This window comes from Novosphingobium aquae, from assembly GCF_037572715.1.
GTDB lineage: Bacteria > Pseudomonadota > Alphaproteobacteria > Sphingomonadales > Sphingomonadaceae > Novosphingobium > Novosphingobium aquae.
The window spans coordinates 115,344-226,333 of sequence record NZ_JBBHJY010000002.1; the positions used below are offsets into that span (position 1 = coordinate 115,344).

At 64.0% G+C, this 110,990-nt stretch carries 116 protein-coding genes and 3 tRNA genes (2 of these 119 cut by a window edge); 59 read left to right on the plus strand and 60 right to left on the minus strand.

The genetic code is table 11. The features are described 5' to 3' along the window. On the plus strand, nt 1–35 hold the final stretch of the coding sequence (locus tag WG900_RS05815) for a hypothetical protein (RefSeq protein WP_339965492.1). The gene continues 772 nt to the left of window position 1, outside the view; 35 of the gene's 807 nt are visible here — the last part of the coding sequence; its start codon lies beyond the left edge, outside the window; it ends in the stop codon at nt 33–35. Between the two features lie 277 nt (nt 36–312). Further along, a complete protein-coding gene (locus WG900_RS05820; RefSeq protein ID WP_339965494.1) occupies nt 313–519 on the plus strand; it encodes a hypothetical protein in 207 nt (68 codons plus the stop codon). Between the two features lie 99 nt (nt 520–618). Here WG900_RS05820 and pnp read toward each other — a convergent pair whose 3' ends face one another. From pnp to WG900_RS05845, 5 genes are all read right to left on the minus strand, one after another. Beyond that, nucleotides 619–2,919, minus strand: a complete 2,301-nt coding sequence (gene pnp / locus WG900_RS05825; protein WP_339965496.1) for a polyribonucleotide nucleotidyltransferase — start codon at nt 2,917–2,919, stop codon at nt 619–621. A 258-nt stretch (nt 2,920–3,177) separates the two neighbouring features. Then, the gene (rpsO, locus tag WG900_RS05830; RefSeq protein WP_339965498.1) at nt 3,178–3,447 is read right to left on the minus strand and encodes a 30S ribosomal protein S15; all 270 of its coding nucleotides are present in this window, start codon (nt 3,445–3,447) and stop codon (nt 3,178–3,180) included. 5 nt (nt 3,448–3,452) lie between these two features. Further along, on the minus strand, nt 3,453–4,352 hold the full coding sequence (gene truB, locus WG900_RS05835) for a tRNA pseudouridine(55) synthase TruB (RefSeq protein ID WP_339965500.1): 900 nt from the start codon (nt 4,350–4,352) through the stop codon (nt 3,453–3,455). Between the two features lies 1 nt (nt 4,353). Then, nucleotides 4,354–5,046, minus strand: coding sequence for a site-2 protease family protein (locus WG900_RS05840; protein WP_339965502.1), 693 nt, complete (start codon nt 5,044–5,046; stop codon nt 4,354–4,356). Continuing rightward, nucleotides 5,043–5,621: a thymidine kinase gene (locus tag WG900_RS05845; protein ID WP_339965504.1), complete on the minus strand. Its 579-nt coding sequence runs from the start codon at nt 5,619–5,621 to the stop codon at nt 5,043–5,045. Before WG900_RS05845 ends, WG900_RS05840 begins: the two co-directional genes overlap by 4 nt. Nucleotides 5,622–5,809: 188 nt before the next feature. On the opposite strand from WG900_RS05845, the gene WG900_RS05850 reads away from it, so the two are divergent. After that, complete coding sequence (locus WG900_RS05850) at nt 5,810–6,370, plus strand: YceI family protein (RefSeq protein ID WP_339965506.1); 561 nt, start codon at nt 5,810–5,812, stop codon at nt 6,368–6,370. On the opposite strand, the gene WG900_RS05855 is transcribed toward WG900_RS05850, so the two are convergent. The 7 genes from WG900_RS05855 to rimP all read right to left on the minus strand — a co-directional run bounded on the left by WG900_RS05855 (nt 6,367) and on the right by rimP (nt 13,612). Next, nucleotides 6,367–7,095, minus strand: coding sequence for an alpha/beta fold hydrolase (locus WG900_RS05855; RefSeq protein ID WP_339965508.1), 729 nt, complete (start codon nt 7,093–7,095; stop codon nt 6,367–6,369). The genes WG900_RS05850 and WG900_RS05855 overlap by 4 nt on opposite strands. Further along, nucleotides 7,088–7,483: a 30S ribosome-binding factor RbfA gene (gene rbfA / locus WG900_RS05860; protein WP_339965509.1), complete on the minus strand. Its 396-nt coding sequence runs from the start codon at nt 7,481–7,483 to the stop codon at nt 7,088–7,090. The genes WG900_RS05855 and rbfA overlap by 8 nt, the downstream gene beginning before the upstream one ends. Further along, on the minus strand, nt 7,483–8,022 hold the full coding sequence (locus WG900_RS05865; RefSeq protein WP_339965510.1) for a DUF1697 domain-containing protein: 540 nt from the start codon (nt 8,020–8,022) through the stop codon (nt 7,483–7,485). Before WG900_RS05865 ends, rbfA begins: the two co-directional genes overlap by 1 nt. A gap of 86 nt (nt 8,023–8,108) precedes the next feature. Then, nucleotides 8,109–10,667 (minus strand): translation initiation factor IF-2, encoded by a 2,559-nt coding sequence (gene infB, locus WG900_RS05870; RefSeq protein ID WP_339965511.1) that lies wholly within the window; start codon nt 10,665–10,667, stop codon nt 8,109–8,111. Nucleotides 10,668–10,689: 22 nt separating this feature from the next. Further along, entirely contained in the window at nt 10,690–11,439 is a 750-nt protein-coding gene (locus WG900_RS05875; protein WP_339965512.1) for a DUF448 domain-containing protein, read from the minus strand. Beyond that, a complete protein-coding gene (gene nusA / locus WG900_RS05880; protein ID WP_339965514.1) occupies nt 11,420–13,048 on the minus strand; it encodes a transcription termination factor NusA in 1,629 nt (542 codons plus the stop codon). Before nusA ends, WG900_RS05875 begins: the two co-directional genes overlap by 20 nt. Before the next feature lie 3 nt (nt 13,049–13,051). Further along, nucleotides 13,052–13,612, minus strand: coding sequence for a ribosome maturation protein RimP (gene rimP / locus WG900_RS05885; protein WP_339965515.1), 561 nt, complete (start codon nt 13,610–13,612; stop codon nt 13,052–13,054). 263 nt (nt 13,613–13,875) lie between these two features. Here rimP and WG900_RS05890 point away from each other — a divergent pair, with 263 nt between their 5' ends. Further along, on the plus strand, nt 13,876–14,982 hold the full coding sequence (locus WG900_RS05890) for a polysaccharide deacetylase family protein (protein ID WP_339965516.1): 1,107 nt from the start codon (nt 13,876–13,878) through the stop codon (nt 14,980–14,982). Between the two features lie 52 nt (nt 14,983–15,034). On the opposite strand, the gene WG900_RS05895 is transcribed toward WG900_RS05890, so the two are convergent. Both WG900_RS05895 and pspF read right to left on the minus strand, forming a co-directional pair. Further along, nucleotides 15,035–15,346: a hypothetical protein gene (locus WG900_RS05895; RefSeq protein ID WP_339965518.1), complete on the minus strand. Its 312-nt coding sequence runs from the start codon at nt 15,344–15,346 to the stop codon at nt 15,035–15,037. Nucleotides 15,347–15,439: 93 nt separating this feature from the next. After that, the gene (gene pspF, locus WG900_RS05900; protein WP_339965519.1) at nt 15,440–16,486 is read right to left on the minus strand and encodes a phage shock protein operon transcriptional activator; all 1,047 of its coding nucleotides are present in this window, start codon (nt 16,484–16,486) and stop codon (nt 15,440–15,442) included. Nucleotides 16,487–16,650: 164 nt separating this feature from the next. On the opposite strand from pspF, the gene WG900_RS05905 reads away from it, so the two are divergent. The 23 genes from WG900_RS05905 (at nt 16,651) to WG900_RS06015 (ending at nt 31,272) form a co-directional block, all read left to right on the plus strand. Further along, a complete protein-coding gene (locus WG900_RS05905; protein ID WP_339965520.1) occupies nt 16,651–16,821 on the plus strand; it encodes a hypothetical protein in 171 nt (56 codons plus the stop codon). A 95-nt stretch (nt 16,822–16,916) separates the two neighbouring features. Beyond that, on the plus strand, nt 16,917–17,720 hold the full coding sequence (gene pspA, locus WG900_RS05910) for a phage shock protein PspA (RefSeq protein WP_339965982.1): 804 nt from the start codon (nt 16,917–16,919) through the stop codon (nt 17,718–17,720). Nucleotides 17,721–17,724: 4 nt separating this feature from the next. Beyond that, nucleotides 17,725–18,033 (plus strand): envelope stress response membrane protein PspB, encoded by a 309-nt coding sequence (pspB, locus tag WG900_RS05915; protein ID WP_339965521.1) that lies wholly within the window; start codon nt 17,725–17,727, stop codon nt 18,031–18,033. Then, nucleotides 18,030–18,407: an envelope stress response membrane protein PspC gene (pspC, locus tag WG900_RS05920; RefSeq protein ID WP_339965522.1), complete on the plus strand. Its 378-nt coding sequence runs from the start codon at nt 18,030–18,032 to the stop codon at nt 18,405–18,407. Before pspB ends, pspC begins: the two co-directional genes overlap by 4 nt. 24 nt (nt 18,408–18,431) lie before the next feature. Next, entirely contained in the window at nt 18,432–18,713 is a 282-nt protein-coding gene (locus WG900_RS05925) for a hypothetical protein (protein WP_339965524.1), read from the plus strand. Further along, the gene (locus WG900_RS05930; RefSeq protein ID WP_339965526.1) at nt 18,710–19,033 is read left to right on the plus strand and encodes a hypothetical protein; all 324 of its coding nucleotides are present in this window, start codon (nt 18,710–18,712) and stop codon (nt 19,031–19,033) included. The genes WG900_RS05925 and WG900_RS05930 overlap by 4 nt, the downstream gene beginning before the upstream one ends. After that, nucleotides 19,033–19,365 (plus strand): hypothetical protein, encoded by a 333-nt coding sequence (locus WG900_RS05935; protein WP_339965528.1) that lies wholly within the window; start codon nt 19,033–19,035, stop codon nt 19,363–19,365. Before WG900_RS05930 ends, WG900_RS05935 begins: the two co-directional genes overlap by 1 nt. A 30-nt stretch (nt 19,366–19,395) precedes the next feature. Continuing rightward, entirely contained in the window at nt 19,396–19,671 is a 276-nt protein-coding gene (locus tag WG900_RS05940) for a hypothetical protein (RefSeq protein WP_339965530.1), read from the plus strand. Between the two features lie 57 nt (nt 19,672–19,728). Further along, nucleotides 19,729–19,962: a hypothetical protein gene (locus WG900_RS05945; RefSeq protein WP_339965532.1), complete on the plus strand. Its 234-nt coding sequence runs from the start codon at nt 19,729–19,731 to the stop codon at nt 19,960–19,962. Then, nucleotides 19,959–20,135, plus strand: a complete 177-nt coding sequence (locus WG900_RS05950; RefSeq protein ID WP_339965533.1) for a hypothetical protein — start codon at nt 19,959–19,961, stop codon at nt 20,133–20,135. The genes WG900_RS05945 and WG900_RS05950 overlap by 4 nt, the downstream gene beginning before the upstream one ends. A 150-nt stretch (nt 20,136–20,285) precedes the next feature. Further along, the gene (locus WG900_RS05955) at nt 20,286–20,696 is read left to right on the plus strand and encodes a SufE family protein (RefSeq protein WP_339965534.1); all 411 of its coding nucleotides are present in this window, start codon (nt 20,286–20,288) and stop codon (nt 20,694–20,696) included. 13 nt (nt 20,697–20,709) lie between these two features. Then, nucleotides 20,710–21,066 (plus strand): YbaN family protein, encoded by a 357-nt coding sequence (locus WG900_RS05960; protein WP_339965535.1) that lies wholly within the window; start codon nt 20,710–20,712, stop codon nt 21,064–21,066. A gap of 153 nt (nt 21,067–21,219) precedes the next feature. Next, complete coding sequence (locus WG900_RS05965; RefSeq protein ID WP_339965536.1) at nt 21,220–21,603, plus strand: hypothetical protein; 384 nt, start codon at nt 21,220–21,222, stop codon at nt 21,601–21,603. A gap of 84 nt (nt 21,604–21,687) precedes the next feature. Further along, nucleotides 21,688–23,118, plus strand: coding sequence for a 3-isopropylmalate dehydratase large subunit (leuC, locus tag WG900_RS05970; RefSeq protein ID WP_339965537.1), 1,431 nt, complete (start codon nt 21,688–21,690; stop codon nt 23,116–23,118). Nucleotides 23,119–23,141: 23 nt separating this feature from the next. Then, nucleotides 23,142–23,639, plus strand: a complete 498-nt coding sequence (locus tag WG900_RS05975) for a DNA-deoxyinosine glycosylase (RefSeq protein WP_339965538.1) — start codon at nt 23,142–23,144, stop codon at nt 23,637–23,639. A gap of 9 nt (nt 23,640–23,648) precedes the next feature. Next, on the plus strand, nt 23,649–23,810 hold the full coding sequence (locus WG900_RS05980) for a hypothetical protein (RefSeq protein WP_310533502.1): 162 nt from the start codon (nt 23,649–23,651) through the stop codon (nt 23,808–23,810). Further along, the gene (leuD, locus tag WG900_RS05985) at nt 23,810–24,412 is read left to right on the plus strand and encodes a 3-isopropylmalate dehydratase small subunit (RefSeq protein WP_339965539.1); all 603 of its coding nucleotides are present in this window, start codon (nt 23,810–23,812) and stop codon (nt 24,410–24,412) included. Before WG900_RS05980 ends, leuD begins: the two co-directional genes overlap by 1 nt. Before the next feature lie 88 nt (nt 24,413–24,500). Further along, a complete protein-coding gene (locus WG900_RS05990) occupies nt 24,501–24,824 on the plus strand; it encodes a DUF1476 domain-containing protein (RefSeq protein WP_310533499.1) in 324 nt (107 codons plus the stop codon). Between the two features lie 3 nt (nt 24,825–24,827). Continuing rightward, nucleotides 24,828–25,061 (plus strand): BolA family transcriptional regulator, encoded by a 234-nt coding sequence (locus WG900_RS05995; protein ID WP_339965540.1) that lies wholly within the window; start codon nt 24,828–24,830, stop codon nt 25,059–25,061. Between the two features lie 33 nt (nt 25,062–25,094). Beyond that, the gene (gene grxD / locus WG900_RS06000; protein ID WP_339965541.1) at nt 25,095–25,415 is read left to right on the plus strand and encodes a Grx4 family monothiol glutaredoxin; all 321 of its coding nucleotides are present in this window, start codon (nt 25,095–25,097) and stop codon (nt 25,413–25,415) included. A gap of 385 nt (nt 25,416–25,800) precedes the next feature. Next, nucleotides 25,801–26,571 carry an NUDIX hydrolase gene (locus tag WG900_RS06005; protein ID WP_339965542.1) on the plus strand — a complete coding sequence of 257 codons (771 nt, stop codon included), beginning with the start codon at nt 25,801–25,803 and terminating at the stop codon, nt 26,569–26,571. 35 nt (nt 26,572–26,606) lie between these two features. Beyond that, nucleotides 26,607–28,058: a D-alanyl-D-alanine carboxypeptidase/D-alanyl-D-alanine endopeptidase gene (gene dacB, locus WG900_RS06010; protein ID WP_339965543.1), complete on the plus strand. Its 1,452-nt coding sequence runs from the start codon at nt 26,607–26,609 to the stop codon at nt 28,056–28,058. A 175-nt stretch (nt 28,059–28,233) separates the two neighbouring features. Further along, complete coding sequence (locus WG900_RS06015; RefSeq protein WP_339965544.1) at nt 28,234–31,272, plus strand: TonB-dependent receptor domain-containing protein; 3,039 nt, start codon at nt 28,234–28,236, stop codon at nt 31,270–31,272. A 63-nt stretch (nt 31,273–31,335) separates the two neighbouring features. Here the strand turns inward: WG900_RS06015 and WG900_RS06020 are convergent, their stop codons facing one another. After that, nucleotides 31,336–31,758: a hypothetical protein gene (locus WG900_RS06020; RefSeq protein WP_339965545.1), complete on the minus strand. Its 423-nt coding sequence runs from the start codon at nt 31,756–31,758 to the stop codon at nt 31,336–31,338. 87 nt (nt 31,759–31,845) lie between these two features. Beyond that, nucleotides 31,846–31,922 (minus strand) — tRNA-Arg (locus tag WG900_RS06025). 57 nt (nt 31,923–31,979) lie between these two features. Between WG900_RS06025 and WG900_RS06030 the strand changes: the two genes are divergently transcribed. Continuing rightward, nucleotides 31,980–32,702 carry a queuosine precursor transporter gene (locus WG900_RS06030; RefSeq protein ID WP_339965547.1) on the plus strand — a complete coding sequence of 241 codons (723 nt, stop codon included), beginning with the start codon at nt 31,980–31,982 and terminating at the stop codon, nt 32,700–32,702. 45 nt (nt 32,703–32,747) lie between these two features. Here WG900_RS06030 and WG900_RS06035 read toward each other — a convergent pair whose 3' ends face one another. Both WG900_RS06035 and WG900_RS06040 read right to left on the minus strand, forming a co-directional pair. Then, nucleotides 32,748–32,957 (minus strand): PspC domain-containing protein, encoded by a 210-nt coding sequence (locus WG900_RS06035; protein ID WP_339965549.1) that lies wholly within the window; start codon nt 32,955–32,957, stop codon nt 32,748–32,750. Further along, entirely contained in the window at nt 32,954–33,103 is a 150-nt protein-coding gene (locus tag WG900_RS06040) for a hypothetical protein (RefSeq protein WP_339965551.1), read from the minus strand. Before WG900_RS06040 ends, WG900_RS06035 begins: the two co-directional genes overlap by 4 nt. A gap of 223 nt (nt 33,104–33,326) precedes the next feature. On the opposite strand from WG900_RS06040, the gene recF reads away from it, so the two are divergent. Beyond that, nucleotides 33,327–34,409 (plus strand): DNA replication/repair protein RecF, encoded by a 1,083-nt coding sequence (gene recF, locus WG900_RS06045; RefSeq protein ID WP_339965553.1) that lies wholly within the window; start codon nt 33,327–33,329, stop codon nt 34,407–34,409. Between the two features lie 71 nt (nt 34,410–34,480). On the opposite strand, the gene WG900_RS06050 is transcribed toward recF, so the two are convergent. Beyond that, nucleotides 34,481–35,176, minus strand: coding sequence for an arylesterase (locus WG900_RS06050; protein WP_339965555.1), 696 nt, complete (start codon nt 35,174–35,176; stop codon nt 34,481–34,483). A 45-nt stretch (nt 35,177–35,221) separates the two neighbouring features. Here WG900_RS06050 and WG900_RS06055 point away from each other — a divergent pair, with 45 nt between their 5' ends. Both WG900_RS06055 and WG900_RS06060 read left to right on the plus strand, forming a co-directional pair. After that, entirely contained in the window at nt 35,222–35,929 is a 708-nt protein-coding gene (locus tag WG900_RS06055; RefSeq protein WP_339965557.1) for an ABC transporter ATP-binding protein, read from the plus strand. Further along, the gene (locus tag WG900_RS06060) at nt 35,926–38,460 is read left to right on the plus strand and encodes an ABC transporter permease (protein WP_339965559.1); all 2,535 of its coding nucleotides are present in this window, start codon (nt 35,926–35,928) and stop codon (nt 38,458–38,460) included. Before WG900_RS06055 ends, WG900_RS06060 begins: the two co-directional genes overlap by 4 nt. A 63-nt stretch (nt 38,461–38,523) precedes the next feature. Here the strand turns inward: WG900_RS06060 and WG900_RS06065 are convergent, their stop codons facing one another. Together WG900_RS06065 and WG900_RS06070 are read right to left on the minus strand one after the other, a co-directional pair. Beyond that, entirely contained in the window at nt 38,524–39,399 is an 876-nt protein-coding gene (locus WG900_RS06065) for a hypothetical protein (protein WP_339965561.1), read from the minus strand. 138 nt (nt 39,400–39,537) lie between these two features. Continuing rightward, the gene (locus WG900_RS06070; protein ID WP_339965563.1) at nt 39,538–42,162 is read right to left on the minus strand and encodes a TonB-dependent receptor; all 2,625 of its coding nucleotides are present in this window, start codon (nt 42,160–42,162) and stop codon (nt 39,538–39,540) included. Between the two features lie 266 nt (nt 42,163–42,428). Between WG900_RS06070 and typA the strand changes: the two genes are divergently transcribed. Beyond that, nucleotides 42,429–44,255 (plus strand): translational GTPase TypA, encoded by a 1,827-nt coding sequence (typA, locus tag WG900_RS06075; protein ID WP_339965565.1) that lies wholly within the window; start codon nt 42,429–42,431, stop codon nt 44,253–44,255. Nucleotides 44,256–44,347: 92 nt separating this feature from the next. Here typA and WG900_RS06080 read toward each other — a convergent pair whose 3' ends face one another. Continuing rightward, complete coding sequence (locus tag WG900_RS06080) at nt 44,348–45,184, minus strand: outer membrane protein (protein ID WP_339965567.1); 837 nt, start codon at nt 45,182–45,184, stop codon at nt 44,348–44,350. A 145-nt stretch (nt 45,185–45,329) separates the two neighbouring features. Further along, the gene (locus WG900_RS06085; protein ID WP_339965569.1) at nt 45,330–47,279 is read right to left on the minus strand and encodes a hypothetical protein; all 1,950 of its coding nucleotides are present in this window, start codon (nt 47,277–47,279) and stop codon (nt 45,330–45,332) included. A gap of 136 nt (nt 47,280–47,415) precedes the next feature. On the opposite strand from WG900_RS06085, the gene WG900_RS06090 reads away from it, so the two are divergent. Further along, a complete protein-coding gene (locus WG900_RS06090) occupies nt 47,416–47,700 on the plus strand; it encodes an antibiotic biosynthesis monooxygenase family protein (RefSeq protein WP_339965571.1) in 285 nt (94 codons plus the stop codon). A 69-nt stretch (nt 47,701–47,769) separates the two neighbouring features. Beyond that, nucleotides 47,770–48,954, plus strand: coding sequence for a glycosyltransferase family 4 protein (locus WG900_RS06095; RefSeq protein WP_339965573.1), 1,185 nt, complete (start codon nt 47,770–47,772; stop codon nt 48,952–48,954). 1 nt (nt 48,955) lies between these two features. Here WG900_RS06095 and WG900_RS06100 read toward each other — a convergent pair whose 3' ends face one another. Beyond that, entirely contained in the window at nt 48,956–49,366 is a 411-nt protein-coding gene (locus WG900_RS06100) for a hypothetical protein (RefSeq protein ID WP_339965575.1), read from the minus strand. An 88-nt stretch (nt 49,367–49,454) separates the two neighbouring features. Here WG900_RS06100 and WG900_RS06105 point away from each other — a divergent pair, with 88 nt between their 5' ends. From WG900_RS06105 to WG900_RS06120, 4 genes are all read left to right on the plus strand, one after another. Beyond that, on the plus strand, nt 49,455–50,777 hold the full coding sequence (locus WG900_RS06105; protein WP_339965576.1) for a replication-associated recombination protein A: 1,323 nt from the start codon (nt 49,455–49,457) through the stop codon (nt 50,775–50,777). Further along, nucleotides 50,774–52,297: a M28 family peptidase gene (locus tag WG900_RS06110; RefSeq protein WP_339965578.1), complete on the plus strand. Its 1,524-nt coding sequence runs from the start codon at nt 50,774–50,776 to the stop codon at nt 52,295–52,297. Before WG900_RS06105 ends, WG900_RS06110 begins: the two co-directional genes overlap by 4 nt. A 7-nt stretch (nt 52,298–52,304) precedes the next feature. Further along, entirely contained in the window at nt 52,305–53,174 is an 870-nt protein-coding gene (locus WG900_RS06115) for a hypothetical protein (RefSeq protein WP_339965580.1), read from the plus strand. A 24-nt stretch (nt 53,175–53,198) separates the two neighbouring features. Next, a tRNA-Thr gene (locus WG900_RS06120) sits at nt 53,199–53,274 on the plus strand. Between the two features lie 272 nt (nt 53,275–53,546). On the opposite strand, the gene WG900_RS06125 is transcribed toward WG900_RS06120, so the two are convergent. Next, nucleotides 53,547–53,786 carry an SDR family NAD(P)-dependent oxidoreductase gene (locus WG900_RS06125; RefSeq protein WP_339965983.1) on the minus strand — a complete coding sequence of 80 codons (240 nt, stop codon included), beginning with the start codon at nt 53,784–53,786 and terminating at the stop codon, nt 53,547–53,549. Between the two features lie 686 nt (nt 53,787–54,472). Between WG900_RS06125 and WG900_RS06130 the strand changes: the two genes are divergently transcribed. Beyond that, nucleotides 54,473–55,402, plus strand: coding sequence for a nucleotidyltransferase (locus tag WG900_RS06130; protein ID WP_339965582.1), 930 nt, complete (start codon nt 54,473–54,475; stop codon nt 55,400–55,402). 933 nt (nt 55,403–56,335) lie between these two features. Here WG900_RS06130 and WG900_RS06135 read toward each other — a convergent pair. After that, nucleotides 56,336–57,205, minus strand: a complete 870-nt coding sequence (locus tag WG900_RS06135; RefSeq protein ID WP_339965584.1) for a fumarylacetoacetate hydrolase family protein — start codon at nt 57,203–57,205, stop codon at nt 56,336–56,338. A gap of 212 nt (nt 57,206–57,417) precedes the next feature. On the opposite strand from WG900_RS06135, the gene WG900_RS06140 reads away from it, so the two are divergent. From WG900_RS06140 to WG900_RS06150, 3 genes are all read left to right on the plus strand, one after another. Continuing rightward, nucleotides 57,418–59,085: a DUF885 domain-containing protein gene (locus WG900_RS06140; RefSeq protein WP_417597162.1), complete on the plus strand. Its 1,668-nt coding sequence runs from the start codon at nt 57,418–57,420 to the stop codon at nt 59,083–59,085. 95 nt (nt 59,086–59,180) lie between these two features. Continuing rightward, nucleotides 59,181–59,960: a tryptophan 2,3-dioxygenase gene (locus WG900_RS06145; RefSeq protein WP_339965586.1), complete on the plus strand. Its 780-nt coding sequence runs from the start codon at nt 59,181–59,183 to the stop codon at nt 59,958–59,960. A gap of 10 nt (nt 59,961–59,970) precedes the next feature. Continuing rightward, nucleotides 59,971–61,068, plus strand: coding sequence for an aminotransferase class V-fold PLP-dependent enzyme (locus tag WG900_RS06150; RefSeq protein WP_339965588.1), 1,098 nt, complete (start codon nt 59,971–59,973; stop codon nt 61,066–61,068). Here WG900_RS06150 and queF read toward each other — a convergent pair whose 3' ends face one another. Beyond that, the gene (gene queF, locus WG900_RS06155; protein ID WP_339965589.1) at nt 61,069–61,527 is read right to left on the minus strand and encodes a preQ(1) synthase; all 459 of its coding nucleotides are present in this window, start codon (nt 61,525–61,527) and stop codon (nt 61,069–61,071) included. 112 nt (nt 61,528–61,639) lie between these two features. Between queF and WG900_RS06160 the strand changes: the two genes are divergently transcribed. From WG900_RS06160 to WG900_RS06200, 9 genes are all read left to right on the plus strand, one after another. Next, the gene (locus WG900_RS06160) at nt 61,640–62,851 is read left to right on the plus strand and encodes a hypothetical protein (RefSeq protein WP_339965591.1); all 1,212 of its coding nucleotides are present in this window, start codon (nt 61,640–61,642) and stop codon (nt 62,849–62,851) included. Between the two features lie 131 nt (nt 62,852–62,982). After that, complete coding sequence (gene sseA, locus WG900_RS06165; RefSeq protein ID WP_339965593.1) at nt 62,983–63,834, plus strand: 3-mercaptopyruvate sulfurtransferase; 852 nt, start codon at nt 62,983–62,985, stop codon at nt 63,832–63,834. A gap of 1 nt (nt 63,835) precedes the next feature. Then, the gene (metC, locus tag WG900_RS06170) at nt 63,836–65,077 is read left to right on the plus strand and encodes a cystathionine beta-lyase (RefSeq protein ID WP_339965595.1); all 1,242 of its coding nucleotides are present in this window, start codon (nt 63,836–63,838) and stop codon (nt 65,075–65,077) included. A gap of 3 nt (nt 65,078–65,080) precedes the next feature. After that, complete coding sequence (locus WG900_RS06175; RefSeq protein WP_339965596.1) at nt 65,081–66,076, plus strand: mechanosensitive ion channel family protein; 996 nt, start codon at nt 65,081–65,083, stop codon at nt 66,074–66,076. A gap of 58 nt (nt 66,077–66,134) precedes the next feature. Then, nucleotides 66,135–66,905, plus strand: a complete 771-nt coding sequence (cobA, locus tag WG900_RS06180; protein ID WP_339965598.1) for a uroporphyrinogen-III C-methyltransferase — start codon at nt 66,135–66,137, stop codon at nt 66,903–66,905. Continuing rightward, nucleotides 66,902–67,198 (plus strand): DUF2849 domain-containing protein, encoded by a 297-nt coding sequence (locus tag WG900_RS06185; RefSeq protein WP_339965600.1) that lies wholly within the window; start codon nt 66,902–66,904, stop codon nt 67,196–67,198. The genes cobA and WG900_RS06185 overlap by 4 nt, the downstream gene beginning before the upstream one ends. Next, complete coding sequence (locus WG900_RS06190; protein ID WP_339965602.1) at nt 67,198–68,844, plus strand: nitrite/sulfite reductase; 1,647 nt, start codon at nt 67,198–67,200, stop codon at nt 68,842–68,844. Before WG900_RS06185 ends, WG900_RS06190 begins: the two co-directional genes overlap by 1 nt. Beyond that, on the plus strand, nt 68,837–69,265 hold the full coding sequence (locus tag WG900_RS06195) for a DUF934 domain-containing protein (RefSeq protein ID WP_339965604.1): 429 nt from the start codon (nt 68,837–68,839) through the stop codon (nt 69,263–69,265). The genes WG900_RS06190 and WG900_RS06195 overlap by 8 nt, the downstream gene beginning before the upstream one ends. Then, nucleotides 69,258–70,067, plus strand: a complete 810-nt coding sequence (locus WG900_RS06200; protein WP_339965605.1) for a phosphoadenylyl-sulfate reductase — start codon at nt 69,258–69,260, stop codon at nt 70,065–70,067. The genes WG900_RS06195 and WG900_RS06200 overlap by 8 nt, the downstream gene beginning before the upstream one ends. A 49-nt stretch (nt 70,068–70,116) precedes the next feature. Here WG900_RS06200 and WG900_RS06205 read toward each other — a convergent pair whose 3' ends face one another. The 4 genes from WG900_RS06205 to proB all read right to left on the minus strand — a co-directional run bounded on the left by WG900_RS06205 (nt 70,117) and on the right by proB (nt 74,046). Continuing rightward, on the minus strand, nt 70,117–70,515 hold the full coding sequence (locus tag WG900_RS06205; protein ID WP_339965607.1) for a hypothetical protein: 399 nt from the start codon (nt 70,513–70,515) through the stop codon (nt 70,117–70,119). Between the two features lie 95 nt (nt 70,516–70,610). Then, nucleotides 70,611–71,891 carry an amidohydrolase family protein gene (locus WG900_RS06210; RefSeq protein WP_339965609.1) on the minus strand — a complete coding sequence of 427 codons (1,281 nt, stop codon included), beginning with the start codon at nt 71,889–71,891 and terminating at the stop codon, nt 70,611–70,613. A gap of 116 nt (nt 71,892–72,007) precedes the next feature. Then, entirely contained in the window at nt 72,008–72,919 is a 912-nt protein-coding gene (locus tag WG900_RS06215; RefSeq protein ID WP_339965611.1) for an NAD-dependent epimerase/dehydratase family protein, read from the minus strand. After that, on the minus strand, nt 72,916–74,046 hold the full coding sequence (gene proB, locus WG900_RS06220; RefSeq protein ID WP_339965612.1) for a glutamate 5-kinase: 1,131 nt from the start codon (nt 74,044–74,046) through the stop codon (nt 72,916–72,918). Before proB ends, WG900_RS06215 begins: the two co-directional genes overlap by 4 nt. 135 nt (nt 74,047–74,181) lie before the next feature. On the opposite strand from proB, the gene WG900_RS06225 reads away from it, so the two are divergent. After that, a complete protein-coding gene (locus WG900_RS06225; protein ID WP_339965614.1) occupies nt 74,182–75,096 on the plus strand; it encodes an alpha/beta fold hydrolase in 915 nt (304 codons plus the stop codon). A 3-nt stretch (nt 75,097–75,099) separates the two neighbouring features. On the opposite strand, the gene obgE is transcribed toward WG900_RS06225, so the two are convergent. The 27 genes from obgE to WG900_RS06360 all read right to left on the minus strand — a co-directional run bounded on the left by obgE (nt 75,100) and on the right by WG900_RS06360 (nt 103,129). Continuing rightward, nucleotides 75,100–76,155, minus strand: a complete 1,056-nt coding sequence (gene obgE / locus WG900_RS06230) for a GTPase ObgE (protein WP_339965615.1) — start codon at nt 76,153–76,155, stop codon at nt 75,100–75,102. A 229-nt stretch (nt 76,156–76,384) separates the two neighbouring features. Continuing rightward, nucleotides 76,385–76,460: transfer RNA gene (locus tag WG900_RS06235), tRNA-Ala, on the minus strand. A 110-nt stretch (nt 76,461–76,570) separates the two neighbouring features. After that, the gene (locus WG900_RS06240) at nt 76,571–77,287 is read right to left on the minus strand and encodes a hypothetical protein (RefSeq protein WP_339965617.1); all 717 of its coding nucleotides are present in this window, start codon (nt 77,285–77,287) and stop codon (nt 76,571–76,573) included. A gap of 167 nt (nt 77,288–77,454) precedes the next feature. Then, on the minus strand, nt 77,455–78,201 hold the full coding sequence (locus tag WG900_RS06245; RefSeq protein ID WP_339965619.1) for a Bax inhibitor-1/YccA family protein: 747 nt from the start codon (nt 78,199–78,201) through the stop codon (nt 77,455–77,457). 114 nt (nt 78,202–78,315) lie between these two features. Beyond that, entirely contained in the window at nt 78,316–79,113 is a 798-nt protein-coding gene (proC, locus tag WG900_RS06250; protein WP_339965621.1) for a pyrroline-5-carboxylate reductase, read from the minus strand. 64 nt (nt 79,114–79,177) lie between these two features. Further along, nucleotides 79,178–79,663 (minus strand): type III secretion system chaperone family protein, encoded by a 486-nt coding sequence (locus WG900_RS06255; protein WP_339965985.1) that lies wholly within the window; start codon nt 79,661–79,663, stop codon nt 79,178–79,180. A 156-nt stretch (nt 79,664–79,819) separates the two neighbouring features. Continuing rightward, on the minus strand, nt 79,820–81,490 hold the full coding sequence (locus WG900_RS06260) for a tetratricopeptide repeat protein (protein ID WP_339965623.1): 1,671 nt from the start codon (nt 81,488–81,490) through the stop codon (nt 79,820–79,822). A 132-nt stretch (nt 81,491–81,622) separates the two neighbouring features. Beyond that, a complete protein-coding gene (gene ftsZ / locus WG900_RS06265) occupies nt 81,623–83,161 on the minus strand; it encodes a cell division protein FtsZ (protein ID WP_339965624.1) in 1,539 nt (512 codons plus the stop codon). A gap of 123 nt (nt 83,162–83,284) precedes the next feature. Continuing rightward, a complete protein-coding gene (ftsA, locus tag WG900_RS06270) occupies nt 83,285–84,565 on the minus strand; it encodes a cell division protein FtsA (protein ID WP_339965625.1) in 1,281 nt (426 codons plus the stop codon). After that, nucleotides 84,565–85,602, minus strand: coding sequence for a cell division protein FtsQ/DivIB (locus WG900_RS06275; protein WP_339965626.1), 1,038 nt, complete (start codon nt 85,600–85,602; stop codon nt 84,565–84,567). Before WG900_RS06275 ends, ftsA begins: the two co-directional genes overlap by 1 nt. Then, nucleotides 85,599–86,561, minus strand: a complete 963-nt coding sequence (locus WG900_RS06280) for a D-alanine--D-alanine ligase (RefSeq protein WP_339965627.1) — start codon at nt 86,559–86,561, stop codon at nt 85,599–85,601. Before WG900_RS06280 ends, WG900_RS06275 begins: the two co-directional genes overlap by 4 nt. Then, nucleotides 86,558–87,463, minus strand: a complete 906-nt coding sequence (murB, locus tag WG900_RS06285; protein ID WP_339965628.1) for a UDP-N-acetylmuramate dehydrogenase — start codon at nt 87,461–87,463, stop codon at nt 86,558–86,560. The genes WG900_RS06280 and murB overlap by 4 nt, the downstream gene beginning before the upstream one ends. Further along, a complete protein-coding gene (murC, locus tag WG900_RS06290; protein ID WP_339965629.1) occupies nt 87,463–88,875 on the minus strand; it encodes a UDP-N-acetylmuramate--L-alanine ligase in 1,413 nt (470 codons plus the stop codon). Before murC ends, murB begins: the two co-directional genes overlap by 1 nt. Beyond that, nucleotides 88,872–90,056, minus strand: a complete 1,185-nt coding sequence (gene murG / locus WG900_RS06295; protein ID WP_339965630.1) for an undecaprenyldiphospho-muramoylpentapeptide beta-N-acetylglucosaminyltransferase — start codon at nt 90,054–90,056, stop codon at nt 88,872–88,874. The genes murC and murG overlap by 4 nt, the downstream gene beginning before the upstream one ends. Then, entirely contained in the window at nt 90,053–91,273 is a 1,221-nt protein-coding gene (locus tag WG900_RS06300) for a peptidoglycan glycosyltransferase FtsW (RefSeq protein ID WP_339965631.1), read from the minus strand. Before WG900_RS06300 ends, murG begins: the two co-directional genes overlap by 4 nt. Next, nucleotides 91,273–92,610, minus strand: a complete 1,338-nt coding sequence (gene murD / locus WG900_RS06305; protein ID WP_339965633.1) for a UDP-N-acetylmuramoyl-L-alanine--D-glutamate ligase — start codon at nt 92,608–92,610, stop codon at nt 91,273–91,275. Before murD ends, WG900_RS06300 begins: the two co-directional genes overlap by 1 nt. Nucleotides 92,611–92,620: 10 nt before the next feature. Then, nucleotides 92,621–93,691 carry a phospho-N-acetylmuramoyl-pentapeptide-transferase gene (gene mraY, locus WG900_RS06310; protein WP_339965635.1) on the minus strand — a complete coding sequence of 357 codons (1,071 nt, stop codon included), beginning with the start codon at nt 93,689–93,691 and terminating at the stop codon, nt 92,621–92,623. Between the two features lie 12 nt (nt 93,692–93,703). Then, nucleotides 93,704–95,158 carry a UDP-N-acetylmuramoyl-tripeptide--D-alanyl-D-alanine ligase gene (locus WG900_RS06315; protein ID WP_339965637.1) on the minus strand — a complete coding sequence of 485 codons (1,455 nt, stop codon included), beginning with the start codon at nt 95,156–95,158 and terminating at the stop codon, nt 93,704–93,706. Continuing rightward, on the minus strand, nt 95,155–96,609 hold the full coding sequence (locus tag WG900_RS06320) for a UDP-N-acetylmuramoyl-L-alanyl-D-glutamate--2,6-diaminopimelate ligase (protein ID WP_339965639.1): 1,455 nt from the start codon (nt 96,607–96,609) through the stop codon (nt 95,155–95,157). The genes WG900_RS06315 and WG900_RS06320 overlap by 4 nt, the downstream gene beginning before the upstream one ends. Beyond that, nucleotides 96,606–98,336, minus strand: a complete 1,731-nt coding sequence (locus WG900_RS06325; RefSeq protein ID WP_339965641.1) for a peptidoglycan D,D-transpeptidase FtsI family protein — start codon at nt 98,334–98,336, stop codon at nt 96,606–96,608. Before WG900_RS06325 ends, WG900_RS06320 begins: the two co-directional genes overlap by 4 nt. Then, nucleotides 98,333–98,842, minus strand: coding sequence for a hypothetical protein (locus tag WG900_RS06330; RefSeq protein ID WP_339965643.1), 510 nt, complete (start codon nt 98,840–98,842; stop codon nt 98,333–98,335). The genes WG900_RS06325 and WG900_RS06330 overlap by 4 nt, the downstream gene beginning before the upstream one ends. Then, the gene (rsmH, locus tag WG900_RS06335) at nt 98,839–99,846 is read right to left on the minus strand and encodes a 16S rRNA (cytosine(1402)-N(4))-methyltransferase RsmH (RefSeq protein ID WP_339965645.1); all 1,008 of its coding nucleotides are present in this window, start codon (nt 99,844–99,846) and stop codon (nt 98,839–98,841) included. The genes WG900_RS06330 and rsmH overlap by 4 nt, the downstream gene beginning before the upstream one ends. Continuing rightward, nucleotides 99,843–100,343 (minus strand): division/cell wall cluster transcriptional repressor MraZ, encoded by a 501-nt coding sequence (locus WG900_RS06340; RefSeq protein WP_339965646.1) that lies wholly within the window; start codon nt 100,341–100,343, stop codon nt 99,843–99,845. Before WG900_RS06340 ends, rsmH begins: the two co-directional genes overlap by 4 nt. Before the next feature lie 205 nt (nt 100,344–100,548). Then, on the minus strand, nt 100,549–101,382 hold the full coding sequence (locus WG900_RS06345; RefSeq protein ID WP_339965648.1) for a DUF4350 domain-containing protein: 834 nt from the start codon (nt 101,380–101,382) through the stop codon (nt 100,549–100,551). Nucleotides 101,383–101,399: 17 nt separating this feature from the next. After that, nucleotides 101,400–101,717, minus strand: a complete 318-nt coding sequence (locus tag WG900_RS06350; protein ID WP_339965650.1) for a hypothetical protein — start codon at nt 101,715–101,717, stop codon at nt 101,400–101,402. A 19-nt stretch (nt 101,718–101,736) separates the two neighbouring features. Further along, nucleotides 101,737–102,750, minus strand: a complete 1,014-nt coding sequence (locus WG900_RS06355; protein WP_339965652.1) for a cysteine synthase A — start codon at nt 102,748–102,750, stop codon at nt 101,737–101,739. A 61-nt stretch (nt 102,751–102,811) separates the two neighbouring features. Then, nucleotides 102,812–103,129: a 2Fe-2S iron-sulfur cluster-binding protein gene (locus WG900_RS06360; RefSeq protein ID WP_310534607.1), complete on the minus strand. Its 318-nt coding sequence runs from the start codon at nt 103,127–103,129 to the stop codon at nt 102,812–102,814. Nucleotides 103,130–103,243: 114 nt separating this feature from the next. Here WG900_RS06360 and WG900_RS06365 point away from each other — a divergent pair, with 114 nt between their 5' ends. The 4 genes from WG900_RS06365 to WG900_RS06380 all read left to right on the plus strand — a co-directional run bounded on the left by WG900_RS06365 (nt 103,244) and on the right by WG900_RS06380 (nt 107,208). Further along, on the plus strand, nt 103,244–103,861 hold the full coding sequence (locus tag WG900_RS06365; protein ID WP_339965654.1) for a DNA-3-methyladenine glycosylase family protein: 618 nt from the start codon (nt 103,244–103,246) through the stop codon (nt 103,859–103,861). Between the two features lie 143 nt (nt 103,862–104,004). Beyond that, nucleotides 104,005–104,817: an SDR family oxidoreductase gene (locus tag WG900_RS06370; protein ID WP_339965655.1), complete on the plus strand. Its 813-nt coding sequence runs from the start codon at nt 104,005–104,007 to the stop codon at nt 104,815–104,817. A 167-nt stretch (nt 104,818–104,984) separates the two neighbouring features. Then, nucleotides 104,985–105,839: a hypothetical protein gene (locus WG900_RS06375; RefSeq protein ID WP_339965656.1), complete on the plus strand. Its 855-nt coding sequence runs from the start codon at nt 104,985–104,987 to the stop codon at nt 105,837–105,839. A 97-nt stretch (nt 105,840–105,936) separates the two neighbouring features. Then, a complete protein-coding gene (locus WG900_RS06380) occupies nt 105,937–107,208 on the plus strand; it encodes a DUF1214 domain-containing protein (RefSeq protein WP_339965658.1) in 1,272 nt (423 codons plus the stop codon). Between the two features lie 3 nt (nt 107,209–107,211). Here WG900_RS06380 and WG900_RS06385 read toward each other — a convergent pair whose 3' ends face one another. Next, on the minus strand, nt 107,212–107,502 hold the full coding sequence (locus WG900_RS06385; RefSeq protein ID WP_339965659.1) for a 4a-hydroxytetrahydrobiopterin dehydratase: 291 nt from the start codon (nt 107,500–107,502) through the stop codon (nt 107,212–107,214). A 47-nt stretch (nt 107,503–107,549) separates the two neighbouring features. Here WG900_RS06385 and ccmA point away from each other — a divergent pair, with 47 nt between their 5' ends. Together ccmA and WG900_RS06395 are read left to right on the plus strand one after the other, a co-directional pair. After that, complete coding sequence (gene ccmA / locus WG900_RS06390; protein ID WP_339965660.1) at nt 107,550–108,128, plus strand: heme ABC exporter ATP-binding protein CcmA; 579 nt, start codon at nt 107,550–107,552, stop codon at nt 108,126–108,128. After that, nucleotides 108,125–108,784 carry a heme exporter protein CcmB gene (locus WG900_RS06395; RefSeq protein WP_339965661.1) on the plus strand — a complete coding sequence of 220 codons (660 nt, stop codon included), beginning with the start codon at nt 108,125–108,127 and terminating at the stop codon, nt 108,782–108,784. The genes ccmA and WG900_RS06395 overlap by 4 nt, the downstream gene beginning before the upstream one ends. Here WG900_RS06395 and map read toward each other — a convergent pair. Next, nucleotides 108,781–109,605: a type I methionyl aminopeptidase gene (gene map / locus WG900_RS06400; protein WP_339965663.1), complete on the minus strand. Its 825-nt coding sequence runs from the start codon at nt 109,603–109,605 to the stop codon at nt 108,781–108,783. The two genes, WG900_RS06395 and map, sit on opposite strands and share 4 nt — an antisense overlap. Nucleotides 109,606–109,857: 252 nt before the next feature. Here map and WG900_RS06405 point away from each other — a divergent pair, with 252 nt between their 5' ends. Further along, nucleotides 109,858–110,990, plus strand: partial view of a leucyl aminopeptidase family protein gene (locus WG900_RS06405; protein WP_339965665.1) — the 5' portion only. The gene runs 250 nt beyond the window's last position; the window shows 1,133 of its 1,383 coding nt (coding positions 1–1,133); the start codon lies at nt 109,858–109,860; the stop codon falls past the right edge of the window.

Sequence of the window (110,990 nt, forward strand, 5' to 3'; positions counted from 1 at the left end):
CATGCTTGCCGCAATGGCTGGCACTTCGGGGCTGACCCGCTCGTCCGACACGTGGGACGGCTGTCTGGAAGAGCGCGAAACGGTCAACGATGCCACGATGGACCCGGTGCCAGCCGGCGCGACCGACCTTGACATTACCAGTGCGCCATCGTCCGACGCAACGCGCTGGAAGCCTTCTTGGGGGGCGATGGAGTTCTATCGCAACAATTTCTACACCTCGGTCAATTCGACGACCAACCTCAGCAAAACGACCGAATACTGCCCCTCGTCAATGGCGAAGTCATCATCGAACTCGCCAACGTGGCCAAGGCCATGCTTGACCGCACCCGCGACATCGAAGACCGAATGGCGCGATCCGAGCGCGAAACCCGCCAGCTGCAACGCCGGCTCGAGGAGGCCCGCCGCTCGGCCGAAGTCGCCCTGTTCCGCGCCAAGCGCGCTGGCAAGAACCGGGTGGAGCAGGCTGGCAGCCGCTCAGCCAGCGATGCGAAGCCGGTACGGATCGCGAGCACTGCCTGAGGCCTGACTGCCTCGAGGGCACAAAAGAAAAGGGGCCGCCGCAGCAGCCCCTTCCCTTTTATCGTTTGGTCGTCCCGGCTTTCGCCGGGACTACGCCGATCAGTCGTCGTTCTTGAGGAACGCCGGCATGTGATCGGGGTTGCCGCCTTCTTCGCGGCGCGGACCACGATCGCCACCTTCACGGCGGGGACCACGATCACCACCACCTTCACGGCGGGGGCCACGACCACGATCGCCACCGGGGCGACGGTCGCCACCGCGATCACCGCGCGGTTCGCGCGGTTCGCGGGGCGGACGGGTGTCTTCCAGCTCAGCGCCTGTTTCCTGATCAACGACGCGCATCGACAGGCGAACCTTGCCGCGCGGATCGATTTCGAGGACCTTGACCTTCACGGCCTGACCTTCCGAAACGACATCGGTCGGCTTCTCAACGCGCTCGTTTCGCATTTCCGAAACGTGGACGAGGCCGTCCTTGCCACCCATGAAGTTCACGAAGGCGCCGAAATCGACAATGTTGACGACCTTGCCGTCGTAGACCTTGCCCACTTCTGCTTCCTCAACGATGCCGAGGATCCAGTTCTTGGCAGCTTCGATCTGGCTGAGGTCGGACGAGCTGATCTTGATCAGGCCTTCATCGTCAATGTCCACCTTCGCGCCGGTTTCGGCGACGATTTCGCGGATGACCTTGCCGCCTGTGCCGATGACTTCACGGATCTTCGACTTGTCGATCTGCAGGGTCTCGATACGCGGAGCGTGAGCCGACAGTTCGGTGCGAGCTGAACCCAGAGCCTTCTGCATTTCACCCAGGATGTGAGCGCGGCCGCCCTTGGCCTGGTTCAGTGCCGCTTCGAAGATCTCGCGGGTGATGCCGGCGACCTTGATGTCCATCTGCATCGTGGTGATGCCTTCGGACGTGCCGGCCACCTTGAAGTCCATGTCGCCAAGGTGATCTTCATCACCCAGAATGTCGGACAGCACGGTGAAGTCATCGCCTTCGAGGATCAGGCCCATCGCGATACCGGAAACCGGACGCTTGATCGGCACGCCGGCGTCCATCATCGAAAGTGCGCCGCCGCAAACGGTGGCCATCGACGAGGAACCGTTCGACTCGGTAATGTCCGAGACGACGCGGATCGTGTAGGGGAACTCTTCCTTGCTGGGCAGAACAGCCTGCAGCGCGCGCCATGCGAGCTTGCCGTGGCCAGTGTCACGACGCGAAGGAGCACCAAAACGACCAACTTCGCCAACCGAATAGGGCGGGAAGTTATAGTGCAACATGAAGTTCGAATAGGAGAGACCCTCCAGCCCGTCGATCATCTGCTCGCTGTCCTTGGTGCCCAGCGTGGTCGTGCAGATCGCCTGCGTTTCACCGCGGGTGAACAGCGCCGAACCGTGGGTGCGCGGCAGGAAGCCGACCATGGCTTCGATCGGGCGAACCTGATCGACCTTGCGGCCATCGATGCGGGTGCCGTCCTTGAGGATGGCGCCGCGAACGATGTCGGCTTCGACCTTCTTGACCGACTTCATGGCGACCATCTGGGTCTGACCGTCTTCGCCGGCGAAGGCTTCCTTGGCCTTGGCACGGGCAAGGTTGAGGGCGTTCGAACGCTCGGACTTGTCGGTCAGCTTGTAAGCTGCCGCGATGTCCTTGCCGATCAGGTCCTTGAGCTTGGCCTTGATCGCGGTGTTGTCGCTGACAGCGACGTCCCACGGGTCCTTGGCAGCCTTTTCAGCCAGATCGATGATCAGGTCGCAGACCTTCTTGCACTCGTCATGAGCGAAGAGGACGGCGCCGAGCATGACCTGCTCGTCAAGTTCGCGCGCCTGCGATTCGACCATCATCACGGCATTGCCGGTAGCGGCAACGACGAGGTCGAGATCGCCGGCAGCGGCAACGTCCTGGCGCGGGTTGAGGGTGTATTCACCGTCGACATAGCCAACACGGGCAGCACCGATCGGACCCATGAAGGGCAGACCCGAAATGGTCAGCGCAGCCGAAGCAGCAATCATTGCAAGCACGTCGGGCTCGACTTCGCCATCATAGCTCAGAACGTGGCAGATGACGTTGATTTCGTTGTAGAAACCTTCGGGGAACAGCGGGCGGACCGGACGGTCGATCAGGCGGGAAACCAGCGTTTCCTTTTCCGTCGCGCCGCGTTCACGCTTGAAGAAGCCGCCCGGGATACGCCCGGCGGCGAAGAACTTTTCCTGGTAGTGGACGGTCAGGGGGAAGAAATCCTGGCCTTCCTTGACGCTCTTGGCGGCCGTTACGGCGCAGAGCACGACAGTTTCGCCATAAGTGGCGAGGACCGCGCCGTCAGCCTGACGGGCAATGCGGCCGGTTTCCAGGGTGAGGGTCTTTCCGCCCCACTCCATCGATACGGTTTTGACGTCGAACATTTTATTTCCTTCAGCCCACAGGCCCTATTGCTCTGCGGGTTTTTGCTGCCGGGGGTTCCGTCCCGGTCCGGTGCGGGGCCTTTTGCGCCCCTGGGTGGCCGGCTTCACCGAATTGCGAAGCCTGGCTTTTTTTCGTCGTCCCGGACTTGATCCGGGACCGGTGGTGGCTGCCTCCGTAGCTGGAGGCCAGCGATCCCGGGCCTAGCCCGGGATGTCGCAAAACGTAAACGGCCCGCCGAAGCGGGCCGAACGGTTGCCTTACTTACGAAGACCGAGCTTCGCGATAAGGGCGTTGTAACGATCAACGTCCGTCTTCTTGAGGTAGGCCAGCAGCGTGCGGCGCTTGTTGACCATGGTCAGCAGGCCCCGGCGCGAGTGGTTGTCCTTGTGGTGGTCCTTGAAGTGACCTTGCAGCGTGTTGATGCGGCTGGTCAGGATCGCGACCTGAACTTCGGGCGAGCCGGTATCGTTGGCTGCGCGCGCGTTGTCCTTGATGATTTCCTGCTTCTTTTCGGCAGATACCGACATAGTACTTACTCCGCGACATCGGAAAGATTGAAACCCCGGGTAACGCGGGCGTCACCGCCCGACAGCTCCACCAGTGCGACGGGAACAGTCCCGCATCGCGCCCAGTATAGCCCGTCATCGTGGGGCAGTCCGGTTAGAACCCGGCCCTGTCGGACCATGCTTGCCTGTTCCGGACTGAGGTTGAGAGCCGGGATGTCGACCAGCCCTGCCTCCAGCGGCAAGAGTACGTTCTCAAGTGGCGCGCCCTTACCCACTTCGTTCAATTTGTCCAGCGAAATCGCCTGATTTTCGGCGAACGGCCCTGCACGCAAGCGGCGCAGCATGGTGACGTGGCCGGCGGCGCCGAGAGCACGGGCAATGTCGCGGGCGAGGCTACGAATGTACGTTCCCTTGGAGACGTGGGCAACCAGCGTGGCCGCATCATCGGCAAAGGTTTCCAGCCGCAGAGAATAGACCGTCACAGCGCGGCTTTTGAGCGCGACCTCCTCCCCTGCCCGCGCCCGGTCATAGGCACGCTGGCCATCGACCATCAGCGCCGAATAGGCGGGCGGCACCTGCTCGATCGGCCCGGTAAAGCGCGGCAGCACTGCCTCGATCTCAGCCAGCGACGGACGCACCGGGCTCTCCGCAATGACCTTGCCTTCAAGATCGAGCGTATCAGTCTCGCTGCCGAACTGGACGGTGAAGGCATATTCCTTGCTGGCATCGAGCATCCGGCCGCACAGCTTGGTAGCCTCGCCCAGCGCGATGGGCAACACGCCCGTTGCCAACGGATCGAGCGTACCGCCGTGGCCCACCTTGACCTTGCGATAGCCCGCCTCGCGCAGGTTGCGCTTGACCGCGCCGACCGCCTGGGTCGAACCAAGCTCCAACGGCTTGTCGAGGATGATCCAGCCGTTCGTCACGTCATTCGCCGGCTATGGCTTTCACCACCCAGCCATAGCCCTCCATCATCGCGCCATAGGGCTTGTCTACAATCGCGCCGACCGGATCGAAGCTTGGAAAGATGTAGGGCAGCACGACGATCACGATCAGCACCAGCGCGAAGCCGAAGTTGCGCAGGCGGGCATATTGCGCCGCTAGCCCGCGCGGCAGCAGGCCTTCGACGATGTGCGAACCGTCGAACGGCGGCACCGGGATTAGGTTGAACAGGCCGACGAACACATTGATCATCAGCACGTAGCTGAGCATCATGACGAAGAACTTCACCACCCCGCCCGGCTCTTCAACCGAGCCATAAGCGGCCACCAGCAGACCCAGGAGCACCGCGCCGACCAGCGCCTGCAGGAAGTTCGACGCCGGTCCCGCCGCCGCTGAGAGCATCATGCCGAGCCGCGGGTTGCGCATCCTCTCGGGAACAACCGGTACCGGCTTGGCCCAACCGAACACCGGCAGCCCCATCAGCGCCAGTGCGCCGGGCAGCACGATGGTGCCGACCGGATCGACATGGCGGATAGGGTTGAGGCTCAGCCGTCCGCGCTCCTGCGCCGTGGGATCGCCCAGCCACTTGGCGGCAAGGCCGTGCGCGACTTCGTGGAAGACGATGGCGAAGATCATCGGCACAATCAGCGCCGCCATCCGCAGGACTGTCTCGCTCATCGACCCAGTGCCTCGCTAAAGTGCTTGCGGCACAAGGCCACGTAACGGTCATTCCCGCCGATTTCGTTCTGCGCGCCGGCCTTCACCGCCGCGCCGCTTTCATCAACGCGCAGGTTCATGGTCGACTTACGGCCACAATGGCACACCGCTTTGAGCTCAATCAGGGCATCAGCAAGTCCAAGCAGCGCGCCGGATCCGGGGAACAACTCGCCCTGAAAATCGGTGCGCAAGCCATAGCAGAGAACGGGAATGCCGCCCTCGTCCGCAATCCGCGCCAGTTGCCAGACCTGCCCGACGGAAAGGAACTGCGCCTCATCCACCAGCACACAGGCCAGCGGCTCCACCCGGTGCGCGGCCATGACGCGGTCCCACAGGTCGGTATCGGGCCTGAAACGGTGCGCGTCGGCATTCAGGCCGATGCGGCTTTCGATGGCTTTGTCCCCGCCCCGGTCATCCAGCGCGGCGGTCCACAGCATCGTCTGCATGCCCCGCTCGTTATAATTGAAGTTCGCCTGCAGCAGGTTGGTCGATTTGCCGGCGTTCATGCTGGCATAATAGAAATAGAGCTTGGCCATGGTCCCTCACAGATAGGTACTGACGCGGCAAAGGCGAGTCCGTTTGCGCCCGCATCTGTGGATGCGCGCATGGTGTAATGGTTACCGTGCCCTAAGGTGCCCCCCTTAACCGAATCGTAAGGATGTTTGGCGACCTTGCGGTAATGACTCGAGCCGTCCCTCTGCGGGCGCATGACGGGACCGTAACAATGCGAATTCTCCTTGCCGCCATACCCCTGCTCTCGATTGCCGCGTCAACGCCAGCCTATCGCTACCAGATCGACAGCCGCACCAGCCAGATCGACGCCAAGGTCACGATCCTAGGCTTTGCCAAGAAATCAGCGCAGTTCCCCAAGATGACCGGCGGCATCGTGCTGTCCCCCAGCCAGCTTGGCAGCCTGCGGCTTGAAGTCGCGGTCGATGCGCGGGCACTGGCAACGCGCGACCCCAAGGTGGGCACCCAGCTTAGAGGGCCTGACTTTCTTGATGTGGCGCGCCATCCGATGGTCAGCTTTACAGGCCAGCATATGACCATGACCGGGCCGAACACGGCGCAGATTTCCGGCCAGCTCACCGCGCGCGGCACCACGCGGCCAACGGTGATGAATGTGACGTTCGCCGTGCCCCCGTCGCAGGCCACAGGCCGCGATCCGGTGCAGATCACTGCGCAGACGACGATTGATCGCCGTCAGTTTGGCATGAACAGCTATGGCGGCGTGGTGGGCAAGGACGTGACGATCACGATCAAGGCCCGGATGCTGCCGAACTAAACGCCCGACACTTCCGACAGCAGGATTTCCGCCAGTGCGTGGGGCCGGGTATTCATCGCCTGATGCCCGGCATCGATGCGCGGGGTAGAGCGGGCACGAAAGCGCTCGGCAAAGCGCTCTTGCCATTCCAGCGGCAGGATCGCGTCCTGCAGGCACAGTACATAGCTTGCCGGCAGGTCCGCGAGGTGATCGTAGGGCCAGTCAGCGTGGCTATAGCAGCAGGCCGGCCACTGGTCGGGGCCCAGCTTGTCGAGGAAAGCTTCCTGCTGCGCTGGAGCCATATCGTTGCAGAACATCGCCCGGTAACGATCGCGCACCGAAAGTGCGGCGTCGTTGAACGGATGGCTGCCGCCGTGGATCTTCGTGCCGGTCATCTCGATCGTCGTCAGCCCCGGATCGGGCGCGACACAGGAGACGAACACCGCGCGCGAGAACAGGTCAGGCCGAGCGAGGATCATCGCAGGCATGTGCGTTCCCGCCTGCGAGTGGCCGACAAGGACGACATCGGCAAAGCCGGCGGCTTCGATGTCTCCGGTCAGTTCCGCCGTGATGGCATCGAAAGCATAGGATGCGCGGTCAGCATCGCGCTTGGCACCGCAGCCGGGGCCATCGAGAGCGAGGGTGCGGTGAGCGCCCTCGCCCGCTTGTGCTGCCAAGGCGGCTATCGTTTCGTCCCAGATCCAGCCGCCCTGCCCGCCGCCGTGGAGAAAAACGAAATCACTCATCGCCAAGGTCGCGCAGCACCTTCGGATCGTTCAGAAGCGCTTCGATGCGGCTGGCCTCGTCAAAAGTCTCGTCGGCCATGAACTTGATCTTCGCGGCATATTTCAGCTTGAGCTTACCCGCGACAACCTTCTGAAAAAACGCCGTGTTGGTCCGCAGCGCCTTGAGCACAATGTCTTCGTCTGAACCAAGCAACGGCTTAACATAGACGTGCGCATGGCGCAGGTCGGGCGACATGCGCACTTCTGTGACCGAGATCGTGTGCGCCGACAGCACTTCATCGTGGACCTCCTGCCGCATCAGCAGCTCGGAAATCACGTGGCGCACCTGTTCACCCACCTTGAGCAGGCGGACCGAGCGGTTTTCGGGAGAGGCTTTCGCGGCGGCCATTATGCGTCCATTTTCTCGAGAATGCGGCGCAGCGAGCGGATATTGCGCGCGGTGCCGGGGCATCCCAGGCGTCGTTCGAGGAAGGGGCCGGTCAGTTTGCTGTTACCCGCCCCGTCAACAAAATCGATATAAAGCGCGCGGTCGCCCAAGGCGAGCCTTTCCGGCCCGCGCCCGGCATAGGCGGCCAGCATGTCGGCGAATTGCGCCTCGCTCGGCTGTTGGCCGAGGAACTGGGTGTGGACCATGTTCTCCGCGCCATCGGCGGCAAAAGGATTGCCGGTGATCGCCGCCTCCAGCTCGTCCCGGCTGCGCACCGCGACGAAGCTTTTGATGTCGAAGCGTTCGGCCATCATGTAGGAAAACAGGTCTTCAAGGCCATCGGTCGGTCGCTCGTCGTAATCGAACAGCACGTTGCCGCTGGCGACGACGGTTTCGATATTCTCGAAGTCCTCACGTTCCAGCGCATAGCGCAGGTCCGCCATTTTCAGGCGGTTGCCTCCGACATTGATCGAACCGAACAGGGCGCAGTAACGGGGCATCAGGCAGTCTCGATCCTTGGCAGAAACGACAAGCCCGGAAACGCCGCTAGGGCGCATCCGGGCCAGTTGTCAGTCAGTCGAACCAATTAGCCGACCGTCCGTTCGCGTTCCTCGACCTCGAAGGTTTCGAGGATATCGCCTGCCTTGATGTCGTTGGTATCCTGCAGCACCACGCCGCATTCCAGACCGGCGCGGACTTCGGCCACGTCGTCCTTGAAGCGCCGCAGCGAGGCCACCGTCGTCTTGGTGATGATGACGTCGTCGCGGGTGATGCGGGCGAAGATACCCTTCTTGATGTAACCGTCGGTGACGAGCAGGCCAGCGGCCTTGTCCTTCTTGCCGGCGGGGAAGATCTCCTTGATCTCGGCGCGGCCGACCACGGTTTCGATCCGCTCCGGACCCCATATGCCGGCCATTTCCTTGGCGACGTCCTCGGTCAGGTGATAGATCACATCGAAGTACTTCATCCGCGTCTTGTTGCGCGCAATCATCTCGCGCGCCTTGGCGTTCGGACGGACGTTGAAGCCGATGATCGGCGCGTTGGCGGCCGAAGCCAGCGTCACGTCGCTTTCGGTAATCGCGCCGACGCCGGAGCTCAGCACCTTCACCTTGATCTCTTCGTTCGACAGGCGGTTGAGCGCCTGCACGATCGCCTCGGTCGAACCCTGAACGTCGCTCTTCACCACGACCGGATAGTCGATGACATTGGCCTTGGCGGCGAGCGCCGAGAACATGTTTTCGAGGTTCGTCGGAGCAGAGGTAGTGCGCTTTGCCGTTGCCTGTTCGGCGCGGAAAGCGGCGACTTCGCGAGCACGGGCCTCATTGTCCACCACGGTGAGCGTATCGCCTGCCATCGGCACGCCGCTAAGGCCAAGCACCTCGACCGGAAGCGCCGGCGGTGCCGACTTGATCTGGCGGCCCTTGTCATCATGCAGCGCGCGGACGCGGCCCGAATGGACACCGACGACGAAGATGTCGCCAACCTTGAGCGTGCCGCGCGTGATGAGGACGGTGGCCAGCGGCCCCTTGCCCTTGTCGAGTTTGGCTTCGACCACGGTCGCTTCGGCGGCGCGGTCCGGATTGGCGCGCAGTTCGAGCAGTTCGGCCTGAAGCAGGATCTTCTCGATCAGCTCATCCAGCCCGGCGCCGGTCTTGGCCGAAACTTCCACGTCCTGCACGTCACCCGACATCGCCTCGACGACAATTTCATGCTCGAGCAGGCGTTCGCGGATCTTCTGCGGCTTGTATTCGGGCTTGTCGCTCTTGGTGATCGCCACGATCATCGGCACGCCGGCCGCCTTGGTGTGGTTGATCGCCTCGATCGTCTGCGGCATCAGCCCGTCATCGCCCGCGACCACCAGGATCACGATATCGGTAACGTTGGCACCGCGCATACGCATTTCGGTGAAGGCCTCGTGGCCCGGCGTATCAAGGAAGGTGACGAGATCGCCGCCCTTGGCCCTGATCTGATAAGCGCCGATGTGCTGCGTGATGCCGCCAGCTTCACCCTTGACCACGTCGGTGCCGCGCAGTGCATCAAGCAGCGAGGTCTTGCCATGATCGACGTGGCCCATGATCGTGACGACCGGCGGGCGCACCTTCAGCGTGGCTTCGTCATCGACGTCGACGGTGTGGTCGATATCGACGTCGCTTTCAGAGACGCGGGTGATGTTGTGGCCGAATTCCTCGACCAACAGTTCGGCAGTGTCCTGGTCGATCGTCTGGTTGACGGTGACCATCACGCCCATCTTGAACAGTGACTTGACCAGATCCGCGCCCTTTTCGGCCATGCGGTTGGCGAGTTCCTGGACGGTGATCGCTTCCGGCACGACGACATCGCGGACCTGCTTTTCGCGGTGCTGCGACTGGCCGGCGAAGTGGGCGCGCTTTTCCTTTTCACGCGCACGCTTGAGCGCGGCAAGGCTGCGTGCGCGGGCGCCTTCGTCCTCGTTCAGCGCGCGGCTGACAGTGAGCTTGCCGGACTGGCGGCGAATGTCGGCACCGCTCTTGTCGCGCGGATGGGCAATCTTCTTGGCCGGTTCGGGGCGCTTGGGCGGCGAGGCGACGGGCGTGAAACGGCGCGGCGCAGGTGCGGCAGCAGCGGTAGCAGCAGCGGCGGGCGCCGGCTCTTCACTGGCGGCAGCGGGCTCGGCAGCAGCAACCGGAGCAGCGGGCGCCGCTTCGGGATCAGGCGCGGCAACGGGCGCAGGCGCTTCAGGGGCGGCGGTTTCCACCTTGGTCTTGTCCTCGGCGCGGCGGCGTTCTTCTTCCTGCGCGCGCAGGCGGTCTTCGGCTTCGCGCTTGGTCTGCGCTTCGAGCACGTTCATGCGCGCTTCTTCGGCCTCGCGCTGCATGCGGGCGACGCGCTCCTGCGGCGTCTCGTTCGAGACGGGCGGGCGCGGTGCCGGCTTGGGCGCGGGGGCCTGCTGAACGGGCGCGGGTACGGCGACGGGCTCAGGCGCGGCGACGGGAGCCGGCGCAGCCACTTCACCCGGCTTGCCAAGCACCTTGCGGCGCTTCACCTCGACCACGACCTTGTTGGTGCGGCCGTGACTGAAGGTCTGCTTGACCTCGCCAGCCTGCACCGCGGTCTTCAGACCCAGCGGCTTGCGGCCCAGCGTCGGTTTGTTATCGCTATCGCTCATCGGTCAAAACTATCCTTCAAAATCAATCAGTCGTCACGGCGGACGAAGCATTCGCCCCCGCGCTCAATTCGTCTGCCGCAGGATCGCTGCGGCCAAGAAAACGGAGCAGGCGCTCAAGCAGGGCGGTCAATCGCTGTGCCGCGGCTGCGTCGTCGAGCGCCAGGTGGACGACATTGTCGCGGCCCAATGCCACAGACAGAGCCGTCCGGTCCAGTGGCAAGCGCGTTCCCGCCATGCCCGAACCCTCGGTTTCCATACCCACGCGCCACGCCTGGTCCAGCTTGCGCGAGCCATCTTCGCTGGCATCGGCTGCATGGCCAATGAAGGCGATGCGGCCGGCGCGGGCCTTTTCGGCGATCCGGTCCGAGCCGAGCAAGAGCTTGCCGGCGCGCAGCTCGAGGCCCAGACGGTCAGTAAAGGCGCGGAAAAGCGCCGCTTCGATCCGTTCGGGCAAGTCTTCCGGAATGGTCAGCGCAGCGCCCTTGAACGCGCGCGCCAATGCACCTTTCATCTGGCCCTTGGCGATCGCCTTTTCAAGCTCGGTGCGGGACACACCGAGCCACGCGCCGCGGCCGGGCGCCTTGGCGTGGACATCGGGAAGGACAAGGCCATCGGGCGATATGGCGAGACGCAGCAGGCCATCTCGCGAACCATGGTCCCCGGAAAGGATACACTTCCTCTCCGGATCAACCGAAGCTGATCCGCGAGTCCCGGGCCGCGCAGGCCTGTCAGAGGTGTCGGAACTTAGCGGTTCATTGTGAGGAATCCGCATCGGCGGCCTCCTCTGTGGCTGGCTCATCTTCGAACCAGTGCGCGCGCGCAGCCATGATGATTTCGTTGCCCTGCTCTTCGCTCAGGCCATATTCGCCAAGGACGCCGCCCTTGTCTTCCTCACGCTGCGGACGGCGCTGCGGCGGACCTGCATCGGCATTGCGGCGGCGCTGCTCGGTGCGCTTCTTGGAAATAAGCTCGTCAGTGGCAAGATCGGCCAGATCGTCGAGCGTCTTGATGCCGGCCTTGCCGAGCACGACAAGCATCGCTTCGGTGAGGTGCGGGATTTCGGCCAGCGCATCTTCGACACCAAGGGCGCGGCGCTTTTCGCGGTTCGCTTCCTCGCGTCGGTCGAGCGCTTCCTGGGCGCGACTCTGCAGTTCTTCGCCGAGTTCTTCGTCGAAGCCTTCGATCGTCGCCAGTTCGGCAAGATCGATATAGGCGACTTCTTCCAGCTCGCTGAAGCCTTCCGCGACCAGCAGCTGCGACAGGGTTTCATCGACGTCGAGTTCCTCCTCGAACATCTTCGAACGTTCGGCAAATTCCTTCTGGCGCTTCTCGCTCGATTCCGCCTCGGTCATGATGTCGATCTGGCTGCCGGTGAGCTGGCTGGCGAGACGCACGTTCTGGCCGCGGCGACCGATGGCGAGCGACAGCTGGTCATCGGGAACGACGACTTCGATGCGGCTTTCTTCCTCGTCGATGACGACGCGGCTGACGGTGGCCGGCTGGAGCGCGTTGACGACGAAAGTCGCGGTGTCTTCGCTCCAGGGGATGATGTCGATCTTTTCGCCCTGCAGTTCCTGCACGACGGCCTGAACGCGGCTGCCCTTCATGCCGACGCAGGCGCCGACCGGGTCGATCGAGCTGTCGCGGCTGATCACACCGATCTTGGCGCGGCTGCCGGGATCGCGGGCAGCGGCCATGATGGTGATCACGCCGTCGTAGATTTCGGGCACTTCCTGCGCGAACAGCTTCTTCATGAATTCTGGGTGCGCGCGGCTGAGGAAGATCTGCGGGCCGCGGTTGTTGCGTTCCACCTTCGAGATGTAGGCGCGGACGCGTTCGCCGGTGCGGGCGACTTCGCGGGGAATCTGCTGATCGCGGCGGATCACACCCTCGGCGCGGCCGAGGTTGACGATGACGTGGCCGAATTCGACCGACTTGACGGTGCCGACGACGATTTCCCCGGCGCGGTCCTTGAATTCTTCATACTGGCGCTCACGCTCGGCATCGCGGACCTTCTGGAAGATCACCTGCTTGGCGGACTGCGCGTCGATGCGGCCGAGATCAACCGGCGGCAGCGGATCAACGATGAAGTCACCCAGCTTCGCATTCGCGTCGAGCTTCTGTGCGGCCTTCAGGTCGACCTGCTTGAAATAGTCTTCGACTTCCTCGACCACTTCGACGACGCGCCACAGGCGCAGGTCGCCGGTGCGCGGATCGAGCTTGGCGCGAATGTCATTCTCGGCACCATAGCGGTTTCGCGCGGACTTCTGGATCGCTTCTTCCATCGCCTCTATGACGATCGACTTGTCGATCATCTTTTCGGTCGCAACGGAATTCGCAATTGCGATCAGTTCGGCGCGGTTCGCGGAAATCGCACTCATGGCTCAGTCTTCCTGTTCTTCGAGAATCTCGTCGGCGCCCGATGTGTCGATCGGGCGCGTGGCGGCAATCAGCCGGTCGGTCAAGACCAGCTTCGCGGAATGAACGTCGGAATACGGGAAGGAGACTTCCCCCGACTTGCGATCGTTGAGAACAACAGTTTCGCCGTCGAAGCTCGTGATATCGCCCTGAACCGTCTTGCGATTGGTATCGACCGGATTGAGCAGCGTTACCCGCGCTTCATGACCGGTCCAGGCGGTGAAATCCTTCACGCGGGTGAGCGGACGGTCGATCCCCGGCGAGCTGACTTCAAGGCGATAGGCATCCGTCAGCAGCACGTCACCGGCTTCTTCCAGATCGTCGATCTTGTCGGAAATGCGGTGCGACAGCGCGGCGCACTGTTCAATCACCAGCTGCCCGGTCGCCGGATCTTCGGCCATGACCTGCAGGGTAAAGTCCTCGTCGCCGATCTCGCCGCCCTTGAAATACTTCACGCGCACGAGATCGAGCCCCAGGGCTGCAACCTCAGGCTCGATAAGTTCAACAAGGCGCGCGATATCCGCCATCAGGTACTCCATTGGGCCAAACAGTCATGCCCGGGCCCGGCGTGCAAAGCGTTTCGTGCCGGCCCCATTCGGCGCCAGCCCCTTCGTTGCTTCACAATGTCGGGATGGCGGCCGATTACGCGCCTTGCCGGCAAAATGCAATTGGAAAAGATTGCGCTGTCCGGAATGGCGCTGAAAGCGGGGCCACAGCGTTAACCAATGGCTCGCGTCTTGGCGCTATAGTGCGCAAAGTCCGCCCCCTGCGGCGACGAATACGGATGACCATGCGCCGATCGATTATCAGGACCGGGCTTTGGGCCTGCCGGCTGGGCGGGCTTTTCGCCGTGGCGCGGCGGGTGACCCGCCGGCGTCTGCGCGTGCTGTGTTATCATGGCTTTGCGCTGAACGACGAGGCGGCATTCCGCCCTTCGCTGTTCATCTCGGCTGACACTTTCGCCCGGCGGATGCGCTACATCGCACGCAAGGGCTTCCCTGTCGTTTCCCTGGATCACGCCACCAGCCTGCTGGAGCAGGACGCCGTCGATCATGCGCCGGTGGTCATCACCATCGACGACGGGTTCCATTCCACCCACGCCATCGCCGGGCCGGAACTGAAAACGCACGGCTTTCCCTCCACCCTTTACCTGACCAGCTATTACTTCGAAAAAGGCGGGCCGATCCTTCAGATTGCCCTTGCCTATATCTGCTGGAAAAGCCCCTTGGCCGAAGTGAACCTCGAGGGCCTGGGACTGGACGCAGCCGGCGACTGGGGATCACTAACACTCGACGGCGAAACGCGCGGCGAACTGGCCAACCGCCTGTTCGTAGCGGCCTGCGCCGCCTTTGACAGCGATGGCCGGACGGCCTTTGCCCGCCGTCTCGCGGCAAAGATGGAAGTCGATTACGATGCCATCGTGAGCAGCCGCAAGCTGAGCCTGCTGTCACGCGACGAACTGCGCGACCTGGCGGCATCGGGCATGGCCATCGAACTCCACACGCACCGCCATGTGCTGCCCGAAGACATGAATGCGGCGCTCAGCGAAATCGCTGACAACCGCGCGGTGATCGAAAAGGTGACAGGCCGCCCGGCGCGGCACTTCTGCTATCCCAGCGGCGTGTGGTCAGCCTCGCGCTTTCCCGCCTTGCGGATGTCAGGCGTGACGACGGCAACGACTTGCGAGGCAGGTCTGGCCCGGCACGGCGCGAATCTGCTGGCCCTGCCCCGCGTGCTTGACGATTCGCGGGTCAGCCAGATCGAATTCGAAGCCGAGTTGTCGGGAATTTCCGACCTCTACCGCGATCTCGTCGGTGCCGGAAAGCGCAAGGCCGCCGCGCTCAGCGCCTATGGCAACTGGGTGGCGGAAACGGCGCTTCCCGTGTTGGCGGCCTGACGGCTGCCGTCTTACGGGGCGCGGCCAAAGCCGCGCTCCCCGCGCGGCCAGGTTATTCCGAAGCCTTTTTCGTCGCGTCAGTAACCGAAGCCCAGTTCTGGTCGTTGGTTTCCTTGACCTCGCCCAGATCGATCCCGGCATATTCCTTGGCAGCGCCCGAAACGGCACCGATGGCCTTGTCGGTCAGCGATTTCTTCGCGCCTGACGAAGACGATCCCGAAACGGCAACTTCCGACGTCCCAGCTGACCATGGATTGGCCGGCTTGGCGTCTTCCTTGTTGCCACCGAAGAAAATGAACCCGGCAGCGCCGACGGCTACTACCAGAACCTTGTGACGAACTACCCACTGCGCAACGCGATACATGCCCAAGTCTCCCCCTGCAGGAAGACCCCCGTCTTCCGTCTGCGGAGCGAACTAAGTACAAACACGAGGTTACAAGGTTGTTAACTCGAAACCTTATCCAGCCGGCTTATCCATCAGGCCGTGCTTTTTCATGCAGTGTCGCAGCTGGTCATAAGTCAGACCAAGCGCTTTGGCCGTCTGCCGCTGGTTATAGCGATTCTTGCCAAGATGATGTTCGATAATCGCGCGTTCGTGGGCGTCGACGGCAGTGCGCAGGTCCGAAACGTGGTCATGTGTGGTCTGCATCGGCAATGGAGTTGCGGCAGGACGCGACGCGGTGCCTGATTCGCCGCCCTTTGCAACGCGGTGCGGTGCAGCCTCTGGCTTCCACGGGCTGTCGAACGGATCGTAAACCACGTGCGCCACGGGCCGGGTCCAGTCATCCCAGCGATAGACCGCGCGTTCGACCACGTTGCGCAGTTCGCGTACGTTGCCCGGCCAGGAATATTCGTTGAGCCCCTGCCAGGCGCGCTCGTCGAATCCCGGCCATGCCTCCCAGCCAAGCTCGGTCGCCATGCGCCGGCCAAAGTATTCGGTGAGCACCGGCACGTCGCCTTCGCGGGCACGCAACGGCGGCAAGGTGATGACCTCAAAGCTAAGGCGGTCGAGAAGGTCGGCGCGGAACAGGCCCTCGTCGGCGAGGCGCGGCAAGTCCTCGTTGGTCGCAGCAACAATACGCACGTCGACCTGAATCGAACGAGAGGAGCCAATGCGCGTCACCTCGCCATATTCGATCGCGCGCAGCAGGCGTTCCTGCGCGCCCATGGACAGCGTGGCGAGTTCATCGAGGAACAGCGTGCCCTTGTCTGCTTCCTCAAACCGGCCGGCGCGGGCGCGGGTGGCGCCAGTGAAGGCGCCCTGTTCGTGGCCGAACAGTTCGGCCTCGATCAGCGTTTCGGGCAGGGCGGCGCAGTTGAGCGTGACCATCGGTTCGGCCCAGCGGCGCGACAGCTGGTGAAGGCGGTCGGCGATCAGTTCCTTGCCCGTCCCCCGCTCCCCGATAACCAGAACCGGACGGCTGAGCGCAGCGGCGCGGCTGGCGCGTTCGACCGCGTCAAGAAAGGCCCCGGACTGGCCGACGAACTGCACCCCGCGCTCCATGCCCAATTGTTAGCAGAATTTCCCAAGTAGCTGCAACAGTTACGACATGCTGTTCGTCGATTTGCGCGAAAATTGGCGGATTTCCGGGCGCGATGCAATTTGGCACGCACCTTGCCAATAGGTGAACAAGCCCAATCGAGGGCATCGTTCGAAAGGTTCAGACAATGTTCCAGCGTCAGCCAGAGCCCGGCCAGAAAAGCCCCTCCAGCCTCGACCGCGCCGTCGTCTATTCGATCGCCGCCATGGTGGCGATGAACGTGATCGTGTTCGCCCAGCAGCTTGAAACAGTCCCCCAGCTTGCCGCGAGCACTTTTGCCGGACTGGGTCTCGCATGACCGAGTTCGACCCCCTCGGGCCGGAATCCCCGGTGCCCCCCGCTGACGGCAAGCAGTCCCGCCGTCACGCCGGGTTTCCGGCCCACTCTTCCGAAATGCGTTCGCGCGGTTCCGAAGGGCGTTCCACCCGCTTTGACGCAGAGGTAGAACGCCTGCGCACTTCGCCAACCCCGACTCAGTCCTCACCCCAATCCTTCGCCATCGGAGCTTCCTTCATGGGCATTTTCAGCCGCACCCGCGACATCATCGCCGCCAACTTTTCCGACCTGCTCGACAAGGCGGACGATCCGGAAAAGATGATCCGTATGATCATCTTCGAGATGGAGGAAACGCTCGTCGAAGTTCGCGCTTCTGCCGCGCGCACCATTGCCGACCAGAAGGAAATGCACCGCCACACCGTCAAGTTGGACAAGCTCCAGGCTGACTGGGGCGAGAAGGCCCAGCTGGCCCTGAGCAAGGACCGCGAAGATCTCGCCCGCGCTGCCCTCGTCGAAAAGAAGAAGGCCGGCGACATGGCCGAGCAGCTCAAGGAAGAGATCAAGGTCCTCGACGACGCCCTGCGCGCCTACGAGGCCGATATCGACAAGCTGCAGACCCGCCTGCGCGAAGCCCGCAGCAAGCAGGGCGCCATCGTCGCCCGCCTCGAAAGCGCCGAGAACCGCGTCAAGCTGCGCACACTGCTCGCCAGCGAGCGCGTAGACGAGGCGATGGCCCGCTTTGACCAGCTCGAGCGCCGGGTCGACTATGCCGAGGGCCGCGCCGATGCGCTCAGCCTCGCCGATGGTCGCGGCAAGCCGACCCTGGCCGATGAAATCAATGCCCTCGCCGGGCAGGACAAGGTCGACGAAGAGCTGGAGGCCATGAAGGCCGCGCTCGACGCCGCCAAGAAGGAGGGTTGATCACATGGAAGAGGTTTTCCTGCCCCTTATCATCTGCGGTATGCTGTTCGTCGCTTTGCCGTGGATCATCTTTCACTACATCACCAAGTGGAAGACCGCCGCCACCCTAACGACCGGTGACGAAGCCCTGCTTGAAGAGCTTTATCAGGTCGCCAAGCGGCTCGACTCCCGGATGGACACGGTTGAACGCCTGGTCGCTTCCGACAACCCCGATTTCCGGCCGGCGCGCCTGATGCACGACCGCGAAACCGATAACCAGCAACTGCGCGAGCTTGAAGGACTGCTCGGCAAGAACGAAAGGATGTCCAAGTGAACAGCCCGCGCACCCGCTTTTATCGCGACAAGATCAACGGCAAGATCTTCGGCGTCTGCTCCGGCATCGCCGACTACACCGGGGTTGATGTTCTCTGGGTCCGCATCGGCATGGTGCTGTTCACCCTGGCAACCGGCTTCGGCATCCCGCTCTACATCGTGCTGGCCCTGATCGCCGACAAAAAGCCCGGCTATCTCTATGCCGAGGACAAGAGCGAACAGAAGTTCTGGCAGGGCGTCCGCCAGTCGCCCGGCCGCACGGCCCGCGAAGTGCGCGCCCAGTTCCGCGACATCGACCGCCGCCTGGCCGACATCGAGACCTATTACGTATCGTCGAACCCGCGCCTTTCGGCCGAGATCGAACGCCTCCGCTAACCCGCTTGCAACAGGGGAAATCTCATGGGTGAACTTGCCCTCCTCATTCCGCTCGCTCCCTTCATTCTCGGCGGCTTCGTCATCTGGACGCGCCACCAGACGAAGATGGCCGAGGCCCAGGCCGCAATGCCGCAGGTCGACGAACGGCAGGCCCTCTACACCCGCGAACTGGAAGACCGCATCCGCGTTCTGGAACGCATCGTCACAGACAAGGGCTACGATGTCGCAAGCCAGATCGAAGCGCTGCGTGATGCCCGTGCAATCGAGGCCCGCCTTGATGCCCGTGAAAAGGACCTCCAGCCATGAACTGGGGCAGCCCCGAATTCGTCATCCTCATCGTCGCGATCTCGACCGGCGGCTGGGTGATCAACAACTGGATCCGTGCCCGCCACGGCTACCCGCTCGAAGACGAATGGGGCGGCAAGACGGCCCTTGGTGACGACAAGGCCAGCAAGGCCCTGATCGCCGAGAACGTCGAACTGCGCAGCCAACTGGCCGAGGTGGGCGAACGGCTGCAGGTGCTGGAACGCATCGCGACCGACAGCAGCGTCGGCGTCGCCGCCCAGATCGAAGCCCTGCGCGATGAACCGCGCATCACGGCAAAGCTTGAAAGGGAAGTCCGCTGATGGACCCGCAGGAACTGATCCCTTACCTCGGCTGGCTGATCGGCGGCGGGCTCATCCTCGGCATCGGCGGCATCCTTGCCTCGATGCACAACACCCGGCTCAAGATTAAGCACGGCTATCCGCTGACCGGCGGTTGGGGCCAGGCCATCCACCCGAAGTCGACGACCGAGGATGGCGAGCGGATCAAGCTGCTGACTCAGGAAAATGCCACGCTGCGCGCCGAACTCGGCTCGGTGAAGGACCGCCTCGCCACGATCGAACGAATCGTCACTGACGGCGGCTACAGCCTGACTCACCAGATCGAGGCGCTGCGCGATCAGCCGAAGAACTGAACTAAACTTACGGGATAGGGAAGAAACGAAATGAGCGGCAGCCAGATCATGGTGGTGATGATTGTCCTGATCGTCAGCGTCGCCGGCCTTCTGAAGGCGCGTTTCAACGCGCGGCACGGGATTTTCGAGAGCCGTCACGGCCGCCAGCAGTTCATCGCGCCGGAGCAGGACGATGGCACAAAAGCCGAACTGATCAAGGAACTCGAAACTCTGCGCGAACGCGTGAAGGTGCTCGAACGCATTGCCACCGATGAACGCCAGAGCCGCTCCATCGCCGCCGAAATCGAAGCCCTGCGAGACAAGTAGGCGCGGGCGCAAACGCAACATGGGAACTGCAACTCCGGGGGACCAGGGAGAAGCATGATGATTGATAGCAACCTGATTTCCGCCGCCATTCTGCTGGTCGGACTGGGCATCGTCTCCGCCGCCGCCTTGCGCGGGTGGAACGGCTGGCTCCAGCTCAAGACCCGCGAGTTGGAGCACCGCCGATCCGATCTGGAAGGCGGCGCCCCATCGGGAATGGCCCGCATCGAAGTGGCCGACCTCAAGGAGCGCATTCGCAAGCTTGAGGCGATAGCAGCAGGAGTTGATCTGTGAAGGAAAAAGCAACAGGCGCCGCGCGCGCCGGCATCGGACTCGGCTCGGCCATCGCGGTCGCCGTGTCATGGAGCCTGCACAAATCGATCCTGTGGGCCGTGATCCACGGGGTGCTGGGGTGGTTCTACGTGATCTATTACATGCTCACCAGGCCCGGCGGCTTTTTCGGCTAGGCTCAGTTGTGACAACATCCTTCGACAAGCTCAGGATGAGCGGAGGTTGTGTTGAACCTGTTCCCAATCCCGCTCAGCCTGAGCCTGTCGAAGGCCGCATGTGCAACGCCTGCCCATTGCGCTGGGACTTTCGGTCGCTAAATGAACCCCATGCGCAGCCTTGATGACATCCGCGAGGAATTCGAATTCCTCGACAGCGACGAACGCTACCGCCTGCTGATCGAGCTGGGGCGCGAGCTTGATCCCATGCCCGATGCGCTGAAAACCGATGCCACACTGGTGCGCGGCTGCTCGGCCAGCGTCTGGGTCTATCCCACCGAAGGCGCGGAAAGCCGGCTGCATTTCCTGGCTGACAGCAACGCGGCCATCACCAAGGGCATCATCGCGCTGGTCCTCTCATCCGTGCAGGACAAGCCCGCCGAAGAGGTCGCGGCGATGGACATTGCCGAAGCGCTCGAGCCTTTCGACCTGAAAAACCAGCTCTCGTCCAACCGCACGCAGGGCCTGCCCAACATGATCGCGCTGATTCGCGAGACTGCCGCGCGGCTGGCCACAGCTTGAACCGCAACCCGTCATGAAACTGGCCCGGCCATTCTGGCTGACTGCCGGCATTTCCGCCTTCGCGATGGGGACTGTGGGCATCCTGCTGCCCCTGCTGCCGACCGTGCCGTTTTATCTGCTCGCCGCCTTTTGCTTCGCCCGGTCGAACCAGAAGTGGGAGCAATGGCTGCTCGACCACAACGTCTGGGGCCCGCCGATCCGCCGCTGGCGCGAACGCGGCGCGATTACGCGCAAGGCCAAGATCTCATCCGTCACTGCCATGTCTATCGGCGCCGGGGTCACCTGGTTTACGCTCGGTTGGCCTTGGGTGGGGATTTCGCTGCTGGTTCTGGTCATCGCCGGTAGCTGGATCTGGTCGCGCCCGGATTGAAGTTACCCACACTGAGTTTACAACGCGACAGACTGCGACATTTTAGCGCTGAAATGAGACATTCCGTAGCGCGCCGTTCATATTCAAAGGCCTAAACCTGAACTCGCCGGTTCGAATTCCCCCACCGGCACAATGAAATCAGGAGTACCGGCCATGACCAAGTTCACCAAGATCGCAGCCCCTGCGCTGATCGCCGCGATGGCCTTCGGCGTTGCTGTTCCCGCCCAGGCCCAGCACAACCAGGGCCGCGACTATGGCTACAACCACAACAACAACGGCTATAACAATGGCCGGGGCATCGAGCGCGAAATCACGCAGCTTGAACGCCAGGTTAGCCGTAACGACAACCGCGACCGCATCTCCGAGCGCGAAGCCGCCGGCCTGCGCCGCGACGTTGCCCAGCTCCGCTGGACATATCGCAGCTATGCCCGTGACGGCCTGAGCTCGCGTGAAGTCCGCACCCTGCAGGACCGGATCCAGCGCATCCGCCACAAGCTGCAGAACGAGCGTCACGACCGCGATGGTCGCCGCTACTAAGCAATGATGGGAAAGGGCAGCTTTCAACCTTGCTGCCCTTTCCTGCTTGTCAGACGGCCTGCGGCTTTCTAGTCGCAGGCCGTCATGACAGCCAAGCCACGCACACTTTACGAGAAGATCTGGGACGCCCACGTCGTCGAACGCCAGGAAGACGGCACCTGCCTGATCTATATCGACCGCCACCTCGTGCATGAGGTTACCAGTCCGCAGGCCTTTGAGGCCTTGCGCGTTTCGGGCCGCAAGGTGCGCCGCCCGGACCTGACGCTGGCGGTCCCCGACCACAACTTGCCAACCACGGCGCGCAAGGATGCTTCGGGCAACCGCCTGCCCATCGCTGACGCCGAAAGCGCGCAGCAGCTCGCCGCGCTGGAACGCAATGCCCCCGACTTCGGCATCCGCTATATCGGCGCGACCGATCTTGAGCAGGGCATCGTCCACGTCGTCGGCCCCGAACAGGGCTTTTCGCTCCCCGGCGCTACCATCGTTTGCGGCGACAGCCATACCGCCTGCCACGGCGGACTTGGTGCTCTGGCATTCGGCATCGGCACCAGCGAGGTTGAGCATGTGCTCGCCACGCAGACGCTGCTGCTCAAGCAGGCGAAGACCATGGAAGTGCGCGTCGAAGGCCATCTGGCCCCCGGCGTCACCCCCAAAGACCTCGTCATGCACATCATCGGCGTGATTGGCACTGCTGGCGGAACCGGCCATGTCATCGAATTCCGCGGACCGGTGTTCGAACAGATGTCCATCGAGGGCCGCCTGACCGTGTGCAACATGGCGATCGAAGGCGGCGCCCGCTCCGGCCTTGTCGCGCCCGATGAAACGACATTCAGCTATCTCAAGGGCCGCCCCCTCGCCCCGACCGGCAACGATTGGGACAAGGCCGTTGCCTGGTGGAAAAGCCTTGCCACCGATCCAGGCGCCTCGTTCGACAAGTCGGTGACGATCAGCGCTGCAGAAATTGAGCCGACGGTCACCTGGGGCACCAGCCCGGAAGATACCGTCGCCATCGGCGGCGTGGTTCCGGCTCCCGAAAGCTTCGCCGATCCGTCCAAGCAGGACGCCGCGCGCAAGAGCCTTGATTACATGGGTCTGCAGCCTGGCCAGCGTATGGACGAGGTCGAGGTGCAGAACGTGTTCATCGGTTCGTGCACCAACAGCCGCATCGAAGACCTGCGCGCCGCTGCCGCCGTAATCAAGGGCCGCAAGAAGGCCGCGAATGTGCGCTGGGCCGTGGTCGTGCCCGGCTCGGGTCTGGTCAAGCAGCAGGCCGAGGCCGAAGGACTGGACGTGATCTTTACCGAAGCGGGCCTTGAGTGGCGCGAGCCAGGATGTTCGGCCTGCCTCGCCATGAACCCGGACAAGGTTCCTGCGGGCGAGCGCTGCGCCTCGACCAGCAACCGCAACTTCGTCGGCCGACAGGGCCCCGGCGCGCGCACGCACCTCGTCTCTCCGGCGATGGCTGCGGCAGCGGCGGTTACCGGCAAGCTCACCGACGTGCGCGACCTCGTCTGACGCGGGAAAATGCCTTCGCGCCATTGGCCGATGCCGGCACCCGCGTGCTGGTGCTGGGCAGTCTGCCGGGGGCGCAATCGCTCGCCCGGCAGCAGTATTACGGCAATCCCCGCAATGGTTTCTGGTACCTGATCGGTGAAGTGATCGATCGGCCGAACTTGCCCGCCCTGCCCTATGCCGAGCGCCTTCAGGTGCTGACCTCCGCCGGAATCGGCCTGTGGGACACCATCGCCTCCGCACACCGCAAGGGTAGCCTAGACACGGCGATCCATGATGCCGAACCTGCGGCGCTTTGCGAACTCGCGCAAGGCCTGCCCCGCCTGCGCGCGATTGCCTTCAACGGCGCCAAGTCGGCAACAATTGGGAGGAAGGCGCTCGGCTTGTGTCAATGGCGCCTGATCGACTTGCCCTCGTCCAGCCCGGCCCATGCTGCCATGCCGCTTGCAGAAAAGCGCGAACACTGGCTCGCCTTGCGAGAATTCCTTGCCGCGCCCCTTGAAACCCCGGCCCGGCAACCATAGGGAAATGTCATGACCGATCCTGAAGACAAGAACTGGAAGAACAAGGCCGCCGTCGCCGGCGCTGCCATTGGTTCCGCCGCGCTCGCCGCTGCCGTGCTCTACATGACGCGCAAGAAGCCGGCGAAGGCCGAGCCTGCCCCGATCACCAAAGACGTGCCGGAAACCGACTGATGGACGCTGTCTCCCACGTTGAGGGCAAGGCCTATCCGTTCGGGCGCAAGAACGTCGATACCGACGTCATCATCCCGGCGCAGTGGCTCAAGACCATCACGCGCGAAGGGCTGGGTCAGGGCTGCTTCGAAAGCGTCAAGCAGGAACCGGGCAACGTGTTCGAAGACGAGGCCTACAAGGGCGCGCCGATCGTCATCGCCGGGGACAATTTCGGTTGCGGTTCCAGTCGGGAACACGCAGCGTGGGCGCTGCTCGACATGGGCATCAAGGCGGTGATCGCGCCGAGTTATTCGGACATCTTTTCGGGCAATGCCTTCAAGAACGGTATCCTTGCCGTGGCCCTGCCGCAGGAACAGGTCGACCGTCTGCTCGAGGTGGCCAAGACCGATCCGATCACGATCGACCTTGAAAGCCAGACCGTCACCACCCCGTTCCAGGATCGCTTTACCTTCGAGATCGACCCGTTCCGCAAGCACTGCCTGCTCAACGGCCTCGACGAGGTGGGCCTGACCCTGACCCGCGACAGCGCGATTGCCGCCCATGAAGCCAAGGCGCGCGAAAGCCTCCCGTTCCTTGCCAAGGGAATCGCTGCAGCGGCATGATGCCCACGCGCTGCATCGGGGATTGAACGGAACGCCCGCGCGGCCTATCGCAAATGCCAAGTCGTCACACCTAAGGACCCAGCCTGACATGACCGATTTCAATGACCGCGAACGCGCCGAGGAAGCCCACTTCGCTCATGACGAGGAAATGAACTTCCGCGTCCACGCCCGCCGCAACAAGCTGCTGGGCCACTGGGCTGCCGAACGCATGGGGCTTTCTGCCGCCGAAACCGAAAGCTACGCCCGCGCCGTAGTTCAGGCCGATTTCGAGGAAGCCGGCGATGAAGACGTCGTGCGCAAGCTGCTTGGCGACATGACCGCTGCCGGTGTTGAAGTGACCGAGGCCGAAGTCCGCGCCGCGCTCAGTGCCAAGCTGATCGACGCCCGCCGTGCGCTTATGGGCGAGTCCTGAGCCATGGGGATGCCCGCTGCCGAGATCGAAGCCATGATCAAGGCGGCCCTGCCCGATGCGGAAGTTGCGATCACCGATCTGGCCGGTGACAACGATCACTTCGCCGCGCGCGTGACCAGCGCCGCCTTCGCCGGCAAGACCCGCGTGGCGCAGCACAAGATGGTCTATGATGCGCTAGGCGGCCGGATGGGCGGCGTGCTCCACGCCTTGCAACTGACCACTGTCGTTCCCAGCTAAGCTGCGATCCCATTCCCACGAAGGCCGTCCCCCATGTCTGATACCAACTCCCGCATCGCCGAGATCGTCAATTCCAACGACGTCGTCCTGTTCATGAAGGGCACGCCGCTGTTCCCGCAGTGCGGCTTTTCCAGCCGCGCGATTGCCATCCTCGAGCACCTTGGCGTGAAGTACGAGAGCGTCGACGTGCTGCAGGACATGGAAATTCGGCAGGGCATCAAGGAATATTCCGAATGGCCGACCATTCCGCAGCTCTACCTCAAGGGTGAGTTCCTGGGCGGCAGCGACATCATGATGGAAATGTACGAAGCCGGCGAACTGCAGCAGGCCATGGCTGACGCCGGGCTCGTTTGATCTAGAATTTTTCTGCCTCACGGCGGTACGGAAAGCCAGCCCGCTTTCCCTGCGGAGACTCTGCCGCAAGCTTTTGGCGGACGCCAAAAGCGCTCCTGACAAAAAGAGAAGCCCGCAGGGTGGGACCTGCGGGCTATCTTTTTTGGGACGGTGTCTTGGGGAGACTGAGGGCCGCGGAGACCGGGTGCGGCCCCCGTCTCATTCGAGACTGCTTTGGGGGTGCCAGATACAATGCAGGCACCGTGCCAGTTTCCCGAAAACCCCGGAAATCTCGCAATTAAATGCATGAGCGCCACCCTACAGCATTGGCATATGTAAACTTTCCCGACAATCTTATGACAATTCGGCCCTTGCTTTGCCGCATTGACCCGGCAAGGGCTGGGACATGACCTTTGGCCCCGCCTTTCCCGGTGCAGTTCCTGCTGCGACCATCGTCGTCTTCCGCAAATCAGCGACGGGCGGCCCCGCGCAACTGCTGATGCTCGAACGGGCGGGTTCTATGCGTTTTGCCGGCGGCGCCGCAGTGTTCCCGGGCGGGCGCGTCGATCAGGCAGACCATGCCCTTGCCGCCAGCCTCGACCACGGGCTCGACCCGCATGACGCCGCCTCGCGCATCGCCGGCATCCGCGAAACGCTGGAAGAGGCGGGCCTCGCTGTCGCGCTTAAAGGGGCGATAGACGCCGAGAGCGCCGCGCGTGGGCGCGAAATGCTGCTCGCGGGCGGCGAACTGGCCCCGGTTCTCGATGCCTTCGGATGGTCGCCGGACCTCGATGCCTTGGAGCCTTGGGCGCGCTGGTGTCCCGAATGGAAAGGCGCGTTCGACACCCGGTTCTACCTCGCCGATCTCGGCACCGGCGCGGTCGACGTAGCGGTGGACGACACCGAACACACCCACCTGTTCTGGACCAGTGCGGCCGAGGCGCTGGCCATGGCGGATCGCGGCGAGATCAGCGTGATCTTCCCCACCCAGCGAAACCTTGAGCGGCTGGCTCTGTTCGGCGAATTTGCCGGCGCGCGCGATTACGCCAGGCAGTTCCCCGTCCGCACCATCTCGCCTTTGCGGGTGGAGATTGACGGCACCACGTACCTGACGATCCCCGAAGACCTCGGCTATCCCGTGACCAGCGAAGCCCTGTCGACCGTCAAGCGCGGCTGATCGACAAATTGCACAAGGCCGCTAGTCTCCCGCTCATGCGCACTTTCGTCCTGATCGCCGCTGGCACCGCCCTGCTCTGCCCGCAACTTGCCGCCGCCCAAAAGGAAGAAGGGCAGCAAAGCGCGCAGCAAATCGCCCAGAAAGTCCTTGCCACCAGCGGCCCCGGCACGCGCTGGGGCATGGTGGTGGTTGATGATGAGGGGCGCGAAGTGGTCAGCATCGACCCCGAGGGGCGCTACATCCCCGCCTCGAACACCAAGCTGTTCACTACTGCCGCAGCCTTCTGGAAACTGGGCGCGCTGGACCAGCCCGACCAGCTTGGCGGGGCGAGCGTCTGGCTGCTCCTCGGCAAGGGCAGGGTCCCCTCGGTCGAGCTCGTCGGCCGGGGCGATGCACGGCTGTCCTCTGCGCCGGATTGCAAGGTCGTCTGCCTGGCCCAACTGGCCGACGCTATCGCCGCCAGGACCCGCAAGGTCCACGACATCACCGGCGACGACACCCGCTTCATCGACCAGCGCTGGAGTCTGGGGATGAGCTGGAACAACATCCCAACGCGTTCAGGCACGGGGATTTCCGCGCTCACGCTGGATGACAACGAAGTGAAGGTCGTTGTAACTCCGGGAACGGCCGGCAAGCCGCCTATCGTCTCGCTCCCGGCCTATTTCAGCGTGGAAAACACCGCGCAGACCGTCGCTGCCGAACCTGCGGCGCTGAGCGTGGACCGGCTTCCGGGCAGCAAGGTCGTTCAGGTCAGCGGCTCCTTGCCGGTTACCGCACCGAAGATCGTGACGCTCGGCATCGATGATCCGGCGGACTATGCCGCGTGGAAGCTGGCGGAAATGCTCAAGGCGCGCGGGGTGAAGGTTTCTGGCAAGGTCGCCGCCCGTCACCGGATCGATCCGCAGGCCGGAGCCATGGAGGCCCGCCCTCCACCGCTGGACACCGTGTTGCCGCCGCCGCTTACCGAAGACCTGACGCGGATCAACAAGGAGAGCCAGAACCTCCACGCTGAACTGGTTCTGCGCCGGGTCGGCATGATGGCGGGCGGCAACATGCGCGCCGATGCCTCGGTCGAAGGCGGCCAGAAAGTGGTAAGCGCCATGCTCACGGAAGCCGGCCTCAAACCGCACCATTTCGCGTTCTCGGATGGCTCGGGCATGTCGACCTATAACCGCATCGCGCCGCGCGGTGCGGTGACGTTCCTTCGTTGGGTGAAGACCCAGCCTTGGGGGACAAAGTTCCGCGAAACGCTGCCCATCGGCGGGGTCGATGGGACGCTGGCCGGCCGGTTCCGGGGCACTTCGCTCGAAGGCCGGTTGCAGGCGAAAACCGGCACTCTCAACGCGACCAACGCGCTCGCCGGCTGGTTCACGGCCAAGAGCGGACGGACATTCACCTTTGCGGCCTATGCCAACGATGTTCCCGACGGCGTTATCGCCACCCGGATCATGGATGCAGCGCTGGTGAAAATCGCGGAATCGCAATAGGTTCTTGCGAGCGGCTCGCATCAACAAGCAAGACATGTTGCAGTTTGGTCACGCTTGCCAATTCAATGACATAATTCGCTGAATCTCGCGGCAAAACCCTAGCCTAGGTGCGCGTTCAGGTATCTATTGCGCGCTTGCCCAAGGGGTTTGGGCCTGATTCCTATCAGGGGGACATATGCGCAATACTTCGCTCGCGGTGGCACTCGCCACTGGCACCGCCTTCCTTGCTCTCATCGCGATGCCAAGCGCCGCCATGGCGCAAAGCGCTTCGGATGGCGACAGCGCCGAAAGCGATGGCAAGGCCATTGTCGTCACCGGTTCGCGCATCAAGCAGGACCCGTCGAAGAGCGCGCTGCCGCTGGAAATCGTCACGCCCGACGATCTCAGCCGCGAAAGCATCAGCAGCCCCGAGCAGTTTATTTCCTACCTCGCCGCGAACGGCAACGGCGCGGATAACCTCGCTTCGAACTCCGACGTGGTGACCGGCGCGGCGCGCGGCACCAACGGTCTGTCGGCCGCCAACCTGCGCGGTCAGGGCGCATCATCCACGCTGGTCCTGCTCAATGGCCGCCGCGTTGCCGCACACGGCCTTTCGGGCTCGGCGGTTGACGTCAACCAGATCCCGTTCTCGGCGATCGAGCGCATCGAAGTGCTGAAGGACGGCGCTTCGGCCATCTACGGCACCGATGCCATCGGCGGCGTGATTAACTATATTACCAAGAAGAACTTCACCGGCATCACCGCCTCGGGCTTCGTCGACATTACCGAAGCCGGCGACGCGCCGATCTATCGCCTGTCCGGCACGGCTGGGTTTGGCAAGCTGGACGAGCAGGGCTTCAACATCATGGGCGCCGTCAGCAAGAGCTGGAACGGCATTCTGTTCGGCAAGGACCGCGATTTTGTCAACGGGAACCAGCCCAACCGCGGCCTGTCGATCGACACGCGCGGCACGCCGATTGCCACCGTGTTCCCGATCAACCCGACCGCGAGCGGCATCGGCATCTCGCAGGGCGGCACCCTGTTTGGCGGCACCACCGTCGGTTCGCTGGCAACCAACCCGGGCTTCTTCATCCCCGGCACAACGACTGCGGCCAATGGCGGCGTCAATCCGCTTGATCTGCCCGGCGGCGCCGGCTGCAGCACGATGGACGGCGGCATGCCGTATGATCAGGTGCTGTGGAACACGCCGGGTGCCGCGCTCGCCTGCGCCTGGGACACGGGCCGCGCGGCTACGCTGCAGCAGCCGCTTGAAACGCTGACGTGGTATGGCCGCGCCACCGCGAAGCTCGGCGAGCATGAAATTTTCGCCGAAGTCACCGGATCGAAGGCCCATTCGAGCAAGATCTTCTCGAACAACCAGTACACCGCGAACAACACTTCGCTGCCGATCGCCTATCCGCTCAATTCGCTGACGGCATCGACCTACAACACGGTTTACGATCAACTCGCCGCTGTCCTCCCCGCCATCGGCGCTGTGGGTGATCGCACGGTCGATTCGGTCGGACGTTACGGCCTGCCGATCGCCTTCCGCTGGCGCTGCGAGGCTTGCGGCCCGCGCCAGTATGAAACCGATACCAAGACCTTCCGCGCCGCCATGGGCGCCGAAGGGCCGATTGGCGGATCGTGGGAATACCGCGTCGGTGGTTCCTATGCGGAAAGCCAGGCCACTTCGGTTCTCGGCTCCGGCTATCACTTCCGCGGCGTCTTCGCGAGCAACGCCAGCGCCCTCGCCTCAGGTACCGGCGCAACGCTTGCTGGTCAGGCGGATACGCGCGCACCGACGGCTCCGGGCGCCAGCGCACCCGGCATTGTCGGCCTGTTCAACAGCGGCATCATCAACCCGTTCTCGCTGGTCCAGACCCCGCAGGCGCTTGCCGCGCTTGATGCCGTTTCCGCCAAGGGAACGCGGCTTTATGGCGGCAAGTACACCGTCTGGCAGGCCGATGCCTCGATCTCGGGCGACCTGTTCGAACTGCCTGGCGGCACGGTAAAGTTTGCGGCCGGCGTCGACTATCGCCGCGAAGGTTACAGCTTTGATGGATCAACTGCCGGTGCGACCACCTCGCCCGACATTTTCAACGTCGCCTTCGACAACGTGAACCAGCTGTCCAAGAAGACCCGCGACGTGAAGGCAGCCTATGCCGAAGTTCTGGTTCCGGTGTTCGATATGCTCGAACTGACCGGCGCGGTCCGCGTTGACGATTACACCGGCTTCGGCAGCACGGTGAACCCCAAGTTCACTGCCAAGTTCCAGCCGGTCGACTGGCTCATGGCCCGCGCGTCCTATGGCACCGGCTTCCGCGTTCCTTCGTTCAACCAGATCTTCAATGGCGTCACCCAGTCGCCCAACCCGGGCAGCTCGCTGACCGATCCGACCACCTGCCCCACCGGTGGCACGGTCAACGTCACCCCGGGCTGCACGGCGATCACGCCGGATTCGCTGAGCGGCGGCAACCTCAACCTCGGGCCGGAAACGTCCGAACAGTACAGCGCCGGCCTCGTCCTGCGGCCCACGTCGCGGATCACGCTTTCGGCCGATTACTGGAACATCGCCGTGGACAACGTGATCGGTTCGATCACGATCTCGCAGCTGTTCGCCAACATCGCGGCGTTCCCCGAGCGTATCCAGCGCACAAACGGCATCATCACGCTGCTTGACCTGCGCACCGGCAACTTCGGTTCGCGGCGGACCAGCGGCATTGACTTCATGGCGCGCGGCAACTTCGATGCGCTTCAGGGCACGATCTCGGCTGGCTTCGATGCCACGCTGCTGCTCACCAAGAAGGAAAAGCTGCTTCCCAACCTGGCTTACACCAACCTGCGGGGCGTGTTCTCGCTGTCTGGCGATCTGGGCCTGAAGTGGAAGCACAACGCCTTCATCAGCTATGCGAAGGATGGCTTCACCATGACCTTCTCGCAGATCTATCGCGGCGGCTATCAGAACGCCGGTCTGCCAAGCCTGACCACCAACAACAGCGCCTCGCGACCTGACTACAACGCCCGCGTGAAGCCCTATCACATCTACAACATGTCGATCTCGCAGCTGGTCGCCGAACGCTTCAAGATCACCTTGGGCGTGAAGAACATCTTCAACACCGACCCGCCGTTCGCCATCACCTATGACAGCAACACCGGCTCGGGCAGCTCGTGGGAACCGCGCGTCGCCGATCCGCGCGGCCGCAGCTTCACGGTGTCAGCCGAAGTGAAATTCTAAGCGTTTAGAACAGCGTGAAAAGACTGAGCCGCCGGGGGAAACCTCGGCGGCTTTTTCTATGCCCTAGCCTGCGACGAGTTCCAGAAAACGCCCCGAAACCCAGCCACTGGCGCAAGGGCCGGCATAGGCGCGGCGTTTGGCAATCGGGGTACCAACGCCGCATTCCTGACCGGGAACGCGCTCATAGACCACGCCGATCCATTCGCCTTCCTCGGTCGAGTCGCAGGACCAGACCCTGCGGCCCATCTTCAGCCGATCGCGTTCCCTACCCCTGACGCTGGGCGCGACGCGGACCGAGAGGAAATTGTCGCCCTTTGCCTTGAGACCGACCACCTTGTGCACCCCGCCGCAGGCATCGAACTCTGCCTCTCCGCCCACCATCACAGGCCGAGCAGCAGGAAGAGCGGCAGGCTTGGCAAAGCCGGGCACCGACAGGATCGGTGCGGAGAGGAGGGCAAAAAGGGCAATCGACCGGACTGGACGCATCGGGTGAACTCCATTGGAAAGCCCGCAGCCTAACGCCACAGCGTCCTCAGGCAAATTGCCTGATCGGCAAGGCTCGGGATGGAAGTTTGGCGCGCCCGGCAGGACTCGAACCTGCTGCCTCAAGATTAGAAGTCTCGCGCTCTATCCAGATGAGCTACGGGCGCGCGCCTGCTTCCCATAGTCAGGGTTTGACGGCGGCGCAAACCGGGTTAGGCTTCAATATGGACAAAGCCCTTTCGCGCATTGACGGAAACGCCGGCGCCCGCCGTCATTTCCGCTATTTCGACTACGTGATGGCGGCCTTTGTCGCGATCCTGCTGCTGTCGAACCTGATCGGCGCGAGCAAGTTGGCGACGATCCAAGGCTACACTTTCGGCGCGGGCATCCTGTTCTTCCCGCTGTCTTACGTGATCGGCGACGTGCTGACCGAGGTCTACGGCTATGCCAATGCCCGCCGCTGCGTGTGGATGGGCTTTTCCGCGCTGGTATTCATGGCCTTCATGAGCTTCGTCGTCGTCGCAATGCCGCCGGCTGAGGACTGGGGCGGTCAGGCCGCTTACGAGAGCGTGTTCGGCAGCACCTGGCGCATCGTCCTCGCCTCTGTGCTCGCCTTCTGGGCTGGCGAGTTCGTGAACAGCTTCGTGCTCGCGCGGATGAAGGTGTGGACCGCAGGCAAGCATTTGTGGAGCCGGACGATCGGTTCGACCTTCTTCGGGCAGGCCGTCGACAGCGCGATATTCTACCCGGTCGCCTTTCTTGGCGTCTGGTCGAACACGCAAGTCGTCACCGTGATGGTGACCAACTGGCTGCTGAAAGTGCTGTGGGAGGCCGTGCTGACCCCGGTGACCTATGCGGTCGTTGCCTGGTTCAAGGCGCGCGAGGGCGTCGACGTGTTCGACGAGGGCATCGATTTCTCGCCCTTCGCCAAGGCAGATGCGGTTTAGGCCCCGCGCTCTCTAGGAGCGGCGGGGCCTCACCGCGATGGCTCATCAATCTGCGATGAGGCCAATTGCGAGGTAGATCAGGATCAGCGATCCGAAGCCGAGCAGGGTGCCGACGACCCAGCCAACGCGGACCAGCGTTACGTCGATCCCGAAGTAGTCGGCCATGCCGGCCGAGACGCCCATGACCTTGCCGCGGGCCTTGTTCAGACGGAAGCCTGCCGACTTGCCGCTGGAGTTGTGTTCGACCTGGTTCATGCGACTGCTCCGACATAAGCGCTGGCGAGGTTCACGTTGGAAACTTCAGCGGGAGTGGATACGGTGTTGGTGAACAGCACCAGCGAAAGCATCAGGGCGCTGGCGGCGGCTGCGAGGCGGCTGCTGAATGAGTTGGCTTCGGTCATTTTTCGGTTCCTTCTTGAATGGTTGGGCGGGTGTTCCGCCGATGCAAGGTACTTTGCAGGAGCCGTGCCAAATTGGAAAAACCGCGCAAATCCGTCATTTTGACTTCGCGGCACACTTTGCAACATAGATGAATTCCTGATGAATGGCATTTTTTCCCAATTTTCAGGATCGGCGTTTTTCGTGGCGGTCCTGCCGCCCCGTAGCTAGGGCTGACAAGCCGCCATGACCCTTGACCGCCTTTCCCTGACCACGTTCCGCAACCACGGCGAAACCCGCATTGACGGAGCGCGGCATTTCAACCTGCTGGTGGGGGATAACGGCGCCGGCAAGACCAACGTGCTGGAGGCAATCTCGCTCCTCGCCCCGGGCCGCGGCCTGCGCCGGGCGGCACTGCCCGACATGGCCGGCAAGGCCGGTGACGGCGGCTTCTCGATCAGCGCCGATCTCGCTGCCAGCGCCGGGCCGGTGCGTCTCGGAACCGGCACTCAGCTTGACCGCCCGACCCGCCGCATCGTGCAGGTGGAAGGGACTGACGTTGCCGCCAATTCGCTGTCGGAATGGCTGTCGATCGGCTGGCTGACCCCGGCGATGGACCGCCTGTTTGCCGAAGGCCCCTCCGCCCGCCGACGTTTCCTTGACCGGCTGGTGCTGGCGCTGGAACCCGGCCACGCGCGCAATTCCGCGCGGCTCGACAATGCCCTGCGCGAACGCAACCGCTTGCTTGGTGCCGAGCACGAGCCTGACGCTTCCTGGCTGGCCGCGCTGGAAACCCAGATCGCCGAGAGTGGCGCGCTCGTCGCCCAGTCCCGCGCACGGCTGGTCGAGCGGCTATCCAGCGCGCTGACGACCCTGCCCGATGCGCCGTTTGCCCGCCCAGCACTGTCTTACCTAGCTGGCGGGCCGCTCGAAGTGGGCGCTCTGGCCTCCGCTCTAGCCGAGGGCCGCCGCCGTGATCGCGCCGCGCAGCGCACGCTGATCGGACCGCACCGCGACGAACTGGTCGTGACCATGGCCGGCAAGGACCAGCCCGCCGCGGAATGCTCGACCGGCGAGCAGAAGGCCATGCTCATCGCCATCACCCTCGCCCATGCCGGACTGCTGGACGCGGACCGGCCGGGGGTACTCCTGCTCGATGAAGTCGCCGCGCACCTCGATCCGGTTCGGCGCGAGGCGCTGTTCGAGCGGCTGCGCGCCGGCCAGGCGCAAGTCTGGCTGACCGGCACCGAACTCGCCCCGTTTGAGGCTATCACGCGGGAAGCCGCCGTCTGGCGCGTGTCCGGTGGCGCGGTCGAGCGGCTGGGCTGACGGTTACTTGCCCGTGACGGTTACTTGCCCGTGACGGTTACTTGCCCGTGACGGTTACTTGCCCGTGATGCTTATTTGATGGCCGAGGCGACGGTTCCTGCCGTCCGCTTGACCACTTCTTCCACGCCTTTCGCATTGGGGTGGACGTGATCGTCCTGGATCAGTTCGGGCTTTCCGACCAGGCCATTGAGGAAGAACGGCACCAGCGTCGCGCCATACTTTTTCGCCAGTTCAGGATAGATCGCCTCAAACTGCGCGCGGAATTCCGTGCCGAGGTTGGGCGGGGTGAGCATTCCCATCAGCACGACGTTCAGCTCGCGCCTCTTCGCTTCGGCCAGCATTGCCTCGATATTCTTGCGGGTTTCAGCGGGCGGCAGAGCGCGGAGCAGGTCATTGCCGCCGAATTCGATGATCACGAGATCGGGCTTAACCTTCTGCGAATCCAGCACGAAGCCAAATCGCTGCGCGCCAGCCGCGGAAGTATCGCCTGACACGCCGGCATTGGTCACCCGCGCGTTCACGCCCTGCGCCCGTAGTGCGGCTTCGAGCCGCGAGGGATAGGATTCCCCCGGATTCAGGCCATATCCGGCAAACAGGCTGTCCCCCACGGCAAGGATGCGCTTCTCCGGCCCAATGATCGGCGGTAGGTCCGACGGCGCATCGGTGCTCACAGCGAACGGCGCTGCGCTCGCTTCAGGCGCGGGTGCATCGCCCTTGCAACCGGCCAGCAAGGCAAGTGCGACAATTCCTGAGACAAACCTGTACATTTTCACTCCTTGCGAGACAGGCCATAGCTATGCCATCGCGGCGCGGTGACAAGTCCCCCCCAGATTTCGCCCGCCCCCATTCCGCCTGCAGCTGTCGAAGCCCGCGGCCTCATCCTCACGCTCGGCACCGTGCAGATCCTCAAGGGGATCGACTTGACGGTAGCGCAAGGTGAAACGCTGGCGCTGCTCGGCCCGTCGGGATCGGGCAAGAGCTCGCTCATGGCCGTGCTGACTGGGCTGGAACGCGCCGAGGGCGGTTCGCTGATCGTCGCCGGGCAGGATTTCACCACGCTTGACGAGGATGGACTGGCACTCGCCCGGCGCGGACGGATTGGCGTAGTCCTGCAGGCCTTCCACCTGCTGCCGACGATGACCGCGCTGGAGAATGTGGCGACGCCGCTCGAACTGATGGGCGCGAAGGACGCCTGGGCCCGTGCCGCGCAGGAACTGGAGGCAGTCGGCCTTGGTCACCGGCTCGATCATTACCCGGCGCAGCTTTCCGGCGGCGAGCAGCAGCGCGTGGCTATAGCCCGCGCGCTGGCCCCGCGCCCGGCGCTGGTCTTCGCTGACGAACCCACCGGCAACCTCGATGCGACGACTGGCGCAGGGATCGTTGACCTGCTGTTCGCCCGCCGCGCCGAGGCCGGGGCAACGCTGATCATCATCACCCATGACGAGCATCTCGCGACCCGCTGCGAACGCGTGGTGACCCTAGGCGACGGACGCATCGTCAGCGACACCGCCGCCAAGTGAGCGCCGCCCACCCCCTTCGCCTGCCCCTGGCGACCGCATGGCGCATCGCCCGGCGTGATCTGTCCGCCCGCTTCAAGGGGCTGCGCCTGTTGCTGGTCTGCCTGTTCCTTGGCGTTGGCGCGCTGGCCGCGATCGGCACCCTCACCCGCGCGATCGAGCGCGAACTGGAAACGCGCGGACAGGCGATCCTGGGCGGCGACGTGCAGGTCTCGGTCTGGCAGCGGTCGCTCAGCGATGCCGAGCTGGCCGCGCTGGGACGCCTCGGCACGGTCTCCACCGGCACCCGCACGCAGGCGATGGTCAGCAACGGCGACGCGGTTGCGCCGGTCGAACTGAAGGCCATCGACGCCAGTTGGCCGCTCTACGGCCGCCTCACGCTCAAGGACGGGCGCGCGGTAGGCCAGCCACCTGAAGGCGCCGCATGGATCGGCGAAGGCGTCGCCGCGCGGCTTGGCGTGGACAAGGGCGGCACGATCGCGCTTGGCGCGCTGCGGCTAAAGGTGGCAGGCGTGATCGCCGACGAACCCGACCGTCTGGGCGAAGGCATGGGTTTTGCGCCGCCAGTCATCGTACGTGAGCGCGTGCCGTTTGACGCTGGCCTGATCCAGCCCGGCGCGATGTACCGCAGCAAGGTGCGCGTCGCGTTTGCCGATCAGCGCGAAGCCGCACCGGTGGTTGACGACCTGCGCCGCCAGTTCCCCACTGCCGGATTCGAATTGCGCACCCGCGACCGCGCCTCGCCCGGCACCGAACGTTTCATCGACCGTCTGGGTGAATTCCTGACTCTGGTCGGACTCGCCGCACTGACCATCGCCGGCATTGGCATCGGCGGCGGGGTTTCCTCATGGCTCGACAGCAAGCGCGGCTCCATCGCTGCGCTCAAGGTGCTTGGCGCGACCAGCGGCGACATTGCGCGCATCACACTGTTGCAGGTCGCTTCCGTTGCGTTGGTAGGAACCGCTGCCGGACTGGTCGCCGGCGTGCTGGTGACCCCGCTGCTGACCAATGCGCTGAGTGGCTTGCTGCCCGTACCGAAGGGCTTCCCCGTTGAGCCCTTAGCATTGCTGCGGGCGGCGCTCTACGGCCTGCTGGTCGCCTTCGTCTTCACCGCCGTGCCGCTAGCCCGCGCCCGCGCCTTTCCCGCGATGGCGCTGCTGCGCGCGCGGGTTTCACCGCTGGGGAGTGAATGGAAGCGAGCGGCGTGGCCGGTGGTAATTGGCCTCACGCTGATTGGCGCGACGGCCATGATCAGCGCCGCGCAGCCGATGGTGACGGCAACCTTCCTTGGCGGATCGGCGGCGCTGTTGTTGCTGCTCGGCCTGCTCGGCTGGGGCATCCGGGGCACTGTCGCGCGCCTGCCCCGCCCCGCCAATCCCTTGCTGCGCACGGCCATGGCCAACCTGCACCGCCCGGGAGCGCAGACCGGCGCGCTGGTGACGGCGCTGGGCTTCGGCCTGTCCGCCTTCGTTTTGCTCGCCGCAATTTCTAGCAGTCTTGACGCGAACATCTCGGCGCGAGTGCCGCAGAAAGCGCCGGATTACTTCGTGCTCGATGTGCCGAAGGACCGCATTACCCAGTTTGGCGAAACGGTGCAGCAATTCGCCCCCGGCGCTGAAGTGCGCACGGTGCCGGCCCTCCGCGGTGCCGTCCTAGCTTATGGCACACCCGGCAGGATGACCCGTCTGGCCGACCTCAAGCAATTGCCCGAAGGTCTGGGTCCGCTGCGCGGCGAGCGCGGCCTGACCTATGCCGACGAGGTTCCCGAGGGCAACACGCTGGTCGAGGGCAAGTGGTGGCCCAAGAACTATGCCGGCCCGCCGCTTGTTTCGATCGACGCGGACATTGCCACCGCCGCCGGCTTGAAGGTGGGCGATACGTTGGCCGTGAGCGTGCTGGGCGTTGAGCGCGACGTGACCATTTCCAGCCTGCGCCGGATCGACTGGGCAACCATGGGCTTCAACTATTTCCTCGTGTTCTCACCCAATGCCCTGCGCGAAGCCCCGCACAACTTCGCCGCGACCGTCGACGTCAAGAACGGCGCTCCCCCCCCGACCCTGCTGCGCCAGCTCGCCAAGGCTTTTCCTTCCAGTTCGGTGATCGAGACCGGCCCGATGCTGCGGCAGGCGCGCGACCTGCTCTCGCAGATGAGCCTGGCCATCCTTGCTGCCGCATCGGTGGCGGTGCTGGCGGGCATTGCCGTGCTGCTTGGCGCGATTGCCGCAGCGCGCGCGGCGCGGACCTATGACAGTGTAATCTTGCGCGTGCTGGGCGCGAGCCGGCGGCAATTGCTGCTGGTCCAGCTTGGCGAATATGCCTTGCTGGCGCTGGTCCTCGCGCTTGTTTCGCTGGCGCTTGGCACCGGAGTGGCGTGGCTGGTCATCGTCCAGATGTTCGAATTCGACTGGCTGCCCGACTGGATCGAAGTTTTTGCCGTGCTGGGCGCGGGCCTGACGCTGGTGCTGGGCTTTGCCATGGCGGCATCGCTGCCGGTCTTGCGGACCCGGCCGTCGCAGGCGCTGCGCGAGCTTTGAGGGCAAAGGAAAGGCCCCTCCGCCGCGTGGCGAAGGGGCCTGGTATTCCGTTCCGACAATCAATCAGGCGAAGACATCTTCCGCCGCCCTTGGGCTGGCGTCCGAAAGTTCGGCGTGGATCGTCGACATCAGCGCCGATCCGGAGATCGAGAGGACGATGCCAACCACCAGCGCGCCGATACCGAGAAACAGCAGACTGCCAATCCCCGGCATTTCGGGCGGAGCGGCTGACGGGTCAACCGACATGGCGCTCGCCGCGGTAAAGACCGAAAAGAACGGAGCCACCAACAGCAGGAGGAGGACCACGGCGATCACGCCAAAGCTAAGCAGTGAAAGGAAGATCGTCAGCACATTGCCGCGGGTCATGTTCCAGCCGCGCGACAGGGCGGTCAGCGGATTGCCCACGCCTTCCACCGCGATCACCGCATTCACGGTCGACAAGCGGCATACAAGGTAAACTGCGCCGATGGAGACCGCCAACATGGCAATGAAGACGACAACGCTGCCCGCCATCGACAGGATGCCGACCACAAGGCCGACGACCAGCGCCACGACCAGATAAGCGATCATCAGGATAACGATCAGGCCCAGCATCGGCAAGGCACTGCGCATACCGGCGCTAAGCGCTTCACTGAATGTCAGCCGCTGCAATGGCGAGGCCATGGCCGTCATCGATGCTGACTGGGCGCAATAGACAAGGATATAGAGGATGTAGAACAAGATGACGCCCAGAATTGCCCCGGCGCCGATGGTCTCAGGACTGGCCTGCATTCCGGCACCCATTCCGGCAAATGCCGAAACGCCAATGACCATCGCGAAAACGATTATCAGAGCTATGTTAATGGCAAAGAATGTGGCCAGCAGACCCAGCAGCGGGCCAAAACGGCCCTTCACGATTTCGAGCGTTTGCCCGTAGATCTGACCTACGCTTGTAGTCATTTCGCAGTCCCCCATCTGCCGGACAGCCGCGTGCAGTCCGGTCCCGAAGGGGAAGGCATCACAATTCTTGGCGCTTGGCAAACAAAAAGGGGGCCCGCAAAGGCCCCCTTCCCGTTTTGTAACAGATGCTTCGTGCGATCAGAACTTGAAGCGCACCGAACCGCCGAAGGTGCGCGGTTCGCTGACATAGCCCGAGATCGAGCCCGACTGCGCCGGCGAATCGAAGATCTGCAGGATCGAACGATTGTCGGTCAGGTTGCGGCCCCAGATGCTCAGTTCGATGCCGTTCTGCATGGCATAGGTGAGCGAGGCGTTGACCTGGTTGACGTCCTGCTTGAAATCGCGGCCGGCTGCGAGCGCCGGTCCGGTGTCGATGATGGCACCGGCCGAATTCTTCACGACCAGGCCGGGCAGACCTTCGACCAGTTTGAACAGCGCTTCATAGTGGTAGTCACCGCGCAGGATCACGCGGTCGCCGTTGCCCAGTTCCTTGTTCCATTCCGCACCGATGGTCATCGACAGCGGGGAAACGCCGCCCGGACGCGTGCCCGACAGGTCACCGAAGGCCGACAGCGCGAAGCTGTCATACTTGGCGTCGAGGTAGGTCATCGCCAGGTTAAGCGTCAGTTCCGAAGTCGGCTTGACCATGCCTTCGAATTCAAGACCAAAGACCGATTGCTTACCCGCATTGGCAAGGAAGAAGCCGGTGCCGGTGAAGATGTTCGACTGGAAACCTTCGATCGACTGCTTGAAAATCGCGAAGTTCGCCGAGGCAACGCCCCAGCTGCCCTTCAGGCCGAATTCGTAGACGGTCGATTCTTCTGGACCGGCAAAGCGGCTGCCGGACGACAGGTTGGCCAAACGCAGCGCCGAATAGGTTGAGTTCGAATTGATCGTTGCAAGATCCGCCGGCGTGGGACGGCTGTCACGCGACAGGTTGATCGACGCCGCCTTGTATCCGGTGGCGTAGCTCACATAGGCGTTCAGGTTATCATTGAACTCATAGGCAAGACGCGCGGTCCAGTTCCAGTGGCCATCGCTCAGCTTGCCCGATTCCAGAGCGTTGGGAACGTTGAGGAACGGCGGCAGGAACTGCAGCGGCTTCAGGCCATTGAGCGGGTTGAAGGACGGTACGTTCTGCAGTGCAGCGGCTTGGGCCTGAGCTGTGGCGAGCGGAACGCCCTGGCCGAGCAGACCGCCCAGCAGCAGCTGGTAGCGGAACGGCGCATAGGCAGCCGCGTTGAAATCGACGCCCGAGAAGGCATCGTTCGACACGGTGTTGGTGCTGAAGACCTTGCTGTCATGCGTGTAGTTCGCGCCGCCGGTCAGCGTCAGGCCGTCGGTGATCTCGAAATCGACCTGGCCGAAGATCGAGTATGCCTCGTCCTTGAGCTTGTAGGCTTCGTTGAGGCCGGTGCCTGCAGCGAAGAAGCGGTTCGTGTACTTGGTCGGCTGGCCTTCAAGCGCGCCGAATGTGCCTTCCAGCAGCGCCACGTTGAGCGCATTGCCGGTGGCGCCGCGGATCAGCTGGTCAGCATAGGGACGTGCCTGCGTGCCCCAGAAGATCTCGTTCGCCTGGTCCACCTTCTCGTTAAAGTAGAACCCGCCGAGCATCACGTTGACCGGGCCGTCCCAATCGGTGTTGAGGCGCAGTTCCTGCGTGAAGGTATCGACCTTCAGATCCTGGAAGTTGCGGCCAAGCAGATCGGCGCTGGAAAAATCCGAATCCTGATTGGTGATCGCGCCGGTGCGGCGGAACGCGGTGATCGAGGTGAGCTTGAGGAAGCCCATCGAATAGTCGATCTGGCCTGAAAGCCCCCAGTTCTCGATCTTGTTGGTCGAATCGACGTTGTTGTACGTGATGTCGGCAAAGGGCTTCGCCGGATCGCTCAGCTTGCCGCCCAGCGCGAGGATCACCGAAGAGGCTGCCGAACGGCGCAGGTTCATGACCGAGCAGCACACTTCGTCGATCTTGCCGTAATCGCCGATGATGCGGACCGACAGGTCGTTCGACGGTTCGAACAGCAGCTGCCCGCGAACGAACCAGCGGTTGCGCTCGTTGATGTCGCTGCCAGTGGCACCGTCCTTCACATAACCGTCACGGCGGTTGTAACCGCCGGCAATCGAGGCGGCGATCGTGTCGCTGATCGGACCGGTGACCACGCCCTTGAGGATGAAGGCGTTGAAATTGCCGTAAGTTGCTTCGACATTGCCGCCGAATTCAAAACGCGGCTTGCGGGTGGTCATCGAAATGACGCCGGCCGAAGCGTTCTTGCCGAACAGGGTGGACTGCGGACCGCGCAGCACTTCGACACGCTGCACGTCAGGCAGATCGCCGATCATCGAGGCCGAACGCGAGCGATAGACGCCATCGACGAACAGGCCGACCGATGGTTCGATACCGGCGTTGTTGGCGCCATTGCCGAAGCCGCGGATGTAGAAGTTGGTGTTGGCCGAGCTCTGCAACTGGTTGACGCGGAGCGAGGGGACCACGCTCGACAGGTCGCGGATGTCGCGGATCTGCGCGCGTTCGATGGTCTCGCCCGTGGTTACCGAAACGGCGACCGGAACGTCCTGCAGGGTCTGTTCGCGCTTGGTCGCGGTAACGACGATCTCGTTGCCGGTACCGACGCTTTCCTCAGCCGGAGGAGCGGCCTGCGCCTCTTCATCGGCGGGGGCCGATTGGGCGAAAGCGACAGAGGGCATCGCCATCAGGGCGACGCTTGCGGTGCCGAGGAGCACGATGCGAGTCGTGATTTTCATGTAAGTCTCATCCTCTCGTAAGGGGTTTGACGCTACGGCAATGCTGCCGGGACGCCCCTTCCCCTGCTTGTTCTGCCGAAACCTTAGTTTTTCAAGGGCTCCGGCGCAATCGCGCGCAGCATTGGTCACAAACGCAACTTGTCCCTGTTGCATGAAGGACACAGGCGTCTTTCCTTGCCCTTGAGGCTCTGTTGGTTTAGGGGCGCGCCCATGTTGCGGCGCAGCACGCGCCCTGCCTCCTGTCCAAAGCTCCCGGAAAGTTCGTAATGTCCGCCAATCAGCGCAATATCGCCATTATCGCCCACGTCGACCACGGCAAGACCACGCTTGTCGACCAGCTCTTCCGCCAGTCCGGCACCTTCCGCGACAATCAGCGGATCGAAGAGCGCGCGATGGATTCCAACGACCTCGAAAAAGAGCGCGGGATCACCATTCTCGCAAAGTGCACGTCGGTCGAGTGGAACGGCACCCACATCAACATCGTCGACACGCCCGGCCACGCCGACTTCGGCGGCGAGGTTGAGCGCATCCTGTCGATGGTCGACGGCGTGATCCTGCTGGTCGACAGCTCGGAAGGCGCCATGCCGCAGACCAAGTTCGTTACCGGCAAGGCGCTGGCGCTGGGCCTGCGCCCGATCGTAGTGGTCAACAAGGTCGACCGTCCGGATGAACGCATCCAGGAAGTGCTCGACGAAGTGTTCGACCTGTTCGTGAGCCTCGACGCCACTGACGAGCAGTGCGATTTCCCCGTACTCTACGCCTCGGGCCGCAACGGCTACGCCAACGAAGACCCCAACCTGCGTGAAGGCACACTGACGCCGATGTTTGAAACCATCGTCCGTCACGTCCCCGCGCCTGAGGCCGATTTCGACGGCCCGTTCAAGTTCCTCGTCACCCTGCTCGATCGTGACAACTTCCTCGGCCGCGTCCTGACCGGCAAGGTTCAGTCGGGCACGGTCAAGGTCAACCAGCCGATCCACGCGCTCGACGGTGACGGCAAGATCATCGAAACCGGCCGCGCCTCCAAGCTGCTCGCCTTCCGCGGGCTTGAGCGTGTTCCGGTGGAAGAAGCCCGGGCGGGTGACATCATCTCGATCGCCGGCCTGACCGAAGCGACCGTTTCGAACACCATCTGCGACCCTTCGGTCACCGAGCCGCTGCACGCCCAGCCGATCGATCCGCCGACGCTGTCGATGCGTTTCGCGGTAAACGATTCACCTATGGCCGGCCGCGAAGGCACCAAGGTGACCAGCCGCATGATCCGCGACCGCCTTGAGCGCGAAGCGGAATCGAACGTCGCGATCAAGGTCACCGAATCTGCCGACAAGGACAGCTTCGAAGTTGCCGGTCGCGGCGAATTGCAGCTTGGCGTGCTGATCGAAACGATGCGCCGCGAAGGCTTCGAGCTCGGCATCAGCCGTCCGCGCGTGCTTTACGGCGAAGACGAAAACGGCAAGCAGACGGAGCCGTACGAAACCGTCGTGATCGACGTTGACGACGAACACGCCGGCACCGTTGTCGAAAAGATGGCGACCCGCAAGGGCGAGATGACCGACATGCGCCCCTCGGGCGGCGGCAAGACCCGCATCACCTTCTCGGCCCCGTCACGCGGCCTGATCGGCTACCACGGCGAGTTCCTGTCGGACACGCGCGGCACCGGCATCATGAACCGCCTGTTCGAGAAGTATGGTCCCTACAAGGGCCGGATCGATGGCCGCAAGAATGGCGTGCTGATCTCCAACGGCGCGGGCGAGGCAAACGCCTATGCGCTCGGCCCATTGGAAGAGCGCGGCATCCTGTTCGTCGGCGTCGGCACCCCGCTCTATGAAGGCATGATCATCGGCGAAAACGCCAAGCCGGATGACCTTGAGGTCAACCCTATGAAGTCGAAGCAGCTGACCAACTTCCGCGTCTCGGGCAAGGATGACGCCATCCGCCTGACCCCGCCCAAGATCATGACGCTGGAACAGGCGATTGCCTATATCGACGAAGACGAAATGGTCGAAGTGACGCCCAAGTCGATCCGTCTGCGGAAAGCCCTGCTCGACCCGAACGAGCGCAAGAAGGCTGGCCGCAAGAAGCAGGCGGCCTGACTTTCAGCGCCGGCTTTTTCAGCCTGACATAAAAAAGGGCGGCTCCTTCGGGAAGCCGCCCTTTTTCTTTGACCTGACGGCGTGCCGTCAGATCAGAACCTGAAGCTCATCGTTGCGCGCAGGCTGTGGTAGTCATAGCGCGTTTCGGACGGGCGCATGTTCACACCGCCGGCGAGGACGAACGGGTTGGTCGCACCTGCCGTACCGTTACCAACGGCAACGAAGTATTCGTCGTCATTGTAGCGGTTGTAGAGGTATTCGAGGCCGAGCGAGAGGTTGCGGGAAAGCAGCACTTCCGCGCCGCCGCCGGCCTGCCAGCCCCAGACCATCTTGCCATCGTTGAACGGGGTGAACGAGTTCGCCGTGTTCGTGGTCGAGAAGGTGTGGTCGATCTTGGCGTAGGAACCGCCACCGGTCACATACATCAGGCCGCCACCGCCGGGGGTGAAGCCAAGACGCGCACGGGCAGAAACGGCGTAATCCAGCTCGCGGTCAAAGCTGTAGCCAGCCGGAGTGGTGCTGAAGGCCGAGCTGCCGTCACGTGCCGAAGACTTGGCGCCTTCGATCAGTACGCCAGCAACCAAGTTGTTGCCGAGGCGGGCATCGTAACCCATGCGTACCGAGTACTCGAGGCCGTTTTCATCCTTGCGGCAGCCGCCCGGCGCATTGGCCGTGCTGAAGCCATTGCAGAAGCCCGGCGAAAACGCGTTGCCGCCGCTCGAGGTCAGCACGTTCTGGTCAAAGGTGCCATCGCGGTTGGTATCGAAGACAACGGTGCTCCCGCCGTCGTTGTTCTGGGCAGTCGTACCGATAGTTCCACCAATGTAAAATCCGTTATAATCGGTCGAAGAGTCGGTGTCCTGAGCGGAGGCAGCCGTGGCCAGGCCGAGGGCCGCGGTGGCGGCCAACAGCGTCGAAATCATCCTCATTTTACAGTTCCTTGTGAATCTTCACATCAGCGACAATGTGCGGTCACAAGACGTTTGATCGCGCGGATGGTTCCGGCGATGCGCGAATTTGCGGCAGATTGAGTTGGAAACTGCGTTGGCCTGACGCGGCCCCGGCAAGACCAGATCAGAAATCAGCGGCGATCGAAAAGGTGAACCGACGGTGTTCCTCCGGTTGCAAGGTGTTGCTGGTGATCACCTTCCAGCCGGTGCGATTGAACACGTTCTGCAACTGCATCCGCGCGCTGGCCGGCATGGTGCCCAGCTTGAAGCGGTGGCGCAGGCCGATATCGATCGCGGCGTGCGTGTCCAGCATGGCTTGCCGTCCGCCCAGCGCCGCCACCGGCGCTGAACCCATCGCGCGCGGCCCTGTGGCGAGCAGCGTGACAGTGGGGGTCAGGCCGCCAAGGATGTCGGTGCGGTATTGCAGGTCGATGCGGGTATAGAAGTCGGGTATACCAGCGGGTCTTGCGCCAACCAAGCCGCTCGTCCGCCCCGGGCCGGTGACTTCGGGCTTCATCAGCACGGCTCCGGCGAGCACGGTCAGCCGGTCGAAGTGACCGGCGAACGACAGTTCCGCCCCGCGATAACGCGCTTTGCCCAGTTCGGCAAAGCGGCCACTGGTATCGAAGGTGAAATAGGGCCGGCGGATCTGGAAGGCCGACAGCACCAATTGGTTGCCCTTGCCAAGCCCGATCCGCACCCCGCCTTCGTACTGGGTGGACTGCGTGGTGGGGAGCTGCTCGCTGCGGTTTACCGCATTCTCGGGCGCAGCGCCGCTGTCTTCCAGCCCCTTCTGTGTGCCGGCGAACAGTTCGACGTGGGCTGCAAGGTTGACGACGGCAGTCGCATTGTACAGCCAGGCATCGCTCGCGCTGGCGGTGACGCTGCCGGTGCGGGCATCGCGGAAGGTGGCGCGATAACGGGCGCGCTGCAGCCCGAGGTTGACGCTGCCCACACCAGCAAGCTTCGCCTGATAGCCCAGCAGAACCGCCCGCTGGCTGACGCGCCCCACGTTGACCGGGCCGTACGCGAATGTCGGCTCGGCCTCCTGATCGTCGCCGTAAAGGTCCATCAGGCCGAAATCGCGCAGGTCTGATCCGCCCGATTCCGTATACCGCTTTCGCGCCCGAAATCCCGCGATCAAGCGGTGCTGCAAGGCCTTTGGCCCGCCCAGCTTCCACGCCAGCTGCGCTTCACCGCTCCACGAATGGACGTCCTGTTCGGGGTCGGAAACCAGCCGGTGGCGCACGGTCGAACCGGGGCCGCTAAAGCTGAAGAACTCGGAATAATTGTGCTCGCGCGACAGGGCCGAGCGGAAGATCCCGCCGCGCAGGGCAAGCCGGCTGGTGATCGGCGCGCGGACTGTGACGCCGGCGTTGCTCTGGTAGATGCGCCCGCGCGCCCAATCCTGCCCGAGGTAGTGGCCCAGCTGCGGCTGGGGCGGCACGATATCGCCCTGCGTGAGGAAGAAGGGCCGCGACCGGATATTGTAAAGCAGGGTGCCAGCGTAGAACGGGCTGATCTCGAAACCATTGCTCACGCGCAACACAGGCCGGATTGCGACAGCCACGCTGGGCAACACGGCGCCGTCGCCGGTTACCGTGCGGGCGTAACCCAGCCCGATGCTCGAACTGAGCGCACCCGGCACGATCGGCAATTGCACGTCAAGTTCGGCAAGAGCGCCTGTGTACTGCAGCCGCGTGAACGACAAGCTTCCCGCAAGTTCATCGCCTGAGACGCGCAGTCGGTTGTCAACGATCCCGGTTGGCGCGGCGAAGGGGTAGTCGATCCCGGCGATGCCGACGCGGATGCCATAGGACGCGCGCGTCCGGCCCGAGAGGCTGGCGACCGGATCGAAATAGACCCCGTCAATCCGCGCATTGCCGGCCTTCAGCGGACTGAGCCCGCGCGTATCATTCTCGTTGTAGATGCCCGTTGCCTCGGTCCCGACCTGCGTGCCGAAGGCGTCGTCGCTGCTCGCCGCGGCATTCTCTGCCGAACGCTGGGCAAGCGCCGGGGTCGCGGCAAGGCAGATCGTGGCACCAAAGGCGAAGGCGGCAGTCAGGCGGGGCATCGTTTCTCCTGCCAATTATCCTAAGCGTGCTTAGCGTTGCGGCGCAATCGCTGGCTTAGCGCCCGAGCGATGGTCGGCCCCTTGCCACTGGAACGTGCCGCGCCGATGATCGTTTGATACTTGTCAGGAGCCCGCTATGATCACCGAAATCGCCACCATTTCCGTCGCCCCCGGACAGGAAGAGGCCTTTGAAGCAGCCATGCGGCACGGCGGAATCGAGCACCTTTCGGGCTGCCCGGGGGTGCGTAAAGTGTCGTTCGGCCAAGGCGTGGAAGACCCGGGCAAGTTCGCATTTGTGGTCGAATGGGATTCGCTTGAAGCCCACCACGCGGCCCGCAATACCGATGCCTTCGCCGCATTTCGTGCGAGTATGGGCGCGATGACGATTGGTGGCGCGATGGAGCACTTTGCCCTCTCGTGACGGCGCCCTGACGGCGCCCGGATCGCGCCCCCTCGCCATTCTGTGCTCAAGCCGCTAAAGGCGCTGCCCATGGCAGAGCCTCTTCAAGCTGACCCCAAGGCACCGCTAGCTGACCTGCGCATTGCGTTGTTCAGCGGCAATTACAACTATGTGCGCGATGGTGCGAACCAGGCGCTAAACCGGCTGGTCGGCTACCTGCTGCGGCAGGGCGCGCAAGTACGGGTCTATTCGCCAACCGTTCCGGAGCCGGCCTTTCCGGCTACCGGCGATCTGGTTTCGGTACCGTCGATCGCCTTTCCGGGACGGGGCGAATACCGTTTTCCGCTCGCGCTCAGCCCGCGCCTGCGCTCCGATCTCGCGGCCTTCGCACCCAACATCGTCCACATCTCCTCGCCCGATATCGTCGCGCACCGCGCGGTGACTTGGGCGCGGCATCGCAAGCTGCCGGTGCTGGCATCGGTCCACACCCGCTTCGAAACCTATTTCCGGTATTACAACATGGCCTGGTTCGAACCGGCAGTCGAAGCGATGCTGCGCCGACTCTACCGCCGCTGCGACGCGCTGGTCGCGCCTTCGGAATCGATGGCCCAAGTGCTGCGCGACCAGCGGATGAATTACGATATCGACATCTGGTCTCGAGGGGTGGACCGCGATCTGTTCAATCCCGGCCTGCGCTCGCTCGAATGGCGGCGCAACCTGGGCATCGGCGATGAAGAGATCGTTGTCGGCTTCCACAGCCGTCTGGTGATGGAAAAAGGGCTCGACGTGTTCTCCGACACGATCGACGAACTGCGCCGGCGCGGCGTGGTCCACCGCACACTGATCGTCGGGGATGGCCCGGCGCGCGAATGGCTGGAAGACCGGCTGCCGGACGCCATTTTTGCTGGCTTCATGGGCGGTCAGGACCTGGGCAAGGCGGTCGCATCAATGGACGTGCTGTTCTTCCCTTCGACCACAGAGACATTCGGCAATGTCACGCTGGAGGCGATGGCTTGCAACCTGCCAGTCGTCGCGGCGGCGGCAACGGGCAGCGAAAGTCTTGTCGCGGACAACAAGTCTGGCCGCTTGATCCCGCCCGGCGCGATCACCCAGTTCGCCGATGCCATTGTCACCTATCTGGACGATGCGGACCTGCGCGCCAAGCACGGCGCGGCCGGCGAACGGCGCGCCCGCGACTTTTCATGGGACCGGATCAATCAGGCCGTGGCGGATACCTATCTGCGGCTGATCCGCCAGCGCGCGAAGAAGCGCTGACCTACTTGAGGATGCCCTGCGCAGCGGCGCGGCGGCTGTACCACCACAGCAGCAAGATGCCGGCGAGGATCATCGCGGGTTCCGCTGGTCCGAGCACGCCTGCGAGAAACTGGCCGAGGTAACTCACCAGTGCCCCAACGAGCGACACTAGAAACGCGTTGGGCGCATGGCGCGAACGCAGAAGCATCAGCACCGAGCCGGCGAGCGAACCCCACACACCAAGGCCATAACCAATGTTCGCCCACAGCGGCATGTTCGTCACGTAGTCGCGAATTTCCTGCGGCGCACTTGCCAGCATCACATCCGGATTGAGCCGCGTCTGAATATACAGGTACGCACCGATGCAGTTCCACAGAAGTCCGAGTACGGCCACCACCCAGTAAATGGTCGGTGCCTTGGTGCCATTTGTCATGCCCCATCTCCCCTGTTCTTGATGGCGCGATGGTATGCCTGAACGAGGGGCGATGCAATCCGCCGTCGAACCGGCTAGGACGAGGCCGATGGCTGACCTTTTCGCAGACGAATCCCCGCAGCAAAACCGCGACGAACCGCGCGAGGACGCGCCGCTCGCTGACAAGCTGCGCCCGCGCGCACTGGACGAGGTGATCGGGCAGGAACACCTGACCGGACCGGAAGGCGCGATAGGGCGCATGGTCGCCGCCGGCCGCCTGTCGAGCATGATCCTGTGGGGTCCGCCCGGCACCGGGAAGACCAGCATCGCCCGCCTGCTCGCCGATGCGGTGGGCATGCGCTTCATTTCGGTGAGCGCGGTGTTTTCAGGGGTTGGGGATCTCAAGAAGGCCTTTGCCGAGGCGGAAACTGCGGCAAAAATGGGCCAGCGAACCCTGCTGTTCGTGGACGAGATCCACCGCTTCAACCGCGCCCAGCAGGATGGCTTCCTGCCCTTTGTCGAGCGCGGCACGGTCACCCTGGTCGGCGCGACGACGGAGAACCCGAGCTTCGCGCTCAACGCCGCGCTGCTCTCCCGCGCGCAGGTCCTGATCCTCCACCGGCTCGATGCCCGCGCGCTCGATACCCTGCTGGCGCGCGGCGAGGACCTTGGAGGCCCGCTGCCCCTCACCGCCGAGGCACGCGATGCGCTGGTGGCGAGCGCCGACGGCGACGGGCGCTTTCTGCTCAATCAGGCGGAAACCCTCTACAACGCGAAGATACCGGAACCGCTCGATCCCGCTGCACTTGGCAAGTTCCTCCAGCGCCGGGTCGCGGTCTATGACAAAGACCGCGACGGTCATTACAACCTGATTTCCGCCCTGCACAAATCCTTGCGCGGATCAGACCCGCAGGCTGCGCTCTATTACATGGCGCGGATGCTGACGGCGGGAGAGGAGCCGCTTTACGTCCTGCGCCGGCTGGTGCGCTTCGCCAGCGAGGATATCGGCCTCGCCGATCCGCAGGCGCTGGTCCAGTGCCTCGCCGCGAAGGACGCCTACGAATTTCTCGGCAGCCCCGAAGGCGAGCTGGCGATCGTGCAAGCCTGCCTCTACCTCGCCACCGCGCCCAAATCGAACGCTGCCTATGCCGCCCAGAAGGCCGTATGGAAAAGCGCACGCGAAACGGGATCGCTGAGCCCGCCGGCCAATATCCTCAACGCCCCGACCAAGCTGATGAAGGACATCGGTTACGGCGCGGGCTATGTCTATGACCACGAGGCTGATGACGGCTTTTCCGGCGCCGACTACTGGCCAGAGGGCATGGAGCCGCAGGAATACTATCGCCCGGTCGAACGCGGTTTCGAACGCGAAGTCGCCAAGCGGATGGAATGGTGGGACAAGAAGCGCCGCGAGCGCCGGGGGGACGAATGAACAGGTCGCTATCAGCAACAGCAGTACTGGCCGCTTCGCTCCTCACCGCAACCTGCGGACTGGCGCTTGCGCAAGGCAAGGGTCCCGCTGGCCCCCAGGACGCCGATACGAGCGCCTGGTGGGCGTTCACCGGTGAACTTTCCGGCGATGCCATGCAGGGCCGCGACACCGGAAGCGCAGCCTATGAACGATCGGCAGCGCTCGTTGCCAATCGCCTGAAAGCGGCGGGCCTGAAGGCGCTTGGCACGGACGGATGGCTTCAGCCGGTCGCGATTGATGAACTGGCGGTCACCAAGGCCAGCGCCCGGATGGGCCGCACCAGCCTGCGCTTCCTCGCCGATTTCACCGTCTCCCCGCGCCGGGGAATGCCCGCACGGATCGCGGCCCCCCTCGCCTATCGCGGTTATTGCGGCGCGGAGGAACTTGGCGACGTGGCAGGCCGGCTGGTGATCTGCCACGGCACCCGCAAGAGCGGCCCGACCTCCGCAGTGGCCCGCGAGGCCGCCGTTCGCAAGGCGGGCGCGGCCGGCATGTTCGAAATCGCCGATCCGGGCTTCACCATCGAGCCGCCACGCTGGCCCTTCGCCTATGCGCGCAGCTTTGCGCTCGCCGGCCAACTTCCCGCGGCAGACAGCTTCGTCAAATTGACCCTGCGCGCCGAAATGCTGGGTTCGCTGATACCGGGCGGCGCAAAGTTGGTTGCAGCGGGAGCGGCCGGCCAGCCGCTGCCGTCACGCGATGCGAAACTGCCGCTCGAACTGACCTTCGCCACGGCCGAGCGGCGCGTCACCTCGTCCAATGTCGTCGGCGTGCTGCCGGGCACCGATCCCGCGCTTGCCGACCAAGCCATCGTGCTAACCGCGCACCTTGACGGCTATGGGCACGGCTACCCGGTCAAGGGCGACGACCTTTACAACGGCACGCTCGACGATGCCGCCTATGTCGCGCTGATCGTCCGCCTGATGGAACGGCAAAAGGGCAAGGGCTTTGCCCGCCCGGTGATCGCGCTGCTGGTGACGGCTGAGGAAAAGGGCCTGCTCGGATCCAAATACTGGGTCGCCAATCCGACATGGCCGTTGCCGCGCATTGCCGCTAACATCAATCTCGATCAGCTCCGCCCGATCTTCCCGCTGCGCCGCCTGACGGTCCATGCCCGCACCGATTCGACGCTGGGCGACGATGTCGAGGCCGTTGCCCGTTCGATGGGCATCGTCACGCAGGATGACCCTGAACCCGAACGCAACCTCCTGCGCCGCACCGATCACTGGAACTTCATCCTGGCGGGCATACCGGCGACAAATTTCGTCTTCGGCTTTGAAGCGGGGAGCCCGAGCGAGGCCGTCTACCGGCAATGGTACCGCACCGGCTATCACCGCCCGCAGGACGACATGAAACAAGCGATCGACTGGCAAGCGGCGGCAGATTTCAACCGGTTCTTCTATACGCTGGTCGAACGGGTGGCGAACCAGCCGCAGGCCCCTGCGTGGAAGCCGGGTTCGTCGCTGAGGCCCAAGCCATAGTCTCTGCGTGACACCGCCCCGCTTCCAACACTTCGCCGCTATCGACTGGTCAGGCGCGGCGGGTGAACGGCACAAGGGCATCGCGCTCGCCCTGTGCAGCGAAGGCAATGCCGCCCCTCAGATCGTGCGGCCCGGGCATCGCTGGTCACGGACCGAAGTGGCCGACTGGCTGGCCCAGGAAATGCCGCAAGGCACGCTGGCCGGACTGGACCTCGGCATGTCGCTGCCGCACGCTGACCGAGGCGCGTACTTCCCCGCATGGAACGAAAGCCCCGCCGATGCGCGCGACCTGTGGGCGGCGGTCGAGCGGATTTGCGCTGATGACCCGCACTTGTCCGTCTCCAGTTTTGTCGACCATGCCGAGGCCAGCCGCCACTTCCGCCGCCACGGCGGGCGCGAGGGAGACCGGTTTGGAGGAGGCCGAGGGCGGTTCCGCAAGTCCGAACTGGCGCAGGAGCGCATGGGCTGCCGGCCGTATTCGAACTTCAACCTCATCGGCGCGGCGCAGGTGGGAAAGTCCAGCCTGTCAGGCATGCGGATGCTCCACCGGCTCTCCCCACGCCTGCCGGTCTGGCCGGTCGATCCGCTGCCCGGCGAGGGCTCGGTCGTGGTGGAAATCTACACAACGATAGCCGCGATGCACGCGGGCCGGCCGCCGGGCCGCTCGAAGATGCGCAGTTATGAGGAGCTGAACTCCGCGCTCATTTCGCTCGGCAGCCGGCCGGTAGAGGCCAGCGGTGCGGTGGACGACCACACCAGCGATGCGATTCTCACCTCGGCCTGGCTGCGCAAGGTCGCCCATCAGCCCGAACTGTGGAACCCGCCTGGCCTCAGCGAAGTCGCGCAAACCGAGGGCTGGACGTTTGGCGCGGTCTGAGGCTATGGGCGTGGGCATTGGCGGGCCGGCTTAGCTCAGTTGGTAGAGCACCTGATTTGTAATCAGGGGGCCAGGGGTTCGAATCCTCTAGCCGGCACCATATTTTTCAAGAACTTAGTAGCGATCACAGCCCTTTCTGGGGCACCTGTCGAGCGCCACGCAATCGCCACGAAACCAAGAGGATTCGCAGAGGGGGTTAGTGTGGCGTGATCTTTTGGGAAAAAAGTCACCTCTCAGGCCGGAGCCAGATCAGATTGAATGCTCCGCACCGATCTTCATTGGGCGCTGCAGGCCCTGTAAAGGCTGATATGCTTTGCTTGTGATGGCACCATTTTCAACGATAGTGCTGGACGCACGAAGGCCCTTAAGCATCTAATGCTGCTGACGAACAAGCGAAGCGCAGTATATTGCTGATCCCGCTTCACTCGGCACGCCCGCATTGTTTACGAGTATGTCGATTCGGCCACGGTCGCTGATGATCTGACCGACCATTGCCTCCACATCTTCGCGACTGCTGACATCGCAAGACAGGGCAAGGCCGCGCCCGCCCGCCGCAACGATTTCATCAACCACGGACTGAGCCCCGCCGGTGCTTTTAGACCTGGTCTGCAGAGCGGGGAGTGCATGTGACCATCAATCCGCTAAGCACCATGGCTGCCCACACCCGTTGAATTTGCGGCGCGCAATTGGAGCGCACAAGAAATGCGGGGGAGGCGATAGCGTGTCGAGCAACACCGTTAGGCCATCGTATGAGCGATGAGAATTCAGTCATCGAAGGAATAAAGGACCTTGAACCTTCAGAGCCCCTCGTCCTCTTTGAGGCAAGAATGGCGTAACGTCATGGCCAGGCCATTTCATATTAACTCGGAATTGCGCAATTCGAGCGCGACCAAATCCTACCGGCGCGGGACTGTCATTAATCTAAGAACCATTGTCCCGATCTCCGGAAGGGTTGCATTTCTCCGCGAGGATCACCGACAAGTCCGCGACCGTGATGGTTGACTTCCGGGCAACGGGCAGTTCTTCGATCTCGTGACGGATCCGGGCAAGCATGTCGCGATGTCCATCCGCTCTTCGGACTGCACCGGTGCGACAACCCGACCGACCAGTACTACCGTCCGGTCGCGGCTAGTCTTAGGCCAAGGTGGGAACGGGCAGATGGGGCCGCCACGGTCTTGTCCCGGACCCGCATATTTCGAATTTCCGCCGGCAATGGAATGTCCATTCCCGAGGCAATTGCACCATTATGTCTTTAAGAGGACTGGGCAGGGAAAGCCTTTGCCTGCTAGGTTTGCGCCATGCGTACCGATCTCGAACACCTGCCGGCCAACAAGCAGCGCGAGCTCGAACGTGTTGTGCAAATCCTGTTTGAGGAATTCGGCGACTCCTTCGCGCTGGCGAAACACGAATGGAAGAAAGCGGGGCGGATCCTCAAGGTAATCCTCTACGGCTCTTACGCGCGGGGCGGCTGGATCGATGAGCCGCACACTGCCAAGGGCTACAAGTCCGACTTCGACCTGCTGATCATCGTCAACGACAAGCGGCTGACCGACCGGGTCAAGTACTGGGCCAAGCTCGATGACCGGCTGATGCGCGAGTACGGCATCACCGGCACGCTCAGCACACCGGTCAACTTCATCGTCCACACCTTGCAGGAAGTGAACGACGGCCTCGCCCATGGCCGCTACTTCTTCATGGACGTCGCCAAGGAAGGCGTGGCGCTCTACCAGAGCGACGACATCGAACTGCACACACCCAAGCCCAAGACGCCGAAACAGGCGCTTGCGATGGCTCAGGAGTATTTCGACGAGTGGTTTCCTGCCTCGATGCGGAAGTTTGAGTTTGTACGCTTTGGTATCGAGAAAGGGCATCTCAAGGAAACGGCATTCGAATTGCATCAGACCGCCGAGAGCCTCTACCATTGCGTACTTCTGGTTTGCAGTTTTTACACGCCACATGTGCACAACCTTGGCTTTCTGCGCACCCAGGCAGAGCGACTCAATCGCCGCCTAACTTTTGTCTGGCCTGTCGATAGCCGCAAGCACCGCGCGATGTTCGAAAAGCTCAAAGAGGCCTACGTAAAGGCTCGTTATTCAAAGCACTACCGGATCAGCGCAGAAGAACTGACGTGGCTCGGTGAACGGGTTGAGGAACTCGGCCGCGTGGTTCACGAGGTCTGCAGCGAACGCCTTGCCGAGCTTGAGGCTGAGATCCAGAAACGAAGCTGATCGGTTCGCCGCGGCGACTGCTGGTCGAAAGCGCCTGGACCTATTGCCGGCCGCCCCGGGTCTACGGTCACTTGCTCCGCCGACAGGAAAACCTGGCTCAGCCCATCCGAACAATGGCTGGAAAGCGCAACAACGGCTCCATGAGCGCTAACGGCGGCTTGCCGCGACAGGCAGGGCGAAGACCATAGTGATCACCGCGATTGCGCGCGAAATGGTGGGGTTTATCTGGGCGATCTCGCGCGAGGTGGAACCCCGATTGCAAGGGGTTTGAACCGGCAACCCCGAAGCGCACGAAAGGAGGCAGCAACCAAAAACCATTAATCGGTGCCCAGTGTCGGGGGCGGAGTCGGTAAGGAGAATCCTCGGCCCCTTCGTGTGGCAGCTCGCAAGACCCACGCCGGCCGCTGACAGAGGCAGCTCCAAGACAAATCCCGAGGTCTTGCGGTAACCAACCCGCGCATGAGTGAATGATCGACCGTCGTCTTGAACCCCGTCCCCTACACTGCGCATCGTGATGAAACACCGTACCGGCGCACAGCCGCAGGCCAGTCGCGCCCAGAGACTTGAATTCGGACATGAGTAAAGGGGTAGCCTAAGGCAGCGTAGCGGCCATAGGCCCAGGGGAAGGCATTCCCCTCTGAATGATCTGGTTGGCGCTCTCTTTGACTTGCGAAAATACGATGCCCGTTCGCATTTGGTGCATGCTGGAAGGGTCGGCCCAGGGTAAAGTGATGAATTGCAAGAGTTACCCTGCAAAGGACAGAATTCCGCTATTTGCAGGGTAAACGCTCCTGATGCCCGTGTCGTTGTGACATTGCCTTGAGCGTAGACTGATCGGTTTCCGGTTCGACCAGCACCACAGCAGGAATCCAGCGAACCCCTGAGTTTTTTGTGCGCTTTGCCGCAAGCGGCTACGCTTGGGGTTCGAATCCTCTAGCCGGCACCAGCATCCCAAGGCGCAGATCGGGCCTCCGCAGACAGCGACACCTTAGTCACCAACGTCTCGATCCCCGGTATCTCCAGCCGCATGACATCGCCAGCCACAACCGGCGCAACATCCGCCGCGCCAGACAACAACAAGTCCCCCGGATAGAGCGTCATCGCGCTGGATGCGAAAGCGATCATCTGCGCTGGGCTGCCGGTCAGGTCACCGAAAGACCGCTCGCCGCGCAGTTCGTCGTTGACCCAGAATTTGTAGCCCAGCGCGGAGGGATCGGCGATTTCGTCCGCCGTCACCAAGCATGGGCCAAGCACGCCATAGGTGTCGAAGCTCTTGCAGAAGGCCCAATCCTCGCGCTCGGGCTTGAGCGTCATGTCGAGCGCGCAGGCATAGCCGGCGACGTAATCGAGCGCCTCTTCGACCGAAACATTGCTGCATTCGCGCCCGATAATGATCGCGAGTTCGGGTTCGTGCACCGTTACCCGGTCGGGCCAGCGCAGTTCGACGCCCTCGCCCTCGCCCGCGAGCGACGTCACCGCCTTGCCCATGAAACCCATCATGCCCAACGGCGAGACGTGGTGCTTCCAGTTGCCGGCGCCGCAGACGAATTTCGATGGATTCGCCACTGGCGAGAGCAGACGCACGTTTTCGCGCGCGAGAATCGACGCATTTCCGGCGATCTGGGCGATCCGTTCGCACACTTGCGGCAGGTTCGCGATTAACTGGTCGCCCGGTGCCAGCGGCCAGCGGAGCGGCGGCAGCACGTCTGTCGCCTCGGTCACATCGCGCACGGCGTCGCTTTCGAGCAGGCCGAGGCGCGGGTTTTCCGGGCTTTCCGGCAAGACAAAACGACACAGGCGCATCAGACTCTCCCTTTGCCGCCATGATGGGGCCTGCAACGATCCGCGCAAGGGCCGCCGGGCTTGCGGCCATGCCGGGCGGCGCGGCGGGCAGGAAAAGGCGTTCGTCGAGACTCCCCTTGCGTCCACCGATGCTTCGCTCCAGTTTCAGGCGCAACCAATTGCTCCCCGGGAGAATCGCCGTGCGCCTCTATCGCCCCCTCGCCGTCCTGCTGATGAGCACCGCGCTCGCCGCCTGCATGGGCACTGCACCGCCCACGGAACCGTGGAGCAACTATACCCAGAAAACGATCGACGGCTGGCTGGCGATCGATCCGTCCTTCGCCGTCTATCAAGGCGCGCATCAGTTCGATGGCAAGCTGCCCGACTGGAGCGCCGAGGGCCTCAAAAAGCGCGGCGATTTCCTGCGCGGGGTGATCGACGGGGCCAAGGCTTACAGCACGCTTGAAGGCAAGGAGAAGTTCGAGCGCGACTACATGATCAAGGTTGCCGAAGGGCAGCTGTTCATGTTGGAGGAAGCTGACCAGCCGCACCGCAACCCGGCGTTCTATGTTGGCGGCGGGCTTGATCCCAATGTCTACATCGCCCGCGAATATGCCGACAAGCCGACCCGGATGAAGGCCATGATAGCCTTTTTTGATGGCGTCCCCGATGCCGCCGCGAATATCCGCGCCAATCTCAAAGGCCCGCTGCCCGCCACCTACATCAAGTACGGCGTCGCCGGCTTTGGCGGCTTTGCCGATGCCTATGTCAGCGATGCCCGCGCAGCCTTTGCCGATGTGAAGGACCCGGCGCTCCAGCAGCAGCTCATCGCTAGTTCGGACAAGGCGTCAAAGGCGATGGCCGACCTGCGCGACTGGCTGAAAGGGCAGGAAGCCACGGCCACGCAGGACTTTGCTCTGGGGCCGGACAAGTTCGCCAAGATGGTCCTCGCCAACGAAGGCGTAGACATCCCGCTCGACCAGTTGGAGGCTATCGGGCGCGCCGACCTCAAGCGCAATCAGGACGCGCTGAAGGCCGAATGCGCCAAGTTCGCGCCCGGTGGCACCGTGCCGGAATGCATGACCAAGATGAATGCCAACAAGGGCGCTGGCGGTCCCGTCGCCACCGCAACGCGGCAGATCCCGACACTGACGGCCTTCGTCAAGGAGAAGGACCTCGTCTCGATCCCCGGCACCGAACAGGCGCTGGTGCGCGAAAGCCCGCCCTATAACCGGCAGAACAGCGCCTATATCGATCCGCCGGGGCCGTTCGAGAAGGGCATCCCCTCGGTCTATTACATCTCCCCGCCAGACCCGACGTGGTCGCCGGAAAAGCAGGCCGCCTATATCCCCGGTGAGCGCGACCTGCTGTTCACTTCGATCCATGAAGTGATGCCCGGCCACTTCCTCAACTTCCTCCACGCCAACCGCAGCCCGTCAATGTTCGGGCGGTTGTTCGTCGGCTACGCCTTTGCTGAAGGCTGGGCGCACTATACCGAGGAAATGATGTGGGAAGCGGGGCTCGGCAACGGCGATCCCGAAACGCACATCGGCCAGCTGTCAAACGCCCTGCTTCGCGACTGCCGCTTCATCTCCGCCATCGGGCTCCATGCACGCGGAATGAGCGTGGCCGATTCCAAGAAGCTGTTCATGGAAGAATGCTTTCAGGACGAAGGCACCGCCGACCAGCAGGCAGCGCGCGGAACTTACGATCCCGCCTACCTCAACTACACGATGGGCAAGCTGATGATTCGCAAGCTGCGCGATGACTGGTCCGCCACCCGCGGCGGGCGCGCGGCATGGAAGGCGTTCCACGACGAGTTCCTGTCCTATGGCGGCCCACCGGTCCCGCTGGTGCGGCAGGCGATGATGAAGGAGGAGACGGCGAAGGCCGTGTTCTGATGGCAAACTGCTTGCATTTGTAACCAGTTAATCGGATGGTCCGGGACATGACGACAGACGGACCATCCGATTCAAAACCCCCTGCTTCTCAACCAATGACCTACGCGCGCTATCTCGCGCTCGACAAGCTGCTCGGCAGCCAGCATCCGCAGTCCGACCTTGATGACGAAATGCTGTTCATCATCATCCACCAGACCAAGGAACTTTGGCTCAAGCAGATGATCCGCGAACTGCGGCTGGCGATGGATCAGGTCGCCGCCGATGCGTTGATCCCAGCCTACAAGGCGCTGGCCCGCGTCAGCCGCATCCAGGCGGTGATGACGCTGAGCTGGGACGTGCTGGCGACCATGACGCCAAGCGATTACACCCGCTTCCGCCATGTGCTCGGCCCCAGTTCGGGCTTCCAGTCGGACCAGTTTCGCACGGTCGAATACTTGCTTGGGCTGAAAGACGGGAAGTTTCTGCGGTTTCAGGACGACCGTCCCGAAGCGCAGGCCGCGATGGAACGCGCACTCGCCGCGCCCGGCCTGTGGGACCTCGCCATAGCCGCCGCTGCCCGCGCGGGCCTTGCTATTCCGGACCACGTTCTGGCGCGCGATTTCTCGCAGGCTTACGAGGCCGACCCGGCAGTCGAGGCCGCCTTCCTGGAGGTTTACCGCGATACGCAGCGCTACTGGGACCTCTACCAACTCGCTGAGAAACTGGTAGATCTCGACGATGCCATGGCGACATGGCGGCACAAGCATGTCCTCACCGTCGAACGCGTCATCGGCGGCAAGCCGGGAACCGGCGGCACGGCGGGGGCCAGCTACCTGCATTCGACGCTGGGCAAACGCGCCTTTCCCGAACTCTGGTCATTGAGGACCAGCCTGTGAGACTTGGCCTGTGAGCTACCAGTACCTCTTCGCCCGCGCGCTCGCCGCCAACCGACAGCGGCTGCACTTTGCCGCGCACAGCCATCACTTGTGGCCCGATGCCAGCTATGACGGCCACATGGAAGCATGGGACGATGCCGCGCGGATGGCCGACCGCAAGTGGGACCGGATCTTCGGCGAGGTCCTGCCCGAGGCGCAGCGCCACGTGGCGAGCGAGCTATCCCTGCCCGATCCGGCCACCATCGCCTTTGCGCCCAACACACACGACCTGCTGGTGCGGATCGTCTCGGCCCTGCCGATGGCGAAGCCGCACATTCTGGCGAGCGACGGCGAGTTTCATTCGTTCCGCCGCCAAGCCATGCGCTGGGCCGAGGCAGGGCGAATCACACTGGAAACCGTGCCGCTCGCAGAGCTTGCCGAGCGGGCAGCACGCGGCGGGTTCGACCTGCTGTTCGCCAGCCAGATCCAGTTCAACACCGGCGCACGACTGGGCGACATTGACCAGTTCGCCGCCCTCGCCGGGCCCCATGGCCCATGGGTGGTGATCGATGGCTATCACGGGTTCATGGCCCAGCCGACCGATCTTTCCGGAGTGGCAGACCGCCTGTTCTACCTGTCTGGCGGCTACAAATACGCGATGGCCGGCGAAGGCGTGTGTTTCCTTCACGCCCCGCCGGGATATGCCCTACGCCCCGAAATCACCGGCTGGTTCGCGGATTTTGACAGCCTTGAAGCGCAGCTGGGCGGTGTCGGCTATGCCCCCGATGGCCTGCGGTTTCTGGGCAGCACCTTCGATCCCGCAGGGCTTTACCGGTTCAATGGCGTGCGCCGGATGCTGGCCGCTGAATCGCTCGATACCCCGGTCATTTCCAGATATTGCGACGGGCTGATGGACGCCTTCGCCGCGGCGCGCCCGCTTCCTGGCATGGAAGCTCTGCCCCGCGCCCCGCGCTTCATCGCCTTTCGCGGGCCGGACGCGCAAAAATGGCAGGAACGGCTATCCGCCAAGGGCATTGTCATCGACCGGCGCGCCGACGTCCTGCGGATCGGCTTCGGGCTCTATCAGGATTTCGAGGATGTGCAGCGGCTGGTCAAAGCCTGCCGTTAATTACCCCCGCCCGCGATAGCCGGCCACGCCCTGATCGGGCACCCACAGGCCGGCCGGCGGCGCATCGCTTTGCCAGAATACGTCGATCGGAATGCCGCCGCGCGGATACCAGTAACCACCGATGCGCAGCCACCTGGGCTTCATTTCATCGAACAGGCGCTGCCCGATGCCCACGGTCACATCTTCATGAAAGCCCGCATGGTTGCGGAACGATCCGAGGAACAGCTTGAGGCTCTTCGATTCGACGATCGTATCACCCGGCGCATAGTCGATCACGAGGTGCGCGAAATCTGGCTGGCCGGTCACCGGGCACAGCGAGGTAAACTCCGGCGCGGCAAAGCGCACGAGGAAAAGGCTGCCAGCACGCGGGTTGGGCACGTAATCCAGCACGGCGGCCTCAGGGGATGCCGGCAGCGCGCTGTTCTGGCCGAGGTGGAGCGGAGAGAGTGTGTCGTTCATGCCGCTCGCATGCCGTCATCTGTGCGATTGCACAAGTCAGCGGTTTGCCTTGCCCAATTCACCCGCTATTCAGCGCCCCCCGGCAGAAGCGGGGACACAGGCGAAAGACGGCATGAATCGGGGTTTCAAGACGATGGCAGGGATCAGGCGCGCAGGTCTTGCATGCGTACTGGCACTGCTGTGCACGACGCTGGCGCCAGTCATGGCGCAATCGGTTGGCGATTTCCGTCTGCAGCCCAAGGAAACGCCGACCACGCAGGCGCAAGGCCCGGTTGACCGCGATGCACCGGTCGTCCGCCCTGCTACGCCAACGCCCAGCCCGACTCCGACGCAGCCGGTTGCCACACCCAGCCCCGCCGCGACCGCCACCTCTGCCCCCGCCGCCTCCACGCCTTCGTCAGCGCCCTCCGCGCGGCCGAGCACTGCTGCCCAGCCGCGCAGCAATGCGTCAGCGACATCGGCCACCCGATCGCCATCCACGCCTTCCGTCAATGCGCCTGACGCCGAAGCGCCGCTTGTCGGTTCCTCAACCGAAGCGCAGGCGCCCGTCGTTGTCGAAACGTCCGAGCCTTCGCCGAACGCGGGCAAGGCGCTGCCGTTCGACCTGTGGTGGCTAGCTATTCCGGCGGTCCTGATCGTCCTCGCCGGCCTGTGGTTCATGCTGCGCGGCAAGCGCGGCGAGGCTGCCGAATACGAGGATTATGCCGAGGCTCCAGCCGAAGCGCCGCCCGTCCTTGCGGAAACACCGCCAATTGCCAAGCGCGCACCGGCTCCCAAACCGGCCGCTCCGGCTCCGGCCACGGCTCCTATCCCCGACCCTGCCCAGTGGAGCGGCGACACCTTGGCCATTTCGCTCGATGTCGGGCGGATGAGCGCCACGCTGGTCAATGCTTCGCTGTCATGGCGGCTGATCGTCGAGAACCGGGGCGACACGCCGCTTGGCCCGGTGATGGTGGCAGGCGACATGATCGCCGCGCACGGCTCGCTGCCGGTCGAACAGCAGCTTGCCACCGATGGCCAGCCGCTCGAACTGATCGACGATATTGGCGTGATCGCGCCGGGTGAACAGGCCGAACTGCGCGGAGAATTCCGTGTGCCGCTGTCCTCGATAAAGCCGATTCAGGCCGGATCGGCGCTGCTCTACATCCCGCTCGCGCGCTTTCGTGTTGAGGCGGACGAGGTCACGACGCTCGCCACCTTTGCCATTGGAGAAACGCCGCCGGTTGCTAAGGCGGCGCTGCTGCCGTTCAGGCTCGATCTGGGGCCGCGCGTCTGGGCGAAGATCAGCCAGCGGCAGGTCGATCGCCAGCCGATCGCCGCCTGACCGCCAGCCGCGATAGTTGCCGCAGTGCAACAAAGTTCCCGGATGGTTCACTAAGCCACTTTCTCCCCCTCGACGGCTCGCAACTGCGAGGCTAACCCTGAACTGACGCAACGCGGAGGAGGCGTGCGCCGATGGACAGTCTTGTGACGACCGAGTGGCTCGCGGCCGAAATGGGGGCGAGCGATCTCAGGATCGTCGATGCCAGTAAGCACTTGCCGGAAACCGGGCGCGATGCGCAGGCCGAATACCTCGCCGCGCACATTCCCGGCGCGGTATTCATGGACCTCAGCGATCTGGTAGACAGCGACGCGCCGATCGAAAACACGCTGCCCAGCGCCGCCAAGTTCGCCAGCCGAATGCAGGCGCTCGGCCTTGGCGATGGCAGCCGCATCGTGATCTATGATGATAGCGCGGTGAAAAGCTCTGCCCGCGCGTGGTTCATGCTGCGCCTGTTCGGCGCGCAGAACGTTGCGCTGCTCGATGGCGGGATCGCCAAGTGGAAGGCCGAAGGCCGCCCGCTCGCTTCCGGCCAGGAAAAGCAGCGCCGCCGCCACTATACGACCTGGAGCGACGAAGGGCAGCTGCGCAGCAAGGCGCAGGTGCTAGCCAATATCGCCAGCAAGGCCGAACAATTGGTCGACGCGCGCGGCAAGCCCCGCTTCACCGGCGCCGATCCCGAAGTGCGCCCCGGACTTGCCAGCGGACACATTCCCTGCTCGCTCAACGTCCCCTTCGCCACTTTGTTCAATGAAGATGGCACATGGAAGGACGCGGCTGCGCTGACCGAGGCGTTCACTGCGGCGGGCGTTGACCTGTCGCGCCCGGTCGTCACGTCATGCGGCAGCGGCGTCACGGCCTGCTGCCTTGCCTTTGGCCTGCACCTGATCGGCAAGGAGGACGTTGCACTATACGATGGATCGTGGACCGAGTGGGGCGCCGATCCCGACACCCCCAAGGAAACCGGAGAGGCCAAAAGCGCCTGATATGAACGACGACAAGACAGGCAAGACCAAGCTCGGCCCGCAAACCCGGGTCACCCATGCCGGCCGCCGGGGCGAATGGACCGGCGTTGAAGGCCACCCCTCGGCCGTGGTCAACCCGCCGATCTGGCGCGCCTCGACTCACCTTTACCCCAACACCAAGGCGCTGAAGGAAGGGCCGAAGAACAATTGCGACGGGCGCTTTTTCTATGGCCGTCGCGGTTCGCCGACCCAATGGGCGCTATGCGATGCGCTGACCGGGCTGGAGCCGGGGGCGGCTGGCACCATGCTGTACCCCTCAGGTGTGGCTGCGCTGACCGGCGCGTTTCTGACCGTATTGCGCCCCGGCGACGTCCTGCTGATGAGCGACCACGCCTATGAGCCGACCCGCGCGCTTGGCCAGACCTTGCTCAAGGATTTCGGCGTCGAAACCCGCTTCTTCGATCCGCTTGAAACCAGCGCGCTCGACGAGGCGTTCTGCGAGCGCACCCGCGCCGTCCTGCTCGAATCTCCGGGCAGCCTGACGATGGAAATGCAGGATATTCCGGCCGCCTGCCGGCTGGCCAAGGCGCGCGGCGTGGTGACGATCATGGACAATACCTGGGCCGGGCCGCTCGGCTTCACCGCGCACGAACATGGCATCGACATTTCGGTGATGAGCCTGACCAAGCACGTCGGCGGACATTCGGACCTGATGATGGGCAGCGTCAGCGCGACAGAGGAATGGTACGCCCCGCTGCGCCGGATGGCACAGCTGACCGGGCAGGTCGTCTCGCCTGATGATGCCAGCCTCGCCTTGCGCGGGCTACGGACCATGGCGATGCGGCTCGAACGCTCGGCCGCTACGGCGCTTGCCATTGCCGAGTGGCTTGAAGAGCGGCCTGAAGTCACTCGTGTGTTCTGCCCGATGCTGCCCGACAGTCCGGGGCACCACATCTGGAAGCGTGATTTCACCGGCGCCTGCGGCCTGATGGGCTTCGCCTTCCGCGGCGGCACGGCGGAAGCCCGCAATGCCTTCATCGATGCGCTGACCCTGTTCGGCATCGGCTATTCGTGGGGCGGATTCGAAAGCCTCGTCACCCCCGCCGATCCCGGTTCTATCCGCACGGTCACCCTGTGGCCGCCGATGGATATGGCGCACACTGACCAGTTTGCCGTGCGCTTGGCGGTCGGGCTTGAGGACGCGGCGGACCTGATCGCCGACCTTGATCAGGCCATGGCCGCCTGGCGCGCCGCTTCGGAGTAATTGATGAACATCCGCGCAGACCTGAACGAGATCGCCCGGCAGCTTGACCTGATCGGCTTCGACGTCGGCGATTACCGCGTCTCGGTCTATCGCGCGCTGATCATGCTGGCGGTCGGCATTGCCGTGGTTATCGCCGGACGGGTCATGACGGCGCTGGTCCGGCGTTCGTTCCGCCGAATTTCCCGGCTCGATGCAACGCAGCAGTTGCTCGGCGAAAAGCTGGTGAGCATCGCGGTCTGGGTCGGACTGGTCCTGGCCGGCGTGGATTTCCTGGGCATCAGCCTGACCGCGCTGACCGTGTTTTCCGGCGCCTTCGGCCTTGCCGTCGGCTTCGGCCTGCAGAAAACCTTCGGTAACCTGATCTCGGGCATCATTCTGCTGATGGACCGCTCGATCAAGCCGGGCGACGTTATCGCGGTCGGCACCGGGTCGGACAAGACGGTCGGCCAGGTCAACAAGATCGGCATCCGCGCCGTGTCCGTGACCACGCGCGACAGGATCGAATTCCTGATTCCGAACGAATTGCTGATGACCAACCAGGTCGAAAACTGGTCCTTCTCCTCGCGCGACGTGCGGGTGAAGGTGCCGGTCGGCGTCGCCTATGGCAGCGATATCGAGAAGGTGGAGAAGGTCCTGCTGGGGGCGGCGCTTTCGCTGAAACGCGTGCTCAACCGCAATCCCCCGCAGGTCTGGCTGCATGGCTTCGGATCGAACGCGATCGAGTTCGAAGTGCAGATGTGGATCGACGACCCCGAAGAGGGGCTGGGCAACCTGCGCTCTGACCTGCTGAAAGCCGTGTGGAAGGCCTTCGTCGCCAATGGCATCGAGGTGCCTTACGCCCAGCACGACGTCCACATCCGCGAATGGCCCAAGGAACTGGCCGAAATCGCGCGCATTGCCGAGAGTCAGGCTCCCGAGGCAATCGAGAAGTCCGGCGCCAACGATCTCGGGACCAAACCCAAGCCCAAAGCCAAAACGCCAAAGAGAAAGTTGAACTAAGCCGTTTCAAAGGCTTTCTCGCTGGCAATGCGCGTCGGCGCGGACCATCTGGTCCAGCATGAGCGAAAGTATCCCTTCCACCGGCACGGTTCACCTCGTCGGCGCCGGCCCCGGCGATCCTGACCTGCTGACCCTGCGCGCTGCGCGGTTGGTTATGCAGGCGGGCCTGATCGTCCATGATGGACTGGTCGATCCGGCAATCCTCGCCCTCGCCCGCCCTGCCGCGCGGCTGGTGTCGGTCGCCAAAAGCCGCTCGCGCCACACCATGGCGCAGGATGCGATCAATGCCCTGCTGGTGCGCGAAGCCCTCGCCGGCAACGATGTCGTCCGGCTCAAGGGCGGCGATCCCTTCGTTTTCGGCCGCGGCGGTGAAGAGGCAGAGGCCTGCCGCGCTGCCGGCGTTGCAGTTCAGGTCGTCCCCGGCATCAGCGCCGCAATGGGCGCGGCAGCCGCAGCCCAAATCCCGCTCACTCACCGCGACAGCGCCTCGATCGTCAGCTTCGTCGCCGGCCAGTGCAAGGGCCTGACCGAGCAGGACTGGTCCGGCCTTGCCGGCAAGGGCCGTACACTGGTCATCTACATGGGCGTCGCCACAAGCGAGGCGATTTCCGAAAAGCTGATGGCCGATGGCCTCGCCCCCGAAACCCCGCTCGCGGTGATCGAGAACGCCAGCCGCCCGAACATGCGCGTGCTGCGCGGGCCTGTTGCCGGCCTCGCGGACCTCGTCGCGCGCGAAAAGATCAAGAGCCCGGCGCTGATCGTGATCGGCCATGTCACGGCTCAGCCGGAAAACGAATTGCGCACCTTTGCGCTGGAGATTGCCCAATGAAGATCCTGACCGGCAATGACCTGAATAGCGGTGCCGTCACCTGGTGGGACGGCAGCGGCTGGTCGCTGCACGTTGCCGATGCCGCCGATGTCGGCGAGCACGGCGAAGAAATTGCCGCGCGTGAAAATGCCGCCCGCCGCGTTGTCGCTCCCTATGTGATCGATGGCGAACAAGGGCCTGACGGCATTCGCCCCGGTCATATCAAGGATCGCATTCGCGCGCTCGGCCCGACCGTCCGCCTCGACCTTTCCCTCAAGCCTGCCGACCCTGCTGCCGGCAACTGGGTGATCTGATGTACCAGTATGACAAATACGACCAGGCTCTGGTCGATGCCCGCGTCGCCGATTTCCGCGACCAGGTCCGCCGCCGCCTTGATGGCTCGATGAGCGAGGAACAGTTCCGCCCGCTCCGCCTGATGAACGGGCTGTACCTCCAGCTGCACGCCTACATGCTGCGCGTCGCCGTGCCCTATGGCACGCTGAGTAGCGCGCAGATGCGGATGCTGGGTGACATCGCCGACAAATACGATCGCGGCTATGGTCACTTCACCACGCGCCAGAACATCCAGTACAACTGGATCAAGCTGGACGACGCGCCCGACATTCTGGCCGATCTCGCCAAGGTTGAGATGCACGCCATCCAGACCAGCGGCAACTGCATCCGCAACACCACGTCCGACCAGTACGCCGGGGCCGCCGCCGACGAAGTGGTCGATCCGCGTCCCTATGCCGAACTGATCCGTCAGTGGTCCACCTTCCACCCGGAATTCAGCTACCTGCCGCGTAAGTTCAAGATGGCGGTGATCGCCAGCAACACCGACCGTGCGGCGATGCGGCTGCATGACATCGGCATCCAGATTGTCCGCAATGACGCGGGTGAACTGGGCTGCGCATTTTACGTTGGCGGCGGCATGGGCCGCACGCCGATGATCGCGCCGCTGATCCGCGACTTCGTATCGCTCGACCAGATGATCACCTATTCCGAGGCCTGCCTGCGCGTCTACAACCGCCACGGCCGCCGCGACAACAAGTACAAAGCGCGTATCAAGATCCTCGTCCATGAGCTTGGAAAGGATGAATATACTCGCCAGGTCGAAGAAGAGTTCGCCCACCTGCTCACCCAGAATATCGAGCCGCCGCTGGCCGAACTGGAACGTATCAAGGCGCAGTTCACTGATCCGGCCTATGACCTGTCGGCGAGCGATGATCTTGACCGCAGTGACCCCGATTTCGCGCTGTGGGTGGACAACAACTGTCTTGCCCACAAGCAGCCCGGCTACCTTTCGGCGACGATCAGCCTGAAGCCGGTCGGTGGCATTCCGGGCGATGCGACGAGCGACCAGATCCGCCTGATGGCTGACCTGGCGAAGGAATATTCGTTCGACGAACTGCGCGTCACTCACGCCCAGAACATCGTCCTGCCGCATGTCCGCAAGGCCGATCTCTCCACGCTCTGGCAAAAGCTCGACGCGGCTGGCCTCGGCACGGCGAACCTCGACCTGGTGGGTGACATCATCGCCTGCCCGGGGCTCGACTATTGCAGCCTCGCCAATGCCCGCTCGATCCCGGTGGCGCAGAAGATTTCGGAGCGTTTCGCTGGCAAGCAGCAGGAAATCGGTGAGCTGAAGCTCAAGATTTCGGGCTGCATCAACGCCTGCGGCCATCACCACGCCGGCCACATCGGCATCCTCGGCGTCGACCGCAAGGGCGTGGAGAACTACCAGCTCCTGCTCGGCGGCTGCGAAGGCGCGGACACCTCGCTCGGCCAGATCACCGGCCCCGGCTTTGACGAAGACGGCATTGTCGATGCCGTTGAAAAGGCGACCAATCTCTACCTCGCCAACAAGCAGGGCGACGAACGCTTCCTCGATACGTACCGCCGCCTCGGCATGGCGCCGTTCAAGGAAGCGATCTATGCAAAGGAATCGGTCAATGGTTGAAACCCAGTTCCGCTACCGCGCTGACGAACCCGCCGGCGATCCGGCCGTGACCGTCGATTCGTTCGGTGACCAGACCAACGCCGCCGCAGTCCGCATCGAACCGGGTGACGATGCGCGCGTCCTGCTGCCCTATCTCGACCGGCTGAAGCTCGTAGAGGTCAATTTCCCCGCCTATACCGACGGGCGCGGCTATTCGGCGGCACGCATCCTGCGCGAGGCTGGCTATGCTGGCGAACTGCGCGCCGTGGGCGACGTACTGGTCGACCAGCTCGCCTATATGCGCCGCTGCGGGTTTGACAGCTTCGCGCCCGAACATCCGCTCAACACGGCCGACGCCGAAGCCGCCATGGCGCGCTATGCCGACGTCTATCAGCCAACGGTCGACGGCCGCGCGCCCGTCTGGGCCAAGAGGCATGGCTGACGCCGTGACCGTGCCGAAGCGCCTCGTTGACCGGATCGACACCGGCCCTCGGTTCACCGAATCCGAAGCGGTGCAGCTCAACCGGCTGTTTCGCGGCTCGGACACCGCCGAAATGCTCGGCACGGTGCTGCGCGAACGCATGGCCGGCGATATTGCCGTGGTTTCGAGCTTTGGCGCGGAAAGTGCTGTTCTGCTTCATCTTGTTGCGAGCATCGATCCTGCCACTCCGGTGCTGTTCCTCGACACGGGCAAGCACTTTCCCGAAACGCTGGCCTACCGCGATACACTGGTGGCGCAGCTTGGCCTGACCGGGCTTGAAGTCCTCACCCCCGATGCGGACAAGTTGAAGGCGCGGGACGAAAGCGGGCTGCGCTGGTCCTATGACCCCGATGGCTGCTGCGAAATCCGCAAGGTTGAACCGCTGGCCCGCGCGATCGAGCGTTTCGATGCCTCGATCACCGGGCGCAAGGGCTTCCAGTCCGCCACCCGCGCCGGGCTGCCCCGCTTCGAGATCGACACGTCCGACGCGCATGGCCGACTGAAAATCAACCCGCTGGCCGACTGGTCGTCCGACGATCTTGCCGCCTATTTCGTGCGCCACGACCTGCCGGCGCACCCGCTGGTGGCTGAGGGTTACCCTTCGATCGGCTGCTCGCCCTGCACGCACAAGGTCGCAGCCGGCGAGGACCCGCGCTCGGGCCGCTGGAAGGGCTGGGACAAGACCGAATGCGGCATCCACGTACCGGGCGCATTCAGCGACGACGAGCGCGATCTGCCCCCGGGTTACGATCCGGTCTTCTAGTCAGGTGAGCGAGTGCCGGTGATCGCCGGCACTCGCCCTGCCAGAGGCATCAGCCCTCTACGCGTTCGACTTTCGAGGTTTCCCCCTTGGGATTCGTGCTGGTCCAGACGCCGTTCTCGACCTTTTCAGCGTTGCACTCCTCGACCGCTTCGGGCTTGTCCTTGGTGTAGCAGTACTGGCTGGGTGACTTCTGCACCCACTTGCCGGTCTCGATCACCTTGCCATCGACCATGTCGGCATAGGTTCCGTCGGCCTTGACCTCTTCCATGACGACGTCGCCATTGGCCAGCGTGATCTTGTATTTCCCGACCGAGCTCTTGCCATCGGCCGCGATGTTGGCCTCGGCGCTGGCAACCGCAACAGGCGTTGCTTCAGCTTCGGCAGCGGGTTCAGGTTTGGAGCAGGCAGAAACGGCCGCAATTGCGACCAGCAGCATGATCTTCTTCATGGCATCATCCCTCCAGAGTCGACAGCCGCGTGTGTTCACGACTCGTCACTCCGGAGGAGAGGTTACATCCCGCGTTACAAACCGCCTAATCCGGCTCAGATCGGCAGGTTGTAGAGCGCTTTCGCATTGTCCTGCAGGATCAGCTTGCGCGTTTCGTAAGGCTGGTGGCCCAGCACCGAAACCAGCTTGTCCTGCACGCCGGGATAAAGCGAGGTCGGGTGCGGGTAATCGGTTTCGAACAGAATGCGATCGGCGCCGATGTCGTCGAGCAGCTTGGTGGGCGCGATGGTTTCAAACCAGAAGCTGACCCAGAAATTGCGCCGGAAATACTCGGTTGGCGACAATTGCAGCCCGCGGTTGATCGTCGTGCGGAACTCGCTGAGCTGGTGCTCCATGCCTTCCAGCCAGAACGGCACCCAGCCCGCGCCGCTTTCGATCAGGCCGATCTTGAGGTTGGGATACTTGTCGAGCAGGCCTGAGACCATGAAGTTCGACATCGTCGCCGCGCAGCCGATGTGGTGGATCAGCGCGGAAATCGGCAGGCGCTGGTCAAAGCCGAGGTTGTTCCACATCGCGCTTTCGGCATCGAGCGAGGAGTTGAGGTGATAATTGATCGGGATGCTCTGCGAATGGCAGATCTCGAACACTTCCTCCCAGAACGGCGAAATTCCGCCACCTTCGGCGAGATAGCCTTCGGACAAGCGCTCAGGCCGGTCGGGCAGGACCACGCCCTTGATGCCGAGGTCCGCGACGCGGCGCATCTCGGCGTTCATCAGCGTCTTGTCCCAATAGGGCAGCGTCGCCATGCAGTTCACGCGGCCGCCGGATGCGTCCATGCGGTCCTTGCAGGCATCGTTGTAGATCTCGATGATCGCCATCGCTAACGCATCGTCTTCCAGAGCGACGAGCGATCCGGCCTGGGTCACCCCGCCGTTCTGGAAGCAGATGTGCCCCCAGATGCCCATGTCGTCCATGTCCTTGAGGCGTTCCTTGAGGTCATAGGAACCCGGGGCGATCTGCTCGTAGCGCTGGAAGGCCAGCTTGCCGAGCAGCTTGTTCTTGTCTTTGGCGATGACATTGCCGCCCAGGCTGCCAAAATCGCGGCCATTACAAACCCACTTGTCCGCCTCGCCGATGCGCTCGACATGAGGCATCTTAGCCTTCATGCCGGCGGGCGCATTATCGACCCACAAGTCCGCTGGTTCCGTGAAATGCGTGTCGCAATCGACAATCTTGATGCCTTCAAACAGCGGATCGAGCCCACGTGCATTGGCGGCATAGTCGACCTCGCGGATGAAACCACCCTTGTCGCCGCGGCCCTCGTCGAGCCAGTATCGCTTGGCGTCGTCGGCGCCGGCCTTGATTAAAGTGGACATCGTTCGGACTCCTCAACCCAATTGTTGAAGCCCTTGTGCGCCTTCGGTTGCGCTGCCGCCACGGCGAAACGGACCGGTTGGACGACGGGCAAGCCTATCGGCCTATCGGCAAACGATCACAGCCAGCTTTGGTCGCGGTACCACTTGGCCGTAGCCTTCAGCCCCTCGCGCGTCGGAACAATCGGTTTCCATAGTGATTCTGGTACTTTGGCTCTCGAACTTGCCACCCAATCGGGGTGCGCCATATAGCAGGCGCGGTCAGGCGTCAGCTTGAAACGCCCGCGCGTGAGCTTGCCGCCCCAGCGTGCCGCGCGATGCAACCATGCGGACGAGAGGTGCACAATCACAGGGCGCTTGCCCATGGCCCAACCAATTGCGCGGGCAATCTCGCGGTGGCTCCAGCCCTGCTCGCGGCCGTCATCGGGTTCGAAAGTCTTGCCGGTCACTGCCTCGCCGCCGGGGATGAGCTTCATTAGCAGCCGGACGAGGTCCTCGACGTGGATGTAGCTTGCCCGGCCCTCGCGGCCCGGCATGGGCATCACGCCCCACTTCGCCGCCTTGAACAGGTCGAGCATTTCCTTGTCGCGGAAGCCGTAGATCGCCGGCGGGCGAACGATCGTCCAATCGAGCCCGCTGGCCATGACCAGCTTTTCCGCGCGGGCCTTCGACGCGCCATAGAGCGACAGGTGCGCCTCGCGCGCCGACAGCGAGGAGACGAAGATCAGGCGCTGCACACCGGCGCGCTTAGCCGCCTCGATCACGTTCAGCGTGCCGCCCACATTGGCCGCGTCGAACCCGGCAGCATCGGGGGCGCTGACCAGTCCGGCGATATGGAGAACGGCCTCTGCCCCCTGCATCAGGCGGTCGAGCGCGGCTGTGTCATCAAGATCGCCCGCGATCCACTCCACCCCTTGCCGGGCTGCTTGGCTGCGGCGGGCGAGCGCGCGGACCGGCTGCTGCACCAGCTCCGCGCGGTCAAGCAGCGCCTGACCGACAAAGCCGGTGGCGCCGGTAACCGCCAGGGTCACAGCAGGACCATCTGGTCGCGGTGGACAATAGCCGAGCGCGGCGCGTAACCGAGCAGCGCCTCATGCGCGCGGCTGTGATGGCCGACCAGTTTGGCGCATTCATCGGCATCGTATTCGGCGAGGCCATGCGCCAGCGCAGTGCCTTCGCCATCGCGGATCGCCACGGCATCGCCGCGCTGGAACGTACCTTCGACGGCAGTGATTCCGGCAGCCAGAAGGCTCGATCCCTTGGCCAGCGCCTTTGCCGCGCCGGCATCGACCACCAGCGTGCCCTTCAGCCGCAACCGTCCGCCCAGCCACGCCTTGCGCGCGCCGGCTTTGGCTTTCGGCAGGAACAACGTGCCGATGCCCTGTTCGATCACGCGCGCAATCGGCGCGTCGTGCGTGCCGTTGCCGATGACCAGCGCGATGCCGGCACGTTCGGCGATTTCGGCGGCCTGCAGCTTCGATGTCATGCCGCCCGATCCCATGCCCGAGGCAGAGCCGCCATCGGCCATCGCGCGGATCGCCGGGGTGACGCCGCGCACTTCCGGGAGCAGTTTGGCCGCCGGGTCCTTGGGGTTACGGTCATAGAGGCCGTCAACGTCGGACAGAAGCAGCACGGCGCTGGCCCGCGCGGCCTGCGCCACGCGCGCGGCGAGCCGGTCGTTGTCACCAAAGCGGATTTCCTGGGTGGCGACCGAATCATTCTCGTTCACCACCGGCACCGCGCCGGCATCAAGCAGACGGGTCAGCGTGGCTGTCGCGTTGAGATAGCGCCGGCGATCCTCAAGATCTTCAAGCGTCAGCAGCAATTGTGCCGCCGTCAGCCCATGTTTGCGCAGCAGTTCCGCCCAGAGCCCCGACAGCGCGATCTGCCCTACGGCAGCGGCGGCCTGCGCATCGGCCAGGCTGCCGCGCCCGCCCTTCTCCAGCCCGAGCGTGCGCGCGCCCAACGCGATCGAGCCGGATGAAACGACGATAACTTCCTGTCCGCGCGCCCGCGCGCCAGCAATTTCGCCGACCAGTCCCTCGATCCATGCCGAGCGCGGACCTTCGGCATCCACCAGCAAGGCTGAGCCGACCTTGATGACGATCCGGGGGCACTTCGCCTTGTCGGCAAGATCGGAGAGGCGCGCAATCTTCATGGCCAGCCGCTTAGGCGAAATCCGGCGATGCGAAAAGGGCCGCTGTCCGAGTGGCGGTGAGGTGGAGTCGGAGCTGTCGCTACAATGCAGGCAGGCCGCATCCTGCCGCGATACAAACCCTAAGGATGACGCGCGATGAACTTGCCCGAACTTGGCCGCCGCGCCTTCCTTGGCGCAGTAACCGCTACAACCGCCGCCGGCGCGCTGGCTGTATCATCCGCCAGCGCCGCGACAGGCGCGTGCGGGGCAAGTTCCGGCCATGACATGGTGCAGGGACGCTTTGGCGCGATCCATTATCGCTACGCCAGGCCAGCCCGCGCCAGCGGCAAGACAGTACTGCTCTGCCTCCATGCTTCACCGGGATCCGGGATCGGCTACACCAATTTCCTCGCCGAGATGGGCAAGGACCGCTTGACCATCGCCCCCGACAACCCCGGCTTTGGTCTTTCCGACCGGCCGCGGGACCGTTCGACGATCGAAGGCTTTGCCGGGGCCATGAGCGACCTTCTGCGCGCTCTTGGGATCGACAAGGTTGACGTGGTCGGCAGCCATACCGGCTCGGCGACGGCGGTAGAACTCGCCCGGCAGCGCCCCGATGCGGTGGGGCGCATCGTGCTGCATTCGGCGCTGATGTTTACCCCGCAGGAAATCGCCGACTATAAGAAGCGGCTCGAGCGGTCCGTCCCCGAAACGCTTGATGCTGCGGCCGATCGCATGCCAGAACTATGGCGCAGGTTCGCCCGTTTCCGCAGCGAGCTGGGCGATACTGCGGCGTGGCAGCTATTCTGGGAAATGAACCGCGATGCGCTCCATTCGGGCTGGGGCCACGATGCGGCCTTCGCCTATGACTTCGCCGCGAACATTCGCAAGCTCAGGCAGCCGATCCTCGTGCTCAACCCCAAGGAAGGGCTGTCGCCAATTACGGCGCGAGCGCGCGGGCTGATGCCGAACATGGTCGTCACTGACCTGCCGTGGAGCGAGGGCCTGTTCAGCGGCCATGCCGCCGAAATCTCGCCGCTGATCCGCGATCACCTTGACCGCAAAACCTAGACCTCAGATCGGTGACCAGGGCGTGTCGTCGCTCTCTTCACGCTCACCAGCAGGGCGTTCGGTCACGGTTGCGGAGGGGAGATAGCTGATGACGCCATCAAGAAGTGCATCGATCCCGGCACCCGTCGCGCCCGAAATCGGGAAGACTTCGGCAGCACCAGCGGCGATCAGTTCCTTGCTGAACGCCTCGACCAGTTCCTTGTCGATCAGGTCGATCTTGTTCAGAGCGATCAGGCGCGGCTTCTCGTCGAGACCCTCGCCATAAGCGGCCAACTCTTCCTCGACGACTTCCATCGCTTCGACCGGATCGACGCCATTGGCATCGATCAGGTGGATCAGCACACGGCAGCGTTCGATATGGCCCAGGAAGCGATCGCCCACCCCTGCCCCCTCGGCGGCGCCGGCGATCAGGCCGGGAATATCAGCCAGGACGAATTCACGGTCACGGTGGCTCACCACGCCCAGCTGCGGACGCAGCGTGGTGAAGGCATAGGCGCCGACCTTGGCCTTGGTATTGGTGATCTTGTTAATGAAGGTCGACTTGCCGGCATTGGGCAGACCGACAAGGCCGGTGTCGGCCAGCAGCTTCAGCCGCAGCCAGACCCACATTTCCTCGGCTGGCAACCCCGGCTGGTGCTGGCGCGGCGCACGGTTGGTGCTGGTCTTGTAGCTGGCGTTGCCGCGCCCGCCCATGCCGCCTTCGAGCAGTACGACGCGCTGTCCGGCCTCGGTCAGGTCGGCCAGCACCGTCTCGCGGTCTTCGTCCGAAATGACCTGAGTGCCGACTGGGACCCTGATGACGAGGTCCGGCCCCTGAGCGCCGGTGCGGTCCTTGCCCGAACCACCGGTGCCGCGCGGCGCCTTGAAATGCTGAGTGTAACGAAAGTCGATCAGGGTATTGAGCCCGGCGATGGCTTCGAAAATGATGTCGCCGCCCTTGCCTCCGTTACCGCCGTCAGGGCCGCCGTACTCAACGTACTTTTCGCGGCGGAAAGACACGGCTCCTGGGCCACCAGCACCGGCGCGGATAAAGATCTTGGCTTGGTCTAGAAAATGCATGGTATGCCGTTAGCCGATCATGAAGCGTTTGTCGCGCCCGGGCTGAAACGGACCCGGTCAGGACGAAAAGCAGGAAGTCTGAGCTTGGGGTGCAGGAATTGGCTCAGGGCGAGCCGAAAATGGTGGATTTCGAGAACCGGAGCGCAGCGACCGACTGGTCGCGAGCACCGGAAGCGCAGAAATTCGCCGTTTGCAGGCCGTCCTGGGGCAATTCATGCACCCCGAGCACTGGTGGAGCCGAGGGGGATCGAACCCCTGACCTCGTCATTGCGAACGACGCGCTCTCCCATCTGAGCTACGGCCCCGTTCCAGTGCGAGTGCGGACAGGAAGACTGGTCCCTGCCCACGCGAGCGGCTGCTTTAGCGAAAGCAAACCGCCCGTGAAAGCCAATTTTTGCGCCCGAGCAGCGCAGGATTACATCGTCGAGTTGGTCGATGTCGCCAGCACCGTTGATCCCGGAACCGCGTCCTTGCCCCAGCGCGTTTCCCATGCCGCCATGTCCAAACGGTACTGGTCAAAGCGCTTGAAGAAATCATCGAAGACGATCTCAAGGCTAGGCAGGCTGCGCGCCGCAAAGTTTTGCAAGTCCGCCGATTTCACCAGCTTGCCTTCGCGGCTCATTGCCAGCGCCGCGTCGCAGAAGGCGGGCAGCGTCGGCGGGATGGCGAAGTGGTTGTACACCTCGGTCATGTACTTTTCGCGCGGCTTGATGAAGCCGGCGCCGTATCGGGCACGCCATTCGGCATCGACCTTGTTGTTCACCGCCTTGAGCGTCTTGGCGTGGGCCTTGAGGAAGGCGCGATAATTGATCAGGATTTCGGCGTGCTTGGGCTGGGTGCAGTTTAGCGCCGCAACGTTGTAGCCCGAACGCAGGTTCCAGGTCGTCTGGGCCGGTGTGATCTGGCGATTGACGCTCTGACGCAAGCCATCGGGGAGCAGCGGCGGCACCTGGGTGTTCGGCGCGGCCCATTCGGGCGGCACCGGCTTCCATGCGACAAAGACCATCTTGGGCGCGGGCGGTGGCGGGGGAACCGGCAGCGGCTTTTTCTTCTTCGCCTCAGCACAGCCGGAAATCGCCAGACTGGCCACTGCCGCCAACTGGACGCAGGACTTCATGGAAAACTTGATCATTTCAGCAAACCCTCAACCCAGCAGCAACGCACGGCGATACGCTTTTGATCCTAGCGCCCGTCATCGCCAAAGAAAATGCCCGGTGCGACAATAAGCGCACCGGGCACGATCAAATCATTGTTATCCTGAACGGAAGCTTATCCGCTCCCGGTTCAGACTAGCCCTGCTTATTCGCGGTTGCCCAGGATGCTGAGCAGGAACTGGAACATGTTGATAAAGTCGAGGTAGAGGCTGAGCGCCCCCATGATCACGACCTTGCCCATCATTTCGGTTCCGGCGACGTGCGCATAGGCTTCCTTCAGGCGCTGGGTGTCATAGGCGGTAAGGCCGGCAAAGATCAGCACGCCGAGGATCGAGATGGCAAGGCCAAGGCCCGGCATCGGGAAGAACGCGTTGATCAGCATCGCGATAATCAGACCGAACACGCCCATGGTCAGGAACGAGCCCATGCCCGACAGGTTCTTCTTGGTGGTGTAACCCACCAGGCTGAGACCTGCGAAAGCACCCGCCGTGGCGAAGAACGTCGCCGCGATCGAGGGGCCGGTGTAGACCAGGAAGATCGACGAAAGCGACAGGCCCATGGTTACGGCGAAAGCCCAGAACAGCATCTGCAGCGTGGATGTCTGCATGCGGTTGAGGCCGAAGCTCATGGCCATGACGAAACCGAGCGGGGCCAGTACGAGGACCCAGCGCAGCGGCGTTGCGAACACGGCTTCAGCCATGCCCGATGATGCGAACACCAAGGCGACGATGCCCGAGAGCAGCACGCCCGATGCCATGTAATTGTAGATCGACAGCATGTAGCGGCGCAAGCCCATGTCATACGACGCGGTCTGACCCAGGCTCTTGCCGTCAATGCTCGGAGACGTACCGAAGCCCGTCCGAGTGGGCTGGGGATCGTTCCAGTTAGCCATTGTTCTCTCCTTCCGGCGCCGAGCGACGACAAGCCGGTCCCGGCAATATCGGTGTTATCGTCCGGGGTTTCAAGCGAAACCGGACAAGCGGAGCTGTCTTAATTTGTAGCAGCCTCAACTGGCGCTGCGCGCAGCCTCGGCCAGTTCGCGTCCCCGGTCACGCGCGCGGCGTAGCGCTTCCTCGAGCAGCGCCCCCAGTGCGGCGTTTTCATCGAGCGCGGACAGCCCGGCCACCGTAGTTCCGCCAGGGCTGGACACCTTGCGGGCGAGATCGGCCGGACTGTCAAGAGAACTGGCGGCCAGCGCCGCTGCGCCCTCGACCATCGCGAGCGCCAGCCGGTCGGCCTGATAGCGCGGCAAACCGAGGTTTTCCGCGCCTTGTGCCAATGCATCGATCACGCGGTAGACGAAAGCCGGCCCCGATCCGACGAGCGCCGTCATCAGGTCCATCAGGCTTTCATCGGCAATCCATTCGACTTGCCCCAGCGGCGCGAGGAGCGTGTCAATCACGGACGCTTGCGCCGGGCTAACCGTTCCCGAAACCGCAATCGGCGACTTGCCGAGCGCCGCAGCAAGGTTCGGCATGACCCGCACAATCGCGCCAGCAGCGGGGAACGCCTTGCCCAGCGTAGGCAGATCAACTCCGGCAAGCACTGAAAGCACCGAGGTCTGCGGACCGATCAGCGCCGCAATCGCGGGAGCGGCCTCTGCCAGCTGCTGCGGCTTGATGCCGAGCAGCACCGCGCCGAACTGGCCGTCCGCCGGCAATTCGCGCAGCAAGGTAACGCCTTGGGGCACTTCGGGGCGCAGCGGATCGACCACGGTGACATCCGCCGGGTTCATACCGCCCGCCAGCCAGCCAGCCAGCATGGCGCCGCCCATATTGCCGCATCCGATGATCAAAAGGCTCATTGCACAGGTCCCGCCGCTGCTGCTGCGGCGGCGTTAGCCACGCTCCGCCCTTGCGGCAAGCGCTTCAGGCCTCTCCTGCCGCGTCGACCAGCGCGCTGGCGAGGGCATCGGCGGGGCTCTTGTCACCCCACAGGATGAACTGGAACGCCGGATAGAAGCGGTCGCACTCCTCAACCGCGGTCTCGATCGCGCTCTGGGCCTGCGCGACGCTCAGCAAGCCATCGTCGCCCAGCATCATGGCGTGGCGGTAAAGCAGGACCATGCCGTTCGACCAGACATCGAAATGGCCGAGCCAGAGCTGTTCGTTCACCAGCGCCAGCACCTCGTACATTTGTGCCTTCTTGTCATCGGGCACGCGAATGTCGGGCAGGCAGATCAATTGCAGAACGTGGTCTTCGCTGCGCCAGACCGCGCGCAACTGGTACGTTGCCCACGAACCCTGAATTTCCGTGGTCAATTCATCGTCGCCAACAAATTCATACTGCCAGCCGCGCGCTTCGCACAACGAAGCGAGCATCTCGACCGGGGCAGCGTCCTCGTCCTGATTCATCGAAACCTGGCCAGTCCTCACGAAATCATGTTCCTGTTCATGGCGGCTGGATGCGTTGCTGCGCGGTTAAGGACAATCCAGTGACCGCGATGGCCTGTGCATGACTTTACAAGCCTGTTCACACCATGTGGAAAAGCCCAGCGCCGGCGGCTGGAATTATAGCGGATCGACCACCTGCCCCGCCGGGCTTGTCCAAACGAAGGCATCGATCTTCTGCTTCTTCAGCTTCGCCAGCAGGGCCTTTGCCGCGCTTTCGGTCTCAAACGGGCCGGTCAACAGGCGGTTGGTCTTGCCCCAGTCGGTGATCGAGGCCGATTTGCCGCGAAGCAGTTCGGGAACGTCCTTGACCAGCGATTTCCAGTCAGACTGCATCGGCCCCTTGCCCCGCCCGACGCCGACCTGAATCCAGATGCGGCTGGGGTGCGAAGGCTTGGTGATCTTGGTTTCGATCTTGGGCTTGGCCGCTGCGATCTTGCGGATATCCACCGCGCCCGAGGCAGGCACCGCTGCCGCTGTTGGCGCGCCAAGATCGCCGAAGGCATCGAAGAACCTCGGCTTCGGCGGCGCGGCGGCGATTGTCGGCGCGGGCGTGGGCTTGGGTGTAGCTGCAATCGTTGCGGCCTGCACGGTTGCCGGAGTGGGCGAAACTGCGGGGATCAGCGCGGGCCCAGTCGCGGGCGGAGTTACCTGCGCGGCCGGGAGCGCCTGCGGCTTGGCTGGCGGCGGTGTCACGAGGGCAACTTGCCGCGCTGGCGGGGTTTCAAACTGCGTCACGACCGGCGGCTTGACCTGAAGCGGAGCGACAGTTTCTTCCCGTGCCGGCTTGAAATCAGGCAGCGCCGCGCGTTGCGGCACCGGCACGGCGCTGGCTGTGCGTGCCACGGCGAGCTGCGTTGATTTCTTGGCTTTCTCGTCCCGGCCCTTTTCGGTGCCCATTTCCGGCTTGCCGAGCGGCTTGCCGGCGGGGACCAGCGTGGCCTCAGCCGTGGCAACGTGCACCGGCGGGGAATAGCGCAGGACCCGCGGATCATCCCGGCCAATGTCGGCTGCACGCGGGAAATGGCCGAAGGTCGCCGCTGCCGCCTGCTGCGCCTTGGTCAGGCGCGGCATGTAACGCAGGTAGGGCGAAATCCCCACGGCAAGGTCCTGCGGCATCGACTGGTAAGCGATAGTCACCGCCTCGTCCGGCTTGCCAAGGATGGCGAGCGCGAACGCCCGGGTGCGATAGGCCGGCTTGTCCGCCTTTTGCAGCAGCGGCATAAGAACCTCTTCCATGCCGGTGCGATTGCCGGCGATGGCGAGGCTGAGCGCCAGCCGCCGCTTCACTTCGTCACTGGGCGAGGCCGCCAGCGCCAGCCGGTAATATTTTTGCGCGGTGGCATTATCGCCAACCAGATCATAGGCCAGCCCGCGATCGGCGTTGAGCCGGGGGTCCATGCCGCCCGCGCCTTCAGCCTCGGTAAACAGGGGAATCGCGTCATAGGGATTGCCGTTCTGCACCAGCGCCGCGGCAAGTCCGGCGCGGACGCGCGGACTGTTCGGCTGGATCGAATCGGCGTTGGCAAAAAAGCCGACGGCGGCGTCAACATCGCCCATGGCGAGCGCCGCATTGCCGGCATCGATCAGCGCGACCACGTCTTTCGGATTACGCCCCAGCCGGGAAAGCGCGGAATTGAGCGCCTGCGATTCCGGCCCCGGAAGAGCCTGAACAACCGCACGCGACGTGGATTGGGCGAGTGCCGGAAGCGGCGCAGCGGCAAGGCCAGCGAGAGCCAGCGCAAATATTCCGCCGAACTTCATCGCCCTGAACTTCGATAATTGCGACACGTCCACTCCACCCACGCGCGACCCCGATCCCATTGCGGCGTGACACAGCAACGCCGCTGCCACAATGGCGCAATGATGCTGAACGGCGCACGAACGGGGCGGCACGGCGCGACCTGCTCGCCGGGGGCCTTGTTACTGGTTGTTCTGGCGTCCGAGGAAGCGCGGAATCGAGATCGAAGGCGTGTCGGCCTCGTCCTTGGCATCGTCCTCTTCCGCTTCGTCCGACGAGCTGCCGCCGCGCGACAGGTTCGCCATACGCTCGAACAAGGTGCTGCCCGCGCTGCTTGACGACAGGCGCGGTGCCTTTTCGTCGACTTCACTGCTGGAGGACACCAGCGGACGCTTGCGCATCAGCGGCGAGCCTTCATCTTCCTCGACCAGGCGGCTGGCGCTGCCGAGCAGATCGTCGTCGCCGGCAGACGGCGCGGACGCTTCCGCCGGTTCATCCGCAGCTTCGGCGGAGGTCCAGCCAGCATCTTCGGGTGCCGCATCAGCAGCTTCAGCTTCGTCGGATTCGGCAAATTCGCTGAGTTCGAACGCGTCTTCGTCAGCCGCCGCTTCCGGTTCGGGTGCCGGTACGTAAGGTTCAGGTACTGCAGGGGCAGCCGCGACTGGAGCCGCTTCGTCCATGCCAGCCGAAGGAAGCACCGGCCCGCGCGAAGCGCTGAGGCTGAAAGGCTTGGCCGCTTCGGTCGCCATTTCGGCGGTCTGTTCGATGCCGGTGGCAACGACCGAGACGCGGATCTTGCCCTGCAGGTCCGGGTTGAACGCCGAACCCCAGATGATGTTGGCATTGGGATCGACCAGTTCGCGAATGTGGTTCGCGGCTTCATCGACTTCGAGCAGCTTCATGTCGTCGCCGCCGATGATCGAAATGATCACGCCCTTTGCGCCCTGCATCGACACGCCGTCGAGCAGCGGGTTCGAGATGGCGCGTTCGGCCGCCTCGAGCGCACGGTTTTCGCCCGCGCCCTCGCCCGTGCCCATCATCGCCTTGCCCATTTCGCCCATGACCGAGCGGACGTCGGCGAAATCGAGGTTGATCAGGCCCGGCATGACCATGAGATCGGTGATCGACCGCACGCCCTGCTGCAGCACTTCATCGGCCAGGCTGAACGCCTCCTTGAAGGTCGTTTCGGCCTTGGCGACGAGAAACAGGTTCTGGTTCGGGATGACGATGAGCGTATCGACATGCTTCTGCAGTTCCTCGATCCCGGCTTCCGCGGCGCGCATGCGGCGGGTGCCTTCAAACAGGAACGGCTTGGTCACGACGCCGACAGTCAGCACGCCCTTGTCACGCGCTGCCTTGGCGATCACGGGAGCCGCACCGGTGCCGGTGCCGCCGCCCATGCCGGCTGCGATGAAGCACATGTGGACGCCATCAAGCGAACGCTCGATCTCGTTCAGGGTTTCCTCTGCCGCAGCCTTGCCCACTTCGGGGCGCGAACCGGCACCCAGGCCCTGGGTGATGTCCGGGCCAAGCTGGATGCGCTGTTCGGCAACCGACGTGTTCAGCGCCTGGGCATCGGTATTAGCGATGACGAAATCAACGCCTTCGATTTCCGCCCGGATCATGTTGGCGATCGCGTTCCCGCCAGCACCACCAACGCCGATCACGACGATGCGCGGGCGCAGTTCTTCCACTGCCGGTGGACCGATGTTGATGCTCATCTCGCTCTCCAAATAGACCCATGCCGCGGGTACGGGTGCGCACTTCTAATATTGACACGCTTCGACTCGGTTCCCCAAGCCGTTTTCAGACGTTGTCCACAGGCCAAGCCTAAGGGATTCAACCTAGAAATATTCACGGATGGCCCTCCACACCCGTACGGCCAGCCCCATACCCGCATAGGTATGGGTTTGCTGGTAGTTTGGCCCGATCGCCCGGATGTCTACCGGATCGGCTGCCGCATAGAGGATCAGCCCGGCCAAAGCCGCAAAACCCGGCTTGGCGTGAGCATCGGCAAGGCCCCGGATTTCGGGCGCCTTGGCCACCCGAACCGGCTTGCCGAGCGCGGACTGCGCAAAATCAGCAAGGCCGGTCAGTTCCGCACCGCCGCCGGTAAAGACCACGAGCTGGCCCTTTGTTCCTGTGAATCCAAGCGCTTTGAGCGCCTTGTTCACTTCTTCCATCAAGCGGCCGAGCTGCTGGGTGATCACCGCCACCAGTTCGGCACGGGGAATGCGGTTCGCCTCGTCGGCATGGCGGGCAACCGGGCCGGCGTTCTCTTCGCCCGGCGCGTTGATCGCGATCATCTCGCGGTGATCGGCGGGACTGGCGATGGCTGAACCGTTGACGCACTTCAGCCGCTCGGCCTGGAAACGGCGAATGCCGAAGGCCGAGGCGATGGCATCGGTGACATCACCTGACCCCATCGGGATCGAGGCGAGGCCGAGCAGCATGCCCCCGGCATGGACTGAGACGGTGGTCACTTCCGCGCCCATCTCAACCAGTGCCACGCCCAGATCGCGCTCTTCGGCCGAGAGACAGGCATGGCCGGCGGCGATCGGTGAGGCGACGACGGCTTCGACATCGATGTGCGCGTTCTGCACGGCTTCGGTAATGTTGCGGATCGGCGCGCCGTCCGCCAGCATGACGTGGATGTCGACGCCCAGCCGCTCAGCGTGGAGCCCCTTGGGATTGGCGACGCCATGCGCTCCGTCGAGCGTGTAATGCGCCGGCTGGGCATGGAGAACCATGCGACCGTCAGGCTGGATCACATCGCGCCCGGCGACCAGCAGGTGGTCGATGTCGTCCTGTTCGATCCGGCGGCCGCCGATGTCGATCTCGACCTGCGCGGTCTGGCTGGTGAGCCCTGCCCCCGAAGTGCCGATCCACACCGAATTGACCGTGACCCCGGCAATCTTTTCGGCGCGTTCCAGCGCATCGCGCACAGCGTAAGTGGCCGCGGTCATGTCGGTCACATAACCGCGCTTGACGCCCTGCGCCGCGCGGTGGGCGGAGCCGAGCACGACCATCTCGTTCGTCTCAGTGATCCCCGCGATCATCGCGGAAATGCGGAAGGAGCCGATGTTCACCGCGCCGAACAGGCGCGCAATCCGGGGCTGAGCCACTATTGCTGCTCCTTCTTCTTCTCACCGGGCTTGGCCTTGTCGGTCTTGGCGCTGGCGACCTTGGTGTCTTTCGTATCCTTGGCGTCCTTCGTCTCGGCAGAAGCTGACTTTTCCGCTGCCTTTGCCGCCGTAGCCTTGGCCGTGGCCGTCGCAGCGTCAGCGGCCCGCTCAGGCACGCGGAAATAGATGCGGCCGGCAGTGCGCATGTCAAACACGGCGACCCTGCCGCCGAGCAGGCGATTCACCCCGTCCAGCCGCGCAAAGGTCATCAATGAATTGGCGGCATCCTTCTCCCCTTCGGGCAGGGCGAGGATCTGGCCAGTCTTGAACGCGACGTTCCAGCGGCGGTTGCCCACCCATTCGGCCTCGGTAACCTGCGGCTTGAGCGCGGGGGCTGCGCCAAGCAATTTGGTCAGCGCCTCGACCTGCTTGCTGGCGCCGGGACCAAAGACAATCAGCTTGCCCTTGGCGCGTTCGGGCGAAACCGGTTCGAGTTCGTGGCCGGTGGCATCGATCAGCACCAGCTTGTCAGGCTTGCGCAGCACGGCATGCGGCTTGCGCTCCACCACGTCGATGACCAGCCGGTCAGGCAACTGGCGCGAGACGCGGGCATCCTCGATCCAGTTGAGCTGGACCAGTTCGCTGCGAATCTGGTCGACATCGACTTCGGGCATCGGCCGCCCCATCGCAGTATCGACGCGTTCGTAAATCTTGAGCTCGTTGAGGTGCTTGACCCCGCGCACTTCGACCTTGTTGACCGAAAAGCCGACATCGCCCGCCGCCATGGCGAATTGCCGACCGATCAACTCGGGCACGCCCGCCAACCGCGCGATCACGACGACGGCGATGGCTGCCACCGCGAGGATGAACAGCAGGAACAGGCGCTGCAGCACCTCCTCGCTGACCGGCAGCCAGTTCATGAAACTGTCGAGCGCCGAGCCGGTTTTCGCCTTGGCATTACGCATTGAACGCGCCTTCGACTGCTGCGCGGCGACCTTGCGGACGTTGCTTCCCTTGCGACGGATGGTCTGGCTCATTTTGCCTCCCCGGCCCTGTTGCCCTGGGCCTTGTCGCGGATTGCCTCGGCAACGATTTCCTCGACAAGGTCTTCATAGCTCATGCCGCAGTGCTTCGCCTGTTCGGGCACAAGGCTGAGCGGCGTCATTCCGGGCTGGGTGTTGACCTCGAGCAGGAACAGCCCTTCGACCCCGCGCTGGTCATCCCAGCGGAAGTCGCTGCGACTGGCACCCTTGCAACCCAGTAACTTGTGGGCGCGCAGAGCGATGTCCTTGCAGGCTTCGGCAATGTCGTCAGGGATTTCGGCGGGGCAGACGTGCTCGGTCATGCCGTCGGTGTACTTCGCGTCGAAATCGTAGAAGCCGGACTTGGGCTTGAGTTCGGTGACCATCAGCGCCTTGTTACCGATGACGGCGGTGGTCAGTTCAAGCCCGCGAATGAACGGTTCGGCAAGCAGGCGGTCAAAGAGCTGCCACGGACCCTTGGCATCGCGGCTGATCGGCTGGCCGTAATTGCCTTCATCCGTGACGATCGCGACGCCGACCGAGGAGCCCTCGTTGACCGGCTTCAGCACATAGGGTCGCTTCAGCGGATCGCGTTCGTAAAGTTCATCGCAGTCGACAATGCGCCCGCCGGGCATCGGGATGCCATGCGGGACCAGCGCCGACTTGGTCAGTTCCTTGTCGATGGCGATCACCGAAGTGGCGAGGCCCGAATGGGTGTAAGTCAGGCCCATCAGGTCCATCATGCCCTGCACCGTGCCGTCTTCGCCAGGTGTGCCATGGAGCGCGTTGAACACGACGTCGGGCTTGGTTTCCGACAAGCGCAGCGCGACATCGCGGTCCATGTCAATCCGCGTGACCTGATGCCCGCGCGATTCCAGCGCCTTGGCAACGCCCTCGCCAGACATGAGCGACACCGGCCGTTCGCTGGACCAACCGCCCATCAGGACCGCGATGTGGAGTTTCGGCAAAGTCACTTTCGTCCGACCCTTTGTATTTCCCATTCGAGCTCTAAGCCCGAGTTGTCTTTCACGCGCCGGCGCACTTCCTCGCCCAGTGCTTCGATATCGGCGCTGGTGGCGTCGCCGGTGTTGATCAGGAAGTTGGTGTGCTTCTCACTCACCTGCGCGCCGCCGATCTGGAGGCCGCGGCAGCCGGCCTTGTCGACCAGTTCCCAGGCCTTCTGGCCGCCAGATACTTCAGGGGCCGGGTTCTTGAAGGTGGAGCCGCCGGTCTTCGAGCGCAGCGGCTGGCTGGCCTCACGACTGGCGGAGATGCGGTCCATTTCCGCCTGAATTGCGGCGGGTTCGCCCGAACGGCCCTTGAACCGCGCGGCGACGACGATGGCGCCCTCGGGCAGTGCGGAATGGCGGTAGGTGTAATGCAGGTCAGCAACCGGCAGCGTGACCAGTTCGCCCGAGCGCAGCACGACGTCGCAATCGACGAGGATATCCTTGACCTCGCCGCCATAGGCACCACCGTTCATCCGCACGAAGCCGCCGACCGTGCCAGGGATCGAGCGGAGGAATTCGAGGCCGGCAATGCCGTTGTCGCGCGCGGTCGAGGAAACGAGAATACCGCTCGCCCCGCCGCCGCAATCGAGCGTCAGGTCGGCGCTCGCGGTGACCTTGGCAAAGGCCTTGCCCAGCCGCACGACCACGCCGGGAACGCCGCCATCGCGGACGATCATGTTCGAGCCTAGGCCCAGCGCCATAACCGGCATTGCGGGATCAAGGTCGCCAAGGAACTGCTGCAGATCAGCGAGATCCTTCGGCTCAAACAGCCACTGCGCCGTGCCGCCCGACTTGAACCAAACCAGTGGCGCGAGCGGAGCGTTTTCGGTGAGCTTGCCGGCGACGCGCGGGAGGGTATCGGCCATCATGCCCCCCTCTTAAGCTTGATCGCGTCGGCCAGACCGGCGGCCCATTTGGTGATGTCGCCCGCGCCGAGGCACACGACCATATCACCGGGCTGCGCCGAATTGGCGAGCGCTTCGGCAAGCTCGTCCGCCCCGGCAACGGTGAAGACCGCCCGGTGGCCGCGCGCCTTTACGCCTTCGACCAGCGCCTGCGAATCCACGCCCTCGATCGAATGTTCGCCTGCGGCATAGACCGGCGCGGCATAGACAATATCGGCATCGTTGAAGGCCGACTGGAAGTCTTCCATGTGGTCGCGCAGGCGGGTGAAGCGGTGCGGCTGAACCACGGCGATGACCCGGCCCGACCCGACACCTTCGCGCGCGGCAGAGAGCACGGCGCGGATTTCGACCGGGTGGTGGCCGTAATCGTCGATCACCGTCGTTCCATCTACTTCGCCGACCTTGGTGAAGCGGCGCTTCACGCCGTGGAACTTGTGGAAGCCAGTCTGGATGACTTCGTCGCTGCAGCCCATTTCCGCCGCGACGGCTACTGCGGCGAGCGCGTTCTGCACGTTGTGGCGGCCCGGCATCGGCAGTTCGATCCCCTCGATCCGGCGCTGCGAGCCATCGCGTTCGCGCACGACCACATCGAAACTGTTGCCGCCGGGATATGGCGTGACGTTCTCACCGCGCACGTCAGCCTGGGCCGAGAAGCCGTAAGTCACCACGCGGCGGTCGCGCACCTTGGGGATCACGGCCTGGACTTCGGGGTGATCGATGCACAGCACCGCGCAGCCATAGAACGGCACGTTCTCGATGAATTCGACGAAGGCGTCCTTGACCGCATCGAACGAGCCATAATGATCGAGGTGTTCGGGATCGATGTTGGTGACAACCGCGATCGTGCCGTCGAGCCGCAGGAAAGACCCGTCGCTCTCATCCGCTTCGACCACCATCCAGTCGCTCGCGCCAAGGCGGGCGTTCGAGCCGTAGCTATTGATGATGCCGCCGTTGATCACCGTGGGATCGACCCCGCCGGCATCGAGCAATGCCGCGACCATCGAAGTCGTCGTGGTCTTGCCATGCGTGCCAGCCACGGCCACGGTGTTCTTCAGCCGCATCAGTTCAGCGAGCATCTCCGCACGGCGCACGACCGGGACGCGGTGTTCGAGCGCGTAGACCACTTCGGGATTGTCGCGCTTCACCGCGGTCGAGGTGACGACCACGGCGGCATCGACGGCGTTCTCGGTCGCATGGCCGATGAACACCTTGATCCCGCGCTTGCGCAGGCCCTCGACGACATAGCCCTCGGCAATGTCGCTACCCTGCACCGTGTAGCCAAGGTTGTTCATCACCTCGGCAATGCCCGACATGCCGATGCCGCCGATGCCGACGAAATGGATCGTGCCGATATCCGTGCCGACACCCTTCATTCCGGCGTCTCCATGGCCAGTGCTTCCTTGCCCTGATGCGCGTGTGCGCTGCCGCCGACACGGATGACATCCATCATGGGAGCGCCGCCAAAGCTCTCCACCAGATCGGCAAGATCGCTCACCGCAGCGGGATAGCCGCAGTTCCACGCGGCGTGGGCGGCATTGGCGAGGCTGCCCGGGTTCTGCGCCATGGCCTGAAGCTGCTTGGCGAGTTCCACCGCGGTAAAGCGTTCCTGCCGGATCGCCCGCGCGCCGCCGGCCTCGACAATATCGCGGCAATTGGCGGCCTGATGGTCGTCGGTGGCGATGGGGAGCGGGATGAGGATCGCCGGGCGGCCCACCGCCGTCAGCTCGGACACGGTCGAGGCACCGGCACGGCCGATGAACAGATGCGCGTCGGCCAGGCGGCTCGCCATGTCTTCGAAATAGGTGCCGAGTTCGGCGGGAATATCATGCCCGGCATAGCGCGCACGAACTGCCTCGATATCTTCGGCGCGGCACTGCTGGGTGACCTGCAGGCGCTCACGCAGCGCCGGCTGGAGCATGGCGAGGCCATCGGGAACGACTTCGGACAGCACCCGCGCGCCCTGGCTGCCGCCGGTGACCAGCACGCGCAGCAGGCCGTCTTCGGTGAAAACCGGATAGGGCTTTTCGCGCAAGGCAAGCACATCGGCGCGGACCGGGTTGCCGACGAGATGGACCTTTTCCTCATGTTTTGGGGCCAGCCGGTCAATGTGATTATAGGCGGTGGCAATTGCATTGACCTTGCCGGCAAGGAACCGGTTGACCCGGCCCAGCACGGCGTTCTGCTCGTGAATGACCGTAGGGATGCCCGCCGATTGCGCCGCCAGCAGCGCCGGGAACGCGGGGTAGCCGCCGAAGCCGACGACGCAGCTCGGCTCGAAGCTTTCGAACAGGCGCAGCGCCATGCGCCGGCCTTCCATGATGGCGCGCACACCCTTGATCCACGACAGCGGGTTCTTGCCCTGCAAGCGGCCGGCGGGCAGCACGTGTGCGGTCAGGCCGGCGGGTTTGCCGGGGATCTGCGCGCCCCGCGCGTCAGTGATCAGCGCCACGTGGTGCCCACGGCGCTCAAGCTCTTCGGCAAGCACGAAGGCGGGGATCAGGTGTCCGCCCGTGCCGCCTGCGGCCAGCACGAAATGGCGGCTGACGGCGGTCATCGCTGAGTCTCCGGAGGAAATAGGTTGAACGGTTCGCGCCGCAGGAACGGATTGCGGCGGGTGATCGCCAGCAGCAGCCCAATGCCGAAGCACAGCGCCAGTGTAGAAGAACCACCGTACGAAATCAGCGGCAGAGTCATGCCCTTTGACGGAAACAGGCCAAGATTGACGAGGATGTTGATGAATGCCTGTCCGCCGATCTGCACCGCCAGCCCGGCCCCGGCGAGCACGGTGAACAGGTCCTCCTCGTCAATCAGGCGCAGCAGCACGCGCACGATCAGCGCGAGATAAACGATCACGATCATCAGGCAGAAGAGCAGACCGAACTCCTCGCCAATGACCGAGAAAATGTAATCGGTATGCGCCTCGGGCAACGACAGCTTGCGCATGCCCAGCCACAGGCCGCTGCCGGTCCAGCCGCCGGCGGTAATGGTCTTGTGGGCAAGGTCGACCTGGTCATAAGCCGTACCGCCGCCAAGGAAATTGTCGATGCGGTGGCGGGCGTTGTCATAAAGGAAATAGGTGGCGATCACTGCCGTCAGACCGCCGCCGATCAGGATGGAAATCTTCTTCATGTCCATGCCCGAAAGCATGACCAGCACGAACCACACGCCAACGAACAGCACCGTCGAGCCAAAGTCTGGTTCGGCCATCAGCAGCGCCGAAACCACGATCATCAGGCCAGCGGTGATCGGGATCACCGGGATCTTGGTATCGCGTATCTTCCAGCTGAGGATCCATGCCATCAGGATGGCATAGGCTGGCTTGAGGAATTCGGACGGCTGCAACGATCCCACGCCCAGATTGACCCAGCGCCGCGCACCCTTGACCGAGTGGCCGATGCCTGGAAGCAGCACCAGCACCAGCCCGACCAGCATGGCCGCGCCCAGCACGATGCCCACGCGCCGCGCCCATTCCTTCGACATGAAAGAAGCGCCGAGCATCACCAGGATGCCGGCGAACTGGACACGCAGTTGCAGCCAGAAGAAGTGGAGGTCATCGAGCTTGATGGCAGCGGTGGAAAGCTTGCGCGCGCTGGCCGGAGAGGCCGCCGCAACCGCTGCCGCGCCCATCGCCATCAGTGCGAGCACCAGCACCAGCGCCACCCGGTCAATCTCGCGCCACCAGACGGCGATTTCCTGCACCTTGCTGCGCCGACGATTGCCGGCACCGGGCGTGATGCCCGAGCGGGGGACGAAAGGCGGGTTGCTCGCCATCAGCAGGACCCGCCTTCGATCAAGGCGTCAACGATCTGACGGAAGGTGTCGCCGCGCGCTTCGTAATCGCGGAACTGGTCGAAGCTGGCACAGGCAGGCGAAAGCAGGACGACATCGCCGGGCTTTGCCTCTTCCATCGCCTGCCGGATCGCTTCGCACATCATCTCGCTGCGGCGGACGGGCATATATGGTTCGAGCAACTGGGCGAACTTCGGTCCGGCCTCGCCAATGGTATAGGCTGCCGCGACATTGCCGAAGAACGGCGCGCATTCGTCAAGGTCGTCGCCCTTGGGCAGGCCGCCGAGGATCCAATGGACACGGCGATCGGGTTTCGGAGGGAAGGCCGCGAGCGCCGGGGCCGTGCTGGCCGGGTTCGTTGCCTTGCTGTCGTTGATATAGAGAACACCGCGCGCCTCGGCGACGCGCTCCATCCGGTGCGGCAAGCCCTTAAAAGTCGCCATGGCGGGGCGCCACTGACCCTCGGTCAGGCCGAGCGCCTCGACGACCTCCACCGCGACCGCCGCATTCTGCAGGTTGTGCGGACCTTGCAGCGTCGGCCAGTCCGGCTGCATCGCGGCGACGCGCGAGCCATCGGCGTAGTGAACGAGGCCCGGCGCACGGCGCGCCTGTTCGCGGCTGGCGATCGCCAACGTCTCGGGATCACCGGTACCGAACACCGCGTGCTGCTCTGCTCGCTGCATTTCGGAAAGCCGCGCTTTCGAGGCGGTGTAGCCGGTGAAGCCATCATAGCGATCGAGATGATCGGGCGTGATGTTGAGCAGCGCAGTCACCTCGCAAGCGAGGCTGTAAGTCAGGTCGATCTGGTAACTAGACAGTTCGAGCACATAGACTCCACCCGCCGGCAACGGTTCCTGCGCGAGGATGGGAAGTCCGATGTTGCCGCCCATCCGCACCGGCAGTGCCGCGCTCTTGAGCAGGTGGTGGACCAGCGCGGTCGTGGTCGACTTGCCGTTGGTCCCGGTGATGCCGATTACGCGGTGCGCGGGCAGGTCTTCGCGTGCCAGCGCGAACAGTTCAATGTCGCCGATCACCGGCACGCCGACGGCTGCCGCTTCGCTGGCAATCGGATGGGTGTTGAGCGGCACGCCGGGGGAAACCACGATGCCGTCGAACCCGGCAAGGTCCGCGCCGACCGGATCGGCCAGCTCCAACTTGTCGCCGAATTCAGCCATGACCTGCTGGCGCGGCTCGTCTCGGTTGTCCCAGGCCATGACATAAGCCCCGCTCTTCACCAGCGTGCGCACCGCGGCCAGCCCCGAACGGGCAAGGCCGAGGACCGCGTAACGCTTTCCGGCAAAGGCGGAGGAGGTGATCATCGGCGCGGCGTTACCGCAGCTTCAGCGTGGACAGGCCGATCAACGCCAGGATGATCGAGACGATCCAGAAACGGATGACGACGGTCTCTTCCTTCCAGCCCTTCTGTTCGAAGTGGTGGTGGATCGGCGCCATCTTGAACACGCGGCGCCCGGTTCGCTTGAACCAGAACACCTGGATGATCACCGACAGCGCCTCCATCACAAAGAGTCCGCCGACAATGGCGAGGACGATTTCGTGATGCGCCGCAACCGCGATAGCCCCGAGCGCTCCGCCCAGCGCGAGGCTGCCGGTATCGCCCATGAAAACGGCGGCAGGCGGCGCGTTGAACCACAGGAAAGCAAGCCCTGCCCCCATGATCCCGGCGCACAGGATCGCCAGTTCGCCGGCGCGCGGCACGTGCGGGATGCCGAGGTAGCTGGCATAGTCGATACGGCCGGCTAAATAGGCGATGATCGCGAAGGTTCCCGCCGCGATGATCACCGGCATTGTCGCCAGCCCGTCAAGCCCGTCGGTCAGGTTCACGGCATTGCCCGCGCCAACCATGACGACGGCGGCGAAAACATAATAAAACGGCCCCAGCGGGATCGAGCGGCCCGAAAGAAACGGGATATAGAGGTTCGTGTCGATCTGGCTGACGATGATGTAGCTGGCGATACCGGCAACGAGGAATTCCAGCCCCAGCCGCAACTTGCTGGAAAGCCCGGCTGTCGAGCGCTTCTTCACCTTGTCGTAATCGTCCATGAATCCGATGATGCCAAAGCCGATGGTTACGGCAAGGCAGGCCCACAGGAACGGGTTGCTGAGGTCCATCCACAGCAGCATCGAAATGACCAGCGAGACGAGGATCATCAGCCCGCCCATCGTCGGCGTGCCGCGCTTGGCAAGGTGCGTCTGCGGGCCGTCGGTGCGGATCGGCTGGCCTTTACCCTGGCGCAGGCGCAGCATGTTGATGAAGCGCGGTCCGATGATCAGGCCGATGACAAGCGCGGTCATCAGCGCGGCGCCCGCGCGGAACGACTGGTAGCGGATGAGGTTCACGATACCCGGGAAATGCAGCCATTCGGCAATGATGTAGAGCATTTCTCGGCGATCCTATTCCTTCCCTTCGACGAGCGCAGCCACAACAGCCCCTAGCCCAACCGAATTCGACCCCTTCACAAGCACGGCATCGCCCTGCTCCAACCCGAACTGCGCGAGCACTTCCAATGCTTCGGCAGGTGTCCGGCAATGGGCGAAGGGCGCGGCAAAGCCAAGGTCGGAACCCGCCGATTTCCCCAGTTCGTCGGCCAAAGCCGCCATCTCGTCGCCGATAAGGACAAGGTAATCGACCTTGGCGGCGGCAATCGGTTCGATCAGCGCGGCATGAAACTTCGGTGCGAAGTCCCCCAGCTCCTTCATCGCGCCGAGCACGGCGATGCGGCGCGTAGCCTTGGTCGCACCCAATTGCGCCAATGTGGCCCGCATCGAGGCGGGGTTGGCGTTGTAGCTTTCGTCGATTAGCAGTGCGGTGCCGCCGGCTGCATTGATCGTATGACGCGCGCCCCGGCCCTTGAGGCCTTCCATCTCGGCAAGCGCCAGTCCCGCTGCGCCAAGGTCACCCCCGGCGGCACGGACGGCGGCGATCACGCCGAGCGAATTGGCCACCCAGTGATCGCCGGGCGCAGCCACCGTGTAGCACAGCCGGCGATCACCAAGATCAGCCGTCACCAGCGAACCACCGCCGGGTGCCTGAACCGCATCGAGCAGGCGGACATTGGCGTGAGCCGCCGTGCCGAACGAGACGACCTTCGCGCCCTGCTTTTCCGCCGCGGCACGCAGCCGCCAGTAATGTGGGCTGTCGGCCGGGATCACCGCCGTGCCGCCGGGTTCCAGCCCGAGGAAAATCTCCGCCTTGGCATCGGCAATCGCTTCTTCGCTGCCGAGGTTTTCGATGTGCGCCGGGGCAATCGTGGTGATCACGGCGACATGCGGGCAAACCTGCGTGGCAAGGCTGGCGATTTCACCCGCGTGGTTCATGCCCATTTCGAACACGCCGAACTTCGCGCGCTCGGGCATCCGGGCAAGGCTCAGCGGCACGCCGACATGGTTGTTGTAGCTCTTGACCGAGCGGTGCGCCTGCCCGTTCGATCCGCGATCAAGCGCGGCAAAGATGGCTTCCTTGACGCCCGTCTTGCCGACTGAACCGGTCACACCCACGATCCGTGCATGGCTGCGTGTCCGAGCCGCCTTGGCGAGCTGCTGGAGCGCTGTGAAGGTGTCCTTGACGAGGATGTGAGGGCCGCGAATGGGGCGGTCGACAATGGCCGCCGCCGCGCCCCGTTCAAACGCCGTCTCTACAAAGCTGTGGCCGTCCATCGCCTCGCCCTTGAGCGCGAAGAACAGGTCGCCCGGCAGCACGTCACGGCTGTCGATCTCGACGCCAGAGACCTGAAAATGCGCGTTTGCCGTGCCGGATGTGGCGCGGACGATGGCTTCGGATGTCCACAGCGCAAGGCCGGCATCATCGATCGCTTCAATCGGCCAGTCGATAAGGGCGGCGATGTTCATTGGCCGGCAGCCTCCCGTGCTACGGTGACGTCGTCGAATGGCAGGACGCGGCATTCGGCGCCGCGCCCGATGATCTGGCCTTGTTCGTGCCCCTTGCCGGCGATGAGCACGATGTCATCCTTGCCAGCCTCGGCAACGGCGGCGGTGATGGCGGCGCGGCGGTCGCCAGTCTCGCGCGCACTCGGCGCACCGGCGAGAATTTGGCGGCGAATCTCGGCGGGATCTTCGCCGCGCGGATTATCGTCGGTAACGATGGCAATATCCGCTTGTTCCGTGGTGACCCGGCCCATTTCCGGGCGCTTGCCGGCATCCCGGTCGCCGCCCGCGCCGAACACGACGATCAGGCGGCCAGCAACGTGCGGGCGCAGCGCGGCAATCGCAGCTTCGAGCGCGTCAGGTGTGTGGGCATAGTCGACATAGACCGGCGCGCCGGCGCGGTTGATGGCGGCGCGTTCAAGCCGGCCGCGCACCGGCTGAAGGCGGGAGAGAGCATCGAACACCCGGACTGGTTCCTCGCCAGTGGCAATCGCCAGACCCGCCGAAACCAAAGCATTTGCCGCCTGATAGGCCCCGATCAACGGCAGGTTGATCTTTCGCGCCGTGCCCTCGAATTCGATTTCCAGCACCTGGCCCAATTGGCCGGGCTGACGGGCGAGAAGGCGGATCTGGTCCCCCTTCTCGCCCACCGTGAACAGGCTCAAGCCCCGTACGAGAGCCTGTTCGCTGGCCCGGGCAGACCACTCGCCGTCATCCGCCCAGACAACTGCTGTGCCGCCATCCTCGACCACTTCGGAAAGCAGCCGCATCTTGGCCGCGAAGTAGTCTTCCATGTCCTTGTGGTAATCGAGGTGATCGCGACTGAGATTTGTGAAGGCCCCTGCTTTTACGCGCAGTCCCTCGTTGCGGAATTGCGACAGGCCGTGGCTCGATGCCTCGTAAGCGACGTGAGTCACACCTTCGCGCGCCAATCCAGTCATGTTGGCGAGGAAGGTGACGATGTCGGGCGTGGTCAGCCCGGTCGAGACGCTTTCATCGCTGGTGGTCACGCCCAGCGTGCCAATCGAGGCGGCGCGGTGGCCGCACATGCGCCAGATCTGGCGCGTCATTTCTACGCAAGAAGTCTTGCCGTTGGTTCCAGTGACTGCGACCACGGTTTCAGGCACCGGGGTGAAGAACCTCGCGGCAAGGCGAGCAAAGGCACGGCGGGGATTGGCATCGGCGATGTGCACCGCGCCGTCGACCCGCGCTTCGGGACGAGCGACAACGGCCACGGCCCCAGCCTGAACCGCCGCCGGGATGAAGTCCTCGCCATTGACTGCCGTGCCCTGAAACGCGCCGAACACGCAGCCTTGCGCGACTTTGCGGTTGTCGATGGCAAAGCCGGTAACGGGAAACTCGCCGCCCGAGGGCAGAGCGATCCCCGCGGCCTGGGCGATCGCTCCGAGTTTCATTCGCCGTCCCCGCTTGCCACCAGCGGTGCAAGGTCGGTGAGGTCGATATCGCGGCCATCATCGGGCATCACGCCCAGCAGCGGGCCGATGCGCGGGATCAGTTTGCCGATGACCGGCGCGGCGGTGTAACCTGCGGTGCGCTGGCCGGAAGTGGCTGCGGTCGCCTTGGGTTCGACCATCGTCGTCACCACGACATAGCGCGGCGCATCCATCGGGAAAGCGGCGGCGAAGGTCGAGACGACGCGGTCCTTGTGATAGCCAAATTCGTCAGCAATTTCAGCCGTGCCGGTCTTTCCGCCAACGCGGTAACCGGCGGCGTCGGCCTTGCGACCCGTGCCGATCGAGACGATCAGACGGAGCAACTGGCGCATCCGCGCGCTGGTCGAGGCCTTGAACACCCGGCGGCCCTGCGGTGCCTTGTCGGGCGCGATCTTCATCAGCGTGGCCGGCCGCCAGATGCCGCCGTTGACCATCGCCGCATAGGCTGAGGCGAGGTGCAGCGGAGTCAGCGAAATGCCATGGCCAAAGGCAACGCGGGTGGTGGTGATGTTCGACCATTCCCGCGGCAGCTGCGGATTGCGGCGCCCGGGCAGCTCAAGATAGGGCTTTTCGAAGAAACCCAATGACTTGAGATTGGCGCTGAGCGCCTGAGGACCAAGCGCCTCGCCGATCTGGGCCAGCACGATGTTCGACGAATGGATCAGCGCCTCGGGCACGGTAAGCGATGCGCCATAGCTCTTGTGATCATGCACCGGACGTCCTGCGATGACCATCTGCGAGCCCGCCGGCCAGCGCCGCGCAATGTCGGTGATCAGCCCGGCATCGATCGCCGCAGCCACAGTGAGCGGCTTGAACACGGAGCCGAGCTCGTAGTTCTGGCCGGTCATCACGTTGTGCATCAGGCCTTCGCCATTGGCGTCGAGCACCGATGGCCGGTTGGGATCGAACGAGGGACCCGAGGCAAAGGCCAGCACTTCGCCGGTCTCGACATCGAGCACGATGCCGCCGCCGCCCTTGGCATTGCTCGCGGCGATCTGCTTGGCCAGTTCGTCTTCCAGCGCGCCCTGAACGCGGGCATCGATCGACAGCGCCACCGGCTGGCCGCGCATCGCCGGGTCTTTCAACCGCGCATCAAGCACCTGCTCCATGCCGATCAGGCCATTGCCGTTGCGGTCGACATAGCCAAGCACGAAGGCGGCCATGGTGCCTTGCGGGTAAAAGCGTTCCTCTTCCTTGGGGAACTGCAGCGCCGCTTCGCCCAGCGCCTGAACCTTGTCCGCTTCCTCGGGGAGCACGCGGTGGCGGATATAGGCCGACTTGCCGGCTGACAGAACCGACACGAGGTTGTCGTAATTCTCGTCAGGGAAGATCTGCATCAGCTCGCGGGCCAGTTCCTGCGGGCTTTTGACCAGCGCCGGATCGCCGTCCATCGGGCGGGCATCGAACCACAGGGCAAAGGTAGGCAGAGCGCGGGCGAGCGGCACACCATTGCGGTCGGTAATCTCGGCGCGCGGCGGGCGCAGCGCCTCTGCCATTGAGAGCGCCGCCGGGGCATCGCCATCGACGCCCAGGTAGGCCAACCGCGCGGTCGAGGCGACGGCGAGCGCGCCAAAGCCGGCAGCGACCAGCAGCAAGCGCCACTTAGCAATGTGCAGCATGCGCTGGCGCACGTTGACGAGTTGCATCCGTCCCGAGCTTTTCTGGGTCGAGATGGCGACGGCGGTCATTCGCGGATCGTGTCGCGCTTCGAGGCGGAAACCTGCGACAGGCGCGCACCGAGGTTTCCGGCGGTGGTGGCAATGCGGCGCGGCTTTTCGGGCTTCGCCTCGGATGCCTCGGCGCGGCCGGACAGCGGATTGACCAGCGTGGGGAAGCTGCTTTCCTCTTCGCGCGCGGCGCTGGCGACCATGATCGGCGCGGGCGCATCGGCCGCGCGCGCCTTGCCAAGCGAGGCAAGCTGGCGCTCGCTTTCGAGGTACTGGCCCGGAGTCGGTGCCTTGAAGCCAAACTCGAAATCGTTGAGCGCGGTCAGCTTGCGCTGGCTGGCGCGGGTCTGGAATTCGGTCTTGAGCAGTTCCTTCTGCTGCTGCACCGAAACCAGTTTGCGCTCGATCAGACGGACCTCGCTTTTCACCGCATTGACCCGGAAGGTCAGCGCGACAAGCATGGCAAAACAGACCGTGAGTATCGCGGCCCAACCGATCTTCTGCAGACGTGAACGGGTGACGATCATGCGGCATTCCTTTCGGAACGAGGCAGATTTGGCCTCTCGGAATGGGGCAGGTTTGGCCGGGGCGGCGCGGCGGTGCGCGTGGCGCTGCGCAGCGTAGCGGACCGGGACCGGGGATTGCGGGCAACTTCGGCTTCACTTGGACGTACGGCCTTCGCGACATGTGCGAAGGTGGCTGCCGGGCCGGTTCCGACCTCTGGCAAGTAGCGCGAGCCCGAGGGCAAGGCTCCGCTGGCTTTGCGGAGAAACTGCTTCACAACGCGGTCTTCAAGGCTGTGGAAGCTGACCACGGCCAGCCGTCCGCCTTCGCCCAGCAGCGCTTCGGCTGCGGCAAGGCCGGCAGCGAGCTCGTCCAGCTCGGCGTTGACGTGGATGCGGATCGCCTGGAACGAGCGGGTCGCCGGATCCTTGGGCGCCGGCCCTTTGTTCGAATGAGGGCGGTAACCCAGCGCCTTGCGGATGACCTGTGCCAGTTGTCCGGTCGTTTCCAGCGGGCGAGCGGCGACGATGGCGCGGGCGACGCGGCGCGACTGGCGCTCCTCACCATGGGTGTAGAGCACGTCGGCAATGTCGCTTTCGTCCGCTTCGTTGAGGAAGTCGGCGGCGCTGGGGCCGTCCTGCGACATGCGCATGTCGAGCGGGCCATCAGACGAAAAGGCAAAGCCACGTTCCGCCTGGTCGAGCTGCATCGAGGACACGCCGATGTCCATCACCACGCCGTCAACGCGGCTGACGCCCGCTTCGGCCAGCGAGGCAATCATTTCCGAAAAGCGGCGCGGGTGGAGGACGAGGCGGGGTTCGTCACCCTGTGTTTCGGCCCAGAGCTGCCCGGCAGCAATCGCATCGGGATCGCGGTCAAAGGCATGGACCGTCGCGCCGGCATCGAGCAGGCGGCGGGTATAACCGCCAGCACCAAAGGTGGCGTCAACGATCAGCGATCCGGGCGCGGGGGCAAGCGCCTCGATCACTTCATCAAGCAGGACGGGTATATGCGGCGCGCCGGTCATTTCGCGCCCTTTCCGGCCTTGAACCGGCCCATGGCGGCGGCGCAATTGCGCTTGATGGTGGCGTGGTCGTCTCCGAGCGTCGGCACCAGATCGGGGCTGTAGATCAGGAAATGCCGCATAGAGCCCTGGAAATAGACCTTGTCGGTGATGCCTGCGTGTTCGAGCAGGTCGACCGGAAGGGCAAAGCGGCCGCTGTCATCGAAGGGGATCTTTTCAAAGCTGAACAGTTCGATCTCGCGGTCTTCGCGGTCGAATTCCTTGCCCAGTTCGATGGCGATAGCCTCTTCCTTGTCGATCCGTGCTTCCAGTTCGACCCGGTGGGAAAGGCCGAAACCCATGAGGCAGGGACGCGTGGGATGGGCCTGGAGGCAGACGATGCGCTGGCCATTCGAAGATTCGCGGACGAGGTGGCGGAATTCCGGCGGCAGCACGAAGCGATCGCCGCCTACCTTGGCGGTGATCTCCTTCCCACTGTACATGACCGGCCCGTCGCTCACTCGCCCCAGCCCCACTAAAACCGAACCCGTCAACGGGACAAAGCTTCCTCGCCCCAGCAACGCGCCCTCGCTGCTGGCTGACCCCCCTGCTTGAGGAATCGGCAAATGGATTCATCCCGACCGGACCCTATGCATATCGCGGAAGGACCGGGGTGGAAAGGGGTAGAGTCGGAATTTTCGGGAAATTCTCGTTAGACTACTGGTTTTATTCAATTTTATCGAGGTCAACAGGCCAGAAACCACGTTTCAGTCTAGTCATCAAGTGGTTGTTTTCGAAAGTTATTATTTCGCGCCCACCGACCTTCCCCGCGTTCATCCCGATTTTCCCCGGTTCGCTTTCCCGGCGGTTTTCCACAAGCGCGAGCAAGCCGGCCAGCGCAGACTTGCGGGCTTCCGGGCCGGTGATGCCTTCGCTCTCAAGCAGCGCAGCGTCAGCAACAATAACCGCCCTGCCCCTCCCGATGCCGCACGTTGCCACCAGCGCGGACTGATCAATCAAGCAGCGTTTACTGCTGCCCTTGAGCGTCCCCGGCAGGTTCACAGGCAGGCTGAGCCCGGTGGCTTGAACCGTGGCCTCACCCTCCAAAGCAGCATCGTCAAAGCCCAGTTCCAACCCCCAATGCGCGAGCAGCGGATCGACCATGGCGATCGCCTGCGGACGGCGCTTGTCGCCCACCGGGAAGATCGAATGCGCGGTGAGCATCGGATCGGCGAACAGCAGCAGCTTCCCGCCGCCGCGCACCCAACGATCCAGCGCGGCCATTTCCTCTGGTGACAACGCGCGCGGCTGGGCGAGAACGGCCAGTTCCACGCCGCGCAGAGTATCGCTGGCAATTCGGTCAAGCGGGACGACAGTACCACGCGCCTCCAGCACGCCGCGCGCCCAGTGCGGCGGCGCTTCGGCCTTGCCGAGCATTGCGCCGATGCTCGGCTCTTCGGCCCACAGGATCGGCAGGCTGGTCATCAGACTGATGCTGTCGCGCGTTCGGGAGTGTCCGGCGCAGGCACCGAGCAGCAGCGACGACGCGAGCGCCGCCACGAAGGCGGTACGCCGGATCAGTTGGTAGGCGCCGCAGCCGGCTGGGCGGTGGGCAGAGTCGTCTCGGGCGAAGGCACCGCGCCGATATCGGCCAGCGGATCAGTATTGGCCTTGGGCGCTTCCTGGACCTGCGAAGTGCCGCTCACCCCGACTTCGGCTTGGCGGGCGCGGTCCATGATGATGTTGGCGAGGCCGACCAGCAGCAGCATGGTCGCGAGTCCGAAGATGCCGATCTGCAGGCGATGCACGGCCTGTGCGCGAAGCTCTCGCGCATTGGGCAGCTGGAAGTGCTGCGGTCCGGGACCCGTCGGACTATCGTTCGGCCGTGTTGCCATTGGAACGCAGTTTACAACTTCAAGCGGCGGGGCGCAACCATGGGAATATGGGGAGGCCTTTGGTGGCCAGCCACTCGGCATTGTACAGCGACGAGAGGTAGCGGAAGCCGGTATCGCAGAGGATCGTCGCGACCCGCGCGTCCTTGCGGCCTTCGCTCACCAGTTGCTGGCCCAGCGCGATGGCGCCGGCAACATTGATCCCGCTTGAGAGACCAAGACACAGCCCTTCCTCGGCAAGCAGGCGCGAGACCCATTCAATGCCTTCTTCATCGGAAATGCGGAACTGCGTGTCAATCGGCGCGCCTTCGAGGTTGGCGGTGATCCTCCCCTGCCCGATGCCTTCGGCCACCGAATTGCCCTCGGCCTTTAGCTCGCCGTGGGCATAGTAATTATAAAGCGCCGCGCCATGTGGATCAGTCAGCGCGATGCGGATATTCTCGTCGAATTCCTTGAGGCCCAGCCCCACCCCGGCAATTGTGCCGCCAGTGCCAGCCGCGCAAGTGAAGCCATCGAGCCGGCCTTCCAGCTGGTTCCAGATCTCCGGCGCGGTGCTTTCGATGTGGGCCTTGCGGTTGGCGACGTTATCGAACTGGTTGGCCCAGATCGCGCCTTCGGTCTCCTCCGCAAGCCGGCGCGAGGTGTGCACGAAGTGGCCGGGGTTGGAGAACGGCGCGGCGGGAACCAGCACCAGTTCCGCGCCCAGCGCGCGCAGCGTGTCCATCTTTTCGCGGCTCTGCGTCTCGGGCATGACGATGATCGTCTTGTAGCCCAGCGCATTGGCGACCAGAGCCAGACCAATGCCGGTATTGCCCGCCGTACCTTCGACGATCGTGCCGCCGGGCTGCAGCAATCCCTTGGCCTCGGCATCGCGGACGATCCACAGCGCCGCGCGGTCTTTCACCGAGGCGCCGGGGTTGGCGAATTCGCACTTGCCCCAGATCTCGCAGCCAGCCGCCTCGCTCGGTCCTTTGAGCAGGACGAGCGGGGTGTTGCCGATCAGGTCAAGCGTATTGCGGACAGCAGGTGCAGTCATGCCGCAGAGGTAGGAGCGAGAGGGGGCCCGCGCAATGGATTTGCGCTTTGCCCCCCGATACTCAGTCTTCCTCGGCGATGGTCACGCGCAGACCGTCAAGCGCGTCGGTCATCTTGACCTGGCACGACAGGCGCGAGGTGGCGACGCGGTGGTCCGAACTGTCGAGCAGGTCGTTTTCGTCAGCGCTCATTGCCGGGATCTTGTCGGCGAATGCGGGATCGACAACCACGTGGCAGGTCGCGCACGAGCAGCAGCCGCCGCACAGCGCCAGCAGCTCGTCAAAGCCGTTGTCGCGGATCGCTTCCATGACGGTGTAGCCGTTCTTCACATCGACTTCGGTTTCAGCGCCTTCACGATTGACGATAACGAGCTTGGCCATTGCTGTTTTCCTTTGGGTTCGCGGCCCGGTTGCGGGCTTTGGCGGCGCTGCTAATGAAGAGGCGCCGCTTTGGCAAGATATAGGGTTGCGCGAAGATATGATATACGGTGGATCATGGGATTAAGCGCAGCGGCGATCCACAGCGGACTCGATGCCATCGCCGCTGCCGAACCGCGCATGGCGCGGGCGCTGGAGATCGCCGGCTACCCCGAACCGCGAATCCGGGAACGCGGCTATGCCACCTTGCTGCGCACCATCGTCGGCCAGCAGGTCAGCGTGGCCGCCGCCGCCTCGATGTGGCGCAAGCTCGAGGCGCACCTGGGCGAAGATGTCGCCCCGGAAAAGCTGCTCGCCAGCCATTTCGACGAACTGCGCGCCTGCGGCCTTTCCCGCCAGAAACAGGGCTATACCCGGTCCTTGTGCGAAATGGTCCTGTCCGGCGACCTGACCTTCGACGCCCTGCCCGCCGATGATGAGGAAGCCATCGAACTCCTCACCCGCATCAAGGGCATCGGCCGCTGGAGCGCCGAGATCTACCTCCTCTTCGCCGAGGGCCGGCCGGACATCTGGCCGGCCGGAGACCTTGCCGTGCAGGCGGGGTTGCACCGGATTTTGCGGCTGGATGAGCGGCCAAGTGAGAAGGAGACGCGCGTGCTCGCGGAGGCGTGGCGTCCGCACCGGGGGGCGGCGGCGATCTTCACGTGGCACTGCTATAACAATGCGGCTTTGTAAGCCCACTTCCGTCATCCCGGCCTTCGCCGGGATGACGGAAGTGGGTCGCTGGGCATAAACTCGACGCTGATCAGCCGTTCCGTAACGGAATCGACAAGCCCCGCCCGATCGGCTTAACCTCCCCGCCAACGGGAGAGACAAACATGGATCGGAAAGCGATTTTCATCACCGGCGGCGGGTCGGGCATTGGCCGGGCGGTGGCCATCTGGTTTGCCGCGCGCGGGTGGTTCATCGGGATTGCCGACATTTCCGACAGCGGCATGGCCGAGACCAAGTCGCTGCTGCCGCCGGGATCCTGCTCCACGCATAAACTCGACGTACGCGACCGCGAGGCGTGGGACGAGTCGCTTGCCGCTTTCGCCAAGGCCAGCGGCGGGCGCATAGACGTGCTGTTCAACAATGCGGGGATCGGCACCGGCGGCATGTTGCATGAACTCGACAAGGACGAGATCGACACGCTGATCGCGATCAACGTCACCGGCGTGGTCTACGGCGCGCAGGCGGCCTACCCTCATCTCAAGGCCGCCGCCCCCGGTTCCTCGCTGGTCAACACGGCGAGCGCGGCGGGGCTTTACGGATCGGGCGGGCTGTCCCTCTATTCGGCGACCAAGTTCGCGGTGCGCGGCTTCACCGAGGCGCTCGACATCGAATGGCGCGATGATGGCATCCACGTCTGCTCGCTGATGCCCAGCTTCATCGACACCGGCATTCTCGCTGGCCCGGCCAACAAGAAGAGCAACGTGTCCAAGCGCGAAAGCGTAGTGCGCGCCGGGCTGGAATTCACGCCGGTCGAAGTCGCCGCGGAGACGGTGTGGAACGCGGTCAACGGCGGCACCAAGGTCCACAATCTGGTCGGCAAGACGGCCAAGTCGATGGCCTTTGCCGCCAAGTGGATGCCCGGCAAGCTGCGCGAGCGCAGCCGCAACCTGATGAAGGCGCGCGCTGCGCTGGAGTAGGCGCGTAGCCGGATTGCCCCATGTTTGCGACGAGCGGAAAGCGCAGCGACAATCTTCCGCTAACGGTTTTCGAGCGCCGGGCTTAGTCTTGCCCCAGCGGGAGAAAACCTATGCGGGGTAAGCATTTGCTTCTGGCAACCGGCCTGGGCTTCATGGCTCAGCCGTCCATGGGCCAAGATATCGTCGTCAAGGGCAAGGCGCTAAGCAAGGAGCAGGCGCATGAACAGGCCAGAGCCTACGTGCAGAACATCGGCATTGTCACCACGGTGAAACCGGCGGCGCGCTGGGTCGATCCGGTCTGCCCCCGCGCAGTAGGCATTGTCGACGACAAGGCCGCCATGGTTGTCGCCCGCATCCGGCAAGTGGCATCGAACATCGGCGCGCGGGTGGCCAGGGAAGGCTGCAAGCCGAATGTCCTCGTCACCTTTACCGAATTGGGCGCCGACCTGGTCCAGCGGGTCAATGCGATGGACCCGCGCCAGCTGGCCGAGGTGCCGCATTCGCAGCGCGACCGCGTACTCAAGGGCAGCGATCCGATCCGCTGGTGGTACGCCAGCCAGGTCCGCAGCCACGACGGGATGCCGGGATCGTCTGCTCCGCCGCCGTGGCTTAATATCGAGACGTCTGCCTCTGGCGCGTCAGCCTCCAGCGACGCCGGTGGCGGCAGCCTGTCCAGCCCCTTCACCAATTCCTACCGCACCAGCACCATCGCCACCCAGACCAAGCGCTCGCTGGAAACGGTAACCGTGGTGATCGACGTCAAGCTGGCCGAGGGCAAAGGCTTTGACGCGGTGATCGACTATGCGGCGATGGTCAGCCTTGCCGAGATATGGCCGCAGGGTCCGTTGGCGGGGGATTCGATCCTGTCGCTGTTCAATGGCACGCCGCCGCCGCGTGAAATCACGTCGCAGGACGAGGCGCTGCTCAAGGCGCTCTACAAGATGCCGCTGGACCGCGAGGGCCGCTATCATCGCGGACGACTGGTGAAGGACGTTTCCAGCGCGCTGACGACCAGCAAATAGGCCTGACGCGGGGGCGATGGACTTGCCCCCGCCCTTTGTCCGCCGGTGCAGCCATGCAACCCTGCGGCGAAACAGACTTCGCAGAGGATGCCTGACCATGACACCCAAGCGCCTGCTCGCCCTGTTTGCCGTTGGTGCGGCCACCATCCTGCCGCTCGCCGCACAGGCCCAGCCCGCGCCCGCCGCGCCGAAGGGTTCCGCCGTGCCCGGTTGGAACGAGCTGGTCGGCAAGCTATCCGACCTGCCCGACCGGATGCTCGCCCGCCTGCCTGAGGCGATGCGAAGCGATCCGCAGGTGCAGCAGGAAGTGGCGCGCCTCGCGCTGGAAGCGCTGACCTCGCAAGGGGTCGACGCAATCGGCGGCGATGCCGATGCGCCTGAATTTCTGCCGGCCATCGGCTATCTGTTCAACGTTGGCCAGCCCAATGCCGATACGATCTATCGCTCGGCCCGGGTCGATGGCGCAGGCACCTATCGGCTGCGAGGGCGTGCGGGATCGCTCAATCAGGCGATCATCAGCCAGATCGTGCCCCGCAATGCCGAGACCGGCAAGGGTCGCAACCATATCGACCTGTCGAAGCTCAAGCTCGACAAGCAGGGGCGCTTTGACGTGCTGCTGAGCGCGGCAAAGCCAAAAGGCCACCGCGGCGAATGGTGGGAGCTGCGCCCACAGGCCAGCCGCCTGATGATCCGCATGGTCAGCGCCGACTGGGCAAAAGAGCAGGCACCGACGCTCTCCATCGAACGGCTCGACAAGCCTGCCGCCCGCCCGCGCCGCTCTGCCGCCGATCTGGAGGCGCGGCTGCGCGCGCTGCCCGGCATGGTCGACATGATGGCGCTGATGTTCGTCGAACACGTGGAAAAGCTGCGCAGCGATGGATATGTCAACCGGTTCAAGACTTTCGACATTACCAGCGCCGGCGGCCTTGCCGGCCAGTATTACTACGAGGGCGCTTATGACCTCGCCGAGGACGAAGCGCTGATCGTCGAAAGCGATGTGCCCAAGGTCTGCCGCTACCGCTCGCTGATCCTGACCAATGAGCTGTACGAGACCACCGACTGGTACAACAACCATTCGAGCCTCAACAACGCGCAGGCCCCGGCGGATAAGGACGGTCGGCTGCGCATCGTCGTCTCGTCCAAAGACCCCGGCGTGCCCAACTGGCTTGATACCGCCGGCCACGCCAAGGGCCTGATCCAGGGCCGCTGGATGGACTGCGACAGCCAGCCGGTGCCGACCGCAACCAAGGTCAAGCTGGCGGATGTCCGCAAGCACTTGCCCGCCGATACAGGCACCGTCACACCGCAGCAGCGCCAGCAGATCGTCCGCGAACGCCGCGCCGCCTATGTCCAGCGACCGGTCTGGTAAGCCCTAGAGAAAGCTCTCGATTGCGCGGGCCATATCGGCATCACGCTGCGATAGTCCGTCCGCGTCATGAGTGGTCAGGGTGATGTTCACGTGGTTGTAGACGTTGGACCATTCGGGGTGGTGGTCCGCCTTGTCGGCATAAAGCGCAACGCGGGTCATGAAGCCAAAGGCGGCGTTGAAATCGCCGAACCTGAACGCGCGCTCGATCGCCTTGCCATCGGCGCGGAGCTGCCATGCGGGGCATTCGGACAGCAGGGCATCGCACTCGGCGTCAGTCAGGCGGGTAACAGGCATGGTGCACTCCTTGGCAGTAGGCCCCGTTTCCCCTAAGGCGCTGCCTCATGCAAGGGGCCAGCCTGAAAGCGACCGATCTCGCCTGCCAGCGCGGCGAGCGGCTGTTGTTTCGCGGCCTGTCGTTTGCGCTTGCCCCCGGCGAGGCGATACAGGTTGCAGGTGCCAACGGGATCGGCAAATCGAGCCTGATTCGCATCATCGCCGGCCTGCTCCGCCCGCTGGCCGGCACGGTTGAATGCGGCGGCACGCCGGCCCTGCTCGATGAGCGACCCGCGCTCGATCCGCACCTGCCTCTGGGCAATGCGCTGGCCTTTTGGCAGCGCATCGATGGATGGGACGATCTGCCACTCGGCCTGCTGGGCCTCAAAAACCTGCTTGATGTGCCGGTGCGCTACCTTTCTACCGGCCAGAAAAAACGTGCCGCGCTTGCGCGCATGGTCGGCCAGTCCGCGCCGGTCTGGCTGCTTGACGAGCCGCTCAACGGGCTGGACCGCGCGGCGGTGGCCATGGTCGAAACGCTGGTGGCGCAGCACTGCGATTCTGGCGGCGTGGCGCTGGTCGCCTCGCACCAGCCAATCGCGCTGCCGGGCGATCACCGCATTGATCTTGCGGAGTTCACCGCGTGAGCCACCCACTCCTTGCCATCCTGCGCCGAGACATTGTGCTGCTGCTTTTCGGCGGGCGGCGCGGCGGAGCGACGCTGCCACTGCTGTTCTTCCTCGCGGTCGCCATGCTGTTCCCCTTTGCTGTCGGGCCGGACCCGGTCCTGCTGGCGCGCACCGGCGGCGGGGTGATCTGGGTTGCGGCGCTGCTCGCGGCGATCCTGCCGATTGACCGGCTGGTCGAGCCTGATCTCGATCAGGGCATGTTCGATCAGTGGGCCCTGCGCGGTATTTCCGAAGAGGCGCTGATGGGCGTGCGCATCCTTGCCCACTGGCTGAGCTTCGGCCCGCCGCTGATGCTCGCCGCCCTCCCCGCTGCCGCCTTGCTCGGGCTGGATGGCGAGAAGCTGCGGATCGTCGAGATCGGACTGCTGGCAGGAACGCCGGGACTGGCCGCGCTCGGCGTCATGGTCGCCGCACTCACCGCCGGCCTGCGCGGCGGCGCGGCGCTTGGCGGTCTGCTAGTGATCCCGATGGCCGTGCCTCTGCTGGTCTTCGGCGCGGGCAGCCTTGCCGTGGGCGGGACAAGCGGCCTCGCCCTTTGTGGCGCGGCGAGCCTGGTGCTGCTGGCGATTGCCCCGTTTGCTGCCGGCGCGGCAGTGCGGAATGGGCGGGGTTAGTAAGGCGGCTTGTCCAGTCCCTTCGGACTCGCGGTGAAGATCTCGCACCCGGTCTCGGTAATCCCGATTGAATGCTCGAACTGCGCCGAAAGCGAGCGGTCGCGCGTTACGGCCGTCCAGCCGTCTTCGAGCAGCTTCACCCCCGGCTTGCCGAGGTTGATCATCGGCTCGATGGTGAAGAACATGCCCGGCTTCAGCTCCGGCCCGGTGCCACGGTGCCCGGCGTGGACCACCTCGGGCGCATCGTGGAACAGGCGGCCGAGGCCATGGCCGCAGAATTCGCGAACGACGCCGTAGCGGTTGGCTTCGGCGTGCTTCTGGATGGCCGCGCCGATATCGCCCAGCTTGGCGCCGGGCTTGGCGTGTTCGATGCCGATCATCAGGCACTCATAGGTCACGTCGACCAGCCGCCGCGCCTTCAGCGGCACGTCACCAACGAGGTACATTCGGCTGGAATCGCCGTGCCAGCCATCGAGCAGCGGGGTCACATCGATGTTGACGATATCGCCGTCCTTGAGGACCTTGTCGCCGGGGATCCCGTGGCACACGACATGGTTGATCGAGACGCAGCACGAATGGGCATAGCCGCGATAACCAAGTGTCGCCGGCACCGCGCCGCCATCGAGCGTGAGCTTGCGGACAAGATCGTCGATCTCCCCCGTGGTGACGCCCGGCTTCACAAAAGGCGCCATTTCATCGAGGATCTCTGCGGCAAGACGCCCGGCCTTGCGCATACCCTCGAAGTGTTCGGGAGCGTGCAGCTTGATCGTGCCATCGCGAAGGAGGACATCGGTGGATTCGACGGTCTGGTATTGAGTCATGCCGCCCACATAGGCGCGATTGGCCGGAATTGCGAGATGCTGTGCGCACGGTCCCTTTTACTGTCATCCTCAACTCGTTTCACGATCCATCATGCCGAGCGCACGGGTCAATAAGAGACCAGTTGCCCGCGTCCCATGTCTCTAAGTCACCAGTGCCCAGGGCGAAATGGATCCTGAAACAAGTTCAGGATGACGGAGTGTGTAAATGAGATGGGGATTCACAGAGGCCGAGATTGCGCCTATCCCCCTCCCATGAGCGACAAGAACTCCCTGATCCAGCCCGATCGCGGGCAGAAAGCCACCGCGATCCACCTCGTCTCGAAGGACACCTTCCCCGCCTTCGCCAAGGGCCTGAACGCCGCGCAGCGCGCCGCGCTGGCCGCGCAGAAGTTCGAGGGCGACGGCTATGCCTATGCGATCGTGCCTGATGGCGATCACTGGTTCGTCGTTTCCGGCGTGGCCAATCCGGATGACTTGTCCAGCTGGTGCATGGCGAAACTGGCCGAAGTGCTCCCCGCGGGGACCTATCGCCGCGAGGGCGGTGAGCCGGGTAAAGCGATGTTCGGTTGGCTCAGCGGACAATACTCGTTCGACCGTTACCGCTCCGATCCCAAGGAGGAAGGGCCGCGCATTCTTCTGACCAAGTCGGTCAAGGCGATTGACGCCGTGCTCGCCGAAGCGGCGGCGACGGAGTTGGTCCGCGATCTCGTCAATACGCCGGCGGAGGATATGGGGCCCGCCGAACTCGAAACGACCGCCCACCAGATCGCCAAGCAGTACCGCGCTGAAATCCACGTGACCAAGGGCGATGCGCTCGAGCGCGAATTCCCGATGGTCCACATGGTTGGCCGCGCCGCCAGCCGCAGCCACGCTCCGCGAATGATCGAGATCGAATGTGGCGATCCCAAGCACCCGCGCGTGGCCATTGTCGGCAAGGGCGTGTGCTTCGATTCAGGCGGGCTCGACATCAAGCCGAGCGCCGGAATGCTGCTGATGAAGAAGGACATGGGCGGCGCAGCCCACGCGATTGCACTGGCGCAGTTGATCATGGGCGCTGGCTTGCCGGTGCGGTTGCACATGCTGGTGCCGGCAGTGGAGAACGCGGTGGCGGGCAATGCCTTCCGCCCCGGCGACGTCCTGCGCAGCCGCGCGGGGATTTCGGTCGAGATCGGCAATACCGACGCCGAGGGCCGCCTCGTTCTGGGTGACGCGCTGGCCAAGGCGAGCGAGAGCTCGCCGGAACTGATCATCGACTTCGCCACGCTCACCGGTGCGGCGCGCGGGGCGCTCGGGCCAGACCTGCCCGCGCTGATGACGCGGCAGGACGCGACGGCAGAGGCACTGCTGGCGGCGGGCATCGAAAACGACGATCCCGCATGGCGCCT

Excerpts from the sequence above, each read along its gene's own strand:
- WG900_RS05820 (WP_339965494.1), top strand. The coding sequence starts at position 313 with ATGCTTGACCGCACCCGCGACATCGAAGACCGAATGGCGCGATCCGAG.
- pnp (WP_339965496.1), bottom strand. The coding sequence starts at position 2,919 with ATGTTCGACGTCAAAACCGTATCGATGGAGTGGGGCGGAAAGACCCTC.
- rpsO (WP_339965498.1), bottom strand. The coding sequence starts at position 3,447 with ATGTCGGTATCTGCCGAAAAGAAGCAGGAAATCATCAAGGACAACGCG.
- WG900_RS05840 (WP_339965502.1), bottom strand. The coding sequence starts at position 5,046 with ATGAGCGAGACAGTCCTGCGGATGGCGGCGCTGATTGTGCCGATGATC.
- WG900_RS05845 (WP_339965504.1), bottom strand. The coding sequence starts at position 5,621 with ATGGCCAAGCTCTATTTCTATTATGCCAGCATGAACGCCGGCAAATCG.
- WG900_RS05850 (WP_339965506.1), top strand. The coding sequence starts at position 5,810 with ATGCGAATTCTCCTTGCCGCCATACCCCTGCTCTCGATTGCCGCGTCA.
- WG900_RS05855 (WP_339965508.1), bottom strand. The coding sequence starts at position 7,095 with ATGAGTGATTTCGTTTTTCTCCACGGCGGCGGGCAGGGCGGCTGGATC.
- rbfA (WP_339965509.1), bottom strand. The coding sequence starts at position 7,483 with ATGGCCGCCGCGAAAGCCTCTCCCGAAAACCGCTCGGTCCGCCTGCTC.
- WG900_RS05865 (WP_339965510.1), bottom strand. The coding sequence starts at position 8,022 with ATGCCCCGTTACTGCGCCCTGTTCGGTTCGATCAATGTCGGAGGCAAC.
- infB (WP_339965511.1), bottom strand. The coding sequence starts at position 10,667 with ATGAGCGATAGCGATAACAAACCGACGCTGGGCCGCAAGCCGCTGGGT.
- WG900_RS05875 (WP_339965512.1), bottom strand. The coding sequence starts at position 11,439 with ATGCGGATTCCTCACAATGAACCGCTAAGTTCCGACACCTCTGACAGG.
- nusA (WP_339965514.1), bottom strand. The coding sequence starts at position 13,048 with ATGAGTGCGATTTCCGCGAACCGCGCCGAACTGATCGCAATTGCGAAT.
- rimP (WP_339965515.1), bottom strand. The coding sequence starts at position 13,612 with ATGGCGGATATCGCGCGCCTTGTTGAACTTATCGAGCCTGAGGTTGCA.
- WG900_RS05890 (WP_339965516.1), top strand. The coding sequence starts at position 13,876 with ATGCGCCGATCGATTATCAGGACCGGGCTTTGGGCCTGCCGGCTGGGC.
- WG900_RS05895 (WP_339965518.1), bottom strand. The coding sequence starts at position 15,346 with ATGTATCGCGTTGCGCAGTGGGTAGTTCGTCACAAGGTTCTGGTAGTA.
- pspF (WP_339965519.1), bottom strand. The coding sequence starts at position 16,486 with ATGGAGCGCGGGGTGCAGTTCGTCGGCCAGTCCGGGGCCTTTCTTGAC.
- WG900_RS05905 (WP_339965520.1), top strand. The coding sequence starts at position 16,651 with ATGTTCCAGCGTCAGCCAGAGCCCGGCCAGAAAAGCCCCTCCAGCCTC.
- pspA (WP_339965982.1), top strand. The coding sequence starts at position 16,917 with ATGCGTTCGCGCGGTTCCGAAGGGCGTTCCACCCGCTTTGACGCAGAG.
- pspB (WP_339965521.1), top strand. The coding sequence starts at position 17,725 with ATGGAAGAGGTTTTCCTGCCCCTTATCATCTGCGGTATGCTGTTCGTC.
- WG900_RS05925 (WP_339965524.1), top strand. The coding sequence starts at position 18,432 with ATGGGTGAACTTGCCCTCCTCATTCCGCTCGCTCCCTTCATTCTCGGC.
- WG900_RS05930 (WP_339965526.1), top strand. The coding sequence starts at position 18,710 with ATGAACTGGGGCAGCCCCGAATTCGTCATCCTCATCGTCGCGATCTCG.
- WG900_RS05935 (WP_339965528.1), top strand. The coding sequence starts at position 19,033 with ATGGACCCGCAGGAACTGATCCCTTACCTCGGCTGGCTGATCGGCGGC.
- WG900_RS05940 (WP_339965530.1), top strand. The coding sequence starts at position 19,396 with ATGAGCGGCAGCCAGATCATGGTGGTGATGATTGTCCTGATCGTCAGC.
- WG900_RS05945 (WP_339965532.1), top strand. The coding sequence starts at position 19,729 with ATGATTGATAGCAACCTGATTTCCGCCGCCATTCTGCTGGTCGGACTG.
- WG900_RS05955 (WP_339965534.1), top strand. The coding sequence starts at position 20,286 with ATGCGCAGCCTTGATGACATCCGCGAGGAATTCGAATTCCTCGACAGC.
- WG900_RS05960 (WP_339965535.1), top strand. The coding sequence starts at position 20,710 with ATGAAACTGGCCCGGCCATTCTGGCTGACTGCCGGCATTTCCGCCTTC.
- WG900_RS05965 (WP_339965536.1), top strand. The coding sequence starts at position 21,220 with ATGACCAAGTTCACCAAGATCGCAGCCCCTGCGCTGATCGCCGCGATG.
- leuC (WP_339965537.1), top strand. The coding sequence starts at position 21,688 with ATGACAGCCAAGCCACGCACACTTTACGAGAAGATCTGGGACGCCCAC.
- WG900_RS05980 (WP_310533502.1), top strand. The coding sequence starts at position 23,649 with ATGACCGATCCTGAAGACAAGAACTGGAAGAACAAGGCCGCCGTCGCC.
- leuD (WP_339965539.1), top strand. The coding sequence starts at position 23,810 with ATGGACGCTGTCTCCCACGTTGAGGGCAAGGCCTATCCGTTCGGGCGC.
- WG900_RS05990 (WP_310533499.1), top strand. The coding sequence starts at position 24,501 with ATGACCGATTTCAATGACCGCGAACGCGCCGAGGAAGCCCACTTCGCT.
- WG900_RS05995 (WP_339965540.1), top strand. The coding sequence starts at position 24,828 with ATGGGGATGCCCGCTGCCGAGATCGAAGCCATGATCAAGGCGGCCCTG.
- grxD (WP_339965541.1), top strand. The coding sequence starts at position 25,095 with ATGTCTGATACCAACTCCCGCATCGCCGAGATCGTCAATTCCAACGAC.
- WG900_RS06005 (WP_339965542.1), top strand. The coding sequence starts at position 25,801 with ATGACCTTTGGCCCCGCCTTTCCCGGTGCAGTTCCTGCTGCGACCATC.
- dacB (WP_339965543.1), top strand. The coding sequence starts at position 26,607 with ATGCGCACTTTCGTCCTGATCGCCGCTGGCACCGCCCTGCTCTGCCCG.
- WG900_RS06015 (WP_339965544.1), top strand. The coding sequence starts at position 28,234 with ATGCGCAATACTTCGCTCGCGGTGGCACTCGCCACTGGCACCGCCTTC.
- WG900_RS06020 (WP_339965545.1), bottom strand. The coding sequence starts at position 31,758 with ATGCGTCCAGTCCGGTCGATTGCCCTTTTTGCCCTCCTCTCCGCACCG.
- WG900_RS06030 (WP_339965547.1), top strand. The coding sequence starts at position 31,980 with ATGGACAAAGCCCTTTCGCGCATTGACGGAAACGCCGGCGCCCGCCGT.
- WG900_RS06035 (WP_339965549.1), bottom strand. The coding sequence starts at position 32,957 with ATGAACCAGGTCGAACACAACTCCAGCGGCAAGTCGGCAGGCTTCCGT.
- WG900_RS06040 (WP_339965551.1), bottom strand. The coding sequence starts at position 33,103 with ATGACCGAAGCCAACTCATTCAGCAGCCGCCTCGCAGCCGCCGCCAGC.
- recF (WP_339965553.1), top strand. The coding sequence starts at position 33,327 with ATGACCCTTGACCGCCTTTCCCTGACCACGTTCCGCAACCACGGCGAA.
- WG900_RS06050 (WP_339965555.1), bottom strand. The coding sequence starts at position 35,176 with ATGTACAGGTTTGTCTCAGGAATTGTCGCACTTGCCTTGCTGGCCGGT.
- WG900_RS06065 (WP_339965561.1), bottom strand. The coding sequence starts at position 39,399 with ATGACTACAAGCGTAGGTCAGATCTACGGGCAAACGCTCGAAATCGTG.
- WG900_RS06070 (WP_339965563.1), bottom strand. The coding sequence starts at position 42,162 with ATGAAAATCACGACTCGCATCGTGCTCCTCGGCACCGCAAGCGTCGCC.
- typA (WP_339965565.1), top strand. The coding sequence starts at position 42,429 with ATGTCCGCCAATCAGCGCAATATCGCCATTATCGCCCACGTCGACCAC.
- WG900_RS06080 (WP_339965567.1), bottom strand. The coding sequence starts at position 45,184 with ATGAGGATGATTTCGACGCTGTTGGCCGCCACCGCGGCCCTCGGCCTG.
- WG900_RS06085 (WP_339965569.1), bottom strand. The coding sequence starts at position 47,279 with ATGCCCCGCCTGACTGCCGCCTTCGCCTTTGGTGCCACGATCTGCCTT.
- WG900_RS06090 (WP_339965571.1), top strand. The coding sequence starts at position 47,416 with ATGATCACCGAAATCGCCACCATTTCCGTCGCCCCCGGACAGGAAGAG.
- WG900_RS06095 (WP_339965573.1), top strand. The coding sequence starts at position 47,770 with ATGGCAGAGCCTCTTCAAGCTGACCCCAAGGCACCGCTAGCTGACCTG.
- WG900_RS06100 (WP_339965575.1), bottom strand. The coding sequence starts at position 49,366 with ATGACAAATGGCACCAAGGCACCGACCATTTACTGGGTGGTGGCCGTA.
- WG900_RS06105 (WP_339965576.1), top strand. The coding sequence starts at position 49,455 with ATGGCTGACCTTTTCGCAGACGAATCCCCGCAGCAAAACCGCGACGAA.
- WG900_RS06110 (WP_339965578.1), top strand. The coding sequence starts at position 50,774 with ATGAACAGGTCGCTATCAGCAACAGCAGTACTGGCCGCTTCGCTCCTC.
- WG900_RS06130 (WP_339965582.1), top strand. The coding sequence starts at position 54,473 with ATGCGTACCGATCTCGAACACCTGCCGGCCAACAAGCAGCGCGAGCTC.
- WG900_RS06135 (WP_339965584.1), bottom strand. The coding sequence starts at position 57,205 with ATGCGCCTGTGTCGTTTTGTCTTGCCGGAAAGCCCGGAAAACCCGCGC.
- WG900_RS06140 (WP_417597162.1), top strand. The coding sequence starts at position 57,418 with ATGAGCACCGCGCTCGCCGCCTGCATGGGCACTGCACCGCCCACGGAA.
- WG900_RS06145 (WP_339965586.1), top strand. The coding sequence starts at position 59,181 with ATGACCTACGCGCGCTATCTCGCGCTCGACAAGCTGCTCGGCAGCCAG.
- queF (WP_339965589.1), bottom strand. The coding sequence starts at position 61,527 with ATGAACGACACACTCTCTCCGCTCCACCTCGGCCAGAACAGCGCGCTG.
- WG900_RS06160 (WP_339965591.1), top strand. The coding sequence starts at position 61,640 with ATGAATCGGGGTTTCAAGACGATGGCAGGGATCAGGCGCGCAGGTCTT.
- sseA (WP_339965593.1), top strand. The coding sequence starts at position 62,983 with ATGGACAGTCTTGTGACGACCGAGTGGCTCGCGGCCGAAATGGGGGCG.
- metC (WP_339965595.1), top strand. The coding sequence starts at position 63,836 with ATGAACGACGACAAGACAGGCAAGACCAAGCTCGGCCCGCAAACCCGG.
- WG900_RS06175 (WP_339965596.1), top strand. The coding sequence starts at position 65,081 with ATGAACATCCGCGCAGACCTGAACGAGATCGCCCGGCAGCTTGACCTG.
- cobA (WP_339965598.1), top strand. The coding sequence starts at position 66,135 with ATGAGCGAAAGTATCCCTTCCACCGGCACGGTTCACCTCGTCGGCGCC.
- WG900_RS06185 (WP_339965600.1), top strand. The coding sequence starts at position 66,902 with ATGAAGATCCTGACCGGCAATGACCTGAATAGCGGTGCCGTCACCTGG.
- WG900_RS06190 (WP_339965602.1), top strand. The coding sequence starts at position 67,198 with ATGTACCAGTATGACAAATACGACCAGGCTCTGGTCGATGCCCGCGTC.
- WG900_RS06195 (WP_339965604.1), top strand. The coding sequence starts at position 68,837 with ATGGTTGAAACCCAGTTCCGCTACCGCGCTGACGAACCCGCCGGCGAT.
- WG900_RS06200 (WP_339965605.1), top strand. The coding sequence starts at position 69,258 with ATGGCTGACGCCGTGACCGTGCCGAAGCGCCTCGTTGACCGGATCGAC.
- WG900_RS06205 (WP_339965607.1), bottom strand. The coding sequence starts at position 70,515 with ATGAAGAAGATCATGCTGCTGGTCGCAATTGCGGCCGTTTCTGCCTGC.
- WG900_RS06210 (WP_339965609.1), bottom strand. The coding sequence starts at position 71,891 with ATGTCCACTTTAATCAAGGCCGGCGCCGACGACGCCAAGCGATACTGG.
- proB (WP_339965612.1), bottom strand. The coding sequence starts at position 74,046 with ATGAAGATTGCGCGCCTCTCCGATCTTGCCGACAAGGCGAAGTGCCCC.
- WG900_RS06225 (WP_339965614.1), top strand. The coding sequence starts at position 74,182 with ATGAACTTGCCCGAACTTGGCCGCCGCGCCTTCCTTGGCGCAGTAACC.
- obgE (WP_339965615.1), bottom strand. The coding sequence starts at position 76,155 with ATGCATTTTCTAGACCAAGCCAAGATCTTTATCCGCGCCGGTGCTGGT.
- WG900_RS06240 (WP_339965617.1), bottom strand. The coding sequence starts at position 77,287 with ATGATCAAGTTTTCCATGAAGTCCTGCGTCCAGTTGGCGGCAGTGGCC.
- WG900_RS06245 (WP_339965619.1), bottom strand. The coding sequence starts at position 78,201 with ATGGCTAACTGGAACGATCCCCAGCCCACTCGGACGGGCTTCGGTACG.
- proC (WP_339965621.1), bottom strand. The coding sequence starts at position 79,113 with ATGAGCCTTTTGATCATCGGATGCGGCAATATGGGCGGCGCCATGCTG.
- WG900_RS06255 (WP_339965985.1), bottom strand. The coding sequence starts at position 79,663 with ATGAATCAGGACGAGGACGCTGCCCCGGTCGAGATGCTCGCTTCGTTG.
- ftsZ (WP_339965624.1), bottom strand. The coding sequence starts at position 83,161 with ATGAGCATCAACATCGGTCCACCGGCAGTGGAAGAACTGCGCCCGCGC.
- WG900_RS06275 (WP_339965626.1), bottom strand. The coding sequence starts at position 85,602 with ATGAGCCAGACCATCCGTCGCAAGGGAAGCAACGTCCGCAAGGTCGCC.
- murB (WP_339965628.1), bottom strand. The coding sequence starts at position 87,463 with ATGGCCGATACCCTCCCGCGCGTCGCCGGCAAGCTCACCGAAAACGCT.
- murC (WP_339965629.1), bottom strand. The coding sequence starts at position 88,875 with ATGAAGGGTGTCGGCACGGATATCGGCACGATCCATTTCGTCGGCATC.
- murG (WP_339965630.1), bottom strand. The coding sequence starts at position 90,056 with ATGACCGCCGTCAGCCGCCATTTCGTGCTGGCCGCAGGCGGCACGGGC.
- WG900_RS06300 (WP_339965631.1), bottom strand. The coding sequence starts at position 91,273 with ATGGCGAGCAACCCGCCTTTCGTCCCCCGCTCGGGCATCACGCCCGGT.
- murD (WP_339965633.1), bottom strand. The coding sequence starts at position 92,610 with ATGATCACCTCCTCCGCCTTTGCCGGAAAGCGTTACGCGGTCCTCGGC.
- mraY (WP_339965635.1), bottom strand. The coding sequence starts at position 93,691 with ATGCTCTACATCATTGCCGAATGGCTGCATTTCCCGGGTATCGTGAAC.
- WG900_RS06315 (WP_339965637.1), bottom strand. The coding sequence starts at position 95,158 with ATGAACATCGCCGCCCTTATCGACTGGCCGATTGAAGCGATCGATGAT.
- WG900_RS06320 (WP_339965639.1), bottom strand. The coding sequence starts at position 96,609 with ATGAAACTCGGAGCGATCGCCCAGGCCGCGGGGATCGCTCTGCCCTCG.
- WG900_RS06325 (WP_339965641.1), bottom strand. The coding sequence starts at position 98,336 with ATGACCGCCGTCGCCATCTCGACCCAGAAAAGCTCGGGACGGATGCAA.
- WG900_RS06330 (WP_339965643.1), bottom strand. The coding sequence starts at position 98,842 with ATGATCGTCACCCGTTCACGTCTGCAGAAGATCGGTTGGGCCGCGATA.
- rsmH (WP_339965645.1), bottom strand. The coding sequence starts at position 99,846 with ATGACCGGCGCGCCGCATATACCCGTCCTGCTTGATGAAGTGATCGAG.
- WG900_RS06350 (WP_339965650.1), bottom strand. The coding sequence starts at position 101,717 with ATGGCAACACGGCCGAACGATAGTCCGACGGGTCCCGGACCGCAGCAC.
- WG900_RS06355 (WP_339965652.1), bottom strand. The coding sequence starts at position 102,750 with ATGACTGCACCTGCTGTCCGCAATACGCTTGACCTGATCGGCAACACC.
- WG900_RS06360 (WP_310534607.1), bottom strand. The coding sequence starts at position 103,129 with ATGGCCAAGCTCGTTATCGTCAATCGTGAAGGCGCTGAAACCGAAGTC.
- WG900_RS06365 (WP_339965654.1), top strand. The coding sequence starts at position 103,244 with ATGGGATTAAGCGCAGCGGCGATCCACAGCGGACTCGATGCCATCGCC.
- WG900_RS06370 (WP_339965655.1), top strand. The coding sequence starts at position 104,005 with ATGGATCGGAAAGCGATTTTCATCACCGGCGGCGGGTCGGGCATTGGC.
- WG900_RS06375 (WP_339965656.1), top strand. The coding sequence starts at position 104,985 with ATGGGCCAAGATATCGTCGTCAAGGGCAAGGCGCTAAGCAAGGAGCAG.
- WG900_RS06380 (WP_339965658.1), top strand. The coding sequence starts at position 105,937 with ATGACACCCAAGCGCCTGCTCGCCCTGTTTGCCGTTGGTGCGGCCACC.
- WG900_RS06385 (WP_339965659.1), bottom strand. The coding sequence starts at position 107,502 with ATGCCTGTTACCCGCCTGACTGACGCCGAGTGCGATGCCCTGCTGTCC.
- ccmA (WP_339965660.1), top strand. The coding sequence starts at position 107,550 with ATGCAAGGGGCCAGCCTGAAAGCGACCGATCTCGCCTGCCAGCGCGGC.
- map (WP_339965663.1), bottom strand. The coding sequence starts at position 109,605 with ATGACTCAATACCAGACCGTCGAATCCACCGATGTCCTCCTTCGCGAT.